Source organism: Actinoplanes sp. CA-142083 (assembly GCF_050942195.1).
Classification (GTDB): Bacteria; Actinomycetota; Actinomycetes; order Mycobacteriales; family Micromonosporaceae; genus Actinoplanes.
In genome coordinates this window covers 10,139,546-10,251,143 of sequence record NZ_CP192076.1, presented here as the reverse complement: position 1 = coordinate 10,251,143, position 111,598 = coordinate 10,139,546, and the positions used below count along the sequence as shown (strand labels likewise).

The 111,598-nt window shown below is 70.9% G+C and carries 108 protein-coding genes, 1 tRNA gene, 2 pseudogenes and 1 riboswitch; of the genes and pseudogenes, 73 read left to right on the top strand and 38 right to left on the bottom strand.

The window, feature by feature from the left end; translation table 11 throughout:
- Positions 1 to 11: 11 nt before the first annotated feature.
- Genes ACQPZX_RS47460 through rlmB form a run of 3 tightly spaced genes read left to right on the top strand, consistent with a single transcriptional unit; the run spans position 12 to position 3,920 of the window.
- Positions 12 to 1,367, top strand: a complete 1,356-nt coding sequence (locus tag ACQPZX_RS47460; RefSeq protein ID WP_433385939.1) for a class II fumarate hydratase — start codon at positions 12 to 14, stop codon at positions 1,365 to 1,367.
- 22 nt (positions 1,368 to 1,389) lie between these two features.
- A complete protein-coding gene (gene cysS / locus ACQPZX_RS47455; protein ID WP_433371422.1) occupies positions 1,390 to 2,802 on the top strand; it encodes a cysteine--tRNA ligase in 1,413 nt (470 codons plus the stop codon).
- A complete protein-coding gene (gene rlmB, locus ACQPZX_RS47450; protein ID WP_433371419.1) occupies positions 2,802 to 3,920 on the top strand; it encodes a 23S rRNA (guanosine(2251)-2'-O)-methyltransferase RlmB in 1,119 nt (372 codons plus the stop codon). The genes cysS and rlmB overlap by 1 nt, the downstream gene beginning before the upstream one ends.
- Here rlmB and ACQPZX_RS47445 read toward each other — a convergent pair.
- The 3 genes from ACQPZX_RS47445 to ACQPZX_RS47435 form a co-directional block, all read right to left on the bottom strand.
- Entirely contained in the window at positions 3,914 to 5,026 is a 1,113-nt protein-coding gene (locus ACQPZX_RS47445; protein ID WP_433371416.1) for a PQQ-binding-like beta-propeller repeat protein, read from the bottom strand. The two genes, rlmB and ACQPZX_RS47445, sit on opposite strands and share 7 nt — an antisense overlap.
- Before the next feature lie 60 nt (positions 5,027 to 5,086).
- A complete protein-coding gene (locus tag ACQPZX_RS47440; RefSeq protein ID WP_433371414.1) occupies positions 5,087 to 6,013 on the bottom strand; it encodes a hypothetical protein in 927 nt (308 codons plus the stop codon).
- Between the two features lie 215 nt (positions 6,014 to 6,228).
- Positions 6,229 to 6,302 (bottom strand) — tRNA-Thr (locus ACQPZX_RS47435).
- 136 nt (positions 6,303 to 6,438) lie between these two features.
- Here ACQPZX_RS47435 and ACQPZX_RS47430 point away from each other — a divergent pair.
- On the top strand, positions 6,439 to 7,524 hold the full coding sequence (locus ACQPZX_RS47430) for an ABC transporter ATP-binding protein (RefSeq protein WP_433371411.1): 1,086 nt from the start codon (positions 6,439 to 6,441) through the stop codon (positions 7,522 to 7,524).
- Positions 7,525 to 7,589: 65 nt separating this feature from the next.
- Here the strand turns inward: ACQPZX_RS47430 and ACQPZX_RS47425 are convergent, their stop codons facing one another.
- Together ACQPZX_RS47425 and ACQPZX_RS47420 are read right to left on the bottom strand one after the other, a co-directional pair.
- On the bottom strand, positions 7,590 to 11,213 hold the full coding sequence (locus tag ACQPZX_RS47425) for an Hsp70 family protein (protein WP_433371409.1): 3,624 nt from the start codon (positions 11,211 to 11,213) through the stop codon (positions 7,590 to 7,592).
- A gap of 68 nt (positions 11,214 to 11,281) precedes the next feature.
- Positions 11,282 to 11,818 carry a TetR family transcriptional regulator gene (locus ACQPZX_RS47420; protein WP_433371406.1) on the bottom strand — a complete coding sequence of 179 codons (537 nt, stop codon included), beginning with the start codon at positions 11,816 to 11,818 and terminating at the stop codon, positions 11,282 to 11,284.
- Between the two features lie 73 nt (positions 11,819 to 11,891).
- On the opposite strand from ACQPZX_RS47420, the gene ACQPZX_RS47415 reads away from it, so the two are divergent.
- From ACQPZX_RS47415 to ACQPZX_RS47400, 4 genes are read left to right on the top strand one after another with little or no spacing between them, the layout of a single operon-like run.
- Positions 11,892 to 12,290, top strand: coding sequence for a nuclear transport factor 2 family protein (locus tag ACQPZX_RS47415; protein WP_433371403.1), 399 nt, complete (start codon positions 11,892 to 11,894; stop codon positions 12,288 to 12,290).
- Between the two features lie 35 nt (positions 12,291 to 12,325).
- Positions 12,326 to 12,757, top strand: coding sequence for a GNAT family N-acetyltransferase (locus tag ACQPZX_RS47410; RefSeq protein ID WP_433371401.1), 432 nt, complete (start codon positions 12,326 to 12,328; stop codon positions 12,755 to 12,757).
- Entirely contained in the window at positions 12,750 to 13,928 is a 1,179-nt protein-coding gene (locus ACQPZX_RS47405) for a low temperature requirement protein A (RefSeq protein ID WP_433371398.1), read from the top strand. The genes ACQPZX_RS47410 and ACQPZX_RS47405 overlap by 8 nt, the downstream gene beginning before the upstream one ends.
- Positions 13,929 to 13,937: 9 nt before the next feature.
- Positions 13,938 to 14,384: a YkvA family protein gene (locus tag ACQPZX_RS47400; protein ID WP_433371396.1), complete on the top strand. Its 447-nt coding sequence runs from the start codon at positions 13,938 to 13,940 to the stop codon at positions 14,382 to 14,384.
- Between the two features lie 33 nt (positions 14,385 to 14,417).
- Here the strand turns inward: ACQPZX_RS47400 and ACQPZX_RS47395 are convergent, their stop codons facing one another.
- Entirely contained in the window at positions 14,418 to 15,014 is a 597-nt protein-coding gene (locus tag ACQPZX_RS47395; protein ID WP_433371393.1) for a cadmium resistance transporter, read from the bottom strand.
- Positions 15,011 to 15,436: a MarR family winged helix-turn-helix transcriptional regulator gene (locus ACQPZX_RS47390; protein ID WP_433371390.1), complete on the bottom strand. Its 426-nt coding sequence runs from the start codon at positions 15,434 to 15,436 to the stop codon at positions 15,011 to 15,013. Before ACQPZX_RS47390 ends, ACQPZX_RS47395 begins: the two co-directional genes overlap by 4 nt.
- A 55-nt stretch (positions 15,437 to 15,491) precedes the next feature.
- Between ACQPZX_RS47390 and ACQPZX_RS47385 the strand changes: the two genes are divergently transcribed.
- Complete coding sequence (locus tag ACQPZX_RS47385) at positions 15,492 to 17,225, top strand: FAD-dependent oxidoreductase (protein ID WP_433371388.1); 1,734 nt, start codon at positions 15,492 to 15,494, stop codon at positions 17,223 to 17,225.
- 51 nt (positions 17,226 to 17,276) lie between these two features.
- Here ACQPZX_RS47385 and ACQPZX_RS47380 read toward each other — a convergent pair whose 3' ends face one another.
- Positions 17,277 to 18,212, bottom strand: coding sequence for a hypothetical protein (locus ACQPZX_RS47380; RefSeq protein WP_433371385.1), 936 nt, complete (start codon positions 18,210 to 18,212; stop codon positions 17,277 to 17,279).
- 114 nt (positions 18,213 to 18,326) lie between these two features.
- On the opposite strand from ACQPZX_RS47380, the gene ACQPZX_RS47375 reads away from it, so the two are divergent.
- Positions 18,327 to 20,114 carry a potassium channel family protein gene (locus tag ACQPZX_RS47375; protein WP_433371382.1) on the top strand — a complete coding sequence of 596 codons (1,788 nt, stop codon included), beginning with the start codon at positions 18,327 to 18,329 and terminating at the stop codon, positions 20,112 to 20,114.
- Here ACQPZX_RS47375 and ACQPZX_RS47370 read toward each other — a convergent pair.
- The gene (locus tag ACQPZX_RS47370) at positions 20,094 to 21,314 is read right to left on the bottom strand and encodes a DUF4032 domain-containing protein (RefSeq protein WP_433371380.1); all 1,221 of its coding nucleotides are present in this window, start codon (positions 21,312 to 21,314) and stop codon (positions 20,094 to 20,096) included. The two genes, ACQPZX_RS47375 and ACQPZX_RS47370, sit on opposite strands and share 21 nt — an antisense overlap.
- Positions 21,315 to 21,430: 116 nt before the next feature.
- On the opposite strand from ACQPZX_RS47370, the gene ACQPZX_RS47365 reads away from it, so the two are divergent.
- A complete protein-coding gene (locus ACQPZX_RS47365) occupies positions 21,431 to 22,825 on the top strand; it encodes a trypsin-like serine peptidase (protein ID WP_433371377.1) in 1,395 nt (464 codons plus the stop codon).
- Between the two features lie 9 nt (positions 22,826 to 22,834).
- Positions 22,835 to 23,527, top strand: a complete 693-nt coding sequence (locus ACQPZX_RS47360) for a phosphatase PAP2 family protein (RefSeq protein WP_433371374.1) — start codon at positions 22,835 to 22,837, stop codon at positions 23,525 to 23,527.
- Here the strand turns inward: ACQPZX_RS47360 and nagA are convergent.
- The 3 genes from nagA to ACQPZX_RS47345 are packed head-to-tail and all read right to left on the bottom strand — an operon-like array spanning position 23,493 to position 26,427.
- Positions 23,493 to 24,590 (bottom strand): N-acetylglucosamine-6-phosphate deacetylase, encoded by a 1,098-nt coding sequence (nagA, locus tag ACQPZX_RS47355; RefSeq protein WP_433371372.1) that lies wholly within the window; start codon positions 24,588 to 24,590, stop codon positions 23,493 to 23,495. The two genes, ACQPZX_RS47360 and nagA, sit on opposite strands and share 35 nt — an antisense overlap.
- A complete protein-coding gene (locus tag ACQPZX_RS47350; protein WP_433371369.1) occupies positions 24,587 to 25,510 on the bottom strand; it encodes an ROK family protein in 924 nt (307 codons plus the stop codon). Before ACQPZX_RS47350 ends, nagA begins: the two co-directional genes overlap by 4 nt.
- The gene (locus ACQPZX_RS47345) at positions 25,507 to 26,427 is read right to left on the bottom strand and encodes an SIS domain-containing protein (RefSeq protein ID WP_433371367.1); all 921 of its coding nucleotides are present in this window, start codon (positions 26,425 to 26,427) and stop codon (positions 25,507 to 25,509) included. Before ACQPZX_RS47345 ends, ACQPZX_RS47350 begins: the two co-directional genes overlap by 4 nt.
- A gap of 191 nt (positions 26,428 to 26,618) precedes the next feature.
- On the opposite strand from ACQPZX_RS47345, the gene ACQPZX_RS47340 reads away from it, so the two are divergent.
- From ACQPZX_RS47340 to ACQPZX_RS47310, 7 genes are all read left to right on the top strand, one after another.
- On the top strand, positions 26,619 to 27,404 hold the full coding sequence (locus ACQPZX_RS47340; protein ID WP_433371364.1) for a DeoR/GlpR family DNA-binding transcription regulator: 786 nt from the start codon (positions 26,619 to 26,621) through the stop codon (positions 27,402 to 27,404).
- 92 nt (positions 27,405 to 27,496) lie between these two features.
- The gene (locus tag ACQPZX_RS47335) at positions 27,497 to 27,817 is read left to right on the top strand and encodes a hypothetical protein (RefSeq protein WP_433371361.1); all 321 of its coding nucleotides are present in this window, start codon (positions 27,497 to 27,499) and stop codon (positions 27,815 to 27,817) included.
- On the top strand, positions 27,810 to 28,982 hold the full coding sequence (locus ACQPZX_RS47330) for a putative T7SS-secreted protein (protein WP_433371358.1): 1,173 nt from the start codon (positions 27,810 to 27,812) through the stop codon (positions 28,980 to 28,982). Before ACQPZX_RS47335 ends, ACQPZX_RS47330 begins: the two co-directional genes overlap by 8 nt.
- 1 nt (position 28,983) lies before the next feature.
- A complete protein-coding gene (locus tag ACQPZX_RS47325) occupies positions 28,984 to 29,361 on the top strand; it encodes a contact-dependent growth inhibition system immunity protein (RefSeq protein ID WP_433371355.1) in 378 nt (125 codons plus the stop codon).
- A 24-nt stretch (positions 29,362 to 29,385) separates the two neighbouring features.
- Entirely contained in the window at positions 29,386 to 30,363 is a 978-nt protein-coding gene (locus ACQPZX_RS47320) for an ATP-binding cassette domain-containing protein (protein ID WP_433371353.1), read from the top strand.
- Complete coding sequence (locus tag ACQPZX_RS47315) at positions 30,360 to 31,367, top strand: ABC transporter permease subunit (RefSeq protein WP_433371350.1); 1,008 nt, start codon at positions 30,360 to 30,362, stop codon at positions 31,365 to 31,367. Before ACQPZX_RS47320 ends, ACQPZX_RS47315 begins: the two co-directional genes overlap by 4 nt.
- Positions 31,368 to 31,448: 81 nt before the next feature.
- Positions 31,449 to 31,736, top strand: a complete 288-nt coding sequence (locus tag ACQPZX_RS47310; RefSeq protein WP_433371347.1) for a DUF3263 domain-containing protein — start codon at positions 31,449 to 31,451, stop codon at positions 31,734 to 31,736.
- Here ACQPZX_RS47310 and ACQPZX_RS47305 read toward each other — a convergent pair.
- Entirely contained in the window at positions 31,733 to 33,940 is a 2,208-nt protein-coding gene (locus ACQPZX_RS47305) for an AAA family ATPase (RefSeq protein WP_433371344.1), read from the bottom strand. The two genes, ACQPZX_RS47310 and ACQPZX_RS47305, sit on opposite strands and share 4 nt — an antisense overlap.
- Before the next feature lie 57 nt (positions 33,941 to 33,997).
- On the opposite strand from ACQPZX_RS47305, the gene ACQPZX_RS47300 reads away from it, so the two are divergent.
- The 6 genes from ACQPZX_RS47300 (at position 33,998) to ACQPZX_RS47275 (ending at position 41,973) form a co-directional block, all read left to right on the top strand.
- Entirely contained in the window at positions 33,998 to 36,793 is a 2,796-nt protein-coding gene (locus ACQPZX_RS47300; protein WP_433371341.1) for an alpha/beta fold hydrolase, read from the top strand.
- Positions 36,790 to 37,689 (top strand): ABC transporter permease, encoded by a 900-nt coding sequence (locus ACQPZX_RS47295; RefSeq protein ID WP_433371339.1) that lies wholly within the window; start codon positions 36,790 to 36,792, stop codon positions 37,687 to 37,689. Before ACQPZX_RS47300 ends, ACQPZX_RS47295 begins: the two co-directional genes overlap by 4 nt.
- 46 nt (positions 37,690 to 37,735) lie before the next feature.
- Positions 37,736 to 38,464, top strand: coding sequence for an ABC transporter ATP-binding protein (locus ACQPZX_RS47290; RefSeq protein ID WP_433371336.1), 729 nt, complete (start codon positions 37,736 to 37,738; stop codon positions 38,462 to 38,464).
- Positions 38,461 to 39,234, top strand: coding sequence for an ABC transporter permease (locus ACQPZX_RS47285; RefSeq protein WP_433371333.1), 774 nt, complete (start codon positions 38,461 to 38,463; stop codon positions 39,232 to 39,234). Before ACQPZX_RS47290 ends, ACQPZX_RS47285 begins: the two co-directional genes overlap by 4 nt.
- Before the next feature lie 74 nt (positions 39,235 to 39,308).
- Positions 39,309 to 39,447: riboswitch (SAM riboswitch) on the top strand.
- A gap of 10 nt (positions 39,448 to 39,457) precedes the next feature.
- Positions 39,458 to 40,738: a threonine synthase gene (thrC, locus tag ACQPZX_RS47280; protein ID WP_433371330.1), complete on the top strand. Its 1,281-nt coding sequence runs from the start codon at positions 39,458 to 39,460 to the stop codon at positions 40,736 to 40,738.
- A 257-nt stretch (positions 40,739 to 40,995) separates the two neighbouring features.
- The gene (locus ACQPZX_RS47275; RefSeq protein WP_433371327.1) at positions 40,996 to 41,973 is read left to right on the top strand and encodes a GNAT family N-acetyltransferase; all 978 of its coding nucleotides are present in this window, start codon (positions 40,996 to 40,998) and stop codon (positions 41,971 to 41,973) included.
- Here the strand turns inward: ACQPZX_RS47275 and ACQPZX_RS47270 are convergent, their stop codons facing one another.
- Positions 41,974 to 42,519 carry an N-acetyltransferase family protein gene (locus ACQPZX_RS47270; RefSeq protein ID WP_433385936.1) on the bottom strand — a complete coding sequence of 182 codons (546 nt, stop codon included), beginning with the start codon at positions 42,517 to 42,519 and terminating at the stop codon, positions 41,974 to 41,976.
- 62 nt (positions 42,520 to 42,581) lie between these two features.
- On the opposite strand from ACQPZX_RS47270, the gene ACQPZX_RS47265 reads away from it, so the two are divergent.
- Positions 42,582 to 43,511: a hypothetical protein gene (locus ACQPZX_RS47265; protein WP_433371324.1), complete on the top strand. Its 930-nt coding sequence runs from the start codon at positions 42,582 to 42,584 to the stop codon at positions 43,509 to 43,511.
- Between the two features lie 254 nt (positions 43,512 to 43,765).
- The gene (groL, locus tag ACQPZX_RS47260) at positions 43,766 to 45,388 is read left to right on the top strand and encodes a chaperonin GroEL (protein ID WP_433371321.1); all 1,623 of its coding nucleotides are present in this window, start codon (positions 43,766 to 43,768) and stop codon (positions 45,386 to 45,388) included.
- Positions 45,389 to 45,448: 60 nt separating this feature from the next.
- Here groL and ACQPZX_RS47255 read toward each other — a convergent pair whose 3' ends face one another.
- On the bottom strand, positions 45,449 to 50,851 hold the full coding sequence (locus ACQPZX_RS47255) for an Ig-like domain-containing protein (protein ID WP_433371319.1): 5,403 nt from the start codon (positions 50,849 to 50,851) through the stop codon (positions 45,449 to 45,451).
- A gap of 23 nt (positions 50,852 to 50,874) precedes the next feature.
- On the bottom strand, positions 50,875 to 51,810 hold the full coding sequence (locus tag ACQPZX_RS47250; RefSeq protein WP_433371316.1) for a GNAT family N-acetyltransferase: 936 nt from the start codon (positions 51,808 to 51,810) through the stop codon (positions 50,875 to 50,877).
- A gap of 77 nt (positions 51,811 to 51,887) precedes the next feature.
- Between ACQPZX_RS47250 and ACQPZX_RS47245 the strand changes: the two genes are divergently transcribed.
- The gene (locus tag ACQPZX_RS47245) at positions 51,888 to 53,687 is read left to right on the top strand and encodes a glycerol-3-phosphate dehydrogenase/oxidase (RefSeq protein ID WP_433371313.1); all 1,800 of its coding nucleotides are present in this window, start codon (positions 51,888 to 51,890) and stop codon (positions 53,685 to 53,687) included.
- The gene (locus ACQPZX_RS47240) at positions 53,684 to 53,944 is read left to right on the top strand and encodes a DUF4031 domain-containing protein (protein WP_433371311.1); all 261 of its coding nucleotides are present in this window, start codon (positions 53,684 to 53,686) and stop codon (positions 53,942 to 53,944) included. Before ACQPZX_RS47245 ends, ACQPZX_RS47240 begins: the two co-directional genes overlap by 4 nt.
- Here ACQPZX_RS47240 and ACQPZX_RS47235 read toward each other — a convergent pair.
- Positions 53,918 to 54,565 carry an HD domain-containing protein gene (locus tag ACQPZX_RS47235; RefSeq protein WP_433371308.1) on the bottom strand — a complete coding sequence of 216 codons (648 nt, stop codon included), beginning with the start codon at positions 54,563 to 54,565 and terminating at the stop codon, positions 53,918 to 53,920. The genes ACQPZX_RS47240 and ACQPZX_RS47235 overlap by 27 nt on opposite strands.
- 23 nt (positions 54,566 to 54,588) lie before the next feature.
- Here ACQPZX_RS47235 and ACQPZX_RS47230 point away from each other — a divergent pair, with 23 nt between their 5' ends.
- Both ACQPZX_RS47230 and ACQPZX_RS47225 read left to right on the top strand, forming a co-directional pair.
- The gene (locus ACQPZX_RS47230) at positions 54,589 to 55,758 is read left to right on the top strand and encodes an FUSC family protein (RefSeq protein WP_433371305.1); all 1,170 of its coding nucleotides are present in this window, start codon (positions 54,589 to 54,591) and stop codon (positions 55,756 to 55,758) included.
- A 462-nt stretch (positions 55,759 to 56,220) separates the two neighbouring features.
- On the top strand, positions 56,221 to 58,011 hold the full coding sequence (locus ACQPZX_RS47225; RefSeq protein WP_433371302.1) for a PrsW family glutamic-type intramembrane protease: 1,791 nt from the start codon (positions 56,221 to 56,223) through the stop codon (positions 58,009 to 58,011).
- Positions 58,012 to 58,015: 4 nt separating this feature from the next.
- On the opposite strand, the gene ACQPZX_RS47220 is transcribed toward ACQPZX_RS47225, so the two are convergent.
- Positions 58,016 to 58,312, bottom strand: a complete 297-nt coding sequence (locus ACQPZX_RS47220) for a GroES family chaperonin (protein ID WP_433385933.1) — start codon at positions 58,310 to 58,312, stop codon at positions 58,016 to 58,018.
- A gap of 173 nt (positions 58,313 to 58,485) precedes the next feature.
- Here ACQPZX_RS47220 and ACQPZX_RS47215 point away from each other — a divergent pair, with 173 nt between their 5' ends.
- The gene (locus tag ACQPZX_RS47215; RefSeq protein ID WP_433371299.1) at positions 58,486 to 59,766 is read left to right on the top strand and encodes an AI-2E family transporter; all 1,281 of its coding nucleotides are present in this window, start codon (positions 58,486 to 58,488) and stop codon (positions 59,764 to 59,766) included.
- Between the two features lie 14 nt (positions 59,767 to 59,780).
- Here ACQPZX_RS47215 and ACQPZX_RS47210 read toward each other — a convergent pair whose 3' ends face one another.
- The 4 genes from ACQPZX_RS47210 to ACQPZX_RS47195 all read right to left on the bottom strand — a co-directional run bounded on the left by ACQPZX_RS47210 (position 59,781) and on the right by ACQPZX_RS47195 (position 62,065).
- The gene (locus tag ACQPZX_RS47210) at positions 59,781 to 60,113 is read right to left on the bottom strand and encodes a DUF1416 domain-containing protein (protein ID WP_433371296.1); all 333 of its coding nucleotides are present in this window, start codon (positions 60,111 to 60,113) and stop codon (positions 59,781 to 59,783) included.
- Between the two features lie 4 nt (positions 60,114 to 60,117).
- Complete coding sequence (locus ACQPZX_RS47205) at positions 60,118 to 60,966, bottom strand: sulfurtransferase (protein ID WP_433371293.1); 849 nt, start codon at positions 60,964 to 60,966, stop codon at positions 60,118 to 60,120.
- Positions 60,967 to 61,137: 171 nt separating this feature from the next.
- Positions 61,138 to 61,215: an Ms5788A family Cys-rich leader peptide gene (locus ACQPZX_RS47200; RefSeq protein WP_311772860.1), complete on the bottom strand. Its 78-nt coding sequence runs from the start codon at positions 61,213 to 61,215 to the stop codon at positions 61,138 to 61,140.
- Between the two features lie 70 nt (positions 61,216 to 61,285).
- Positions 61,286 to 62,065 (bottom strand): LmeA family phospholipid-binding protein, encoded by a 780-nt coding sequence (locus tag ACQPZX_RS47195; RefSeq protein WP_433371291.1) that lies wholly within the window; start codon positions 62,063 to 62,065, stop codon positions 61,286 to 61,288.
- A 128-nt stretch (positions 62,066 to 62,193) separates the two neighbouring features.
- On the opposite strand from ACQPZX_RS47195, the gene ACQPZX_RS47190 reads away from it, so the two are divergent.
- Positions 62,194 to 63,345: an acyltransferase family protein gene (locus ACQPZX_RS47190; RefSeq protein WP_433371288.1), complete on the top strand. Its 1,152-nt coding sequence runs from the start codon at positions 62,194 to 62,196 to the stop codon at positions 63,343 to 63,345.
- Positions 63,346 to 63,350: 5 nt separating this feature from the next.
- On the opposite strand, the gene ACQPZX_RS47185 is transcribed toward ACQPZX_RS47190, so the two are convergent.
- Entirely contained in the window at positions 63,351 to 64,352 is a 1,002-nt protein-coding gene (locus ACQPZX_RS47185) for a hypothetical protein (RefSeq protein ID WP_433371286.1), read from the bottom strand.
- A 279-nt stretch (positions 64,353 to 64,631) separates the two neighbouring features.
- Here ACQPZX_RS47185 and ACQPZX_RS47180 point away from each other — a divergent pair, with 279 nt between their 5' ends.
- Both ACQPZX_RS47180 and mshD read left to right on the top strand, forming a co-directional pair.
- A complete protein-coding gene (locus ACQPZX_RS47180) occupies positions 64,632 to 65,348 on the top strand; it encodes a winged helix-turn-helix transcriptional regulator (RefSeq protein ID WP_433371284.1) in 717 nt (238 codons plus the stop codon).
- Positions 65,345 to 66,199 (top strand): mycothiol synthase, encoded by an 855-nt coding sequence (gene mshD / locus ACQPZX_RS47175; protein WP_433371281.1) that lies wholly within the window; start codon positions 65,345 to 65,347, stop codon positions 66,197 to 66,199. The genes ACQPZX_RS47180 and mshD overlap by 4 nt, the downstream gene beginning before the upstream one ends.
- On the opposite strand, the gene ACQPZX_RS47170 is transcribed toward mshD, so the two are convergent.
- Both ACQPZX_RS47170 and ACQPZX_RS47165 read right to left on the bottom strand, forming a co-directional pair.
- Positions 66,180 to 66,581: a MarR family winged helix-turn-helix transcriptional regulator gene (locus ACQPZX_RS47170; RefSeq protein ID WP_433371278.1), complete on the bottom strand. Its 402-nt coding sequence runs from the start codon at positions 66,579 to 66,581 to the stop codon at positions 66,180 to 66,182. The genes mshD and ACQPZX_RS47170 overlap by 20 nt on opposite strands.
- Positions 66,582 to 66,592: 11 nt before the next feature.
- Entirely contained in the window at positions 66,593 to 67,021 is a 429-nt protein-coding gene (locus ACQPZX_RS47165; RefSeq protein ID WP_433371275.1) for a MarR family winged helix-turn-helix transcriptional regulator, read from the bottom strand.
- A 42-nt stretch (positions 67,022 to 67,063) separates the two neighbouring features.
- Here ACQPZX_RS47165 and ACQPZX_RS47160 point away from each other — a divergent pair.
- The 3 genes and pseudogenes from ACQPZX_RS47160 to ACQPZX_RS47150 form a co-directional block, all read left to right on the top strand.
- Positions 67,064 to 67,300 (top strand): annotated as a pseudogene (locus ACQPZX_RS47160) (WXG100 family type VII secretion target); the annotation flags it as partial.
- A 24-nt stretch (positions 67,301 to 67,324) separates the two neighbouring features.
- Complete coding sequence (locus ACQPZX_RS47155) at positions 67,325 to 67,555, top strand: hypothetical protein (protein ID WP_433371273.1); 231 nt, start codon at positions 67,325 to 67,327, stop codon at positions 67,553 to 67,555.
- A 100-nt stretch (positions 67,556 to 67,655) separates the two neighbouring features.
- A complete protein-coding gene (locus tag ACQPZX_RS47150; protein WP_433371270.1) occupies positions 67,656 to 67,991 on the top strand; it encodes a hypothetical protein in 336 nt (111 codons plus the stop codon).
- Here ACQPZX_RS47150 and ACQPZX_RS47145 read toward each other — a convergent pair whose 3' ends face one another.
- Positions 67,992 to 68,435, bottom strand: a complete 444-nt coding sequence (locus tag ACQPZX_RS47145; protein WP_433371267.1) for a universal stress protein — start codon at positions 68,433 to 68,435, stop codon at positions 67,992 to 67,994.
- A 349-nt stretch (positions 68,436 to 68,784) separates the two neighbouring features.
- Here ACQPZX_RS47145 and pstS point away from each other — a divergent pair, with 349 nt between their 5' ends.
- From pstS to pstB, 4 genes are read left to right on the top strand one after another with little or no spacing between them, the layout of a single operon-like run.
- The gene (gene pstS, locus ACQPZX_RS47140; RefSeq protein WP_433371265.1) at positions 68,785 to 69,882 is read left to right on the top strand and encodes a phosphate ABC transporter substrate-binding protein PstS; all 1,098 of its coding nucleotides are present in this window, start codon (positions 68,785 to 68,787) and stop codon (positions 69,880 to 69,882) included.
- Between the two features lie 55 nt (positions 69,883 to 69,937).
- Complete coding sequence (pstC, locus tag ACQPZX_RS47135; protein WP_433371262.1) at positions 69,938 to 71,008, top strand: phosphate ABC transporter permease subunit PstC; 1,071 nt, start codon at positions 69,938 to 69,940, stop codon at positions 71,006 to 71,008.
- Between the two features lie 32 nt (positions 71,009 to 71,040).
- The gene (gene pstA / locus ACQPZX_RS47130) at positions 71,041 to 72,090 is read left to right on the top strand and encodes a phosphate ABC transporter permease PstA (protein ID WP_433385930.1); all 1,050 of its coding nucleotides are present in this window, start codon (positions 71,041 to 71,043) and stop codon (positions 72,088 to 72,090) included.
- Positions 72,091 to 72,100: 10 nt separating this feature from the next.
- Entirely contained in the window at positions 72,101 to 72,877 is a 777-nt protein-coding gene (gene pstB / locus ACQPZX_RS47125; RefSeq protein WP_433371259.1) for a phosphate ABC transporter ATP-binding protein PstB, read from the top strand.
- Positions 72,878 to 72,909: 32 nt separating this feature from the next.
- Here pstB and ACQPZX_RS47120 read toward each other — a convergent pair whose 3' ends face one another.
- A complete protein-coding gene (locus ACQPZX_RS47120) occupies positions 72,910 to 73,740 on the bottom strand; it encodes an NUDIX hydrolase (RefSeq protein ID WP_433385927.1) in 831 nt (276 codons plus the stop codon).
- A gap of 99 nt (positions 73,741 to 73,839) precedes the next feature.
- Between ACQPZX_RS47120 and ACQPZX_RS47115 the strand changes: the two genes are divergently transcribed.
- The 3 genes from ACQPZX_RS47115 to ACQPZX_RS47105 all read left to right on the top strand — a co-directional run bounded on the left by ACQPZX_RS47115 (position 73,840) and on the right by ACQPZX_RS47105 (position 77,574).
- Positions 73,840 to 74,817, top strand: coding sequence for a Gfo/Idh/MocA family protein (locus tag ACQPZX_RS47115; protein WP_433371257.1), 978 nt, complete (start codon positions 73,840 to 73,842; stop codon positions 74,815 to 74,817).
- Between the two features lie 61 nt (positions 74,818 to 74,878).
- Positions 74,879 to 75,928 carry a LacI family DNA-binding transcriptional regulator gene (locus ACQPZX_RS47110; protein ID WP_433371254.1) on the top strand — a complete coding sequence of 350 codons (1,050 nt, stop codon included), beginning with the start codon at positions 74,879 to 74,881 and terminating at the stop codon, positions 75,926 to 75,928.
- A 35-nt stretch (positions 75,929 to 75,963) separates the two neighbouring features.
- Entirely contained in the window at positions 75,964 to 77,574 is a 1,611-nt protein-coding gene (locus tag ACQPZX_RS47105; protein WP_433371251.1) for a glycoside hydrolase family 13 protein, read from the top strand.
- 710 nt (positions 77,575 to 78,284) lie between these two features.
- On the opposite strand, the gene ACQPZX_RS47100 is transcribed toward ACQPZX_RS47105, so the two are convergent.
- The 3 genes from ACQPZX_RS47100 to ACQPZX_RS47090 form a co-directional block, all read right to left on the bottom strand.
- Positions 78,285 to 79,286: an anion permease gene (locus ACQPZX_RS47100; protein ID WP_433371248.1), complete on the bottom strand. Its 1,002-nt coding sequence runs from the start codon at positions 79,284 to 79,286 to the stop codon at positions 78,285 to 78,287.
- A gap of 3 nt (positions 79,287 to 79,289) precedes the next feature.
- A complete protein-coding gene (locus ACQPZX_RS47095; RefSeq protein WP_433371245.1) occupies positions 79,290 to 79,916 on the bottom strand; it encodes a DUF47 domain-containing protein in 627 nt (208 codons plus the stop codon).
- Between the two features lie 108 nt (positions 79,917 to 80,024).
- Positions 80,025 to 80,984 (bottom strand): hypothetical protein, encoded by a 960-nt coding sequence (locus ACQPZX_RS47090; RefSeq protein ID WP_433371242.1) that lies wholly within the window; start codon positions 80,982 to 80,984, stop codon positions 80,025 to 80,027.
- Between the two features lie 90 nt (positions 80,985 to 81,074).
- On the opposite strand from ACQPZX_RS47090, the gene sigJ reads away from it, so the two are divergent.
- Entirely contained in the window at positions 81,075 to 81,959 is an 885-nt protein-coding gene (gene sigJ, locus ACQPZX_RS47085) for an RNA polymerase sigma factor SigJ (protein WP_433371240.1), read from the top strand.
- Here sigJ and ACQPZX_RS47080 read toward each other — a convergent pair.
- Positions 81,942 to 82,445: a DUF402 domain-containing protein gene (locus tag ACQPZX_RS47080; RefSeq protein WP_433371237.1), complete on the bottom strand. Its 504-nt coding sequence runs from the start codon at positions 82,443 to 82,445 to the stop codon at positions 81,942 to 81,944. The two genes, sigJ and ACQPZX_RS47080, sit on opposite strands and share 18 nt — an antisense overlap.
- Before the next feature lie 82 nt (positions 82,446 to 82,527).
- On the opposite strand from ACQPZX_RS47080, the gene ACQPZX_RS47075 reads away from it, so the two are divergent.
- Together ACQPZX_RS47075 and ACQPZX_RS47070 are read left to right on the top strand one after the other, a co-directional pair.
- Positions 82,528 to 84,588 carry an ATP-dependent DNA helicase gene (locus tag ACQPZX_RS47075; RefSeq protein WP_433385924.1) on the top strand — a complete coding sequence of 687 codons (2,061 nt, stop codon included), beginning with the start codon at positions 82,528 to 82,530 and terminating at the stop codon, positions 84,586 to 84,588.
- Positions 84,589 to 84,599: 11 nt separating this feature from the next.
- On the top strand, positions 84,600 to 85,454 hold the full coding sequence (locus tag ACQPZX_RS47070) for a hypothetical protein (RefSeq protein ID WP_433371234.1): 855 nt from the start codon (positions 84,600 to 84,602) through the stop codon (positions 85,452 to 85,454).
- Here the strand turns inward: ACQPZX_RS47070 and ACQPZX_RS47065 are convergent.
- Positions 85,448 to 85,822, bottom strand: a complete 375-nt coding sequence (locus tag ACQPZX_RS47065; RefSeq protein WP_433371231.1) for a DsrE family protein — start codon at positions 85,820 to 85,822, stop codon at positions 85,448 to 85,450. The genes ACQPZX_RS47070 and ACQPZX_RS47065 overlap by 7 nt on opposite strands.
- Positions 85,823 to 85,836: 14 nt before the next feature.
- Between ACQPZX_RS47065 and mtfM the strand changes: the two genes are divergently transcribed.
- Positions 85,837 to 85,941, top strand: a complete 105-nt coding sequence (gene mtfM / locus ACQPZX_RS47060) for a small membrane protein MtfM (RefSeq protein WP_020513070.1) — start codon at positions 85,837 to 85,839, stop codon at positions 85,939 to 85,941.
- 38 nt (positions 85,942 to 85,979) lie between these two features.
- The gene (locus ACQPZX_RS47055) at positions 85,980 to 86,540 is read left to right on the top strand and encodes an FABP family protein (RefSeq protein WP_433385922.1); all 561 of its coding nucleotides are present in this window, start codon (positions 85,980 to 85,982) and stop codon (positions 86,538 to 86,540) included.
- Here the strand turns inward: ACQPZX_RS47055 and ACQPZX_RS47050 are convergent.
- Positions 86,537 to 87,271 (bottom strand): aminotransferase class IV, encoded by a 735-nt coding sequence (locus tag ACQPZX_RS47050; RefSeq protein WP_433371229.1) that lies wholly within the window; start codon positions 87,269 to 87,271, stop codon positions 86,537 to 86,539. The genes ACQPZX_RS47055 and ACQPZX_RS47050 overlap by 4 nt on opposite strands.
- A 46-nt stretch (positions 87,272 to 87,317) precedes the next feature.
- Between ACQPZX_RS47050 and ACQPZX_RS47045 the strand changes: the two genes are divergently transcribed.
- From ACQPZX_RS47045 to ACQPZX_RS47000, 10 genes and pseudogenes are all read left to right on the top strand, one after another.
- Positions 87,318 to 87,713, top strand: coding sequence for a Fur family transcriptional regulator (locus tag ACQPZX_RS47045; RefSeq protein WP_378965771.1), 396 nt, complete (start codon positions 87,318 to 87,320; stop codon positions 87,711 to 87,713).
- 1 nt (position 87,714) lies between these two features.
- Positions 87,715 to 88,755: a YgfZ/GcvT domain-containing protein gene (locus tag ACQPZX_RS47040; RefSeq protein ID WP_433371226.1), complete on the top strand. Its 1,041-nt coding sequence runs from the start codon at positions 87,715 to 87,717 to the stop codon at positions 88,753 to 88,755.
- Positions 88,756 to 88,770: 15 nt separating this feature from the next.
- A complete protein-coding gene (locus ACQPZX_RS47035) occupies positions 88,771 to 89,604 on the top strand; it encodes a 3-keto-5-aminohexanoate cleavage protein (protein ID WP_433371223.1) in 834 nt (277 codons plus the stop codon).
- A 25-nt stretch (positions 89,605 to 89,629) separates the two neighbouring features.
- The gene (locus ACQPZX_RS47030) at positions 89,630 to 90,568 is read left to right on the top strand and encodes an asparaginase (protein WP_433371220.1); all 939 of its coding nucleotides are present in this window, start codon (positions 89,630 to 89,632) and stop codon (positions 90,566 to 90,568) included.
- Positions 90,569 to 90,637: 69 nt separating this feature from the next.
- Positions 90,638 to 91,009: pseudogene (locus tag ACQPZX_RS47025) on the top strand (helix-turn-helix domain-containing protein); the annotation flags it as partial.
- Between the two features lie 8 nt (positions 91,010 to 91,017).
- Entirely contained in the window at positions 91,018 to 91,461 is a 444-nt protein-coding gene (locus tag ACQPZX_RS47020; RefSeq protein ID WP_433371218.1) for a hypothetical protein, read from the top strand.
- A gap of 57 nt (positions 91,462 to 91,518) precedes the next feature.
- On the top strand, positions 91,519 to 91,833 hold the full coding sequence (locus tag ACQPZX_RS47015; RefSeq protein ID WP_396034664.1) for a DUF2516 family protein: 315 nt from the start codon (positions 91,519 to 91,521) through the stop codon (positions 91,831 to 91,833).
- Positions 91,830 to 92,717, top strand: a complete 888-nt coding sequence (locus ACQPZX_RS47010; RefSeq protein WP_433371214.1) for an alpha/beta fold hydrolase — start codon at positions 91,830 to 91,832, stop codon at positions 92,715 to 92,717. Before ACQPZX_RS47015 ends, ACQPZX_RS47010 begins: the two co-directional genes overlap by 4 nt.
- 67 nt (positions 92,718 to 92,784) lie before the next feature.
- Complete coding sequence (locus ACQPZX_RS47005; protein WP_433371212.1) at positions 92,785 to 93,198, top strand: hypothetical protein; 414 nt, start codon at positions 92,785 to 92,787, stop codon at positions 93,196 to 93,198.
- Between the two features lie 18 nt (positions 93,199 to 93,216).
- Entirely contained in the window at positions 93,217 to 94,017 is an 801-nt protein-coding gene (locus ACQPZX_RS47000) for an EI24 domain-containing protein (RefSeq protein WP_433371209.1), read from the top strand.
- Between the two features lie 718 nt (positions 94,018 to 94,735).
- Here ACQPZX_RS47000 and ACQPZX_RS46995 read toward each other — a convergent pair.
- The 3 genes from ACQPZX_RS46995 to ACQPZX_RS46985 form a co-directional block, all read right to left on the bottom strand.
- Positions 94,736 to 95,746 carry a LacI family DNA-binding transcriptional regulator gene (locus tag ACQPZX_RS46995; protein ID WP_433371206.1) on the bottom strand — a complete coding sequence of 337 codons (1,011 nt, stop codon included), beginning with the start codon at positions 95,744 to 95,746 and terminating at the stop codon, positions 94,736 to 94,738.
- Between the two features lie 3 nt (positions 95,747 to 95,749).
- On the bottom strand, positions 95,750 to 97,174 hold the full coding sequence (locus tag ACQPZX_RS46990) for a GH1 family beta-glucosidase (protein WP_433371203.1): 1,425 nt from the start codon (positions 97,172 to 97,174) through the stop codon (positions 95,750 to 95,752).
- A 96-nt stretch (positions 97,175 to 97,270) separates the two neighbouring features.
- The gene (locus tag ACQPZX_RS46985) at positions 97,271 to 98,035 is read right to left on the bottom strand and encodes a maleylpyruvate isomerase family mycothiol-dependent enzyme (protein ID WP_433371200.1); all 765 of its coding nucleotides are present in this window, start codon (positions 98,033 to 98,035) and stop codon (positions 97,271 to 97,273) included.
- Positions 98,036 to 98,154: 119 nt separating this feature from the next.
- On the opposite strand from ACQPZX_RS46985, the gene ACQPZX_RS46980 reads away from it, so the two are divergent.
- Positions 98,155 to 99,180: a UDP-N-acetylmuramate dehydrogenase gene (locus ACQPZX_RS46980; protein ID WP_433385920.1), complete on the top strand. Its 1,026-nt coding sequence runs from the start codon at positions 98,155 to 98,157 to the stop codon at positions 99,178 to 99,180.
- Here the strand turns inward: ACQPZX_RS46980 and ACQPZX_RS46975 are convergent.
- Both ACQPZX_RS46975 and ACQPZX_RS46970 read right to left on the bottom strand, forming a co-directional pair.
- On the bottom strand, positions 99,175 to 100,443 hold the full coding sequence (locus ACQPZX_RS46975) for a carbohydrate-binding protein (RefSeq protein WP_433371197.1): 1,269 nt from the start codon (positions 100,441 to 100,443) through the stop codon (positions 99,175 to 99,177). The two genes, ACQPZX_RS46980 and ACQPZX_RS46975, sit on opposite strands and share 6 nt — an antisense overlap.
- A 74-nt stretch (positions 100,444 to 100,517) precedes the next feature.
- Positions 100,518 to 101,024 (bottom strand): CAP domain-containing protein, encoded by a 507-nt coding sequence (locus tag ACQPZX_RS46970; protein ID WP_433371194.1) that lies wholly within the window; start codon positions 101,022 to 101,024, stop codon positions 100,518 to 100,520.
- A gap of 339 nt (positions 101,025 to 101,363) precedes the next feature.
- On the opposite strand from ACQPZX_RS46970, the gene ACQPZX_RS46965 reads away from it, so the two are divergent.
- The 12 genes from ACQPZX_RS46965 to ACQPZX_RS46910 all read left to right on the top strand — a co-directional run bounded on the left by ACQPZX_RS46965 (position 101,364) and on the right by ACQPZX_RS46910 (position 111,547).
- A complete protein-coding gene (locus ACQPZX_RS46965; protein WP_020513053.1) occupies positions 101,364 to 102,062 on the top strand; it encodes a response regulator transcription factor in 699 nt (232 codons plus the stop codon).
- An 87-nt stretch (positions 102,063 to 102,149) separates the two neighbouring features.
- The gene (locus ACQPZX_RS46960) at positions 102,150 to 104,534 is read left to right on the top strand and encodes a chemotaxis protein CheW (RefSeq protein WP_433371192.1); all 2,385 of its coding nucleotides are present in this window, start codon (positions 102,150 to 102,152) and stop codon (positions 104,532 to 104,534) included.
- Entirely contained in the window at positions 104,535 to 104,972 is a 438-nt protein-coding gene (locus ACQPZX_RS46955) for a chemotaxis protein CheW (RefSeq protein WP_020513051.1), read from the top strand. It begins immediately after the preceding gene.
- On the top strand, positions 104,972 to 105,844 hold the full coding sequence (locus ACQPZX_RS46950; RefSeq protein WP_433371189.1) for a hypothetical protein: 873 nt from the start codon (positions 104,972 to 104,974) through the stop codon (positions 105,842 to 105,844). Before ACQPZX_RS46955 ends, ACQPZX_RS46950 begins: the two co-directional genes overlap by 1 nt.
- A gap of 13 nt (positions 105,845 to 105,857) precedes the next feature.
- Positions 105,858 to 107,054, top strand: coding sequence for a protein-glutamate methylesterase/protein-glutamine glutaminase (locus ACQPZX_RS46945; protein ID WP_433371187.1), 1,197 nt, complete (start codon positions 105,858 to 105,860; stop codon positions 107,052 to 107,054).
- Positions 107,051 to 107,896: a CheR family methyltransferase gene (locus ACQPZX_RS46940; protein WP_433371184.1), complete on the top strand. Its 846-nt coding sequence runs from the start codon at positions 107,051 to 107,053 to the stop codon at positions 107,894 to 107,896. Before ACQPZX_RS46945 ends, ACQPZX_RS46940 begins: the two co-directional genes overlap by 4 nt.
- Positions 107,897 to 107,903: 7 nt before the next feature.
- The gene (locus ACQPZX_RS46935) at positions 107,904 to 108,290 is read left to right on the top strand and encodes a response regulator (RefSeq protein WP_433371181.1); all 387 of its coding nucleotides are present in this window, start codon (positions 107,904 to 107,906) and stop codon (positions 108,288 to 108,290) included.
- Positions 108,287 to 108,775, top strand: coding sequence for a chemotaxis protein CheX (locus ACQPZX_RS46930; RefSeq protein ID WP_433371178.1), 489 nt, complete (start codon positions 108,287 to 108,289; stop codon positions 108,773 to 108,775). Before ACQPZX_RS46935 ends, ACQPZX_RS46930 begins: the two co-directional genes overlap by 4 nt.
- Positions 108,772 to 109,134: a response regulator gene (locus tag ACQPZX_RS46925; RefSeq protein WP_433371175.1), complete on the top strand. Its 363-nt coding sequence runs from the start codon at positions 108,772 to 108,774 to the stop codon at positions 109,132 to 109,134. Before ACQPZX_RS46930 ends, ACQPZX_RS46925 begins: the two co-directional genes overlap by 4 nt.
- 7 nt (positions 109,135 to 109,141) lie before the next feature.
- Positions 109,142 to 109,630, top strand: a complete 489-nt coding sequence (locus ACQPZX_RS46920; RefSeq protein WP_433371172.1) for a hypothetical protein — start codon at positions 109,142 to 109,144, stop codon at positions 109,628 to 109,630.
- Between the two features lie 122 nt (positions 109,631 to 109,752).
- Positions 109,753 to 110,262 carry a flagellar hook assembly protein FlgD gene (locus ACQPZX_RS46915; protein WP_433371169.1) on the top strand — a complete coding sequence of 170 codons (510 nt, stop codon included), beginning with the start codon at positions 109,753 to 109,755 and terminating at the stop codon, positions 110,260 to 110,262.
- 31 nt (positions 110,263 to 110,293) lie between these two features.
- On the top strand, positions 110,294 to 111,547 hold the full coding sequence (locus ACQPZX_RS46910; RefSeq protein WP_433371166.1) for a flagellar hook protein FlgE: 1,254 nt from the start codon (positions 110,294 to 110,296) through the stop codon (positions 111,545 to 111,547).
- Positions 111,548 to 111,598: the final 51 nt, after the last annotated feature.

Below are 111,598 nucleotides of genomic sequence, written 5' to 3'. Positions count from 1 at the left end.
AGCGGGACACGATGGGCGAGGTCCGGGTGCCGGCCGACGCCCTGTGGCGGGCGCAGACGCAGCGGGCGGTGGAGAACTTCCCCATTTCGGGGCGCGGGCTCGAGCCGGGGCACATCGCCGCCCTGGCCCGCATCAAGGGTGCTGCCGCGCAGGTGAACGCGGCTCTCGGCGTACTCGATGAGGATCTCGCCAAAGCGATAGCGACCGCAGCGGCCCATGTGGCCGGCGGGGGTTATGACGACCAGTTCCCGATCGACGTCTTCCAGACCGGGTCTGGCACGTCGTCGAACATGAACGCCAACGAGGTCATCGCGACGCTGGCGGCCCGCGAGCTGGGCCGGCCGGTGCACCCCAACGATCACGTCAACGCCTCGCAGTCCAGCAACGACGTGTTTCCGTCGTCGATCCACCTGGCCGCGACCGACGCCGTGGTCAACCAGCTGATCCCGGCGCTCGAGCATCTGCAGGGGGCGCTGACGGCCAAGGCCGAGTCCTGGGCGACGGTGGTCAAGAGCGGGCGGACGCACCTCATGGACGCGACACCGGTCACTCTTGGTCAGGAGTTCTCCGGGTACGCGGCACAGGTGGCCGCCGGCATCGAGCGGCTCCACGCCACCTTGCCCCGCCTCGCCGAGCTACCCCTGGGCGGCACCGCCGTGGGCACGGGCGTGAACACGCCGCCCGGCTTCGCGCCCGCGGTGATCGAGCGGCTGCGCGAGAGCACCGGCCTGCCGGTGACCGAGGCGCGCAACCACTTCGAGGCGCAGGGCGCCCGGGACGGCCTGGTCGAGGCGTCCGGGCAGCTGCGCGCGATCGCGGTGAGCCTCTACAAGATCGTCAACGACATTCGCTGGATGGGCTCGGGCCCGCGGGCCGGCCTGCGCGAGCTGCGCCTGCCCGACCTGCAGCCGGGCTCGTCGATCATGCCGGGCAAGGTCAACCCGGTGGTGCCGGAGGCGGTTCGCCAGGTCGCCGCCCAGGTCATCGGCAACGACGCGACCGTGGCGTTCGCCGGCACCCAGGGCGATTTCGAGCTCAACGTCATGCTCCCGGTGATGGGCCGCAACCTGCTCGAGTCGATCCGGCTGCTCGGCAACGTGTCCCGGCTGCTCGCCGATCGCTGCATCGCCGGCCTCGAGCCGAACGTCGAGGTCGCGCGGGCGTACGCGGAGGGATCGCCGTCGATCGTCACCCCCCTCAACCGCTTCATCGGGTACGAGGAGGGCGCCGCGATCGCCAAGGCCGCGCTCGCCTCCGGCCGCACCATCCGCGAGCTGGTGATCGAGCGCGGTCACGTGGCTTCCGGCAAGTTGACGGAGGCCCAGCTGGACGAGGCTCTCGACGTGCTCCGGATGACCCGCCCCTGAGCGCGCTCGCTACCCTTGTACGGTGACGCTGCGCTTGTACGACACCGCGACCCGATCCGTCCGGGACTTCGTGCCCAAGACGCCCGGTCAGGTCGGGATCTACCTGTGTGGTCTCACCGTGCAGTCCACGCCGCACATCGGGCACCTGCGCTCCGCGGTGAACTACGACGTGCTGCGGCGATGGCTGCTGCACACCAACCATGACGTCACCTTCATCCGCAACATCACCGACGTCGATGACAAGATCCTCGACAAGGCGTCCGGCTCCGGGCGGCCGTTCTGGTCGATCGCGTACGCGAACCGTCTCGTCCTCGACGCCGACTACCGCGGGCTCAACGTCCTGCCCGCGACGTACGAGCCGCTCGCGACCGGGCACATTCCCGAGATGCACGAGCTGATCGCCACGCTCATCGAGCGGGGCCACGCCTACCCTGCCGCGGGCGGCAACGGTGACGTCTACTTCGACGTGCCGTCCTACGCTGCTTACGGCGCCCTCTCGGGGCAGAACCCGGACGACATGCGGCCGCCGACTGACGGTGGCGAGCCCGACAAACGGGACTATCGCGACTTTGCCCTGTGGAAGGGCGTCAAGGCCGACGAGCCGCTGGACGCCTCCTGGTCCTCGCCGTGGGGCCGCGGCCGTCCCGGCTGGCACATCGAGTGCTCGGCCATGGCCCGGCGCTACCTCGGCGACGAGTTCGACATCCACGGCGGCGGCCTCGACCTGACCTTCCCGCACCACGAGAACGAGATCGCCCAGTCCCGCTCGGCCGGCCTGCCGTTCGCGCGCTACTGGGTGCACCACGCGCTGCTCAACCTCGGCGAGGCCAAGATGAGCAAGTCGCTGGGCAACGTGATCGATCCCGCGGCGGTGCAGGCCATGGGCATCCGCCTGGTCGAGTTGCGCTACTACCTCGGCACGCCGCACTACCGCTCGCGCATCGACTACTCGGACGAGGCGCTCAGCGAGGCCGCGGTGGCGTACCGGCGGATCGAGGGCTTCGTGCAGCGGGCCGCCGAGGTGGTCGGCCCCGGCCGGCCCAAGGACGTGCCGCCGGCGTTCGCCGCGGCGATGAACGACGACGTCAACACGTCGGCCGCGCTGGCCGTCGTGCACGACACCATCCGCGAGGGCAACACGGCTCTCGCGGCCGGCGACGAGGCCGGCATCCGCGGGGCGCTCACCGCGGTGCGGGCGATGCTGGGCGTGCTCGGCCTCGACCCGCTGGACCCCGCGTGGGCCGGCGGCGAGACCAGGAACGACCTCAAGCCGGTAGTCGACTCGCTCGTCAAGCTCGCGCTCGAACAGCGGGCGCAGGCGCGGGCGCGCAAGGACTGGTCGGCCGCCGACTCGGTCCGTGATCAGCTCAAGAACGCGGGAATTCAGGTGGAGGACACTCCGGCCGGGCCGCGCTGGACGGTAGGAGAGCACTGATGCCGGGTAATTCCCGCAACGCGAGCAAGCGGGTCGTGTCCAAGAAGGGCGCGGCCTCGGGCTCCGGGGGCAAGAACAGGGCCAGCCTCAAGGGCCGTGGCAAGACCCTGCCCGCCGACGAGCGCCCCTGGCACAAGGGGTACTCGGGCACCGAGAAGTTGCCGGAAAAGACGGCCCGCAAGCAGGACAAGGAACGCCGGGCCGCGGCCGCCGAGGGCCGCGCGCCCAAGGTCGGCCAGCCCGGCACCAAGGACACGACGTGGGGCCGCGGCGGGCGCAACACCGGCCGGCCGATGCCGCAGCGCGGCGGCAAGCTGCCCGCGCGCGGGGGGCCCCGGGTGGCGCCCGGCCGCCGTTCCAACCCCACCAAGGAGGGGCCGGAGCTGCTGCTCGGCCGCAACCCGGTGGTCGAGGCGCTGCGCGCCGCCGTGCCGGCGACGGCGCTGTATGTGGCGCAGGGCATCGACATCGACGACCGGGTCAACGAGATCGTGCGTACCGCGGGCGACCGTGGCATCCCGATCCTGGAGATCGGCCGCCACGAGCTCGACCGGATGACCGGCGGCGTGCTGCATCAGGGCATCGGGCTGCAGGTGCCGCCCTTCGCGTACGAGGACTTCGACGACCTCGTCGCCGCGGCCCTCGAGCAGACCGCGCCGCTGCTGGTGGCGCTGGACGGGGTGACCGACCCGCGCAACGTGGGCGCGGTGATCCGATCGGTCGCCGCGTTCGGCGGGCACGGCGTGTTCATGACCGAGCGCCGGGCGGCCGGCATCACGGCCACGGCGTGGCGTACGAGCTCCGGCGCGGCGGCCCGGGTCCCGGTGTCCCAGGTGGTCAACCTGACCCGGGCGATCAAGACGGCGCAGAAGGCCGGCTTCACCGCGATCGGCCTCGACGCCGACGGCGAGACCGACCTCTACCGGCTCGAGGCCGCGATCGGGCCGCTGCTGGTGGTGGTCGGCTCCGAGGGCCGTGGGCTGTCCCGCCTGGTCGGCGAGACCTGTGACCTGCGGGTGAGCATTCCGATGGCGTCCGATGTGGAGTCGCTGAACGCCTCGGTCGCGGCGGCCGTGACGCTGGCCGAAGTGGCCCGGCGTCGTCAGTACGGTCAGTAGTAGGCACGCAGCTCGTCGCCGTCGGTGGTGAACAGTCGTCCGCCGGCGACGACGGCTGGGTGGTCGAGACTGCCCGACATGCCGGATTTTTCCGGACGGCCGGTCGCGGCATTGAGGATCGTCAGCTGGCTTTGGCTTGTGGCATACAGCAGGCCGCCGGCTCGGACCGGCCGGCCCACGACGCCGGGCAGGTGCGCCGACCAGAGCTTGCGTCCGGTGGCCGCGTCCAGGCATTCGACGCTGCGGGCCCGGGCGAAGTAGACGTGCCGCCCGTCCGAGGTGACCTCGGCGGCCTGCAGCGGGCTGGTCCAGAGCACCCGGCCGGTGGCGGCGTCGACCGCGGACAGCCCCGGCCCGCCGACGTAGAAGCGGGTCCCGGCCGGGTCGCTGCCGATGGCGTACCAATTGCGGTTTGTCTGCCAGAGTGTCCGCCCGTCGGTGATCGAGACGCCCTTGGCGCCGCCGGCGGCGCCGCGCAGCAGCACCCGGCCACCCGCCGAGACCAGCCCGTCGCCCCGGTCGCCGCGCCGCAGCCAGCGGAAACGTCCGTCGGACACCCCGTAGGCGATGGTCGAGGCGAGCCCGTCCTGGTTGCTGTCGAGCGCGATCGTCCCCCGGTCGATCCGCAGGTCGTAGCTGAACTTCGCCAGCCCGGTCGTCCAGAGCTGCCGCCCGGTCGCCGGCTCGTACGCGGTGAGGTGGCTTTCGAATCTCGCTGGGAGCGCGCACTCGGAGGAGAGCGCCACCAGCCTGCCCTCGGCGACCGCGAGGCGCCGCACGCTGGTCCGGGGCAGGTCGAGGTGCCATCGCCGGGCGCCGGTGGCCGGGTCGTAGGCGCCGATGCCGCCCGGATCGGAGCTGAAGAGCAGCCCGCCCGCGAGCACCGGGTCGACGCCGGCCTCACATCGCGACGGCCCGTGCGCCGGAAGTTTCCAGCGCTCCCGGATCCGGTCGATCGTCCCGGCGTTGAGCCTCGACTCGCTCGGGTTGTAATACGTGGCGCCCGGCCCGTAGCCCGGCTGGGGCCATTCCGAGGGCGGCGCGGCCGCCACCGGCGACGGAACGACCACCAGCACGGCCGCGACGGCGTAAATCCTGATCTTCATACAAAGATCAACGACGAGCGGGGCCGGCTGGTCAGCCGGCCCCGCGTCGGTCGGTACGGATCAGAACTTGCCCTTGGCCACGTCGGCCAGCGTCACCCGGGTGACCGTGTAGTTGACCGTCACGCCGTCGCTCGAGTACTTGATCGGCAGCCCGGTCTCGGCGTTCACCGTCAGCGTCTCGGCGGTCGTCGTGGCCGGCTTGCCGGCGGTCAGGTTCAGCACCGCCTGGCCCTTGTAGGTGCCCTTGGCGACCTTCACCTCGGGCATCTGCCCGAGCAGACGCAGCACGCCCGCGCGGACCGCCGGGTTGCCCGCGCCGTCGCGCAGCGCGTCCATCGAGTTGTTCCAGACCCAGTTGTCGGTGGTGTTGATCTGGGCGATGTCCTTGAGGCCCTTCGGCAGCTTCGCGCTGGCCGGCGCCGGCGGCACCCAGCCCGGGGCGTCGAGGGTCGGCTTCACCTTCGGGTTCTTCGGGACGTACGCCCAGGCCATGTCCTTGCGGGCCGCGTTCAGGTCGCCCGTGGCCGCCTTCTTGGCCGCCGCGACGGCCTTGATGCGCCCGGCCTCGTCGGCCTGCTTGTGGTTGCCCTTCACCTGCGCCGGCAGGCCGCCCTTCGTCTTGGAGAAGAAGTACGTCCCGTTGTCGGCGTGCAGGTCCCAGACGTCGACCTTGAGCCCCGACGAGTAGACCTGGTCGCGCAGCAGCAGCGTCGCGTCGCCCTTGGGCGCTTCCGCCTTGCTCAGATACCCCACAAGCTGCACCAACGGCGTCTCCTGGGTGGGCGCCGCTCCTGTGGCGGTGGCGGTGGCGGGCAGAGCCGCAGCCGTCCCACTCACCGGCGCCTGAGCCCCGCTACCGCTCGTAGCCACCGCCACGGCGGCCACCGCGGCGGCGGCAAAGCTGACTCCCGCGCCAACGCGCCACACCATCCGACCGCGCCCCGGCTTGCGCTCGTGGCTCTGAACCTGCTCGCTTGCGTGCTTCATGTCAGTCACGTCCAGCAAGACCCACAACCAACACCGGACGTTGTCAGCTATCCAAAAAGTTTTCGCTGCGAACCCCGTACGGGAAAAGCGACCCAGAGCAACCACCCACCCACCGCAACCAACACGCGACGTGGGGGTTCGGGGGGCTCGGCCCCCGGCCAGCATGCGGAGCGCCGCGGCCTGCGCCTTCCGCAGGCAGGGGAGGGCCCTAGCGGAGCCTCCTGTCGGGCTCGAACCGACGACCTCCCGTTTACAAGACGGGTGCTCTAGCCAACTGAGCTAAGGAGGCGAGGGGGCCAGCATAACGTCCCAGTACTTAACCTTCTGCTTGGCAGTCGGCGTAAAAAGCTTTACGTTTACAGCGCTGTTCCTCCACTCGGATCGTCCGGCACGTTCCTGCCGGTGGAAAGGAAGTCTGATTCACCATGGCCACCGTTACTTATGACCACGCCTCCCGGATCTACCCCGGGTCTGAGCGTCCCGCAGTCAACGAGCTCAACCTCGAGATCGGCGACGGCGAGTTCCTGGTTCTGGTCGGCCCCTCCGGTTGCGGTAAGTCCACGAGCCTGCGCATGCTGGCCGGCCTCGAGGACGTCGACAAGGGCCGCATCCTGATCGAGGGCAAGGACGTCACGAACCTCCCGCCGAAGTCCCGCGACATCGCGATGGTCTTCCAGAACTACGCTCTCTACCCGCACATGTCGGTGTACGAGAACATGGCGTTCGCGCTGAAGCTGCGCAAGACGTCGAAGGCCGAGATCGACCGGCGGGTCAAGGAGGCGGCGGCTCTCCTGCAGCTCGACGAGTACCTGTCCCGTAAGCCGAAGGCGCTTTCCGGTGGCCAGCGCCAGCGTGTCGCGATGGGCCGGGCGATCGTCCGCGAGCCGCAGGTGTTCCTCATGGACGAGCCGCTGTCGAACCTCGACGCCAAGCTCCGTGTCCAGACCCGTTCGCAGATCGCGACGCTGCAGGCCAAGCTGGGCGTCACGACCGTCTACGTCACCCACGACCAGGTCGAGGCCATGACCATGGGTCACCGGGTCGCGGTCATGCTGGACGGCGTGCTGCAGCAGGTGGACACCCCGCGGGCGCTGTACGACACCCCCGGCAACGTCTTCGTCGCCGGCTTCATGGGCTCCCCGGCCATGAACATCAAGACCGTTCCGCTGACCGAGTCGGGCGCGAAGTTCGCGGCGACGACGCTTCCGCTGACCCGCGAGCAGGTCGCGGCGGCGCAGAGCGGTGGCGGCAAGGTCACCGTCGGTTTCCGCCCGGAGGCGGCCGACCTGGTGTCCGAGTCCGAGGGCGCCCTGGCGATCGTCGTGGACCTGGTCGAGGACCTCGGCTCGGACGCGAACGTCTACGGTCACGCCGACCTCGACGGTGGCTCGGAGCGTTTCGTGGTCCGCACCGACCGCCGGCACATGCCGTCGATGGGTGAGACCGTCTACGTCAAGCCGCAGACGACCGGCATCCACGTGTTCAACGCCGAGAGCGGCCAGCGCATCTGACGCTGATTTGCTGAGTGCGGGCGGTCCTCCTCCGGGAGGGCCGCCCGCATTGCTTTCTGCTTGGCTTACTTGGCGAAGGTCTGCAGGACGAAGTCCTTCTCGGCCACGCAGGCCAGGGTCGACTTGTCCCAGGAGCAGGTGTCGGCGCGCATGTCGGTGAGCGAGCCGAGCGGCACCGCGTCGTCGCCGATGTGCCGCCCGTAAAGCGCGGTCTCGCCCGGGGAGCGGCTGAGCGGTTTCGAGAACTCGAGGATGTTGCCGGCGTCGAGCCGGGCCGCCTCCCCGGTGTGCGTCCAGATCTTCCGGCCCGCCGGGTCGAGCAGCGTCATCTCGGAGTTCGTGGTGGTGACCAGCGTGGACTCGCCGACCGCCACGATCGACTCGATGTTCGGCAGCGGGTAGTTCCACAGCTGGCCGCCGTCGGCGACGTCGAGGGCCCGGATGGTGGCGGTCTTCCCGTCGTACCCGACCTCCTCGTCGAAGCAGACCCGGTCGTCGCCGCAGGGAGCGACGTACTTCATCTGGCTGTTCGGGGTCTGGACCGTGTACAGCACCTTGGGCTGGGCGTCACCAAACTTGCCCAGGTCGTAGGCGACGATCTGCTTGTCGTCGGGCTGGAGCACGATGAGCCGCCCGTTGTGCGCGACCACTTCGTCGTTGGGCTCGGCCACGTTCTGCCGCGAAGCCACGACCTTGCCGGTTTCGGCGTCGATGACCCGGGCGGACTTGTCGGCGGCGATCTGCACGATCCTCGGGTCGTCGGCGAGGTCGGGCTGATAGGGCCGCCCGAAGACGGTGGCCGGGCCGTTCAGGTCCTTGGGCGTGGTCAGCGCGAGCACGTTGGTGTCGGTCGGATAGGTGGTCTTGGGGTCGTCGAGCGACCAGCGCTGTTTGCCGTCGGCGAGCCGCAGGCCAATCAGCTTGTGGCCCACCCGGTCGGCGACAACCGCGCTGCCGCCGGCGAAGAGCACCACGTCCTGACTGCCGATCGTGCGATCCCACAGCACGGACCCGCCGTCGGCGCCCAGCACCACCAGCCGGCGGGTGCTGTCTTCGGAGTTGGTCTCGCTGAAGAGCGCGATGCCGACGGGCAGCGCGACCATCGACTTCCAGCCGCCCTTGGCGCTCCCGGGCGCGTAGTTGGACCACAGCGGTTTCGTGCCGCCGAGCCGCATCGCGACGACACCCACGGTGCCGGACGAGCTGTCGGAGCTGGCGAAATAGGCCCGGTCGCCGAGGATCTCGGCGTCCGACCAGTCGGAGCTGACCGGCACGAGGGCGGCGATGCGGGTGGGCTCGCTGAGCGGCTGGTAGTCGATGGCCCGGTTGCCGGCCCAGAAATACCAGGCCAGGGCGCTGCCGGCGGCAAGCGTGAGGGTCACGGCCGCGGCAATTATCGCGTACGAGCGCTTGCGGAGTCCCCGGCGCGCAGGGGCCGCTCCGGGGGTGGTCGCGCCCGGACCCCAGCCGCCGGGCTGAGCGTGCGGGGCAGCGTCGTGCGCACCCGGGTGGGCAACGCGCTGCTGGTGCGCCGCCGGCGACCCGGCCGGCGCCCAGCCGCCGCCTTGCTGGTAGCCGGTGTGCTGGGCGCCGCCCTGTTGGTAGCCGGTGTGGTGGGCGCCGCCGTGTTGGTAGCCGGCCTGGTGGCCGCCGCCCTGGTAGCCGGCGTTGTTTGGGCCGCTGCCTTGCTGGCGGGCTCCGGGCTGCTGATGGCCGGGTTGTTGGTGGGCGCCGAACGGAGGCGGTGAGGTAACCGGGGGCGACGACGTCGCCGCCGGAGGCGAGGATGTGGCCGCCGGGGGCGAGGATGTCGATGCCGGCGGTGGGGAGGAGATCGGGCCGGCCGACGGTGAGACGGGCGTCAGGGGCGGCACGTCGTGGCCGGCCGCGGCGAGAGCGGCCGCTTCGCCGGTGGCCCAGGGGTCGACGGGCTCGGATCTGAGGCGCTCGTCCGTGTCCTCCTCGGGCACGCGCCCCGCCGGCCGCCGCTCGGCCGTACGCGAGCCCGATGGCGCGTGCTCGGGCTGGCGCGGGGCCTGGGGCGCGTGCTCGGGTTGACGCGGGGCCTGGGGCGCGTGCTCGGGTTGACGCGGGGCCTGGGATGCGTGCTCGGGCTGACGCTGGGCCGGCACCGGAGTCGGCGGCCCAGCGACGGGCGCCGGCTCGGCCCGGGTGTCCGTGATCGGCGGCGACGACTCGTGCAGGGTCGCCGGGTTGACCGTCGGCGGGGACGGCGCGCCGACGGACGGCGTTGCCGCACTGGCCATGCCCGGCGCGAAACGGGCCTGGTCGTGCCCGCCCGCCGCATTGCCGCTCGCCGCGCTGCCACCCGCCGCGTTGCCGGCTGGCGCGTTGCTGCGGGCCGCGTTGTTGCTCGCCGCGCTGCCGCTCGCCGCGTTGCCGGCTGGCGCGTTGCTGCGGGCTGCGTTGTTGCTCGCCGCGCTGCCGCTCGCCGCGCTGCCGCTCGCCGCGCTGCCGCTCGCCGCGCTGCCGCTCGCCGCGTTGCCGGCTGGCGTGTTGCTGCGGGCTGCGTTGTTGCTCGCCGCGCTGCCGTTTGCAGCGGGGAAGGCGCCTGAGGAGGCGCTCGCCGTCGAGTAGCCCGCCGCGAGGATGGCGCCCTCGGCGACCGGGAGCTCGGGCTGCTCGAGCACGGTCGGGGCGATGCCCAGCTCGGCGTGCAGGCGGCGGGCCACCAGCGGGACCCGGGACGAGCCGCCCACCAGGAACAGGCCGGCCAGGTCGGGTGCGCGCAGGCCGGCCGCATCGAGGACGGCGGCCGCCTCGGTCACGCCGCGGCGGACCAGCGGGTCGATCGCGGCCTCCAGCTCGTCGCGGGTCAGGTGCACCGCGTGCTCGACGCCGGGCACCGGGACAGGGGCGAACGAGGCGCGGGACAGCATCTCCTTGGCGCCGCGCACGTCTTCCCAGAACTGGCGGCGGGCCCGCCAACCGGCGAGCGTCACCGGGTCGGTGAGCCGATGCCACGCCTCGGGCTCGGCCCCGGCCAGCGCCTTGCCGAGGTGCTCGACGAGCGCGGCGTCGAGGTCGAGGCCGCCGAGGTCGTCGGCGCCACCCGACGCCGTCACCGAGAAGGTCGGGCGGCCGCCCTCGCCGGGGCCGTCGTTGCGCACGACGGCCACGTCGAGCGTGCCGCCGCCGAAGTCGAAGACCGCGAGCGACGCGCCGGACGGCACCGGACGGCGCAGGATGTCGGCGAAATATCGTGCGGCGGCGACCGGCTCGGGGACCAAGCGGGCGCCGGGCGGCCAGCCGGCCTTGCCGAGCGCCTCGGTGAGCACCGCGCGGCGGGGAGCGCCCCAGGCCGCCGGATAGGTCAGGATGGCCGGCGGCAGCTGGCCGGCGGTGGCGACCGCCTCGCGGGCGACCGCGCCGAGCAGGGCCGCGAACAGGTCGGCGACGCCGATCGTGGTCTCGCCGAGCTGCACCGAGCCGGCGTCGACGTGGCGCTTGGGGTTGGGCTCGAGCCGGCCGGGCTCGGCCTGGCCGAGACGCAGGGCGTCGGCGCCCACATGCAGGCGGCCGGTGGTGTCCAGATAGACCGCCGAGGGCAGCAGCGGCTTGCCGTCGAACAGCAGCGGCCGGGTGCGCCCGTCGGGGTGGCGCGGCATGGCGACCGTGTGCGAGGTGCCCAAATCGACACCGAGCACGAAGCCGTGGATGTCGGTCACGCTGCCGTTCCTCCCCTGTAGCACGGCCCTTCAGCTACCCGCCTCGGCACCGTCATGCTACGACCCGCCTACGACACCCCCGTGGCCGGAGCGGGTCGCAGGCCGTCGAAGACGATCGACAGGGTGCCGCGTTGCAGCGCGGGCGGCCATCCGCCACGCAACGCACCCTGGCAGACGGCGACGAGCAGCGCCATCACCTCGTCGGCTCCGATCTCGGCGCGGACCTCGCCGCGGTCCTGGGCGCGGGCCAGCAGCCCGGCCACGACCTCGCGGAACCGGGCGATCGACTCGTCCACCTCGAGGCCCGGGAGCAGGTCGATCACCGAGCGCTTGGCGGCGGCCTCGGCGACCAGCGCGGTGAAGACGCCGAACAGCGTCGCGTCGGGGGCGGCGATCCGCTCGGCCAGCCCGGCCAGCGTGTCTTTCATGATCGCGGCGAGCAGGTCGGCCTTGGTCGGGAAATGCCGGAAGATCGTGCCGATCGCGACCCCGGCCTCGGCGGCGACCTGCTCGGTGGAGGCGGCCGCGCCCTGCTCGGCGAAGACCCGGGCGGCGACCTCGAGGATCTTCGCGCGGTTGCGGACGGCATCGGCACGTGGCGACATGGGGACTCCGTTGACAAAGTGAGTCACGACTCATAATTTATCGTGAGTCACGACTCATCTTAAGGGAGGCGTCATGGACCCGCGCGAGGTGTTCGAGCAGGCGATGCGGCCGGAGTACCTGACCGGCGAGGTGACCGGCGACCACCTGGCCGACGACGTGGTGATCGAGTGGCCGTTCGCGGCGCCCGGCCGGCCGCGCCGCATCGAGGGCCGGGCCGCGTTCCTGGCGATGGCCGGCCCGGCCCGCAAGGCGATGCCGTTCCGCATCGACGAGTGCTCGGTGGGCGCCCTGCACGAGACGTCCGATCCCGAGGTCATCGTCGTGGAGTACACGCTGGGCGGCGTGCTGCTCGCGACCGGCGAGCGCGGCTCGACCGACCTGATCTGCGTGCTCCGGGTCCGCGACGGCAAGGTCGTCCTCTGGCGGGAGTACCAGGACACCCTCGCGATCGCCCAGGCGATGGGAGCATGACCCGGCCGTGACCAACGGTGCCTAAAGTGCTCCGCATGCGCATCGAACGGATCTTGAGCTGCGACGCGGTGGCCGCCGCGGCGGACCTCTTCGATGCGCCGCCGATCCCGGCGGCCACCGAGCGATTTCTCGCGCAACCGGGGCATCATCTGCTTTTCGCGTACGACGAGAGCGGTCGCGCCGTCGGCATGATCTCGGGTGTGGAGATGACCCATCCGGACAAGGGCACCGAGATGTTCATCTACGAGCTCGGCGTCGCCCCGGCCGCCCGCCTCCAGGGCATCGGGGCGCGGCTGGTGGCCGAGCTCGGCGCGATCGCGCGCCGCAACGGCTGCTACGGCATGTGGGTCGGCACCGAGGTGGACAACGACGCGGCGCTGGCCACCTACCGCCGCGCCGGCGCCACCGACGAGGCGTCGTTCACGCTGCTGAACTGGGATCTGATCGACGGAGGGGCCGATGTCTGAGCAGCCGAAGCGGCGGTTCCTCACGCCGATGGTGGGCCGGTCGTCCGACGAGCCCTTCCGCGTCTCCACCCCGCTCGAGCTCTTCTTCGACCTCTGTTTCGTGGTGGCCGTCGCCCAGGCCGCCGCGCCGCTGCACCACAGCATCGCCGAGCACCACGTGCTCGACGGCCTCCGCGGCTACCTGATGGTCTTCTTCGCCATCTGGTGGGCCTGGATGAACTTCACCTGGTTCGCCTCGGCCTACGACACCGACGACGACGTCTACCGGATCACCACGTTCGTCCAGATCGCCGGGGCGCTGGTGCTGGCGGCCGGGGTGAGCCCGGCGTTCGAGGATGCCGACTTCCGGGTCATCACCATCGGGTACGTGATCATGCGGCTGGCCCTGGTCGCCCAGTGGCTGCGTGCCGCCCGGTCCGACCCGCAGCGCCGCGACACCGCCCTGCGCTACGCCGTCGGCGTGTCCGTGGTCCAGGTGCTCTGGCTGCTGCGGCTGGCCGTCCCCGAGTCCTGGCCGGTCGTGCCGATCTTCGTGCTGCTGGTGGTCCTCGAGCTGGCCGTGCCGATCTGGGCCGAGCGCGCCCCCGGCGGCCCGACCACCTACCACCCGCACCACATCGCCGAGCGGTACGGCCTGTTCACCATCATCGTGCTGGGCGAGTCGGTGTCGGCCGCGACGATCGCCTTCCGCGGGGCGCTCGACGAGGGCGAGCACGTCGCCGCCCTGATCCGTCTGGCCGTGGCCGGCCTGGTGGTCGTCTTCGCGCTGTGGTGGCTCTACTTCGACCGCTCGGCGCACAACCTGCTCAACTCGCTGCGCACGTCGATCCTGTGGGGCTATGGCCACTACTTCATCTTCGCGTCGGCGGCCGCGGTCGGCGCCGGCCTGGGCGTCTCGATCGACCACGTCAGCCACCACGCCGAGATCTCCTCGACGATGGCGGGCTACGCGATAGCCGTACCCGTCGCGATTTATCTGTTCTTTGTCTGGCTCTTGCACATCCGGCCGCATCAGAGCGGCCCGATGCTGGCGGCCTTCCCGGTCGCCGCCGTGCTGGTCCTGCTGACCCCACTGGCCCCGGCCACGCTGGAGCTGCTGGCCGTGCTGCTGATCGCCCTGGTCGCCATCAACGTGGCGCTGGGCCGCCGGGTTCCCGACCGGGTCAGCTAACGTGCGGCTATGGCCTGGTGGTGGCAGACGCTGATCGGTGTCGCCGCGGCGCTGCTGCTCGTCTGGATCGCGCTGTTGACAGCCCTCTTGATCGCCAAGCCCGGCCGCAGCCAGCTCAAGGAGGCGTTGCGGCTCCTGCCCGACTTGCTGCGGCTGCTGACCCGGCTGGCCGCCGACCGCACGCTGCCGCGCGGGGTGCGGGTACGCCTTGGGTTGCTGCTGGCCTACTTGGCAATTCCGTTCGATCTGATCCCGGATTTCATACCGGTTCTCGGCTACGCCGACGACGCCATCATCGTGGTCGCCGTGCTCCGCTCCACGGTCCGCCGCGCCGGCCTCGAGGCGGTCCGCCGGCATTGGCCCGGCACCGACGAGGGCTTCGCCGCCCTGGCCCGCCTCGCCGGCCTGCCCCCGCCTGTGGACAACGGCGAAAATTCGTCATACCCACGTGCTTGAATCGCCCCACCCACGAGGGTGGGGAAGTAGGGCCTAGAGCCCGAAGGCGCCGCCCTCGATCAGGATCAGCAGGCCCAGGCCGATCAGCACGACCGGCAGCACGATGTGGCCCCAGCGGCTCAGGGCCTTCGCGATCAGCGGGCGGGTCGCGAAGTATCGGCCGGCGGCGACCCACACCGCGACCAGGACGAGGAAGACCGCGACGTAGAAAGTCATGCCGGTGGCGCCCGCGGTGGCGAAGACCGGCACGTAGACGCCGATGTTGTCGCCGCCGTTGGCGAAGGTCACCGAGGCAACCTCGAGGATCCTGGGCGCCTTGTCCGGCGTTTCCTCGTCGCCCTCGGGATCGTGGCGGTGCCGCCACGCCTGCACGCCGGCCTTGATGCCCAGGGCCAGCGGCAGCAGCCCGAGGTAGGGGATGACCTCGTCGGGCAGGAAGGTGGCGCCGAACGCGGCGGCGACCGAGACGGCGAGGATGGCGGCGAAGCCCAGGTACTGGCCGGCGGCGATGTTCCGGGTGGTGCTGCGGTGGCCGGCGCCCTGGGCGAAGAACAGCGCGAGCACCACGATGTCGTCGACGTTGGTGACGGCGAACAGGACGGCGGCCTGGCCGATGATGCCGAGGCTCACGGGCGGCCCAGGCCGCCCAGCAGGCCCTCGAGCCGGGAGATCACCGGGTCCAGGTCGCTGACGTCCTCGCCCCACGCGCCGGCGAGCAGCGCTGACCAGGAGGCGCGCAGGCGGTCGAGGGTGTCGACGGCCTGCGGGGTGGCCTCGATCCGGACGACCCGCCCGTCGTGCTCGTCGCGGCGGGAGACCAGGTAACCCAGGTCGCGCAGCTCGGTGATGGCCGCGCTGACGTTGGCCCGCTTCACGCCGGTGCGGTCGGCGATCTCGGAGGCCTTGCAGCCGGGGTGGGCGTGCACGTAGCGCATGACCTGGCTCTGGGTCTGGTTGAGCGGGACCCCGGGACCGGCGACGGCGCCGCGGATGCGGATCTCCCGGGCGACGTCGATGACGAGATCGGCCAGCGTGGCGAACCGCGGATCCACTCTTGCCTCCAGATAGTTATGCACACATAATCATCTCACCTGAGCGGGAGGGATGATGATGGAGCCTATCGAGACGGAAGTGCTGGTCATCGGGGCCGGGCTGACCGGCGCGAGCGCCGCGGTGATGCTGGCGCGGCACGGCGTCCGGACCATGATGATCAGCCGTGGCCGGTGGGTGGCGGACTCGCCGCGGGCGCACATCATCAACCAGCGGACGATGGAGGTGATGCGCTCGATCGGGCTGGAGAAGGTTTGCGAGACGGCCGCCACCCCGGGCGAGCTGATGGCCAACCACGTGATGATGACCGCGGTCAACGGGCTCGAGTTCGGTCGCATGTGGACCTGGGGCAACGACCCGGCCCGCGCCGGCGAATACCTCGCGGCCAGCCCGGGGAGGGGCTGCGACCTGCCGCAGGACCGGTTCGAGCCGATCCTGGTGGACGAGGCGGCGAAGCGCGGGGTGATCAGCCGCTTCGGCACATCTTTCATCGGGCTCGCGCAAGATGAGGACGGGGTCACCACCACGTTGCGCGACGACGTCACCGGCGCCGAGTTCACGGTGCGCTCGCGGTACGTGATCGGCGCCGACGGCGGGCAGAGTCCGGTGGCCGAGTCGATCGGGTTGCCGATGAGTGGCCAGCCGGGGATCGGGCCCGCTCTGAACGTACGATTTAATGCTGATTTATCAAAGTATTTTGCGGATCGGCCGGGGTCGATCTTCTGGATTCTCCAGCCGGGACGGGACGGCGCGCTCGGCAACGCGATGCTCCGCATGGTGCGGCCCTGGCACGAGTGGGTGATCGGCTTCGTGCATCTCGGCGAGAGCGCCTACGACCTCAGCCGCGAGCAGCTCACCGCCCAGGTCCGCGAGATCATCCAGGACGACGCGATCGACGTGGAGGTCACCGGCGCATACCCGTGGCGGATCAACCACGTGTGGGCCGAACGGTACAGCGCGGGCCGCGTCTTCTGCACCGGCGACGCCGTGCACCGGCACCCGCCGATGAACGGGCTGGGCGGCAACACCTGCATCCAGGACGCCTTCAACCTGGCCTGGAAGCTCGCCGCCGTGCTGCGCTGGGGCGCCGGGCCGGAGCTGCTGGAGAGCTACGACGCCGAGCGCCGCCCGATCGGCAAGGCGGTGGTCGACCGCGCGGTCGCGAGCTGGCGGCAGAACCCGGACGTGATCCGCTCGCTCGGCATCGACCCGAAGGCGTCCCCGAAGGAGCGCCTGGCCGAATTCGAACAGCTGCTGGCCGACTCGGATGTGGGCGAGGCCCGGCGGGCCGCTTTCGCGGCCGCGAAGCGGTCCAAGGATCTGAGCTATCACGCGCACGGCATGGAGATGAATCAGGTGTACGCGTCGAGCGCCGTCCTCGACGAGGGCGCGGCGCCGATCGCGTACGAGCGGGATCCGGTCCTCTACTACCAGCCGAGCAGCCGGCCCGGCGCCCGGGTGCCGCACTGCTGGGTCGGCTACCGGGGCCGTACGGTGTCCACACTCGACCTGTGCGAGCCGGAGCGCTTCACGCTGCTGACCAGGGCGCGCGGCGCGATCTGGCAGGAGGCCGCGGCGGACGCCGGCATCCCGCTCACGGTGCTGCGGATCGGTCCCGGCTGCGAGGTCGCCGACCTGTACGGCACGTGGGCCGAGATCGCGGAGATCGGCGAGACCGGGTGCCTGCTGGTGCGCCCGGACCAGCACGTGGCCTGGCGACGCGCCGACGCGCCGGCCGACCCGGCAGCCGACCTGCGCGCGGCGATCCGGGCCTGCCTGTCGCTGGATTAGGCGGAACGCGGAATGCCCGCCCCTCGGGGGCGGGCATTCTGTTAGCGGGCGCTAGCGGTACTGCTCGTCGATCCCGGCGACCGGGCGGCCGTCGGCCGAGAAGGCCCGGCGCGGCGCGGTGGCCTCGCCGTCGACCGGCTCCTCGTGCAGGCGCGGGTCGTCCGGGGCGGCCGCCGGCTTCTGCTGGGCCGGCTTCTGCTGGCCCGGCTTCTGCTGGGCGGGCTGGTCCTGCTGGCCTGTGACGGTCGCCGGCAACTGCGCCCCCGCGCCGGCCGGGTTGGCCGCGGCGACCGGGTTGGCCGGGCCGACCGGGTTGGCCGGAGTGGCCGGGTTGGCCGGCGCCTGGCCGAAGGTCGGCGCCGCCGCGGCCGGGACGATCGCGATGCCGCCCGCGGGCAGGCCCGAGGTGTCCGGCCCATCGCCGGTCCTGGGCAGCCCGTTCACCGGCAGCAGCCCGCCCAGCCCGCCGAGCAGCGGCATCCCGCCGTCGAAGGTCTCGGCCTGCCGCAGCGTCGGCTGCTGCATCGCGCCGGACATGTCGCCGCTGGGCAGCAGCCCGTCGAACAGCCCGCGGAACACCTGCATGTTGGCCACCGACGTCTGCGGCATGTTCAGGTTGCGCACCGGCAGCCCGTCGCTGAGCCGGCGCGGCGGGCCGACCACGTCGGCGGCCGGCAGGACCGCGTCGGGCCGCGCGTCCTCAGTGGACTCGCCGGGGAGCACCGGGTTGAGGTCGGGCGTGTTCTGCCCGGCCTTGAACTGGAGCACCGGCGTCGAGCCGACCGGCGTCGTGCCCATCGTGCTGTAGCGGAGCGGGTTCTCCACGTTGATCCCGTTGCTCTGGCCGAGGATTCGGGCGAGTTGCTCGTCCGCCTGCTGTTCGGCCGTTCCGGTTCCGGGCAGCAGGTCGGCCTGCGCGGGCCCGGCGACACCGAACAGGAACATCCCGCTCGCGACGACGGCACCGGCATACCAGAACTTGCGCACTGATCTCCTCCTGGCAATTCGGGATTGCGACAACTGTGCAAACTCGGACGAATAGCGTCGGAAGGGGCAACGAGCGGCCCCGCGAACGGGTTCCGGCTGGTTACGATCGCGAGCGTGGCACTCGAACCGGCAAAAGAGATCCCCCGCCGGTCACTGGTGTCCCGCCTGCGCGACCGCAACGGCGACGATCGGCCGCACTATCTGGTGTGTGGCGCCGACGCTCTGGTCTGGACCCTCGCCGAGGAACTGATCAGTTCCGGCCGCCGGTTGCGGCTCACCGTCATAGTCCCGCCCGACCTGCGGCCCGACGTGCCCGGATTCGAGGATCTCCAAGCCCGGGGCGTACGCGTCATCACCGCCGCGCGGCTCGACGAGCGCACCTTCCGCGACGCCGGTCTGGCCGGCGCCGCCGCGCTCGCGCTGGTCATGCCCGACGATATGATCAATTTGCATGCGGCGCTGTGCGCCCGCGCGGTCGAGGGCGATCTGCGGCTCGTGATCCGGATGTTCACCACCGGTCTCGCACAGGGTGTGCGCCGTCTGTTCACCGACTGCGCCGTGCTTTCCGACGCCGGCATGGCCGCGCCCGCCTTCGTCGCCTCCGCCCTCGGCGGCATCGCGCCCACCCATTTCCGGTATTCCGGCCGCACCCTCTACGTCGCCCGCCGCGGCGAGGTAGCCGAGAGCTCGGTGGTGCTGACCCTGACCGCCCCGGCCGGCGAGGCGCAGATCGCGGTGCTGCCGGCCGAACCCGACCCCGGCGAGCGGCTCGCGAGCGACCTGGTGCTGGCCGAGGCGGTGGGCCGCTCGGCCGGCGAGGACGCGACCACCCGCCGCCTGGCCCGCTCCGGGCGGCGGTCCCGCCGGCGGCTGTCGCTGCGCCGGGCGATGCGGGTGGGCATGACCCGCAAGCTGCTGATCCCGGTGCTCATCGCCGTGGTCGTCATGGTCGCCGCCGGGGCGATCCTGGCCGGGCGCACCGGCGTGCACGGCTTCTGGGAGTCGATCTACCTGACCCTGCTGACCGTGGTCGGCTCGTCCGATGTGGAGCCCGGCCGCAATCCGGTCGCGCAGGCCGCGCAGGTCGTGCTCACCGTCGCCGGCGTCGCGCTGATCCCGCTGATCACCGCGGCGATCGTCGACGGGGTGGTCAAGACCCGGCTGGCCCGCGACCGCGGCGAGGTCGTCGGCGTGCACGCCGACCACGTGGTGCTGGTCGGCCTCGGCAACGTCGGCACCCGGGTGCTGCGGCAGCTCAACGACCTCGGCATCGACGTGGTGGCGATCGACCGTACGCCCGAGGCGCGCGGCGCCCGGGTCGCCGACGAGCTCGGCGTCCCGCTGATCGTCGGCGACGCGTCCCGCGAGGAGATCCTGCGGGCCGCCTCGATCGACACCTGCCGGGCGCTGCTCGTGCTCTCCACCGACGACGCGGTCAACCTGCAGGCCGCGCTGCACGCCCGCGCCGCCCGCCCGGACATCCGGGTGGTGCTGCGGCTGTTCGACGACGACTTCGCCCGCCGGGTCGGCGACGCCTTCAACATCAACATCTCGCGCAGCGTCTCGCGGCTCTGCGCGCCGATCTTCGCGGCCGCGATGCTCGACCGCGAGGTGCTGGCGACGATCCCGGTCGACCGGCACGCGGTGCTCGTGGCGACGGTGCAGGTGCTGGCCGGGTCCGCATTGGACGGCGCGCCGCTGGCGAGCCTCAACCGGCCGCAGATCGCCCGCGTGATCAGCATGCGGGTGGCCGGCGAGGAGTGGGTCGACTGGTCACCCGACCCGCGGCGGGTGCTGGCGGGCGGCGACCAGGTCGTCGTGGTGGCCCGCCGGGGCGGCCTGCGCGTGCTGCTCGCGGAGGCGACCCCGGCCGAGCAGCAGCTAGACGCCGCCGGCCAGTGAGCTGACCTCGATGCCCAGCACGGCCTGCTCGTCGGGCTTACGGGACAGGATGTTGGTCAAGTAGGACTGCACCGCGGCGGCCATGCCGACGTCGCGGCCGGCCTTCTCGGACATCAGCCACTTGTGCTGGATGACCTGGGTGAAGATCTCCTGGGGCTCGAGCTTGCGGCGCATGCCCGCCGGCACCGCCCGCACCACCGGCTCGAAGACCTCGGTCAGCCAGCGGTGCGCGGCCTGCTGCTCGTCGGTGAGGTCGCTCTCCGCCCGGTACGTGTCCAGGTCGTTGAGCAGCTGACGGGCCTGGTTCTCCTCGGCGTCGAGGCCGGTCAGGCGCAGCAGGCGGCGGGTGTGATAGCCGGCGTCGACCACCTTCGGGCGTACGCGATAACCGCCGTCCACGGTGGACATCGCCACCTCGGCGACGTCGAAGCCGAGCTCGTTGAGCCGCCGGATCCGGCGCTCGATGTTGTGCCGCGCCTCCGTCCCGGCGATCTCCTGCTCGTAGGTGACCTCGTGCCACAGCCGCTCGTAGCGCGTCACGATGTCGTCGACCACCATCTCGGGGTCGATCGACTCGTGCAGCAGCTCGGCGGCCTGCAGGTCGAGGCACTCGCCGAAGATGTTGAGCCGCAGGATCTCGATGTCCTCGCTGCGCTGGCCCTCGGAGAGCTTCGGGTACAGGTTGCCGGTCTCGGCGTCCACCAGGTACGCCGCGAAGGCGCCCGCGTCCCGCCGGAACAGCGTGTTGGACAGCGAGCAGTCGCCCCACGAGAAGCCGGTCAGATGCATCCGGACGATCAACGCGACCAGCGCGTCGAGCAGCCGGTTGAGTGTCTCGGGGCGGAGCACGTGCGAGAAGAGCGCTCGGTACGGCAGTGAGAACTGCAGGTGCCGGGTGATCAGGATGGTCTCGAGCGGCTCGCCGTCGGCGTCGTGCCGGTCGGTGACGGTCGCCACCGCCTCGACAGCGGGGAAGTCGATCCGCTCGAGCGCGCGCAGGAGGTCGTACTCCTTTTCGGCGATCCGCTCGCGGGTCTCCTTCAGGGCGTAGACCGTCTCGTTGAGCTTGACGAACCGGACGATGTGCCGGGAGATGCCCTGCGGCAGGGCGACCAGGTGGTCGGCGGGCCACTCCTCGAGCGGGACGCCCCACGGCAGATCCAGCAACGCCGGGTCGATGAGGGCGGACGTGATGCGCACCGACTAAGTGTGCCCGTCCCGGTGGCGCGTCGCGGCCGCAGGTGGCTCGTTACACAGGTGCGAGAACGCCGGAATAGCACATATGTCCCCTGATATGACGTGAATGGCGGTTGAGGATGCGACGGAAGTCAGGCATCGCTCTCGGAGCGTGCGCGGCCCTGGTTCTGGCCGGGGTGGCGGGCGCTACGGCGTGGTCCTCCGGGAACGGGCCGGTGGGCACGTGGCATGAGGCGCCTGCTGTCACCCGTACGCAAGTAGCCGCTGAACAGGAACGACTGGCCGGCACACCCTCCTGGCCGGCGCCGCAGGCAGCCGCCGGCCAGGCAACCACCCCCTCCGCGACCGCCGGCCAGGCCGCCGTGACGCCGGGCCGGACCGAGAAGGGCCGCCAGCGGCCGCTCGAGTCGGGCGTCGCCACCGACGGCCGGCAGCGCGTCGGCGAGCTGCTCAGCGTCGACCGGCTGCTCGGATACCTCGGCCGGGGACCGCAGCGGGAGACCTTCCGCTACCCGGGCGCCTCCTACGTGAAGCTGCACTTCGGCAAGATGGCGATGCTGCCCGGCGACTACCTGACCGTCTCCAGCCCCGACGGCAAGGAGTCCTACCGGTACGACGCGCCGAAGCTGCTCGAGACCGGCACGGTCGACAAGTGGGCGATGTCGGTCACCGGCGACACCGCCGTCGTCGAGATGCACCGCACGGCCGACGTGCTGGGCCTCGGCGCGATGCTCGGCACGCTCGGCGTCGACGTCGACCGGGTGGCCCGCGGCTTCAGCCGTACCGAGCAGGCCCGCCAGCCCGAGGGGCAGCTCACCGCGCCCGGGCGCACCGGCCGCGAGGAGTCGGTCTGCGGCAGCGACACCTCGGCCGACGCGGTCTGCTACCGCTCGGCCGACCCGGTCGCCTACACCAAGTCCAAGGCGATCGCCCGGCTTCTGATCAACGGAACCGAGCTGTGCACCGGCTGGCGGGTCGGCGCCAACAACCGCATGCTCACCAACAACCACTGCTTCACCACGTCCAGCGAGGCCTACGACACCGAGGTCTGGTTCAACTACCAGTGCGCGAGCTGCGGCGGGTACGACGTCTTCCGGCCCACCAAGGTCTGGGGTGGGAAGGTCCTCTCCACCGACCACGTCTACGACTACACGCTGTTCAGCGTCGACAACTTCAACGCCGTGAAGAAGTTCGGCTACCTCCAGCTCGACACCACCCGCCCCGCCAAGAACCAGGAGCTCTACGTGCCGCAGCACCCGGCCGGCGAGCCCACCCGGATCGCCGGCTCGCTGGGCGAGCGGGCCGGCAACTGCTCCGTGGCGGACCCGAACTACACCGGGTACGCCGCGAGCTCCGACGTCGCGTACTACTGCGACACCGAGGGCGGGTCGTCGGGCTCGCCGGTGCTGTCCCGCGCCACCAACAAGGTCGTCGCCCTGCACCACTTCGGCGGCTGCCCCAACTCGGGGGTGCGTGCCGACCTGCTCGCCAGCAGGTTGCGGACGCTGCTCTAACTTTGAGGCGTGACCCAGACGCTCCCGCCGCCCGCACGCACCCGCCCGATGCTGGGCTGGTGGTTCGACATCGTGCTGGTCGCGGCGTTCGCCGGGCTCACCTTCGCGCTGGCCCAGGGCCACCTGCTGACGCTCGATCAGCGGGTGGCCGACTGGGCCTTCGCGCACCAGCCGGCGCCGGTCTACTGGACCGCGCGGGTCTTCAACTACCTGGGGCAGGGCGGCCAGGTGCTCATGCCGGTGGCGCTGATCCTGACCGGCATCCTGGCCTATCGCACCCGGTCGTGGCGGGCGGTGCTGCCGTTCGCGGCGGCGTTCGTGCTGACCTACATCACGATCGGCCCGCTCAAGATCTGGGCTGATCGGGCCGCGCCGCGCTTCGACGGGCCCGACGCCGTGGTGATGTTCAACCCCTACGCGTCCGGCGTCGAGGCGATGAGCTATCCCTCGGGGCACATGGGCAACTCGCTCGCGTGGTACGCGGTGATCGCGATACTTGTCGCTTTTATCCTGCGACGACCGCTTGTGCAGTGGGAGTTCTGGGCAATTCGGGTCGTTCCGGTGGTGATCCTCTTCTGCACCACTGTCTACACCGGATTCCACTGGCTGACCGACTCGATCGCCGGGGTGCTTCTGGGCCTCGTCCTGGCGCGCCTTATCTACCGCTTCATACCCAGATTCCTGCCCGCATCACGCGCTTGACCTGCAGGTCGGCGTCGAGCACCACCAGATCGGCCCGCAGGCCCGCCTCCAGGGCGCCCACCTCGTCGTCGAGACCCAGCGCCCGGGCCGGAGTGGTCGAGGCCATCGCGGCGGCGTCCTCGAGCGGGATCCCGGCGGCGACCGTGTTGCGCAGCGCCGCGTCCATGGTCAGCGTGCTGCCGGCGATCGAGCCGTTGCGGGCCAGCCGGGCCACCCGGTCGGCCACGATGACCTCCTGGCCGCCCAGGTCGTAGGTGCCGTCCGGCATGCCGGTGGCGTCCATGGCGTCGGTGATCAGGGCGGCGCGGTCCGGGCCGGCGCTCCGGGCGGCGAAGGCCAGCATGCCGGGGTGCAGGTGGATGTTGTCCGCGATCAGCTCGCACACCGCGATCGAGTCGAGCAGCCCGATCACCGGTCCCGGCTCGCGGTGGTGCGGCGGACGCATGCCGTTGAACAGGTGGGTGCCGACGGTCGCGCCCGCGGCAATGCCGGCTTCGGTTTCCGCGTACGTCGCATCGGTGTGTCCCACGGCCGCCAGCACCCCGTGCTCCCGCAGGAAGGCGATCGCTTCGGTGGCGCCGGGCAGTTCGGGGGCGATGGTCACCATGCGTACGGCCCGGGACTCGCCCACCTTGATCAGCTCGGTGAGCTCAGCCACGGACGGGTCGCGGAGGAACTCGGGGTTCTGCGCGCCGCAGCGGGCTCCCGACAGATACGGGCCCTCGTAGTGCACGCCCGCGAGCGTCCGGTCCTCGATCAGCGGGAGGTACTCGCGGGTGGCGTCGCGCATCAGCTCGAAGGGCGAGCTGACCAGGCTGGCGAGCATCGTGGTGGTGCCGTGTCCGAGGTGGAACGCGGCCGCGGCCCGGGCCTCGGCGGCGTCGCCGGTGGTGAACGTGTGCCCGCCGCCGCCGTGGCAGTGCAGGTCGACGAAGCCGGGCACGATGATGTCGTCGCCGGCCCGGTTGCCCGCCGCCACGTCGATGATCGTGGGGCCGTCGATCTCGACGTGGCCGGGGACGACCGCGCCGGGACGGACGATGCGGCCGCTGATGCGGGTCACTTGCTCTGCTCCAGGTGGTCGAGGGCCAGGAGGGCAGCGCCCTTGCAGCCGGCGGTGTCGCCGAGGGCCGCTTTGACGATCTTGGGCATGCGGTGGAAGGTCAGCCGCTTCTCCATCTCTTTCTTGAGGGGGAGAAGGAGGGTGTCGCCGGCCTCTGCCAGGCCGCCGCCGAGAACGAGGACGCTCACGTCGAACAAGGCCTGTGCGGTGATCAGCCCGTCGGCGAGGGCCTCGATGGCCTCGTGCCAGACGCGCCTTGCGACTTTGTCGGTTTTTATGCTGGTGACGACGTCAAACGCCGTTACATCGTTTTTGCCGGACAACTCGGCGTAACGGGCACCGATCGCCCGGGCGGAGGCGATGGCCTCCAGGCAGCCGCGGGCGCCGCACGGGCAGGGGGTGCCGCCGGGGCGGACGACAATGTGGCCGAGCTCGCCGGCCGCGCCGTGGGCACCGTTGTAGCCGGCGCCGTTCACGACGAGAGCGGCGGCGATGCCGGTGCCGATCGCGGCGAACAGCACGTGGCGCTCGCCCTTGCCGGCGCCCAGGCGGGCTTCGGCGATGCCACCGACGCGTACGTCATGGCCCAGCGTCGCGGGCAGGCCGACGCGCTCCTCGAGCTTGGCCTTGATCGGCACGTCCCGGAAGCCGACGTTGGACGACCAGACCGCGACGCCGTTCTCCTCGTCGACGACGCCCGGGACCGCGATGCCCACCGCCACCGGCTCGAGGCCGTCCGCGCGGGCCTTGCCGGCCAGGCCGGCCGCGATCTGGAGGATGTTCTCGGTGACCGCCTCGGGGCCGCGGGCGGCCAGGGTGGGATGCCGCTCCTCGTGGTGAACCGCTCCGTCCGGGCGGACCAGCGCGCACTTCATTCCCGTGCCGCCGACGTCGAGGGCAACGACGACGTGGTTGCTCACCCGAGCACTACCGACCGGGTCAGGTGGCGCGGGCTGTCGGGGTCGAGGCCCTGGCTGGTCGCGAGCAGCACCGCCACCCGCTGGGCCAGCACCAGGTCAGCCATCGGGTCGAGCGGGGCCCGGCCGCCGCACCAGCGGCCCAGCGCGGCGTACCCACCGTGGTAGCGGCTGTGCACGAACGAGGCGCCGGTCGCCTCCACGTCGTCGGCCAGCCCCACCGGGACGTCGCCGAAGGCCCACACCACGCGGCGCGGCCCGGCGATCGAGATGGGCCCGTGCCGGTAGTCCATGGCCGGGTACGCCTCGGCCCAGTAGGAGGCGGCCTCGCGGCACTTGAGCGCCGCCTCGTGGGCGAGGCCGACCGTCCAGCCGCGGCCCAGGAAAGTGATCTGCTCGGCCAGCGCCGGGTGCACCGGCAGCGGCAGGCGCACCGCGACCTCGGCGTCCGCGGCCACCGGGTCGATCTCCTCGCCGAGGTGGGCGCGCAGCAGCGCGAGGGCGCTGGTGGCGAAGCGGGTCTGCACCACCGACTCCTCGTCGGCGAAGTCGAGCACGATCGCGTCGGTGGCCCTGGCCGCCGCCGGTTGTGCCGAGTCGGCGGTCAGCACTGTCGTCGGGGTGCCGCCGGCGGCGTCGAGCAGCTCGACGATCTCGGTGGTGGTGCCGGAGCGGGTGATCGCCACGATCCGGTCGTAGCGCCGGCCGTGCGGGAACTCGGAGGCCTGGAACGCGTCGGTCTCGCCCTCGCCGGCGCGTTCGCGCAAGGACGCGTACGCCATCGCCATGAACCACGACGTGCCGCAACCGACCACCGCGACCCGCTCGCCGCGGGCCGGAAGGCCCCGGGAGTCCGCCAGTTTCGCGGCGAGACGCCAGCAGTCCGGCTGGCTCGCGATCTCCGCCTTGACGTGCGTCATGGGCCACCCTTCACACCGTCGCGGATGCGCATAAGCGCTCGGTTCCCCGCTTTTTCGAGCGCCATTCTGCGCGGAACGGACGCACCGACGCAACCGTCAGTCGCCGACCGCGCAGCGCGGAGCTTTGCTTCCCGGCCTTTCGCGCACTAATGTGCACACACTTATCACAGAACGTGCATCGGAGTGTGTTGGTGGACCGGTACGCGCGGTGGAATGCCCTGCTCGAGCTACTCGCCGAGAACGGCCGGGTCAGCGTCGAGGACGCGTCCGAGCGCCTCGACGTGTCGCAGGCCACCATCAGACGCGACTTCGACCAGCTCGCCCAACAGCAAATGATCACCCGAACCCGCGGCGGCGCCGTCGCCAACGGCGTCTCGTACGACCTGCCGCTGCGCTACAAGAGCGCCAAGCACAGCGCCGAGAAGCAGCGGATCGGCGAGGCCGCGGCCGGCCTGGTCACCCCCGGCACGGTGGTCGGCCTCAACGGCGGGACGACGGTCACCGAGGTGGCGCGGGCGCTGGCGGTCCGGCCGGACCTCAACGCGGGCGGCGAGGGCAGCCAGCTCACGGTGGTCACCAACGCCCTGAACATCGCGAACGAGCTGCTGGTCCGCTCCCGCATGAAGATCGTGGTCGCCGGCGGCGTGGTCCGCCCGCAGTCCTTCGAGGTCGTGGGCCCGCTGGGCGGCGCCCTCCTGAAGGAGGTGACCCTCGACATCGTCCTGCTGGGCGTCGACGCCCTGGACGTCGAGCTGGGCGCCGCGTCCCACCACGAGGGCGAGGCGGCGATGAACAGCTTGATGGTCGCCCGCGCGAAACGAGTCGTCGTGATCGCCGACTCCTCGAAGCTGGGCGGGCACGCCTTCGCCCGAATCTGCCCCATCACGAAGGTCGAAACCCTGGTCACCGACTCGGGCGCCCCGCCGGCGACGGTCGCCGCCTTCCGCGAGGCCGGCGTCCACGTCATCACCGCGTAATCGATCGATCATCATAGGTATTGCCACCGGGTCCTAGCATCCGGAACGCGGGCAACGAACCCGACGGTGATGGGGCGGAAGCGAGGCGCGGCATGGTGGACGGTCCCGGGTTTCACGCGGATGTCGGCGTCCTGCAGGGCGCGGCCGACGGTGTCACGCACAGCGTCGCCGACCAGCACGGCGCCGCACTTGATCAGGTGGACCGCACCTCCGGGACGTACGGGCACGATGGCCTGCACCATGCCATGGAGAACTTCTGCGACCGGTGGAGCGACGGACTCGACCTTCTGCTCAAGGACGCCGAGGCGATCGGCGAGCTGCTCGGAGCCGTCGCCGGCGCCTACCGCGACGCGGACTCCGCGTCGGCGGGGCGGCTGACCACCGATCCCGCGGAGCGGGTCGTCGATGACTGAGCTCGGTCAGACCCACGACCCGAGAGCGCTGGTCCCGGGTGATCCGGCCGTGGTCCGGGACAACGCAACGGTCCTGCGGGTCCGGGCCGGCCACGCCGAGAAGGCCGGCGACGGTCTGGTCGACATCGACACCGGCGCGTGGACCGGAAGAGCGGCCGAGGCCTTCCGCGACAAGTTCGATTACGAGCCCAACAAGTGGTACGCGGCCGCCAACTCCCTCGCCACCGCGGTGGACGCTCTCGCTACATACGCCGGGACGCTCGAGTGGGCACAGCGCCAGGCCGGCGAGGCGATCCGGCTCTGGGATGACGCCGAGGCCGAGTCGTGGCGGGCGCGTAACGCCTACGAGAAGGCCGTTGCGGGCGCGCAGCCCGGGCAGACCGTCGTGCCCTTCGTGGACACCGGCGACACCGGGCGGCAGTCCGCGCGGGACATCCTGCATATGGCCCGCGGCCAGGTCGGGAGCGCGGGGGATGCGGCGGCGCGCTTTCTCGGCCAGGAGGCGGACGCCGCGCCCGAGAAGTCGAGCTGGCTCGGCCGGGTGGGCGGACTCGCGAAGGACATGGGCGCGCATCTCGTCAACGGCCTGGCGTCCTTCGGCAACGCGATGGTCCATCACCCGGGCGAGACCGCCGCGATGGTCGGTGGCATCGCGCTCACCGCGATCAGTGCCACCGGCGAGGGCGCCGGGTTCGCGCTCGACGCGACCGGGGTGGGCGCGGTGGCCGGAGTCCCGCTCAACGTGGTCTCCGCGGCCGGCATCGTGGCCGGGACCAGCATGGCCGGCGTCGCCTCCACGTCACTCATGCAGCACGCGGCCGGCGACGACGCGGTCTCACCGCTCAACGGCAGCTCGCCGGCCCGGTCGGTGCCGTCCAAGACCGATCGGATGAAGGAGCACCTCACCGACCGGGATCTCGACGCGGCTCGTCGAGAGTTGAACGGCGAGGTCGTGGCCAGGAAGCCCACCGGCCAACCATGGGATCACGTGGACGAGGTGCGCAATGCTCAGCGAGGACTGGTGCGGCGGATCGGCCAGCTGAACCGGCTGCTCGCCAACCCCGGCACCTCGACGGCCGACCGGGCCGCGTACGAGTCGGAGTTGTCGGAGGCCAGCCGCTTGCTCGATCATTCTGAGCAGTTCGTTCCACGAGTCGGAGGCTGAGGTGGACCACAGGTCGCTCGAGGAGATCGAGGAAAGCTACTGGGGTGATCCGCCGGAAGACTCGACTCGGCTGATCAGAACCGTGCATGAGCTGCGGCATCGACCGGTCGGGACGCTGAGCGTGGAGGACCTGCGGTTGCTCGTGAGCCAGGACGTCGGGCGCGACGTCGTGGTACCGCTCGCACTGGAGGTGGTGGAGCGGGAACCGCTTGCCGAGGGTGATTTCTATCCGGGAGATCTGCTGTCTGCCCTTCTGGTGCGGGTGCCGGCCGAATACTGGCTTGCACATCCCGGTCAGACGGCGCGATTGCGGGCGATTGAAGCCGGTGACGAAGGGCTGGACGCCGAGCTGGAAGCGTTTCGGGGTGCCGGATATTGACGGTGGTGCCTAGAGTCTCGCGGCATGGATGCCGTTCTCGAGATAGCCGGCCTGCGGAAAACCTACCGCGGCCGGAAAGGCGTGCGCCGCGCCCTTGATGGGTTCGACATGGTGGTCGGGGCGGGGCAGGTGCATGGGTTCCTCGGGCCGAACGGGTCGGGCAAGACGACCACGCTGCGTACGCTTCTCGGGCTGATCCGGCCCAACGGTGGCCGTATGACGCTGCTCGGGCAAGAGGTGCCGAAGCGCCTGCCGGCCGTCGTGGGACGGGTCGGGGCGATCGTGGAGAGCCCGCAGTTCTTCGGGAACTTCAGTGCGCAGGACACGCTCTCGCTGCTGGCGGACGCGGGCGGCCTCAAGAAGCAGCGGGTCACCGCCGTCCTGGAGCTGGTCGGGCTGCGCGACCGGGCCAAGGAGCGGGTGCGCACGTACTCGCTCGGCATGAAGCAGCGGCTCGCCGTCGCGTCGGCGCTGCTCAAGGAGCCGGCGCTGCTGATTCTGGACGAGCCCGCCAACGGCCTGGACCCGGGCGGCATCCGGGAGATGCGCACGCTGATGCGCAACCTCGCCGAGTCAGGCATGACGGTGCTGCTGTCCAGCCACATCCTCGGTGAGATCCAGCTGATCTGCGACCACGTCACGATCATCTCGGCGGGCAAGCGAGTCGCGGCCGGGTCGGTCGCCGAGGTGCTCGCCCGGCATTCCTCGGCGTCCGTGAGGGTGCGGCTCGAGCCGGGGGTGGACCTGCTGGGGGCGGCCGCGATCCTGCGCACCAACGGGGCCGACGTGACGCTCGAGAGCGATCACTTCGTGGTCGGCAACGCCGGCAACCCAGCGCAGGTCACCCGGATCCTCGCCGAGAAGCAGATCTACGTCAGTGAGCTCACGCCGATCTCGGCGGACCTGGAGAGCGTCTTCCTCGAGATCACCGGCACCGCCCCGGTCGAGGGCGAGAACCGCCAGGTCGATCAGGTAGCGGCGCAGAACGGGTGGGGACAGTGAGCCTTTACAAAGCGGAGACGCGCCGGCTGGTCAAGCGCCGGTTCACCAAGCTGTTCGTGTTCTGCGGCCTGCTGGTGCTGGCGGCGGTGGCGGCCGGCGTGTTCCTCACCAACCACAAGGCCAGCCCGGAGATCATCGCGCGGGCCACGGCGGAGGCGCAGGAGAACTACCAGCGGTCGGTGGTGGAGACCGACCGGATCATCCAGGAGTGCCAGGCGGCGCAGGGCACGGCGCAGGCGACGAACTTCCCGCCGAACTGCGAGATCACGCCGCCGCAGCAGTCCGATTTCGATCCCCGGTGGTACATGCCGCCGACCTTCGACTTCCGGGAGAGCTTCCCGGAGATGATCACCACGTTCGCGGCGGTGCTCGCCCTGGTCGCGTACATCGTGGGCGCTTCCTTCGTGGGGGCCGAGTGGAGCAGCGGCGGCATGATGAACCTGCTGCTCTGGCGCCCGCGCCGGATGCAGGTGCTCGGCACGAAGCTGGCCGTGCTGCTGGCCGGCATGACCGGGCTGACCGTGGTGGTCGGCGCGCTCTGGACGGCCGGCTTCTATCTCATCGCGCAGACGCGTGGCAGCGTCGACAGCATGACCGCCGGCGCGTGGCAGTCGTTCGGGTTGATGGAGCTGCGGGCGCTGGTGCTGGTGCTGCTGGCCGGTGCGCTCGGGTTCGGCCTGGCCTCGATCGGCCGGCACACGGCGACCGCGCTGGGCGTGGCGATCGGCGTCATCGTGGTGCTGCAGTTCGGCCTGCTGGCGGTGCTCGGCATGGCGAACGTCAAATTCCCCGAGGTCTACCTGGCGCCGTTCTGGATCTACGCCTGGCTGAACAAGGAGTACGTGTCCCAGGACTACACCTCCTGCGATGTCTCGCCGAGCGGCGGCTGCCTGCCGGAAACCCTGACCATCACCTGGCAGTTGGCGGGCGGCGCGATGGCGGTGTTGTTCGCGCTCATCGTGGGTGGCGCTATGTGGACAATGCGTAAGCGGGACATAACGTGAGGTAGCGTCGGGCTGCCCGTGCGCGGGGATCGCCGGCGATTTATGCTGCTGGCGGCCCCTCGCCCTCGTTTTTGGAGCACCATGCAGCCCGCCGCCGCGGACCCCCCAGCCGACCGACCCGCCGCCACCGAGGAGAAACCCGCCCTCACCGACCGCGAGCGCGAGATCCTCGCCTTCGAGGCCCGCTGGTGGAAACACGCCGGCGCCAAGGAGCAGGCGATCCGCGACACCTTCGCGCTGTCCTCGACCCGCTATTACCAGCTGCTCAACGCCCTGCTCGACAAGCCCGAGGCCACCGAGCACGATCCGGTTCTCGTCGGCCGCCTGCGGCGCCTCCGAGCAACAAGGGCACGCACGCGCCGTCGCTAGGGCTGATGTTCTTTCGCGTACGCCGAGAGCCAGGCGACCTGCGCCGGGTCGAGAGATGGGCGTACGCGTTCGCGGGCGGTCGCCACGTTGGCGGCCGTCACGGTTGTCGCCTCGAGTGAGTCGCGCATCGCGGCCAGCGCCGACTCGCGGATCAACGCCGCGCAGTCGGCCGCCGAGAAGCCGTCGAGGTCGGCGCCGAGCGCGTCCATGTCGACCGACTCGTCGAGCGGCACGTTCTTCGCCGACGCGCGCAGGATCGCCGCCCGCGCCGGACCGTCCGGCGGTGGGACGTAGACGAGGCGCTCGAGCCGGCCGGGCCGCAGCAGCGCCGGGTCGATCAGGTCGGGCCGGTTCGTGGCGCCGACGACCACGACGTTGCGCAGGTCCTCCACCCCGTCGAGCTCGGTGAGCAGCGCCGCCACCACCCGGTCGGTGGTGCCGCCGTCGGTGGCCTGGCCGCGGGTGGGCGCGAGCGCGTCCACCTCGTCGAGGAAGACCAGCGTCGGCGCGGCCTCGCGGGCCCGGCGGAAGAGCTCGCGTACGGCCCGCTCGCTGTCGCCGACCCACTTGCTGAGCAGCTCGGCGCCCTTGACCGAGAGCACGTTGGCCTTGCCGGTGCCGGCGATCGCCTTGACCAGGTACGTCTTGCCGCAGCCGGGCGGGCCGTAGAGCAGCACGCCGCGTGGCGGGGAGACGCCGAGCCGGGCGAACGTGTCGGGGTAGGTGAGCGGCCACAGCACCGACTCGGTGAGCACCTGCTTGACGTCCTCGAGATCGCCGACGTCGTCCAGGGTCACGGCGGCGACCTCGAGCGTGGAGTCGGCCATCGAGGTGGGCCGCACGACGTCGAGCGCGGCGTCGAAGTCGGCCATGGTCACGGTTGGCGACTCGGCGTCCTTCTGCCGCAGGGCGGCGCGGACGCCGGCCTCGCGGGCGAGGGCGCCGAGGTCGGCCGCGACGAATCCGGGCGTACGGCCGGAGACCTCGTCCAGCCGCACGTCCTCGGCGAGCGGCATGCCCCGGGTGAGCACGCCGAGCTGCTCGCGGCGCATGGCCGCATCCGGAAGGGGCACGGCCAGCTGGACGGCGAGCAGGTCGGGCGCGCGCAGCGACGGGTCGACCGACTCGGGCCGGCTGGTCGTGCAGACCACCGCGACCCCGGCCCGCACGGTCTCCTCGAGCATCTGGTGGAAGACGGTGGAGAGGGGCCCCGGATCCTCGCGCGGAGCGAGCGCCTCGACGTCGGCGAACAACAACACCGCGGGCCCGCTGCCACGGGCGTCGCGGGCGAGGGCCCGCAGCTGCTCGGCGGCGGCCGAGTTGGTGAGGGCCGCCAGCGACGGCGCCCAGGCCGGCACCACGCGCGCCCCGACCTTGGCGGCGACCGCGCGGACCAGTGCCGACTTGCCCGAGCCGGACGGCCCCGAGATCAGCACGCCGAGCGACACCTTGGTGCCGAGCCGGGCCAGCACCTCGCCGTGGTGGAAGCCGAGGTCGAGCAGCTCCTCCAGCTCCTTGGCCTGGGCGCGCAGGCCGGGCAGGTCGTCGAGGCTGGGCGGCGGCACCTCGGGGTCGGTGGCGGCCGGCGCGCTCGCACGGACGGCCGGGGTGGCAGCGGTGCCGCCGGTGGTGTGGTAGCCGTCGGTCCAGCCGACCACGGTGTCCATGGTGACCAGCACGGCGTCGGTGTCGTCGACGGCCGCGACCGTGAGCAGGGCGCTCGTCCAGCCGTAGCCGACCCGGTTGGCGAGGCTGCGCCGGGCCGCCTCGACCAGCGAGCGGTTGCCGGCGTCGGGCAGCACGTCCTGCGGGAGCAAGGAGACGTCGTCGCCGGCGCTGACCACCTTGCCGAGCAGGGCGAGGCGCAGCATCTCGGGGGAGACCACGGCGACGATCTCGGGCGGGCCGGTGAGCGTGACCCGGCGGGCCTCGACCACCGGCAGCGGCGCGATCGTGACCTGCCCGCCGTCGCGCATGCCGAGGTTGCCGATCGTGAGGTCGTCGGCGTAGAGCAGCGCCCGGCTGGCACCGGCCTCGGCGCGCGCGGCCACTCCTGCGGTCGTCCGGCTGCCGGCCAGCCGTACGGGATCACCGGGGTTGATCGCGAGAGCGGCCATCACCTCGGGGTGGAGCCGCACGATGCCGCGACGGGCGTCCAGAGCCGCAGGCCGAAGGGTCACGGTCAGAGTCAGTTCATCGGCCACGGATAACAAACTAGCGCTCACAGCCGAGGCTCAGATCGGGGCGGATAGCTTTGGCGCATGTCACTGTCGAGCCGGCTGCGCAAGGCGCTGCCAAGGCCCACCAAGCGCCGCGTGATCGCGGGCTCGGTAGTTGTCGTGCTGGTCGCCGGGCTCGTCGGGTGGGCGGTCTGGCCCGACACCCCGGGGTGGAAGGCCACCGACCAGCAGGTCACCGTGCGCACCGGGCCGGCCGACGCCGAGAGCGTCACGCTCGACACCCGCTTCTACCTGCCGCGCGATCGCGACGGCAAGGTCCCGGCGGTGCTGCTCGCGCACGGCTTCGGCGGCACGAAGGACTCGGTGAGCGACGACGCCGAGTCGCTGGCCGAGCGCGGCTACGCGGTGCTGACCTGGACGGCGCAGGGCTTCGGCCGCAGCGGCGGGCAGATTCACCTGGACAGCCCGGACTACGAGGTCAAGGACGCCCAGCGGCTGCTCGACTGGCTGGCGGCCCGGCCCGAGGTGCGGCTCGATGCGACCGGCGACCCGCGGGTGGGCGTGGTCGGCGGCTCCTACGGCGGCGGCCTGGCCCTGCTGCTGGCCGGCCAGGATCCGCGGGTCGACGCGATCGTCCCGCAGATCACGTGGAACGACCTGACCAAGGTCTTCCTGCCGCAGTCCGCCGGCACCTCCGCGACCGGCGTGTTCAAGAAGGGCTGGGCCGGCCTTTATTTCGGGAACGGCGCGGCGGTCGGCCAGAGCGCGGTCGGCGAGGCCGCGAGCAACGAGGCGGGCGGCGACAGCGGCGTTCCCGGGGCGGGCGCGCTCGACCCCGCGTGCGGGCGGTTCGCGGCCGACGTCTGCAAGGCCTATCTGCAGCTGGCCACGGCCGGCGAGCCCGACGCGGCGACTCTCGCGCTGCTGCGCAAGTCGAGCCCGGCCAGTGTGCTCGACAAGATCAAGGCGCCGACGCTGCTGATCCAGGGCGAGGTCGACACGCTGTTCCCGCTCTCCGAGGGCGACGCGAACGCGCGGGGCATCGCGGCCACCGGCACGCCCGTGCGGGTTGCCTGGTTCACCGGCGGCCACGACGGCGGCGCCGGGCCGCAGAGCGACCAGGACAGGCTGAAATACCTCACCGTCCAGTGGCTCGACCACTACGTGAAGGGCGACGGTGACGCCCCGGAGAACAGCTTCACCTACTCGCGGGTGGCCGGCTTCAGCGCCCTCGACCGGGGGCTGGTGACGAACGGGTACTCGACGAAGTCGTACCCGGGAATGAGCGGAACCGGAAGCACCCGGGTCTCCCTCGCGGGATCGGCGCAGCCGATCGCCAACCCGCCCAATGGCAACCCCGCCGCCCTCTCCTCGCTGCCCGGCGCCGGCGGACGGCTCAGCGAGCTGCTCGGCGGCATCGCGGGTGACATCCCGGGCCAGTTCGCGACGTTCCAGTCCACGCCGGTGACCAGCGCGATCGAGGTCGCGGGCTCGCCTTCGGTGCGGCTGCGCGCGGCCTCGCCGACCGGGGAGGCGACGCTGTTCGTCAAGCTCTACGACGTCGACGAGTCGGGCACCGAGACGCTCAGCGCCGGCCTGGTCGCGCCGGTGCGGCTGACCGGCCTGCCGGCCTCGATCGAGCAGGCGAGCGAGGTGACGGTCACGCTGCCGGCGATCGTGCGGCGGATCGACGCGGGCCATACCGTACGGGTCGTGGTCGCCACCAGTGACCAGGCGTTCCTGACCCCGGCGCAGCCGGCCGTCTACACCGTGCAGGTCGGTGGCGAGATCACGCTGCCGACCGTGGTTGGCACCCCGATCGCCAACCCGCAGACGATCTGGCGCTACGTGCTCGCCGGCCTGGTCGTGGCGATCGTGCTGGGCCTCGCGGTGGTGCTGCTCGTGCGCCGCCGGCTGCGGCGCCGCCGGCACGACGAGGTGATCGACGAGTACGCCGACACGCCGCTGGTCGTGCGCGATCTGCGCAAGGCGTACGGGGACGGGTTCGTCGCCGTCGAGGAGATCAGCTTCACCGTGCGGCGTGGTCAGGTCGTCGGGCTGCTCGGCCCGAACGGCGCCGGCAAGACCACCACGCTGCGGGTGCTGATGGGCCTGACCATGCCGACCGGCGGCGACGCGCTGGTCTTCGGCCACCGGCTCACGCCGGGCGCGCCGATCCTGTCGCGGGTGGGCGCGCTGGTCGAGGGGCCCGGCTTCCTGCCGCACCTGTCCGGCTACGACAACCTCAAGGCGTACTGGCAGGCGACCGGCCGGCCGGAGGAGGACGCGCACTTCGAGGAGGCGCTCGAGATCGCCGGCCTCGGCGACTCGGTGCACCGCAAGACCCGCAAGTACAGCCACGGCATGCGGCAGCGGCTCGCCATCGCCCAGGCCATGCTGGGCCTGCCCGAGCTGCTGGTGCTCGACGAGCCGACCGACGGGCTGGATCCGCCGCAGATCGCCGAGATGCGCCGCGTCCTGAAGCGGTACGCGACCGACGGCCGGGCCGTGCTGGTCTCCAGCCACCTGCTGGCCGAGGTCGAGCAGACCTGCACGCATGCCGTGGTGGTCAACAAGGGGCGGATCGTGGCGTCGGGACCGGTCGACGAGATCGTCGGCGAGTCCCCGTCGGTGCTGCTCGACGTCTCCGACGTGCCGGCGGCGTCGCGGGTGCTCGAGGACCTCGGCGTGCGCTCGGTGACGCCGGACGGACCGAACGGGCTGATCGTGGACATGAACGGCACGCCTCGCGCCGAGGTGGTGGCGTCGCTGGTGCGGGCTGGGGTCGACGTCGACCGGGTGGTGCCGCGGCGCCGGCTCGAGGACGCCTTCCTGGCCCTGGTCGGCGACAACTCGCGGGGAAGTGGGGACCGATGAGCGCGGTAGAGGGCAGGCCTTCAGTCCGTTCAAGGGCGGCGGGCGGGGCGGTTGGATGGAGGTCGTCGGCGACTCTGCCGCTGTGGGCCGAGGTGCGTCGGCAGGCCACGCGCAGGCGTACGCAAATGGCCCTGGGTTTCATGGTCTTGCTTCCGGTCATCATCCTGGTCGCCTTCGAGTTCGGCGGGGGCAACGGCGGAGACGACGACAACGGGGGCGGCGCGTTCGGCAGCCTGGTCGACCTGGCCACCTCGGGCGGGCTCAACTTCGCGCTGTTCTGCCTGGCGGTCTCGGCCGGGTTCCTGCTGGTCGTGGTGGTGGCGCTGTTCTGCGGCGACCCGATCGCCAGCGAGGCCAGCTGGGGCAGCCTGCGCTACCTGCTGGCGATCCCGGTGCCGCGGGCCCGGCTGCTCGCGGTCAAGCTGGTGGTCGCGCTGGGATATTCGCTGCTCGCGCTGCTGACGCTCACCGCGACCGCCCTGCTGATCGGCACGCTGAGGTACGGCTGGCACCCGCTCGGCAGCACGGTGGCCGCCGCCATCCCGCCCGGTCAGGGGCTGCTGCGCCTGCTCGGCGTCGTCGCCTACCTCGCGGTGATCCTGATGGTCGTGGCCGGGCTCGCGTTCCTGCTGTCGGTGTCGACCGACGCGGCGCTGGGCGCGGTGGGCGGCGCGGTGCTGCTCTGGATCCTCTCCAGCATCCTCGACCAGATCACCGCGCTGGGCAGCATCCGGGTCGGCCTGCCCACCCACTACAGCGACGCCTGGCTCGGCCTGCTCTCCACGCCGCCGCAGGTGGACGACCTGGTCAAGGGAACGATCGCGGCGGTCTGCTACGCGACGCTCTTCTGGTCGGTGGCGTTCTGGCGCTTCACGCGGAAGGACATCACGTCTTAGGTTTCTATACGTAGACTCCATGCATACGTATATGTAGTATGTATGCATGATTACCGTGTCCGGGCTGCGGAAGTCGTTCGGCAGCCTCACCGTCCTCGACGGCATCGATTTCCACGTGCCCGCCGGCACCGTCTACGCCCTGCTCGGGCCCAACGGCGCCGGCAAGACCACCATGGTCGAGATCCTCACCACGCTGATCGCGCCGGACGCCGGCGAGGTCACCATCGACGGTCACGACCTGCGCCGCAGCCCCGGCAGGATCCGCCAGATCTTCGGCGTCACCGGCCAGTTCTCGGCCGTCGACAGCATCCTGTCCGGCCGGGAAAATCTGCGGCTCATCACCGACCTGCGGCACCTGGGCGCCCGCGCCGGCCGGGCCAAGGCCGACGAGCTGCTCGAGCGCTTCGACCTGACCGAGGCGGCCGACCGCTCGGTGATGACCTGGTCGGGCGGCATGAAAAGGCGGCTCGACCTGGCGATGACCCTGATCGGCGACCCCAAGCTGATCTTCCTGGACGAGCCGACCACCGGCCTCGACCCGCGCGGCCGCCGCGCGATCTGGGAGATCGTCCGCGACCTGGTGGCGAACGACGGCGTGACCGTCTTCCTGACCACGCAGTACCTGGACGAGGCCGATCGGCTCGCCGACACCGTCGCCCTGCTCGATCACGGCCGGCTGGTCGCCTCGGGCTCCGCCGAGGAGCTCAAGAGCTCGGTGGGCGCCGACTCCACGCTCGACGACGTCTTCTTCACGCTGACCGGGGGGATCCGATGACCAGCTCGTATGTGCTCGCCGACTCGGGCACGATGATCCGCCGGGACATGAGACGCATGGTCCGGTTCCCGATCATGACCATCAGCGGCATCAGCTTCCCGCTGCTGATGATGCTGCTGTTCGTGTACGTCTTCGGCACCGCGATCAGCGGCGGCGCCGGCCGCGGCACGTACGTGAACTACGTCGCCCCGGCCATCCTGATCATGACGATCGGCGGGGGTGGCTCGGCCACCGCGATCAACATCAACACCGACATGAGCGAGGGCGTCATCGCCCGGTTGCGCACGATGGCCATCTCCCGCTTCGCGGTGCTTTCCGGCCAGGTGGGCGGCAGCATCATCCGTACGGCGATCAGCCTGATCCTGGTCGTCGGGGTTGCCTATCTGATCGGTTTCCGCCCGGAGGCGAGCGGCCTCGACTGGCTCGCCGTGGCCGGCCTGCTCGCCCTGGTCACCTTCGCGGTGAGCTGGATGACCGCGGCGTTCGGCATGGTCGCCAAGACCCAGGCCGGCGCCAACTCGCTGTCCCTGCTGTTCACCTTCGGCCCGTTCGTGAGCAGCGCGTTCGTCCCGACCGACACGATGCCGGCCGGGGTGCGGTGGTTCGCCGAGAACCAGCCGTTCACCCCGATCATCGACACGCTGCGGCACCTGCTCGACGGCACCCCGGTCGGCAACACCTGGATCCTGGCGGTGGCCTGGACCCTCTTGTTGAGCACCGTCGGCATCCTGTGGTCGCGCTCGGCCTTCATGCGACTGCCGACGCGCTGATGCTTCGCTCACACCTCGGGAAGGGGTGTGAGCGAACCGCGGGGCACGACGTAAGGTGTGGGAAACAACTGAATACCTCATCCAGAGGGGCAGAGGGAACGGCCCGATGAAGCCCCGGCAACCACTACGCATGTCTCGATGAAGAGGCCTCACGCGTGGCAGGTGCTAATTCCGTCCCCGGTCCGGCAGGTCGCCGGCGGGGAAAGATGAGAGGAAGGCCTCGATGACGTCTGCCGTCAGCACACCCTCGACCACCGACTCGCCCGCCCGTGGGCTCGTCTGCCGTGCGTGCGGCGCGGAGTACCCGCTGATCGCCCAGCACGCCTGTTACGAGTGTTTCGGCCCGCTCGAGGTGGCCTACGACCAGGCCGCGCTCGCGCGGGTGACCCGTGAGCAGATCGAGGCGGGACCGAACAACATCTGGCGTTACGCGGGCCTGCTCCCCGCCGGCCAGGACCCGGCGACCCGAGTTACCCTCGACCCCGGCCTGACCCCGCTGGTCAGCGCCCCCGCCCTGGCCGCCGCCGTCGGCCTGCGCGCGCCGCTGTACGTCAAGGACGACTCGGCCAACCCGACCCACTCGTTCAAGGACCGGGTCGTCTCGGTGGCGCTCACCGCCGCCCGCGGCCTCGGCTTCACCCGCTTCGCCTGCGCCTCCACCGGCAACCTGGCCAACTCGGTCGCCGCGCACGCGGCCCGGGCCGGCGCGCCGAGCATCGTCTTCATCCCGTACGACCTGGAGCAGGGCAAGGTCATCACGACCGCGGTCTACGGCGGCGAGCTGGTCGCCATCGAGGGCTCGTACGACGACGTGAACCGCCTCTGCGGCGAGCTGGTGGAGACCGACGAGTTCGAGGACACCGCGTTCGTCAACGTGAACGTGCGGCCGTTCTACGCCGAGGGCTCCAAGACCCTCGGGTACGAGGTGGCCGAGCAGCTCGGCTGGCGCATCCCCGCCCAGGTCGTCATCCCGATGGCCTCCGGCGAGCTGCTCACCAAGGTGGACAAGGCGTTCCAGGAGCTGGTCGAGATCGGCCTGGTCACCGCGCCCGAGGGCGGCTGGGCCGTCTTCGGCGCCCAGTCGGCGGGCTGCAACCCGATCGCCACCGCGCTGCAGAACGGGACCGACGAGATCGTCCCGGTGAAGCCGACCGGCATCGCGAAGTCGCTGAACATCGGCGACCCGGCGGCCGGGGCGTACGCGATCGAGTCGGTGCGCCGCACCGGCGGCTGGATGGACTACGCCGACGACGACGAGATCCGCGAGGGCATCCGGCTGCTGGCCGAGACGACCGGCGTCTTCGCCGAGACGGCCGGCGGCACGACGGTCGCCGTGCTCAAGAAGCTGGTGGCGAGCGGCAAGCTCGACCCCGAGAAGGAGACCGTCGTCTACAACACCGGCGAGGGACTCAAGACGCTCGACGCGGTGGCGGGCCTCGTCGGGCCCACTCATCAGATCAAGCCGTCGCTTCGCGGGGCCCGCGAGGCTGGCCTGCTGGGATAACGGTCGGTAGTCGAAACTCTGCCATTAGTTGAAGATTCCACCCCCGGAGGACTTGCGCACCGATTTCCGGATCGGCAAGATGCTCTCTGCGGGAGGGCCGACGCCGTACGAGGCCCCTCACCTTCGAGCTTGGCGACAATCTCTCGAGGTGCCCAACGACCCAGTGCCGGAGGCGCTGTGCGTCCGTCCTCCCGACCAAAATCGTTTAGCCAAAAATGAATCGCGAGCATGGCCGTTGCCCGGGCAGGGTGACGGCCATGAATCTTTCTACGGGTCCGCTGGTGACCCCAGCCGACGCGTACGAGATCTATCGGGCTTGCGAGGAACGCGACAAGCCGGACGTTCCGCCGCTGGCCCTGGAGCACTTCGTCGCACGGCTCGCGAATCCGTTTCCGGGCGCCGATCACGAGCACTATCTGGCCTGGATCGACGGTCACCCGGTCGGCTATCTCTGGATCGAGCTGCCGGTTCTTGACAATCTGGACAATGCGAACATCGAGCTCTCGGTCCTGCCGTCGTCGCGGCGCCGGGGCGCGGGCCGGGCGCTGCTCGACCTGGCCGCCGAGCGGATCCGGGAGCTGGGCCGCAAGCACCTGATCGGCCCGGCGATGTCCCGCCACCCCGACGGCGCGCTGTTCGCCGCGGCGATGCAGGCCAAGCCCGCCCTCGAAGAGGTGCGCAGCCGGCTCGACCTCTGCGCGGTCGACCGGGCCGGGCACGACGCGCTGCTGGCCGACGCCTGGCGGCACGCCGAGGGCTACCGGCTGATCCTGTGGACCGGCGTGGCGCCCGACGAGATCATCGACGACGTGGCGTACCTGGACGGCCGCCTCAACGCCGACGCCCCGACCGGCGAGCTGGCGTGGGAGCCCGAGAAGGTGGACGCCGCGAAGGTCCGCGAGGGCGAGCTGAGGGCGGCCCGGCGCGGGCGGACCAGCTATCACGCCGGCGCCCTGCACGGCGACCGGCTGGTCGCCTGGACGAGGATCGCCGGCGACGCCACCGACCCGGCGCACGCCTGGCAGAACATCACGCTGGTCGATCCGGACCACCGCGGCCACCGGCTCGGCATGCTGGTGAAGCTGGCGAACCTGGCGCATGTCCGCGAGCTGCGCCCCGGCCTCGAGGTGATCGACACGTTCAACGCCGCGTCCAATGAGCACATGCTGCGGATCAACCGGGCGCTGGGCTTCCGGCCCCTCGACTCGGTGACCTTCTGGCAGCTGACGCTGTAGTCAGATAGGGCGGCGCATCCGCAGCTCGGTAAGGACCGGGAGCACCGGGTGCGGCACGCGCTCGCCGGTGTCCTCGAAACCCAACTTCTCGTACGCCCGGACGGCGCGCTCGTTGCCGGCGACCACCTCGAGCATCAGCTTGTCGCGCCCGTTGGCCCGGGACCACTCGCCGACCGCCTCGACCAGCTCGGCCAGCACCTTGCCGCCGCGCTGCTCGGGGGTCACGTAGACCGCGAAGATCACGGTCACCTCCGGCTCCTCGGGCAGGACCGTGCCGCCGGCGTGCCCGATCAGCCGCGACCGGCCGCCCGGGTCGGCCACGAACTGGGCCAGCCGCCCGCCGCGGGCCGCCTGGGCGATGCGCTGCCGGTACGCCTCGTGGGGGCGGGCGGCGGCCTGGGCGAGCGTCTCGAGGAACGCCAGCGGGTTGTCGGCCAGCATCTCGAGCCGCAGCGCGCGCATCCTGGCCGCGTCCTCGACGGTCACCCGGTGCACGCGCCAGCTGTTCACGCTGTTCTCCCTACCCTGTGCCGGGGTCGCGGGCAACCCGGTTGCCGGGAAACGGACGGGGGTGGCGGCCACGGTCGCCGCTGAGGCAAGGTGTGTCGATGGATGTGGGCGAGGGCCGCATGCGCATGGTCGAGGGCCCGGTGGTCGAGGCCGCCGACCCGTTCGACCCGGAGTCGCGCACGCACGAGCTGGCCCGCCCCGGCGTCTCCGCCGGCTCGGTCACTCCCGAGGACGACCCGGTTGTCCCGCCGCATGGCGCCGGCCTGCGCGGCTGGCTCTCCCGCTGGCGGGGCGTGCTGCGCCGCTGCCTGGTCGCGCTGCTGCCGATCGGCCTGCTCGCCGCGCTGCCGACGCACTTCTTCGTGGGCAACGTCGACGACACGGTGATCGCCGCCCCGGCCCTGTCCGACCTGCTCGGCGGCTTCGGCCTGCTGCTGCTCCCGCTGATGTGGCTGGCGTACTTCGCGGTGTCCGCCCTGCCCCTGGTGATCGCGCTGGCCGGCCTGGTGCCGGTGGCGCTGGCCGAGGGCGCCACCGGGTCGCTGCCCCGCCCGCGCCGGGTGTGGCGCCTGGTGGCCTATCGGCTGCGCCCGCTCTGGCTCTGGCTGGCCGCGTTCGGCCTGCTGACCCAGGCGCTGCCGCTGCTGCTCACCGCCGACCGGCTGGGCCCGGCCGTCGCCGCGCCCCTCGCCGTCGGCCTCGCCGCGCTCTCCACCGCCGTGCTCACCTTCGCCGGCGTCCTCGGCTGCGTCGTGCTGATCGAGCGTGACCGCGGCCGTCGACGGGCCCAGCACCTCTGCTCGCGGGCCTCCCTGAGCGGGCTGGTCGCGGCCTCGCTCGCGGTCACCGTCCTGCCCCGGCTGGCCGACGCCGTGTGGGGCGGCCTGGCGTCTACCGTGGTGGCGGTGGCCGCCGTTCTGCTCTGGGCGATCGCCGCCGTGGTGACCTACGCGCAGGCCCGTCGCGCCGAGGGCCCGGTGACCAGCAATTCGCTGCTCGCCGAGCTGGCCACGCCCGAGTTCGACTGATTTCCGTTACCCCCGCGTTTTCTTGCACTCGACCCCCCGGAGTGCTAAACAGGTCATTGGCACTCGCGACGGTTGAGTGCCAAGCAGGTCGGGACGGTGGGGTTCCGGTCGCGGCGCCGCCATCGGCGCCGGGGCACGGGGCCGGTCGTCGCGGGCTATCCGGCTCGGCCTGAGGACGTCACATCGCCAGGTGGTGACGTCCGCAGAGTTCCGCGCAGAGTTTTTCTGCAACATGTCCAGGAGGACACAGCCGAATGGCCAAGATCATCGCATTCGACGAGGAAGCTCGTCGGGGCCTCGAGCGGGGTATGAACCAGCTCGCCGACGCCGTCAAGGTGACGCTCGGCCCCAAGGGCCGCAACGTCGTCCTTGAGAAGAAGTGGGGCGCGCCAACGATCACCAACGATGGTGTATCCATCGCCAAGGAGATCGAGCTCGAGGACTCCTACGAGAAGATCGGCGCCGAGCTGGTCAAGGAGGTCGCGAAGAAGACCGACGACGTCGCCGGTGACGGCACGACGACGGCGACCGTCCTCGCCCAGGCGCTGGTTCGTGAGGGTCTGCGTAACGTCGCCGCGGGCGCCAACCCGATGGCCCTGAAGCGGGGCATCGAGGCCGCCGTCGCGAGCGTGTCCGAGGGTCTCTCGCAGATCGCCAAGGACGTGGAGACCAAGGAGCAGATCGCCTCCACCGCCTCCATCTCCGCCGGCGACTCCACGGTCGGCGAGATCATCGCCGAGGCCATGGACAAGGTCGGCAAGGAAGGCGTCATCACCGTCGAGGAGAGCAACACCTTCGGTCTCGAGCTCGAGCTCACCGAGGGCATGCGCTTCGACAAGGGCTACATCTCGGCGTACTTCATGACCGACGCCGAGCGGATGGAGGCCGTCTTCGACGACCCGTACATCCTCATCGCGAACAGCAAGATCTCCGCGGTCAAGGACCTGCTGCCCGTCCTCGAGAAGGTCATGCAGGCCGGCAAGCCGCTGATCATCATCGCCGAGGACGTCGAGGGCGAGGCCCTGGCGACCCTGGTGGTCAACAAGGTGCGCGGCACCTTCAAGTCCGTCGCCGTCAAGGCCCCGGGCTTCGGTGACCGCCGCAAGGCCATGCTGGAGGACATCGCCATCCTGACCGGTGGCGCCGTCATCAGCGAGGAGGTCGGCCTCAAGCTCGACAACGCCGACCTGAGCCTGCTGGGCACCGCCCGCAAGGTCGTCATCACCAAGGACGAGACCACGATCGTCGACGGTGGCGGCAACGCCGAGCAGATCCAGGGCCGGGTCAACCAGATCCGCGCCGAGATCGAGAAGTCGGACTCCGACTACGACCGTGAGAAGCTGCAGGAGCGCCTGGCCAAGCTGGCCGGCGGCGTCGCGGTCATCAAGGTCGGCGCGGCCACCGAGGTCGAGCTGAAGGAGCGCAAGCACCGCATCGAGGACGCCGTTCGCAACGCGAAGGCGGCCGTCGAGGAGGGCATCGTCCCCGGTGGTGGCGTCGCGCTGGTGCAGGCCGGCAAGACCGCGTTCGACAAGCTGGACCTGGCGGGCGACGAGGCGACCGGCGCGACGATCGTGAAGCTCGCGCTCGACGCCCCGCTGCGCCAGATCGCCGTGAACGCCGGCCTCGAGGGCGGCGTCGTGGTGGAGAAGGTGCGCAACCTCGACGCGGGTCACGGCCTCAACGCCGCGACCGGCGAGTACGTCGACCTGCTGGCCGCGGGCATCATCGACCCGGCCAAGGTCACCCGCTCGGCGCTGCAGAACGCCGCGTCGATCGCCGCGCTGTTCCTCACCACCGAGGCCGTCGTGGCCGACAAGCCCGAGAAGAACCCGGCTCCGGCCGGCGCCCCGGGCGGCGGGGACATGGACTTCTGAGTCCAGCCCCATCGCAACATCCGGAAGGCGGGTCGCTTCGGCGGCCCGCCTTTCCGCATGTCAGCGCCGGTGTCGTCCGGGGCGGGGGCGCTCGGCCAGCCACCACAGGGTCCCGCCGGTCGCGACGGCGATCAGGCCGGCTCGGGCCACGGCCAGCACGTCGTGGCCGGTGGTCGGCAGGTCGGCGACCGGCACGACGCGGATCGTCACGCTTCCCGTGGACCGCCCGCCGCGATTGTCACCGACCGTGTAGCCGAGCGCGTCCGCCCCGGCCGCTCCGGCCGCGGAGAGCTCCGTGGTCGTCCGGTCGTCGGCCGTGTATGTGACGGTCGTGGCGGTCATCGTCGCCGTGCCGCGCCGGGGCTTGCGGATCGTCGTGATCCTCAGCGGGTCGCCGTCCGGGTCGCGGTCGTTGAGCAGCGGCCGGATCACCACGCTGTCCCCGGCCGCCACCGTGACCCGGTCGTCCACCGCCACCGGCGGCCGGTTGCGCCGCGCCGGCGGCGGTGGCGTGCTGTGGCCGGGTGATGGTGTGGATGAGGCGCTGGGAGACGGCGCAGGCGATGGCGTGGCCGGCTCGGTGGTCGGCGGCGTAGTGCCGGGCGGCGGAACGACCGGCGCCGCCGGCACGATCACGTAGACCGTCCCCTGCGCCACGTTGCCGTCGGCGTCCACCATCTCGAAGGTGAAGCTGTCGGTCCCGGCGAAGCCCGGATCCGGCACGTAGGTGACCGTCCCGTCCGCGTTCAGCAGGGCGGTGCCATGGGCCGCCCGGCCGATCCGCACCGGGATCACCGGCCGCCCGTCCTGGCCCGTGTCCGGCAGGCCGATGCCCACCGACCGGCCGTCCAGCACCGTGACCTGCTTGTTCGGCACCTTCGGCGGCACGCCCACCACGATCTCGACGTCGGCGGTGGTGCGGTGCCCGGCGTCGTCGACCGCCATGTAGCCGAAGGTGGCGGTCCCGGCGAACCCGGCCGGCGGGGTGTAGGTCACCGCGCTCGCGGTGAAGCTGGCCGTGCCGTGGCCGGGCGTGGTGACCGCCGTGACGTCGAGCGTGCCGGCCGGGTCGAGGTCGTTGGTGAGCACGTCGACGGCGATCGCGTGCTGGTAGGGCGTCCTGCGGGAGTCCGGCACCGCGACCGGCACGCCGTTGGAGACCGTGATCGTGACGGTCCCGGTCGCGGCGCCGCCGTTGCCGTCGCTGATCACGTACGGGAAGGTGTCCGGTCCCACGTAGCCGGCCGCCGGGGCGTACCGGACCTGGCCGGACACGATGGCGGCCGTGCCGTGTCCCGGCGGGCCGGCCGAGACGATGGTGAGGGTCTGACCCGGGTTGGCGTCGGTGTCGTTGGCGAGCACGTCCACCACCACCGTCCGGTCGGAGAGCAGCGCCGCGGTGTCCGTCCCCGCCACCGGCACGGCGTTGGCCACCTGCACGGTGACCTGCGCGGAAGCGGTGTTCCCGGCGTCGTCGGCGATCGAGTACGGGAAGACGTCCGTCCCGAAGAACCCGGGATCCGGCCGGTACTCCACCGTCCCGTTCGCGTTGAGCCGGGCCGCGCCGTTCCCCGGCGTCCCCACCGAGTTGACGGTGAGCGGCCGGGCCTCCGGATCGGTGTCGTTGGCCAGCACCGCGATGTCGACGGCCGTGTCCGCCGGAACCGCCACGAGGTCGTCGACCGCCGCCGGCGTGCCGTTGATCGTGATGGTGACGTGGGCCCCGCTGGTCAGCCCCAGGTCGTCCGTGAGCACGTAGTCGAAGCCGTCCAGCCCGGCCGTGTTCGGGTCGGCCCGGTAGGTCAGCACCCCGCCGGCCAGCGTCAGCGTGCCCTTGGCGGGTCCGGTGGCCGAGGTGACGCTGATCGCCTGCGCGGTGTTGGGGTCGCTGTCGTTGGCGAGCACCGCGAGCGTGGCCGGCACCCCCGGCCGGGCGGTGAAGGCGTCGTCGACCGCGACCGGCGCCGCGTTGCGTACGGTGATCGTCACGATCGCCGAGTCGGTCAGCCCGGCCGGGTCCCGGATCGAGTAGACGAACGAGTCGTTGCCCTGGAAGCCCGGGTCCGGGTCGTACGTGATCGTGCCGTTCGCGTGGTCGGTGACCGTGCCGTGGCCGCCGGCCGCGACCACCGTCAGCGAGACCGCGTCGCCGTTCGGGTCGTCGTCGTTGCCCAGCACCGGCACGACCACCGGCGTGTTCGTGTCGGTGGACGCCGCGTCGGCCCGGGCCACCGGCGCCGTGTTCACCACCGTCACCGTCACGTTCGCGCCGACCACGCCGCCGTGCAGGTCGTCCACCGTGTAGTGGAAGGTGTCGGCGCCGAGGAAGCCGGGCGCGGGCGTGTAGGTCACCCGCTTGTCCGCTCCGATCGCGACCGTCCCGTGGCCCGGCCCGGCGTCGACCGTGACGGTCAGCGGCTGCCCGTTGGGATCGCCGTCGTCGTTGGCCAGCACGTCGATCGTCACGGAGGTCCCGCCGGGACCGGTGGCCGCGTCGTCCCGCGCGACTGCGACCCCGTTGGCCACGGTGACCGACACGGTGGCGGTGGCGGTCCCGCCGTGGCCGTCGTCGATCGTGTACGTGTACGAATCCGGCCCCGACCAGCCCACATCCGGCAGGTAGGTGATCGTGCCGGCGAGGTCGCGGGCGACGACGCCGTGCGCCGGATCGGTGGTTCCGGCGACGTGCAGCGGGTCGCCGTTGGGATCGGTGGCCCAGTGCAGCACGTCCAGCGTGAGCGCCGTGCGGTACCCGGTGGTCACCAGGAAGGGCTGGGCTACCGGCGCGGCGTTGCCGACCGTGACGGTCACGGTGGCGCTGTCCGTGGTGAAGCCGTCGGTGATCGTGTACGTGAAGGTCGCGGCGCCCGAGAAGCCCGGCGGCGCCGTGTACCGGACCACCCCGGCGAGCAGGGAGGTGCTGCCCGTGCCGGGCGCCGGGTTGCCGACCGACTGGACGCTCAGCGTGCCGAAGCCGTTCGGGTCGGTGTCGTTGGCGAGCGCCGGCACGACCACCCCGGCCTGGGCGGCGGCGTAGGTCACCGCCAGCACGTCGTCGGCCGCGGTGGGCAGCGCGTTCTGCACGTCGACCGAGACCTGGGCGGTCGCCGTCCCGCCGTGACCGTCGCCGACGGTGTAGGTGAACGTGGCGGTGCCGGCGAAGAGCAGCGACGGCGTGAAGGTGACGCCGGTCCCGGTGAACGTCACGTTCCCGTCGGACGGCGTCGCGGGCTGGGTGACCGCCACGACGGTGAGCGGGTCGCCGTTCGGGTCCGAGTCGTTCTGCCGGACGTCGATCGTGACCGGGGTGTTCCAGTCCGTGTTGATCATGTCGTTGTTGGCGACCGGAGGCGCGTTCTGCGTGGTCACCGTGACCGTGCCGGTCGACCAGCCGCCGTGCGGGTCGTCCAGGCGGTACGGGAATGTGTCGGCGCCGGCCCAGCCGGTGGCCGGGGTGTAGGTGACGGTCTGGTCGGCGTGCACCACCGCGATGCCGTGCGCCGGGACGCCGGTGAGCGAGACCGTCAGCGAGCTCACCAGGTCGTCCGGGTCGCTGTCGTTGGCCCGGACCGCGACGGTGACCGGGGTGGCGTGGCCGGTCGACGCCGTGTCCGAGACGGGCACCGGCGGGGAGTTGACCGCGAGCGTCGCGGTCGCGGTGTCGTTGGCGGCGTTGGCGTCCGAGCCGCTACCCGTCGCCTTGAGGGTGGCGACGGCGCCGGCGGCCGCGGTGTTGTCGGCGGTGGCCGGGACCGTGACGTTGCCCGAGCTGCCGGCGACCAGCGGGCCGAGCGCGCAGGCGACCACCTGCCCGGTCGCCGAGCAGCCGGCCGGCAGGGTGCCGGGGGAGACGCCGGGCGGCAGGGTGAGCGTGCCGGTCGCGGCCGGCTCCAAGTCGCCGCTCGCGTTGGTCACGGTGATCGTGTAGTTCACCGTGACCGGGGTGGCGGCCCGCTGCACGAAGGCCGGCATCACCGAGAGGCCGGCGGCCAGGTCGGCGTGCGGCTGCAGGACTGTGCTGGCGACGGAGCCGCCGGCCGCGGCGACACTGACGCTGGTGGTGCGCCCGGTGTAGCTGACGTTGACGAGGTTGGTGATGGCGTACCCGGCCGGCGCGCCGACCGCGACCCGGACCCGGAGAGTGACCCAGGTGGTGCCTAAGTAGGGAATGCTGCCCAGGCTCCAGCCGGCCGCCCCCGCGCCGAACCAGCCGTTGTCACCGTCGGCGCCGTCGGTGAGCGGCGTGCCCTGCACGGTCAGCGAGCCGGGGACGTAGGTGGTGTAGGGCGGGATCGCATCGGCCAGGTTGACCCCGTCGGCCGTGTCGCTGCCGTCGTTGCGCACCGCGATCCGATACTCGATCACGTCGCCTGGCAGCAGGTCGCCGCCGCTCAGGTCGGTGCCGGTGAGCGTGGTGGTGATCTTGGGGGCGTAGAGGTCGATGGTGAACGTGATGACGCCCGGGTAGTACTGGTCGCCGCTCGTGGTCAGGGTCAGCTTGGTCGAGGTGGCGCCGTTCGCGAACATCCCGGTCGCGTCCACCTGGTCCACGTCGAAACCGAGCAGATTCGCGTACGGCGGATTGCGGCCGCCCACCGCCGCGCCGGAGTCGCTCACCGTGCTGTTGAAGAAGTTGTCCGCCAGGTTCTGGGTATCGGCCAGCGGCTGCCCGTCGACCTCGAGGCTGTCCCCGGAGGTCCCGCTGTCACCCTCGTACGCGACCGCCCCGATCTTGGCGTGCACCGTGCCGGCGTGCGGGGTCTCGAAGCCGGTGATCGAGATGTCCGTGTCGCTGCTGGTGACCTGGCCGAAGCCGTCGAAGATGCGCAGGCTGCGCATGTCCTCGGCCGGGTTGCGGTAGGCGATGGCCAGCGACCAGCCCGCGAAGAGGTTGGTGAGCGCCGCGGGCGTCTGGATGTCCGCGACCCCGTACACGCCGTTGCCGGCGCCCGCGACCATCGCGGTCACGTCGGCGAAGCCCTGATAGACCGTGCCGGTCGTGTACAGGCTGCTCGCGGTGATCGTGGTCCAGGCCGCGCTCCCGGGCCCGCGGAAGCGCACCTTGTTGCGGTTGCCCGGCGACGGGGCGAGCGAGGAGTCGGCGCCCCAGTACAGGCCGGCGAAAAGCACGGTGCTGCCGGCCGGCATCGTGATGGTCGCGGTGCTGTCGTTGAACGTCGAAGCGCTGCCGTCGGCGTCGGTGTACGCCATCGCGTACGAGTTGTTGTTCGCGGCGCCCCCGGACGCGTTCCCGGACCGCGCGAGCGCGCAGCTCCCGGCCCCGAGCACGCAGGTCAGGTTGCTGTTGCCGCGCAGCAGGATCGAGCCGTTCGCGTTGACCTCGAAGCGCGGGGTGAACGGCGTGGTGACGGCCGCTTCGGCGTGGCCCGTGATCCAGGTCGTCGCCGCCAGAAGCGCGGCAACCACGACGATCAGGGCCGCGGACGCACGGCGCACCCCCACGCCCTGAGGCTAGGACAAAGGGGTCACAGCTGTTTGCGGTACAGGAAGAACACCCTTTCCACCCGCGCGCCCACCGCGATGGAGTAAAAGGGCATCGGGCCGACCCAGCCGATCTGCGCGGTCTGGTGGCCGTTCGCGCGCTGGTCGGCCAGGCAACGGCGGAGTAGTACCGAGCCGATCCCCCGGCCCCGGGCGGCCACGGTGGTGCCCATCGGGCCGAACCAGCTCGGCCGCGACGACCCGTACGCGGCGAAGCCCAGCAGCGTGCCGTCCGCCTCGATCGCGAGGTGGCAGCCGGCCCGCTCCCGGCCGATCGAGTGGCTGATCTCGCCGGCCCAGCCGGCGCCCCAGTTCGCCAGCGCGAACGCGACCAGCGCGGCGGTGTCGCCGGTGGTCGCCCGGCGGACCGTCACGCCCTCGCCGGCCAGCCGCTTCTCGTCCGGCTCGGTCGGGACGAGCGCGCGCAGGTCGGCCGTCATGTTCCAGGCCGGCTGGTCCTGGGCGAAGCCGAGCGCCATCGCCGCGCAGACCGCCGGGGTGTACCGCACGTCGATGCCGGGCCACGCGTAGTACGGCGCGTTGCCGGCCAGCACCACGTCGCCGGCGCCCAGCCCGGCCAGCGCGCCCTCGATCCGCGCCATCAGGGCCCGGCCCACGCCGCGCCGCCGCTCGGCCGGGTCGACCGCGATCAGGTCGATGTGCCCGATCGACGCGTCCCGGAGCGAGACCGACCCGAGCACCACCCCGATGATCCGATCGCCCGCGGCCTTGGCGACGAAGCCGGCGATGCGGCGCGGGATCGGCGACCAGCCGTCGGTGCCGGTGGTTTCGCGCAGCCGCGCCACGATCTCGGCCGCCTCGGCCGCGTCCTCGGGGAGATCCAGCCCGCTCCGGCACAGGGCAACAACAGCAGGCAGGTCGGCCTCGGTCAGCTCGGCAATCCAGAACTCGCGATCCACAACTGCCGAACCTAACTTAACTTTCGCGTGAGATTTCCCCCGCCTGGGTGACGCGCACGAGCGCTAACGTGGGACGGGTGCGTGATCCCTCCGTTTCCCGCTACTCGGCCGGACGCCTGTCCCCGATCCGGCGGATCGCCGACATCCGGCGCCTGCGTGACGAGCAGTTCGACGTCCTGGTGGTCGGTGGCGGGGTGACCGGCGCCGGCGCCGCCCTCGACGCCGCCTCCCGCGGGCTCAAGGTCGCCCTGGTCGAGGCCCGTGACCTGGCCGCCGGCACGTCCAGCCGGTCCAGCAAGCTGATCCACGGCGGCCTGCGCTACCTCGAGCAGCTCGAGCTGCACCTGGTGCACGAGGCGCTCACCGAGCGGGGCCTGCTCTCCACCCGCCTGGCGCCGCACCTGGTGCGCCCGGTGCCGATCCTGGTGCCGCTGCCGCCGGGCAACCCGCCGGCTCGGGTCTGGCAGCGCGCCTACTACGGGCTGGGCGTCGCGGCGTACGACGCGTTCGCCGGCGTCTTCGGCACCGGCCGGGGCATGCCGCTGCACCGCCATCTCACCCGCGACGGCGCGCGCCACCTGTTCCCGAGCCTGCGGGCCGACGCGGTGAGCGGCGCGATCCGCTACTACGACGGCCAGGTCGACGACGCGCGCCTGGTGGTCACCCTCGCCCGCACCGCGGCCAGCCTGGGCGCGGCCGTGGTCACCAGCGCCCGCGTGGTCGGCTTCGTGCGTGAGGCCCGCGAGGTGGTCGGCGTGCGGGTCCGCGACCTCGAGGCGCCCGACTCGCCGGAGTTCGAGGTGCGGGCGCGCACGGTCGTCGCCGCCACCGGCGTCTGGAGCGACGACATGTCGCAGATGCTCAGCGACGTCGGCGTCCGCCCCGGCCTGCGGGTGCGCGCCTCCAAGGGGGTGCACCTCGTGGTGCCCCGCTCCGCGATCACCGGCGAGGCCGGCCTGATCCTGCGCACCCCCACCTCGGTGCTGTTCGTGATCCCGTGGGGCGGCCACTGGATCATCGGCACCACCGACACCGACTGGACGCTCGACCGCGCCCACCCGGCCGCCTCGGCCCGCGACATCCGGTACATCCTCGATCAGGTCAACACCGTGCTCGACCGGCCGCTGACCACCGACGACATCGAGGGCGTCTACGCCGGGCTGCGGCCGTTGCTCTCCGGCGAGGCCGACTCGACCTCCAAGCTCTCCCGCGAGCACGCCGTGGTCGAGCCGATGCTCGGGTTGCTGCTGGTGGCCGGCGGCAAGTACACGACGTACCGGGTGATGGCGGCCGACGTCATCGACCGGGCGGTGCGCCGGCTGGGTGGCGCGGCACGGCCGTCGCGCACCGATCAGCTGCCGCTGCTCGGCGCGGACGGCTACGCCGCCGCGTGGCGCGACCGGCAAGACGTGGCGAAGCGGCACGGCGTCTCGGCCGGGGTGGTCGAGCATCTCCTCGAGCGGTACGGCACGCTGACCGTCCACATCCTGGCCATGATCGCCGCCGAGCCGGCGCTGGCCACGCCGCTGACCGGCGCCCCGGAATACCTCGCGGCCGAGGTGGCGTACGCGGCGCTGGCCGAGGGTGCCCTGCACCTCGATGACGTGCTCACCAGGCGTACGCGAATCTCGATCGAAACGCCGCACCGCGGCACCGAGTCGGCCACCCACGCGGCCGCGATCATGGGGGACGCGCTCGGCTGGGACAAGGCGGTCCGGGAGAGGGAGGTCGAGCACTACCTGGCGCGAGTGGCCGCCGAGCGGCAGTCGCAGACCATGCCCGACGACCTGACCGCCGACGCGGCCCGGATAGGGGTGCCGGACGTGCGCGGCTTCGCCGCCGACCGGGGGATCGACCTCTTAGAGATCGATCTTTGATCCTCGTCGACGAGCCGCTGTGGCCGGCCCGGGGCCGACTCTGGTCCCACCTGGTCAGCGACGTGTCCTATGCCGAGTTGCACGTGTTCGCCGAGATGCTGGGCGCGCCGCGGCGCGGCTTCGACCGGGATCACTACGACATTCCGCAGGAACGGTTCCGCAGCGCGCTCTGGCTCGGCGCGACCCTGCTGCCCTCGCGTGACCTGGCGTTCCGCCTGCGGGCGGCGGGCCTACGCCGTCCCAAGCACCTCGTCTAGCTCACGCCGCAGGTTGGCGCGGGCCTTGTCTTCCCACTGCGTGCGCAGCGGCTCGAGGCGGTAGATCGACGGCAGCTCCAGCAGCGCCTTGAGCACCTGGGAGCGGCCGTCCCGGAAGGCGTCCTCGGGAACGTGCGCGTACTCCCGGCGGATGGCGGCGGTGTATGCCGCGTACGTGTCGTCGTCGCTCGCCAGGATCGCCAGGTCGGCGTCGCAGAGCAGCTCGCCGTCGGGATCGTCCTCCTCGGTGGCATGCCCGGCGGTCAGCCCGACCAGCCGCGCCACCTCGGCCGCGGTCGCCTCCGGCACGCCCAGCGTCGTCAGCAGCCCTTCGGCGAACTCGGCGCTGTCCCTCTCGTTCGCGTCCCCGAGCGCCCGCGGGTCATAGACCGCGTCGTGCATCCACGCGGCCAACCGGACCCGTTCCGCATGTGCCGCGAGACCGGCATGGCGATCGATCACATCGAGTACGGCGGACAGATGCGTCACCGTGTGATAGTGCCGTTGCGGCTCCGACCAGCGGGACAGCAGGTACTCGCCGGCGGCGGTCAGATCCGGGCCCCCGGCGGTGGCGCCCGCCTGCCGCGCCGCCACCGTGAACTCGTCCACGAGAGAAGTCACATCCGCCAGTATGGTCAGTGATCGTGACCCCCTCCGCCGCGCCCCGGCTGACCGGCCGCGCCCGGGCCGGCCTGCTGGCCGGCGCCCGCCGGGTGCGGGGCGGCATCGCGCTCGCCGTTCAGGCCGGGGTGGGCGCCGGGATCGCCTGGTTCATCGCGCACGACGTGATCGGGCGTCCGCAGCCGTTCTTCGCCCCGATCGCCGCCGTGATCACGCTGGCGTCCTCGGTCGGCCAGCGCGCCCGCCGCACGGCCGAGCTGGTCCTCGGCGTGGCGATCGGCATCGGCATCGGCGACGCGCTGATCCTGCTGATCGGCACCGGCCCGTGGCAGATCGGCCTGGTCGTGCTGCTCGCCATCCTGGTCGCCACGGCGGTCGGCGGCGGCACCCCGCTGGTGGTCCAGTCCGCCTCCTCGGCGGTACTCGTGGCCACCCTGACCTCGTCCACCGGCCTGCCGTGGACGCGGTTCTTCGACGCCCTGGTCGGCGGCGGAGTCGGCCTGGTCGTGATGACCGTGCTGCTGCCGCTGAACCCGCTCACCGTCGTGAAGCGGGCGGCCGACCCCGCGCTGCGCGCCTTCGCCGACGGCCTGCACCACGTGGCGACGGCGCTGCGGGCCCGCGACCGCGACGAGGTGGATGCGGCCCTGGTCGAGCTACGCGCCGCCGAGACGTCCTTCGCCGCCTTCTCCGCGGCGGTCACCGCGGCCCGCGAGAACGTGGCATTCGCTCCCGCCCGCTGGCGCACCCGGGGAGCGCTGGCGCAGTACGTCGACGGCGCCATGCAGGCCACCCACGCGCTGCGCAACGCCCGCGTGCTGGTCCGGCGGGTGAGCACCGGCCTGGGCGACGAGGAGAAGATGCCCGACGTGCTGGCCACCGCGATCACGTTGCTCGGCGACTCGGTCGACCTGATGCGCCAGGAGTGGGCCAAGGCCGCCGAGCCGCTGGCGGCCCGACAGCGGGCTTTGAGCGCGGTGTCGGAGGCGGCCAAGGCCTACGACGACGGGGTCGGCTTCTCCGGCGGCGTGGTGGTCGCCCAGATCCGCTCGGCCGCCACCGACCTGCTGCGCGCCACCGGCGTCGACTTCGCCGAGGCGCCACGCCTGGTCCGCCGGGCCGCGGGCTGGCGCGACCGAGCCCGCACCACCCGCCGCCCCGGCCGCCGCCCACCGGCGCCGGGCCACGCTTGACGCCGGCCGCGCTTGCCGGTTGGCCGCGCCTGACGGTTGGCCGCGCGGGCCGCGGGGCCGCCCCCACCCGACCGGGTGACTACGCTGGCTTGCATGGCCGACGTTTCGCCGGGCGGGCCGCCCGACCAGAGCGCCCCGACTCAGGCCGTGCCGCACCCGTCGGCGCTGCCCACGCAGGCGTTCGCGTCCGGCGCGGCCGCGGGCTCCGATCAGGCCGGCGCGGCTGGCTCCGACCCGGCCGGCGGTGCGCCTGGCTCAGTCCAGCCTGGCGCACCGGCTGGCTCCTTCGCGGCGGGCGACCCGGCTAGTTCCTTCCAGGCTGGCGCGGCACCTAGCTCCTTCCAGCCCGGTGCGTTCGAGCAGCCTCCGGGGCCTGACTTGGTCTATGGCGGGCCGTTTCCGGGCGATGCGACCATCGTTTCCCAGCCTGTTGCCCGCATGGGCTACCGGCGCTGGCTTCCCATGGTCGGGGTCATCGGCTTTCTGCTGGCCGGCGCCGTCGGCATGCTCTTCTTCCTGGGCGTGGACATCGGCCTCACCGGGCTGACGGTCGGGCTGATCGCCGCGGTGTTGCCGGTGCCGCTGCTGGTCGCCGCCTTCCTCTGGCTCGACCGCTACGAGCCCGAGCCGATCCGGTACCTGGCCTTCTGCTTCACCTGGGGCGCCGCGATCGCGACCGCCGCGGCGTTGCTGGTCAACACCGAGGCGTCCAAGCTCTTCGACAAGTGGGGCTTCCCCGATGCTCTCGTCGCGGTGCTGGTCGCGCCCTTCATCGAGGAGTCGATGAAGGCGCTGGGCCCGATCTTCCTGCTCTGGCGCCGGCGCAGCGAGTGGTCCGGCATCACCGACGGCATCGTCTACTGCGGGCTGTCGGCGCTCGGTTTCGCCATGGTGGAGAACGTGCTCTACCTCGGCAAGCACGGCTACGCGACGGGCGTCGAGGAGTACGGTCCCGCCACCGGCCTGCAGAACCTCTTCCTGATTTTCATCGTGCGCATCCTGTTCACCGGCTTCGCGCACCCGCTGTTCACCTCGATGACCGGCATCGGGCTGGGCATCTCGGCCCGCTCGGGCGACCGCCGGGTTCGCTGGCTCGCCCCGATCGCCGGGCTGCTGCTCGCGATGATCCTGCACGGCACGTTCAACCTGCTGCCCACGCTCTCGGCGAGCCTCGAACAGCCATTCATCATGCTGTACGGCTACCTCGGCTTCATGGTGCCGCTGTTCTTCGCGGTGGTCGGCTTCGCCATCGCGCTGCGCGCCTGGGAGGGCCGCCTCACCGAGCGCGTACTTCCGCTCTACGTCCGGGCCGGCTGGTTCTCGCCGCCCGAGGTGGCGTCGCTCGGCAGCCTCGGCCGCCGCCACTCCGCGCGGCAGTGGGCCAAGCGGGTCGCCGGCGCCACCGGGCAGAAGGCGATGCGCGACTTCCAGTTCGCCGCGACCCAGCTGGCGCTGCTTCGCGACGGCATGCAGCGCGGCCTGCACACCACGCCCACCGACCAGTACCGCACGACCTCCGAGGAGAACCGCCTCCTCGAGGAGATCCAGGCCCACCGGCAGTCGTTCACGGCGAAGGACCCGACGACGCCCCAATCCTTCTGGGACGGCCTCAACTACCACATCGTCTTCCCGGACGGCGTGCCCCGCGTCCTGCCGCCGCCGGCCGACCCGGTGGTCCCGGTCCCGATCCGCCTGCCCCCTGCCCGCCCGGTGTACCCCGGCTACGGCCAACCCGCCTACGGCCAACCCGCCTACGGCCAACCGGCCTACGGACAGCCGGCCTACGGACAGCCGAGCTATGGCCAGCCCACTTACGGTCAGCCCAGCTACGGTCCGCCCAGCTATGGTCAGCCCGCCTACGGCCAGCCGAACTACGGTCAGCCCGGCCAGGGTCAGCCCAGCCAGCCTGGTCAGGGGCAGCCGGGCTATGGGCAGCCTGGTCAGGGCCAGCCGAGCTACGGGCAGCCGAGCTATGGCCAGCCAAGTTACGGGCAGCCGGGCTATGGCCAGCCCAACTACGGCCCGGACCCTTATGTCCGGCCGCCGGCCCCGGGGGGCTACGGCCCGCCGCCGTTCGCGCAGCCGCCGTCTTCCGGGTTTGAGCCGGGCCCGCGAAGCCCACAGCTCCCACCGCCCGCCTCAGGCGCGGGAACCGCCGTATCTCCGACGCAGCACGATGCGCTGCCCCCGCCGTACGCGTCATCGTCGGAAAGCGCACCGCCCACCCAGCCGGACGCGAACCGCCCGGAGTGATGATCTAAAGGTAGAGGCCGGTGCCGTCGGACTCGACGCGGCTGGCGGCGACGGCGTGCACGTCGCGCTCGCGGAGCAGGACGTACTCGCGGCCGTGGAGCTCGACCTCGGAGCGGTCGTCGGGGTCGAAGAGAACGCGGTCGCCCACGATGATCGAGCGGACGTTGGGGCCGATGCCGACAGCGGTCGCCCAGGACAAGCGGCGCCCGACGGAGGCCGTGGCGGGAATCACGATCCCGGCCGACGATCGTCGCTCGCCCTCTGCACCGTCCTGGCGGACAAGGACACGATCATGCAGCATCCGGATCGGCAGACCGGACTCGGTGCGGGTGTCGGCGCTCACGATTGCAGACGGTACGCCGCCGCCCGGTTTGGTTTTGCGGGTGGTGGCTGCGGGGACTCAGCGGCGCGGGACCACTACGGTGGTTACCGCGTGCCGCGACGCGGCGCGGATGCGGCGAGGAGGTTGGCCGGTTGAGCCGTTTGCATCGGGTCCGTGACAACCTGCGTCGTGCCTACGACTCGGGCCGGGAGTCGGTGCGCCAGGCGCGCGCCGACGAGGCCGTGGTCGAGCCGGACCGCGACGAGGAATTCGTGCCGCCGCCCGTGGAGCCCGAGGTGGTGTACGACTCGACGAACAGCCGGGACGACGCCGAGGTGCCGCATTCGCTGCGGATCGCCGCCGCCTGGAGCTGGCGGCTGATCGTGGTCGGCGTGGTCGGCTGGGCGCTGCTGCACTTCATCGGCATCGTCAGCTTCGTGGTGATCCCGCTGGCGATCTCCCTGCTGCTCTCGGCGCTGCTCGCCCCGGCCGTCCGCTGGGTGCTCAAGCTGCATGTGCCCCGCTCGCTGGCGACGTTCCTGGTGTTGATCTGCGGCATCGCCGCGGTGGCCGGCACGCTGACCCTGGTGATCTCGCAGTTCGTCGACGGCGTTGGCGAGCTGACCCAGAAGGCGAGCGACGGCGTACGGCAGATCCAGAACTGGGCGCGGACCGGCCCGCTGCACCTCTCGGACGCTCAGGTGAACCAGGCGATCGACAACGCGCAGCAGTGGGTGAACGAGCACACTTCCCAGCTGACCTCGACCGGCATCGCGACCGCCGCAACGCTGTTCGAGGTGGTCACCGGCATGCTGCTGGTGCTCTTCTCGACGTTTTTCTTCCTGCGCGACGGCCGGAAGATCTTCCGGTTCATTGTGCGGCTGTTCCCGGTGCAGGCCCGCTGGTCGCTCGCGGACGCCGGGGACGCGTCGTGGGTGACGCTGGGCGCCTACGTGCGGGCGACTGTGCTGGTGGCGTTCATCGACGCGGTCGGCATTGGTATCGCTCTGGTGATCTTGAAGGTTCCGTTCCCGCTCCCGCTGGCCGCGCTGGTGTTCCTGGGCGCGTTCATCCCGATCGTCGGCGCGAGCGTGTCGGGCGCGGTGGCGGTGCTGGTGGCGCTGGTCGACCAGGGCTGGGTGATCGCGCTGATCGTGCTGGGCGCGGTGATTCTGGTGCAGCAGGTGGAGGGCCACGTCCTCCAGCCGTTGATCATGGGCCGGGCGGTGGCGATCCACCCGCTCGTCGTGATCATCGGGATCGCGTGCGGCGCGACGCTGGCCGGGATCATCGGCGCGCTGGTGGCGGTGCCGCTGATCGCGGTGCTGAACACGGGCGTCCGGCGGCTGTCGCGCCGGCGCCCGGAGGTGCCGCCCACCGCGGTCGTCGTGACGAGCAAGGGCGGGACCCCCACCGGGGATCCCGCCCTCTGACAGAGCGTGGGCTGCTAGGCCGCCGCGACGCTGATCGCGACCTCGTTGACGCCGCGAGTGGCGTCCACGACGACCTCACCGTTGCCGGACCGGCTCAGCGCCCGCAGGGTCCATGACCCCGGCGCGGCGAAGAACCGGAACACGCCCTCGGGCGAGGTGACGACCTCGGCGGTGAACTCGCCGGAGGAGTCGAGCAGGCGCACGTACGCGCCGCCGACGGCCTCGCCTTCGGCGGTGTTCACCAGGCCGGTGATGACGGTTTCCTTCTCGAGGTCGACGCTGGCGGGGAGGGGCGCCGACTGGTCGGGAGCGGCGCAACCGGCCGCGATGTTCGACGGGGAAGTCATATGATCACGCCTTCCCGGGCTCGTCGCCGAGCGCGATCGGCACGCCGATGAGCGAGCCGTACTCGGTCCAGGAACCGTCGTAGTTCTTCACGTTCTGCTGGCCGAGCAGCTCCTTGAGCACGAACCAGGTGTGCGAGGAGCGCTCGCCGATCCGGCAGTACGCGATGGTGTCCTTGCTGCCGTCGAGGCCGGCGTCGCCGTAGATCTTGGCGAGCTCGTCGTCGGACTTGAAGGTGCCGTCCTCGTTGGCCGCCTTGCTCCACGGCACGCTGATCGCCGTGGGGATGTGGCCGGCCCGCTGCGACTGCTCCTGCGGCAGGTGCGCGGGGGCGAGCAGGCGGCCCGCGAACTCGTCGGGGCTGCGCACGTCGACCAGGTTTTTCACGCCGATGGCCTGGACGACCTCGTCGCGGAACGCGCGGATCGACAGGTCGGGCGCGGAGGCCTGGTAGGAGGTCTTCTCCCGGCTGGGCACGTCCTTCGAGTACGGGCGGGCGTCGAGCTCCCACTTCTTGCGGCCGCCGTCGAGCAGCACGACGTCGCCGTGGCCGTACAGCTTGAAGTACCAGTACGCGTACGCCGCGAACCAGTTGTTGTTGCCGCCGTAGAGCACGACCTTGTCGTTGTTGGAGATGCCGCGCTCGGAGAGGAGAGCGGAGAACTGCTCCTGGTTGACGAAGTCCCGCCGGACCGGGTCCTGCAGGTCCTTCTTCCAGTCGATCTTGACCGCGCCGGGGATGTGGCCGCCGTCGTAGGCGGTGGTGTCCTCGTCGACCTCGACGAAGACGATGCCCGGCGTTTCAAGGTTCTTCTCGGCCCAGTCGGCCGAGACGAGTGCGGTGTCGCGACTCATCGGTTCACTCCCTTGATGGGTGGAGGGGGAGAGTCAGCGCACGGAGGTTTGGTCGCACCCCGCGCGGGACCCTGGTTACAGATCTCGTGCTTGTGCGACGGCGCCACTGCCGGGCTTTGCTTCGCGTTGCTTCGCGAGCGAGCTAGAACGTGCTCAGCACAGGTGGCCCCGTCAGATGACAGGGCGACACAGGCAGGCGGCCACGCGGCACAGGTCGACCGCGCGCCTCTTGGTGAGCAACAGGCTCATGGAAAACGACCCTACCAGCGGTTCCAGACCGCGGAACAGCCTCGACCACGATCCGGGAACGAGTCCGCAGTCACAGGCCCGCGGAATTGAGATCCACGTTGCTGGCGGCGGCGGTGATTTTCAGGCCGTCGGCCTGCGGCTCGACCTTCTGCACCTTCAGGTCCAGCGGCAACGGCGGCACGGTGAGATTGAAGGCCAGCTTCTGCACGTACGAGTTGATCAGCCCCCGGACGAGCGCGTTGTCGGGCAGACCCTCCGCCTTCACATCGCTGAAACGCACCTGAACCACATCGCCCTTGACCGTGAGCTCGGCCGTGCCGCTGACGTTGACGGTCTGGCCGAGCGCCGACACCGGCGCCGATCCGACCAGCTTGCCGTCCTTCTCGGCGAGCTTCACCCCGGGCTGCCCGACCAGCTCGGAAAGCTGCGCGTAGTCGATGAGCCCGGTGCCGGTGACCGTGCCCGCGGTGATCTGCCCATTGCCGGAGCGGAGCGTGTCGAAGGGCGCGGTCACGTCGTTGGCGCGAATGTCGAGCAGCTTGATCCGGATCGTGCGGCCCTCGACGGCCGGACCGGTGAAGTCGGCCAGCTCGATCTTGATCTCGTGGTAGACGCCGCGGGCGACCTGGGTGAGGAACGGGAAGCCCTCGACGGTCACGTCCGGCTTCTCGCTGGTCGCCTTCTGGTCGGCGACCTCCTGCGCGACCCGGTCGCTGATCGTGCGCTCGGCGTAGGACGCGGCGACCCGGTCGGCCACCACGAGCGCCGCGGCCACCAGGATCAACAGAACGATGAAGCTGATGAAGAGGCGTCGTCCCCAGCGCCGCCGCGGGCGGTACGTCTCGCTCACCGGTCCTCCCGATATCGACTGCGGTGGACGGTACATGCCCTCTTCCAGGCTGCCGCGAAACGCGGATTATTTGAGTGAAGTTCACTTCTGGTTATGATCTCCGCTCGCGCCGACGCGGAGGATCTTGCATGTCGCTCGTTACCGTTGTGCCTGAACCGGTCGCTGAGCGGGAGGTCCGCCCGCGGCCGGCCGGCCGGCTCGCCGTGATCGACGGGCTCCGCCTGATGGCGGCGCTGATGGTGGCGCTGTACCACTACGCCGGTTATGCCAGCGGCGTGCACGACGCCTGGGGCGTCGAGTCGTCCACCTTCGGCTGGGTGCACCACGTCGCCGGGTACGGCTTCCTCGGCGTGCAGCTGTTCTTCATCATCAGCGGCTTCGTCATCTGCATGAGCTGCTGGGGGCGTACGCCGAGCGCCTTCCTGCGGTCCCGGATCACCCGCCTGTACCCGGCGTACTGGGGGGCAGTGCTCCTCACGACCGCCGTGCTCACGCTGTGGCCGACGGTGCGCGAGCCGCAGGACGGGAACGTCGTCCTGCTCAATCTCACGATGCTGGAGCATCCGCTGGGCCAGCCCGAGGTCGACGGCGTCTACTGGACGCTCTGGAACGAGGCCCTGTTCTACCTGCTCTTCACCGGACTGGTGTGGCGCGGCCTGACGCTGCGCCGGACCACCCTGTTCTGCTACGGCTGGCTGATCAGCTCGGTCGTGGTGGCCAATTCGGATTCCGATCTGCTCCGGACGATCCTGCAGCCCGACTTCGCGCCGTTCTTCGTCGCCGGCATCACGCTGTACCTGATCCACCGGTTCGGGCCCGACACCCTGCTCTGGGGACTGCTCGGGACGTCGTTCCTGCTCGCGCAGTACTGGACGGTGGGCCGGATGGTATCGGTCAGCAAGAAGGAGCTCGACTTCCAACTGTCGCCGGTGATCGGCATCCTGCTGATCACCGCCTTCTTCGCGGTCATGACCGTGATCGCGCTCGGCTGGACGGCGCGCGTGCGGTGGCGCTGGCTGACCACGGCCGGCCTGCTCACCTATCCGTTCTACCTGCTGCACGAGTGCATCGGCTGGACGTTGATCCACGCGCTGCGCCACTCCGCGCCGCGCCCGGTGGTGTTCCTCGCGACGCTGGTGGCGATGCTGGGCGCGGCGTGGCTCCTGCACCGGCTCGTCGAGCGTCCGGTCGCCCGCGTTCTGCGCCGCAACCTCGACAAGGCCGTCGCCGCGCTGGACCGCCCGGAACGAATGCCGGCGGCTGTGGTCGCCCAGCGGTAGGGGCCCTACGACAGGTACCAGTGGGCCAGCGCGTACGCGGCCGGGGCCATCATCGCGAACGCGCCCAGCGGGCCCTGCATGTGCCGGGCGACCCAGAACGTCGGGGCGTCGCCGGCCAGCCGCCGGCCCGCCTCGCCGAAGTTGACCGCCAGGTCGACCAGGCTCGCCACCACCGCGGCGACCAGGCCGACGATCGCGCCTTTGGCCGGGGTGAACGGCAGCACCAGCACGCTGCCCAGGGCCGCCGAGGCGAGCGTGCCGAGCATCGCGCCCAGCACCACGCCGGTCGCACCCCGCGGCACCTGCAGCGCGATCCGCGGTTTCGGGAAGACGGCGTCGGTCAGCCGGGCGACGAACAGGGCCACCCCCGCGCCGGCGGCGCTGACGATCATCGTCTGGGTGCCGATCGGCTGGCGGGTGAGGATCACCGGGATCGCGTACGCCACGACGCCGAGCACGATCAGCAGGGTCGCGCGCCAGGAATCCTTGACCCGCGCGCGGTCCTCGGCCCGGAACAGCTGACCGACGATCGCCGCCACGAATCCCCCGAGCGCGACAAAGATCAGCGAGGACAGCCCGGCGGGCGTACTCGTGACCGCGAAATAGTCGGCGACCAGCGCGACCACCGCGCAGACGCCGGCCGTCGCAGCCGCCGCCGGCGGGTGCAGGGCCATGATCCAGGCGAGCAGATAGAGCAGCTGCACGCCGAAGAGAACGATCACGTACGGCAGGCGGTTGTCCGGCGCGGAGGTCTGGGCGCCCAGCGCGAGCCCGAGGCCGAGCAGCCCGGCGAAGCCCGCGATCGCCAGCGACAGCTGCCGGCGGACCGGGACGACCTCGATCTCCTCGAACTCCTCCTCGCCGTCCTCCGGCTCGGCGTCCTGGGCGGATTCTTCGTCGGGCACGGCGCCGTAGAAGCCTGTGGGCGGCCGGCCCGGACCCGACCGCGCGATCTCGCGCGAGGCGTCGGCATCCCAGGAGTCGTCCTGCGGCAAAGAGGGGAACACGCCTGCGATGGTGCCAGAATCGCTCGTCGGACCCAATTCCTTGCTGCCAAGCGCTGCCATGTAAAAGGCTTGTTACGACTGGTTTAAAGGGCCACCTTGCGAGCGTTCACTACATCACTCGCACGATCGATCGAGGCGATCGAGCCTCGGTATCGGTTAAGGTAACGCCAGCCCACCCGTCGGTGACGCCGGGAAATCCATCCTCCGGGAGCGGCGGTTTCGACCGTTGCAAACCGGGTCACCCGAGCGGCCCTGTGCGCCGCAAGGACGGAGGTGAGTGTGGAAATCCTTCTGTTGGTGACAGCTCGTGCCGGTGAGCCTTCCGCCGTGCTGCCCGCGCTGGATCTGCTTCCCCACTCCGTACGCACCGCGCCCCGCGACGTCCGCACCCTGGTGTCCGGGCCCAGCCCCGACGCCATCCTGGTGGACGCCCGCTCCGAGCTCTCCGAGGCCCGCGCCACGTGCCGCATGCTGCACGCGACCGGCGTCGGGGTGCCGCTGCTCGCGGTGGTGACCGAGGCGGGCCTGATCGCGCTCAACGCCGACTGGGGCGTCGACGACGTCATCCTGGCCAGCGCCGGCCCCGCCGAGGTCGAGGCCCGGCTGCGCCTGGGCGTCGGCAAGCTCAACAACGCGACCGCCGGGGCCGGCGGCTCGATCCGGGCCGGCGAGCTCAACATCGACCCCGACACGTACGCGGCGAAGCTCAAGGGCCGCCCGCTCGACCTCACGTACAAGGAGTTCGAGCTGCTCAAGTTCCTGGCGCAGCACCCCGGCCGGGTGTTCACCCGCGACCAGCTGCTGCGCGAGGTCTGGGGCTACGACTACTTCGGCGGCACCCGCACGGTCGACGTGCACGTCCGCCGCCTGCGCGCCAAGCTCGGCTCCGAGTACGAGTCGATGATCGGCACGGTGCGCCAGGTGGGCTACAAGTTCGTGCTCCCGCCGAGCGGGCGCCAGCTGCCCGACAACGAGCCGGTCTCGCTGCCGGTATGACAGATGTCCGGTCCTTCGACCGGTTGAGCGACGCAGCGGTGGCCGGCGTTCTGGCGCTGGCCGCCGCCGCGGAGCAGGCCGATGGGGTTTACCCGCTCTCCGAGGACACGGTTTTTCTCGTACGGCAGGGGAGCGGCGCCCAAGTGCTCGCCTACGACGATGGCGCCTTGGTCGGCTATGCCGGCGGGGGTGAGCTCGTGGTCCACCCTTTTTTCCGGCGGCGCGGCGTCGGTACGGCTCTGCTCGGCTCCTTGGGTGAGGGCCCGCTGGCTTTCTGGGCGCATGGCGATTTGCCGGGCGCCGCAGCCTTAGCCGAAAAAACCGGATTTAAGCGTGCCCGGGTCCTTTGGCAGATGCGTCGGTCTCTTACGGACTTTTCCTTCGAAAGCGTGCTTCCGGAGGGTGTGACCCTTCGGCACTTCCGGCCCGGTCACGACGAAGAGGCCTGGCTCGGGGTCAACTCGCGAGCCTTCGCCCACCACCCCGAGCAGGGCCGGTGGACACTCGACGACCTGCGGCTGCGCGAGGCCGCACCGTGGTTCGATCCCGCCGGCTTCCTGCTGGCCGTCGACATCTCGGACAAGTTGCTCGGCTATCACTGGACCAAGGTCCACCCCCCGGCCGGCGACGATCCCGCGCTCGGCGAGATCTACGTGCTCGGCGTCGACCCCGGCGGCCATCGGCGCGGCCTCGGCGTCGCGCTGAGCGTGGCCGGCCTCCGCCATCTCGCGGACACCGGCCTCACCCAGGCCCTGCTCTACGTCGACGAGTCGAACTCCGCCGCCGTGGCGCTCTATCGCAAGCTCGGTTTCGAGATCTACAAGACCGACGTCAACTACCAGCGCGGCTGATCTCCTCCGCGCGGGCGATCACGTCCGTCAGAACGCGCTGGGTCGTCGCCAGGTCGTCCTCGTCCATGGCGTCGTACAGCCGCGCGGTGGTGGCGTTGACCCGCGCGTTGACCTCGGCGAACAACGCCATCCCGGCCGGCGTGATCGAGCCCTCGCACAGCAGCCCGCGCTTGTGCAGGCCCTCCACCAGCTCGGTCGCGCCCGCCGGGTCGAGCCCCAGCTGCCGCTGCCCCGCGAGGAACCCCGCGAGGTCGCCCACCCGGCGCGCGTCCGCCACGCGCAGGGCCACGTACTCGTTGCTCGTCAGCCCGCTGCCCGCGAGCGTCCGGTCCAGCAGGGCACGCACCGCGCCCTGCGCCTCGGCGATGGTCTGTCCGGTCAAGGTAGGCACATTCACTCCAATCCCAGCAGCACTCGAAGAACGTCGGCGAGCTCCTTGGCGCGCGCCCCCTCGGGCCCGCCGATCGGCGCGGTCAATTCGGCCTGCAGCCCGCGGACGACCGGAATCGCCCGCAGGATGACCTCGGTGCCGCGCTCGGTGAGAGCGAGCCCGAGGGCCCGCGGATCGTCCGGGTGACGCGCCCGCGCGAGCAGTCCGGCCTGCTCGAGCTGCCGAGCCACCTTGGAGACGTACATGGGCTCGAACCCGGCCCGCGCGCCGAGCTCCCGCTGACTGGGCGTGATCCCCGCACGCCCCATGCCGTAGAGCGTGGCCATCAGCGAGTACTGAGAGTGCGTCAGCCCGAGCGGCGCCAGCCCCCGATCAACAGCGGCCCGCCACCGATTCGTGACCCGCCACAGCAACGCCCCCACCGTCTCCACGCCTCAAGCTAAACATGGCAACCATAAACATGGCAACCGTCCATTGCCGACCGGGTCGGCACGCTCCTTCAGTACGGCGTCGCTTGGCTCATCGAGCACGTCAAACCCCTGTCCGAGGCGCTCGACTGGCTGGCCGGCGACCCCGCGCAGATAGCCGCCCATGCGACCGCGTGGCGCACCGTCGCCTCGTCGCTGCGCGCGGAGGCCGACCAGCTCACGCGCGCGGTCCGCCTGGAGACGTCGGAGTGGAAGGGCGCAGCCGCCACCGCCTACCGCGACCGGATGTCGCGGCACGATCAGTCCGTGCAGGCATTGGCCCGTGCCGCCGACGTCATGGCCCTCATGACCGAAGGCGCGGGCATGCTCGTCGGCACCGTCCGGCTCATGGTCCGCGATGCCGTCGCCACCGTCGTCTCCCGCCTGATCGTTTACGCCGGCGAGCTCATCGCCTCGGCCGGCCTGGCCACCCCGCACCGAACGTCGATGCCGTCGCCGCCAAGTACGGCGTGGATCTGGCCGGCGTCAACCTGGTGATCGACAAGGTTCGGTGGTGGCGAAGGGCCGGGCCGGAGATCTACGGCATCACGACCCCGGGTGGGCGGATCACCCTGACGGGAGAGCTGGTTGACCGTGGATGACCGAGGGGCAGCGGCGCTGGGAGGCGTGGTTCCAGGCCTTCTCCCGGGTGCATGCGGCGTGGCCCCAACAGGCCGAAGTGCCCTGCCCCGAAGGCGACGGGCGGGTGCGGGTCGGCTACATCGGCAACCCGGAGACCCGGCGCGGCGTCGCCTATGCCTGGTGCGACGTCGGGCGGCATGGCATCTATCTCACCCGTGTCGGGATCCCGCCGGGAGCGCCGATGGCTGCCTACGACGCGTCCGAGGAGGAACAGGACGCGGTCGTGCCGCCCGACATCGAGCTGCTCGATCCCGATCCGGCGGCGCCGGGTGCGGAGGCCGAGCGGGGCTGATCACGGGACGACGGTGACCGGCCATTTGCCGCAGCGGACCAGGCGGATGGCCAAGGAGCCGGCGATGCGGTGGCCGACGCTGGCGGAGGAGCCGACGATCACCGCGTCGGCCCGGGTTTGCTTTGCCACCTCGGAGAGCACGCTCAGTGGGTCGCCCTGCCGGACGATCAGCTCGGTGTCGGCGCCCCACGCGCCGATCTCGGACCGTAGCTGCCGTTCCAGCTCCTCCTGGGCCTCCAGCACCGCGTTCACCGCCATGCCGCTGTGGTCGGCCAGCGTGATCAGCGTGGTGGGTGCGCTGCGGGCGTGGACCGCGATCAGGCGGGTGCGCTGCCGCCGCGCGAGGCCGGCCGCGTAGGCGGCGGCGCGCATCGACGTGGGGGAGCCGTCGACGCCGACGACGATCGCGCCGGGGCCGTCGGTGCCGAGCTCGAAGGAACCCATGGCTGAACCTAAGCCCAGGTGCGGGGTGTGAGCACGTGCACATTCACGTGGTGCGGAGCGGACGATCGCATATCTGTATCGTACAGCTAAAGTGGGAGCCCCTTGCGTCACGGGACGGACAAGCGCCGATCTCAGGGCGATAAACACCCGGGCGACATTTCAGGCATGTCCGACTTCTTTCACCGGGTTAACGGAACGGACAACTCGGGCTCAGTAGAAAGCAAACTTGAGTGGCATACGTGTTCACCGCTCGTTCATTTGCGACCGGTTAACCGGCTACCTGACCCTTTTAGCTTCGGGGTGTGCCGATGAGAGATCGGCATCTGCACCTCACCTTGAAGGGACAATCGTGAAGCTCCAGCGGTCCGGTTACCTCGCCGGCATTGCTTTGACTGCGACGCTCGCGCTCGCCGCCTGCGGCTCGGACAACACCGACGGTGGTTCCGGAAGCACCGGTGCTTCCGCGGCCCCGGGTAGCTGCGGCACCGGCAGCCTGACGGCGCAGGGCTCGACGGCCCAGAAGAACGCCATGGACGAGTGGATCAAGAACTACCAGGCGCAGTGCTCGGGCGCGAAGGTCGACTACCAGGGCACCGGCTCCGGCGCCGGTATCCAGGCCTTCATCTCCGGCACCGCCGACTTCGCCGGTTCCGACTCGGCGCTCAAGGACGACGAGCAGCCCAAGGCCGACGCCAAGTGCGCCAGCGGCCCGGCCCTCAACCTCCCGATGGTGGTCGGCCCGATCGCGGTCGTCTACAACGTCGACGGTGTCGACAACCTGCAGCTCGACGCCTCGACGATCGCCAAGATCTTCGCCGGCACGATCACGAAGTGGGACGACCCGGCGATCGCCGCGCTGAACTCGGGTGCCAAGCTCCCGTCGACGGCGATCCAGGCCGTGCACCGCTCGGACGAGTCGGGCACCACCGACAACTTCACCAAGTACCTGAGCAAGGCCGCCGAGAAGGACTGGACCTTCAGCAACGCCAAGGCGTGGAAGGCCCCGGGCGGCACCGGCGCCAAGGGCTCGGACGGTATCGCCACCCTGGTGAAGAGCACCGCCGGCACGATCAGCTACGTCGAGCTCTCCTTCGCCGAGAACAGCGACCTGAAGAAGGCGAAGATCAAGAACGGCGCCGGTGAGTTCACCGAGCTGACCGGCGACAGCGCCGGCAAGACCATCGAGGGTGCCAAGATCACCGGTACCGGCAACGACCTCAAGATGTCGATCGACTACAACACCACCACCGCCGGTGCGTACCCGATCGTCCTGGTCACCTACGAGATCGCCTGCGAGAAGGGCTCCTCGAAGGCCGCCGACATCAAGGCCTTCCTGAACTACACCTCGAGCACCGGTGGCCAGTCGGCGCTCGGCGAGCTCGGCTACGCCCCGCTGCCCGAGACGGTTCGCGCGAAGGTCGCGACCTCCGTCGCCGCCATCAGCTGACCGGATTCTCCAGAGCGCATAGGTCAATCCCTCCGAGACGACAGCGAGCGAGCAGATGGGTGACAACCCCACCGGCTCGACGAACGCCACCGCCGGCGGCCCGGGTGTGACAGGACGTCACGCCCGGTCCGCCGGCACCGGCGTTTCGCCGAGCAGCTACGAAGAACCCCCAGTCGGCGGCGGGGGCGCCCTGCCGAAGAAGTCCCGCTTCTCCATGGAGACCGGGTTCCGCGGCCTTTCCGTGTCGGCCGGCGCGATGGTACTGGTCATCATCGTGGCCATCGCGATCTTCCTGATCGCGAAAGCCGCACCGGCGCTGCGCGCCAACACGGTCAACTTCTTCTCCTACCAGCAATGGTTCCCGAACGACGCGCAGCCGAAGTTCGGCATCGCGGCCATTGCCTTCGGCACCGTGCTCTCCTCGGTGATCGCGCTGATCGTCGCGGTGCCGATCGCCTTGGGCATCGCGCTGTTCCTCTCGCACTACGCGCCCAAGCGGCTGGCCAACCCGCTCGGGTTCGTGATCGACCTGCTCGCCGCCGTGCCGAGTGTCGTCTTCGGCCTCTGGGGCCGTGACGTCTTCGCCCAGCCGGTGCAGGACTTCTCGGTCTGGCTCAACAAATACTTCAGCTGGATCCCGCTGTTCGGCGGCGACGGCCCGTTCGGCCGCTCGATCCTGCTGGGCTCGCTGGTGCTGGCAATCATGGTGCTGCCGATCGTCACCTCGCTCTCCCGCGAGGTCTTCCAGCAGACCCCGGGGATGAACGAGGAGGCCGCCCTCGCGCTGGGCGCCACCAAGTGGGAGATGATCCGCACCGCCGTCCTGCCGTACGGCAAGCCCGGCGTGATCGCCGCCGTGATGCTCGGGCTCGGCCGCGCGCTCGGCGAGACCATCGCCCTGGCGATGACCCTCGGCACGGTCTTCAACATCTCGTTCAACCTCATCGAGACCGGTGGTAACTCGATCGCCGCGAACATCGCGAACACCTTCGGCGAGGCCAACGACACCGGCCGTGGCGCGCTGATCGCCTCCGGTCTGGTGCTGTTCGCCATCACGCTGGTGGTCAACATGGCGGCCCGCGCGATCATCTACCGCCGCCGCGAGTTCCGGGACGCCGCCGCATGAGCATGACGAAGAGTGACCTCGCCGGCGTCGTGATGACGCCGGACAACATCCGCAGCAAGAAGCTGCCGCTGGCCTTCAACCTCGGCATCGCGGTCGTGGCGTTCGGCCTGGCCGCCGCGATCGTGTACGGGTTCGGCATCGGCGGCTGGGTGCTGGTCGTCGTCCTCGGCTGGATCCTCTACCTGGTCGGCATCCTGGTGGCAGCCAGCCGGATCGAGGGTCGCCGCGCGGCCCGCAACCGGGCCTGGCAGTCGATGATCTACTCGGCTTGCATCCTGGCGATCCTGCCGCTGGCGAGTGTGGTCTGGACGCTGGTCTCCAAGGGCGTCCAGCGGCTCGACGGCGACTTCTTCAACTCGTCGATGAACAACATCGGCGCCCGCGACCCCAACGGCGGCGCGTACCACGCGATCATCGGCACGATCCAGCAGGTCGGCATCGCCACCATCATCGCCGTCCCGCTGGGTGTGCTCGGCGCGATCTACCTGGTCGAGTACGGCCGGGGCCGGTTCGCCAACACGGTCCGCTTCTTCGTGGACGTCATGACCGGTATCCCGTCGATCGTGGCCGGCCTGTTCATCCTGTCGTTCTGGGTGCTGATCGTGAGCCCCTGGTTCAACAACGGTCAGCCGCGCTTCTCCGGCTTCGCCGCCGCGCTGGCGCTGTCCGTGCTGATGCTGCCCACGATCGTCAGATCCACGGAGGAGATGCTGCGGCTCGTGCCCGGCCCGCTGCGGGAGGGCGCGTACGCGCTCGGTGTGCCGCAGTGGAAGACGATCCTCAAGATCGTCGTACCGACCGCGCTGCCCGGCATCGTCACCGGCGTCATGCTCGCCATCGCCCGCGCGGCCGGCGAGACCGCACCGGTCCTGCTGGTCGCCGGCGGCGCCGCCGCGATCAACTTCGACCCGTTCAACGGCAACCAGTCCTCGCTGGCGCTCTACGTGTACCAGCAGGCCGGGGACGCCTCGAAGTACGCACCGGCGCGGGCCTGGACCGCCGCGCTGACCCTGGTCGCGATCGTGCTGATCCTGACGATCGCTGCCAAGATGCTCGCCCGTCGCAACAGTTTGACCCGTTAAGAGGAATCCCATGGCCAAGCGCATCGAGGCGAGCAACGTCACCTCGTACTACGGCTCGTTCAAGGCGATCGACAGTGTGTCGATGACCGTCGAGCCCAAGACCATCACCGCCCTCATCGGCCCGTCCGGTTGCGGCAAGTCCACGTTCCTCCGGTCGATCAACCGGATGCACGAGGTCCTGCCGGGCGCCCGCATCGAAGGCCGGCTCACCATCGACGACCAGAACATCTACGACGCGGACGTGGACGTCACCGCGGTCCGTCGCATGATCGGCATGGTCTTCCAGCGGCCCAACCCGTTCCCGACGATGTCGATCTACGAGAACGTCGTGGCCGGCCTCAAGCTGAACGGCGTCAAGAAGAAGTCCCTGCTGGACGACGCCGCCGAGCAGTCGCTGCGGTCGGCGAACCTCTGGGAAGAGGTCAAGGACCGGCTCGGCCGTCCCGGCGCCGGCCTCTCCGGCGGTCAGCAGCAGCGTCTCTGCATCGCCCGCACCATCGCGGTCGAGCCGCAGGTCGTGCTCATGGACGAGCCCTGCTCGGCGCTCGACCCGATCTCGACGCTGGCGATCGAGGACCTGATGTTCAAGCTGAAGGACCGCTTCACGATCATCATCGTCACGCACAACATGCAGCAGGCCGCCCGGGTCAGCGACAAGACGGGCTTCTTCTCGATCGACAAGACGGGCGACCCCGGCCGCCTGATCGAGTACGACGACACCCAGAAGATCTTCAGCAACCCGACCCAGAAGAAGACCGAGGACTACATCACCGGCCGCTTCGGCTAGGTCGCCTGCGGCAAGATCAGAACGCAGCGAGATCAGGACGGGAGCGCCACGTGCAACACGGCGCTCCCGTCTTCTTTCATTTCCACGCGAGGCATGACGGGGCTTGCGGCGTTGCGGCGGGTCGAGGCCGCGATGACTTCGGCGATTTTCCCGTACGAGCGCAGAGAGTCCACTGTCGACCTCGTGGGTGGGAGCATGGCAAGGCCGTTGGCGGCCTCCGGGCTGATCCACGTGGCTGACTCACTCTCACCGGACACGTCGCGCGCCTTCTGGCCTTCCGGCAGGAGAGCGACGAAGAACCACGTGTCGAAGCGCTTGGGCTCGAACTCGGGCGTGATCCACCGCGCCCACGGCAGCAGCAGGTCGTCGCGCAGCCGCAGTCCCCGGCGGTCGAGCAGCTCGGTCATGGTCAGCTTGCGGGCCGCCAGGTCGGCCCGGTCGGTCTCCCACTCGCCGGAGCTGACGTCGCCGATCACGTGGTTGCCGTCGTCGGTCTCACTCCCGTGGGTGACCACACCGGTCAGCGTGCCGTCGCTGACCGTACGGTCGAGCTCGTCCACCGGCCCGGCCAGCAGCACGCCGGCCTCCTCGAACAGCTCGCGGGCCGCCGCGCCGACGATCGCGTGCGCCTGCTCCTCGGGCACGCCGAGCCGCTCGGCCCAGTCGGCGCGGACTGTCGACGGGCGGTCGGAGGGGTCGACGCCGCCACCCGGGAACGCGTGGAGGTCGCCGAAGACCATCGTGGCCGCGCGCTTCATCACGTACAGCTGGAAGGTTTCGCCCGAAGGGCGCAGAAGGACGACGGTGGCCGCGGGCCGGACGGGCGCCGGATCCCCGCGGAACTCGCGGGCCCGGCGCACCATGGCCTCCGGAATCGGAAAGGTGAGGGCACTGGGGTTCGAGTCGGTCACCCCGTCGATCCTGCCACCAACCGATGCCACGGGAGAGTTACGGTACTGATCATGACCGAACAGAAGGTCCGCTGGGGCATCATCGGCCCCGGCGGGATCGCCGCCCAGTTCGCCAAGGATCTGCCGCTGGTGCCGGGCGCCGAGCTCGCCGCAGTCGGGTCGCGGTCCGCCGGGACCGCCGCCGCGTTCGCCGAGCGCCACGGTTTCGCCCGCTCCCACGGCTCCTACGCCGACCTCGCCGCCGACCCGGGCGTGGACGTCGTCTACGTCGCCACCCCGCACGCGCAGCACCTCGCCGCCGCCCTGCTCTGCGTCGAGGCGGGCAAGGCCGTGCTGGTGGAGAAGCCGATCACGCTCGACCTCGTGTCGGCCGCCCAGCTGGTGGAGGCCGCCCGCGCCAAGAACGTCTTCCTGATGGAAGCCATGTGGATGCGCCTCAACCCGGCCATCCGCAAGATCGTCGAACTGGTCGAGGAGGGCGCGATCGGCTGGGTCAGCGCGATCCACGCCGACTTCGGCCTGCAGGGCCCGTTCGAGCCCGAGCACCGCCTGCGCAACCCCCAGCTGGGCGGGGGCGCGCTGCTCGACCTCGGCGTCTACCCGATCCACCTGGCCCACGTCATCATGGGCAACCCGGTGAGCGTGCAGTCCTGGGCGCACCTGACTCCCGAGGGCGTCGACGAGAACACCGGCGTGCTGCTCGGCTGGGAGCCCGGCGCGGTCGCGGCCCTCACCTGCAGCATCAACGGCGAGAGCCGCAACGCCGCGTCGATCACCGGCACCGATGGCCGCATCGACCTCCCGCCGGGCTTCTTCGTGCCGCGCGAGTTCACCCTGACGAGGGCCGGCAAGGCCCCCGAGACCTTCGAGTTCCCGTTCGAGGGCAGCGGCTACCAGTTCGAGGCGGCCGAGGCGCAGCGCTGCATCCTGGCCGGCGAGCTGGAGAGCCCGCTCATGCCGCACGCCACCACGCTCGAGGTCATGGGCCTGCTCGACGCCATCCGCGAAGAGATCGGCGTGTCCTACTAGGTAGGGCAGGGCTGCCCGCCTCGCTCCCACGTGACCGACAGCCCTGCCCTACAGTGGCTGCATGCCGTCGAGGAAGGTCGGCGGCAAGCCGACGTCGAGCGATGTGGCCGCGGCCGCGGGTGTCTCCCGGTCCGCAGTCTCGTTCGCGTTCAACAACCCGCAGCGCATCTCGGCGGCCACCCGCGAGCGGATCCTCGCGGCGGCCGCCGAGCTCGGTTACACCCCCAACACGCTGGCCCGGATGCTGCAGGCCGGCACCACCAACTCGATCGGCGTGCTGTTGCCGCAGCGGCTGGCCCAGATCCTGGAGAACCCGTACTACGCCCGTTTCCTGATGGGCGTCGGGCAGATCTGCGACCAGGAGGGCTACACGCTGCTGCTCACGCCGCCGCTGCAGGACTCGGTGCTCAAGGCGATCCCGTACGCGGCGGTCGACGGCTTCATCGTGTGCGGTCTGGAGACCGAGGGCGCCGAGGTGGCCGAGCTGGAACGGCACCAGATCCCGTTCGTGCTGATCGACAGCGACCGCTACGAGAACGCCGCCAGCGTCGACGTCGACGACCGCGGCGGCGCGCACGAGGTCACCCGGTACCTGCTGGAGCTGGGTCACCGGCGGCTCGGCGTGCTCTCCATCGACCCCGGCCCCGACGTGGCCACCCGCGGATACCGCGGGCCGCTCGGCCGCCGGATGACCGGCATCGCCGAGGCGCTGGCCGGCGCGGGCCTGAGCATGGCCGACGTGGCGCTGGCCGAGGTGCCGGTGACCCGGGTCGACGGATACCGCGCCACCAAGGGCCTGATGGCCTCCGGAAACCCGCCGACCGCGATTCTCGCGCTTTCCGACATGCTCGCGTACGGCGCCGTCGACGCGCTCCAGGAGCTGGGACTTTCCGTGCCCGATCAGGTGTCGGTGACCGGCTTCGACGACCTGGCCGAGTCGGCCTGGTTCCGCCCCCGGCTCACCACGGTCCGCCAGCCGATCGTCACCAAGGGCCGCAGCGCCGCCTCGTTCCTGATCTCGGCCATCCGCGGCGAGGACCAGCACCCGCATCAGCTGCTCGGTACCACCCTGATCGTCCGAGACTCCGCCGTGAAGCCGTCAAATCGCTGATGTAACACGAGTTAGTAACCTGCTACCGTCTCGTCATGAGCGATCTTCCCCCGGCCTGGTGGCGCGACGCGGTGATCTACCAGATCTATCCGCGCAGCTTCGCCGACGCGAACGGCGACGGCATCGGCGACCTGCCCGGCATCCGCAGCCGCCTGCCCTACCTGCGCGACCTGGGCGTCGACGCGGTCTGGCTGTCCCCCTTCTACCTGTCCCCGCAGGCCGACGCCGGGTACGACGTCGCCGACTACCGCACCGTCGACCCGATCTTCGGAACGGTCGAGGACGCGCGCGGACTGGTCGACGACGCGCATGACGTAGGCGTACGCGTCATCGTTGATCTTGTTCCTAATCACTCCTCCGACCAGCACGTCTGGTTCCAGCAGGCGCTCGCCGAGGGACCCGGCTCGCCGCTGCGCGAGCGGTACCACTTCCGCGACGGGCGCGGCGACCTTCCGCCCAACGACTGGCCGTCCATCTTCGGCGGCCCGGCCTGGACCCAGGTCCCCGACGGGCAGTGGTATCTGCACCTTTTCGCGCCCGAACAGCCCGACTTCAACTGGGACCATCCCGCGGTCGCCGACGAGTTCCGCACGATCCTGCGCTTCTGGCTCGACCTCGGCGTCGACGGCTTCCGCATCGACGTGGCGCACGGCCTGGTCAAGGAGGCCGGCCTGCCCGACATCGGCGCCGACACGTCGTGGCACCTGCTCGACGTCGGCGAGAGCCCGTGCTTCGACCGCCCCGGCGTGCACGAGATCTACCGCGGCTGGCGCCGCATCCTCGACGAGTACCCCGGCGAGCGCATCGCCGTCGCCGAGGCCTGGGCGCCCACACTGGCCCGGGTCGCCGACTACGTGCGCCCCGACGAGCTGCACCAGGCCTTCAACTTCAGCTACATGAGCACCGCGTGGCAGGTCGAGGCCCAGCGCGAGGTGATCGACGCCTCGCTGGCCGCCATGCACGCGGTCGGCGCGCCGACCACCTGGACCCTCTCCAACCACGACGTGGTCCGCCACACCAACCGCCTGATGCAGGAAAACCAGGGCGAGGTGGCCGGCCGCCGCCCCACCGAGGTCGACGCCGAGGCCGGCCTGCGCCGCGCCCGCGCCGCGTCGTTGCTGTTGCTGGCCCTGCCCGGCTCGGCCTACCTGTACCAGGGCGAGGAGCTGGGCCTGCCCGAGGTCGTCGACCTGCCCGCCTCGGTCCGGCAGGACCCGGCCTTCCATCGGGCGGCCGGCCAGGACGGCTACCGCGACGGCTGCCGCGTGCCCATCCCGTGGTCCGGCACGGCGGCGCCGTACGGCTTCGGCCCCGGATCTTCGTGGTTGCCGCAGCCATCGTCGTGGGCATCGCTGAGCGTCGCGGCCCAGGACGGCGTGCCCGGCTCGACGCTGACCATGTATCGGGATGCGCTAGCGCTACGCCGCAAGGTCCTGGCCGCGGGCGACGCGCTGACGTGGCAGGACGCTCCCGGCGGCGTGCTCGCCTTCGAGCGGGGCGCGTCGTTCCGCTGCCTGGTCAACATGGGCGACGGGCCGGTGACCCTGGACGCCCCGGGCGAGCTGCTGATCGCCAGCGGCCCCGTCGCGATAGAGAACGGCATCGCGACGATCCCGCCGGACACGGCGAGTTGGTGGTCGCTCTAGAAACCAGCTGGCGTTTGTGGACAGCGACCAATTTTTGTCGTACCCACCTGCTCTACTCGACCCCGCCCAGTACGGGGCGGGGGCGGTCTGTGGCCCGCCGGGTGATCCCAAAAGCGCGGTCGCCGGTGGCCGGCCGGGCGACTGACATGAGCGAGGCGTGGCGGGTTCGGCCCGTCGCTCTCCGCTGGGTCCCGCGATGTGGCGATCGCTCCCAGTCGGCGGGACCCAGTCCCAGCTGTTGGCACGCTGTCCCGATGAGTGGACGAAGGCGTCCACGGTACGGGACCTTTCGCTTGCCTGCGCCGGACATATCCGTTTATATCAAACGCGAGTTGATCGAGGGCGGCTAACGATGATGAGTACCCGTTAGCGGCAAACCGCAGCTTATCAAGATCGTTTGCGCGACGGCAGCGACGGCAGCGACGGCCCGGCCGGCCAGCGCAGACGGCCGCGACGGCGGCGCCGTCGCAGCGACCGAACACGGGCGGTCGGCGCGAGCGCGAGCGCGGGTCGCCGCGGCGCGGGCTCGGGGAAGAAAGCGCGAGCAGGGAGAAGAAGGCGCGGCACGGAGGGGAAGAAGGCGCGAGCAGGGAGAAGAAGGGCGGGCACGGGAGAAGAAGGCGCGGCACGGAGGGGAAGAAGGGGCGAGCAGGGAAAAGAAGGGCGGGCACGGGAGAAGAAGGCGCGGGCTCGGGGGAAAGGACTCGAGCTCAGGAGAAGAGCGGGCGGGTCGCGAAGTAGAGGAGGGCGGCGATGGCCGCGGCGCCCGGGAAGGTGAGGATCCAGGCGCCGACGATGTTGCCGGCCACGCCCCAGCGGACGGCGGAGAGCTTCTTCGTCGCGCCTACGCCCATGATGGCCGAGGTGATCGTGTGGGTGGTGCTGATCGGAGCGCCCAGGCCGATGCCGAAGGTGAAGAGCAGGGTGCTCGCGACCGTCTCGGCGGCGAAGCCCTCCGGCGGGCCTAGGTCGATGATTTTGCGGCCCAGCGTGCGGATGATGCGCCACCCGCCGGCGTACGTGCCGAGGGCCAGCACCGTCGCCGACGTCCAGTAGGCCCACTGCGGGATGTGGTCGGTCGAGTCCTGGTAGCCGCCGACGTAGAGGGCCAGGACGATCACGCCGATGGTCTTGGCGGCGTCCTGGAGGCCGTGGCCGATGGACATCGCCGCGGCCGAGACGGTCTGTGCGTGGCGGAAGCCGCGGTTGAGCTTGGATGGCCGGCCGGTCCGGAAGATCCACATGATGGCGAGCATGAACAGGAAGCCGGCCACGAAGCCGAGCAGCGGCGAAGTCACCATCGGGATGACGACCTTTTCGACGATCTGGTCCCAGTGCACCGTGTAGCCCGCGACCAGGGCGGCGCCGACCAGGCCGCCGATGAGCGCGTGCGACGAGGACGACGGCAGGCCGAAATACCAGGTGATCAGGTTCCAAACGACGGCCGCGAGCACGGCGGCGAAGACCGCGCCGAGGCCGGACGTCGACTCCGGCACGCTGATGATGCCGCTGACGGTGTTGGCGACGTTGCCGCCGAAGTGGGCGCCGATGAAGTTGCCGGCGGCGGCCATCAGCAGCGCCACCCGCGGCGTGAGGGCGCGGGTGCTGACGCTGGTGGCGATCGCGTTGGCCGCGTCGTGGAAGCCGTTGGTGTAGTCGAACACCATCGCCACCACGATCACCGCGAGGACGGCGATGAGCTCGGCGGACAAGGCCTACGACTCCTTGACCGCGATGGTCTCGACGGTGTTCGCCACGTGCTCGAAGGCGTCGCACGCGGCCTCCAGCTCGTCGGCGACCTCCTTCATCTTGAGCACGGTGAGCGCGTCGTACTCGCCGGAGAAGAGCCGGACCAGCAGCATCCGGTACGCCCGGTCGCCGTCGTTCTCCAGCCGGTTGATCTCGATCCAGTACTCGTCGAGGCCCTTCATCGAGCGCAGCCTCGGCATCGCCTCGGCGGTCACCTTCGACTGCTGGTCGAGCACGTTGATCAGCTCGTGCATCTCGCGCGGCAGCGACGGGAGCTCGGTCAACCCGTACAGGTAGAGGAGGTTGCCGACGGCCTCCAGGTGGTCCATCACGTCGTCGAGCTGAGAGCCGAGCGAGTAGATGTCGGCCCGGTCGAACGGGGTGATGAAGGTGGAGTTGATCTTCTTGTAGAGGTCGTGGGTGATCTGGTCGCTGTCGTGCTCCACATCGGTCAGCCGCTCGGCCACCGATTGCACGTCCACCCCGGGCAGCGCCAGCTCGTTGAGCAGCTCGGTGCCCTTGACCAGATTTTGCGCAGCGCTGGTGAAGAGATCGTAGAAAGCGCCCTCGACGGGGCGGAAGGAGAACTTCACAGCGCGGACCTCGATCGACGGGCTTGGGATGGATCTCCACGCATGCTAGCGGTCCTTCCCAGTTCACCTGGCGTTCGCCTGGCTGGGTGTGCCCCGTGACGCTCTTGGTTACACCGGCTCGTGCCGCCGATCGGGCCGGGGCGCATGCGGCCGTGGCGAGGAACGCCGGACCGCCCGGGTCGGCAGCGGGGTGATCGGCACCCGCCGCGCGACCGGGTGCCGGCGCAGGTGGCGCGCGAGTCCACGCTGGTCACGGTCGGCGATGACGTCGACCCCGGCGGCGCTCAGCTCGGTCCAGATCGCCCGCCGCGCCGGCCGCGAGCCCTCCGGGAGCCCGGCGATGCGCACGGTGCGGCCGTCCTCGTGCGCCTGGCGAACCAGCGCGTGCAGCAGGTGCCGCTCCTCGGCGGAGATCGGCTCGCGGCCGTCCCAGCCGAACCGGCGGCTCCACGGCTCGCTGATCGTGGGGACCAGGGCCGGCGGCGCCGACCTCGAACCGAGGTCGTCGAAGGTGCCGTCGGCGAAGGCGTACCTCTCGCTCTGGGTGGCCAGCAGTTCGCGTACGTCGACGATGCCGCACACCGACACGGTGACCGCGCCCGGCACGAGGGTCTCGCCGTCGCCGTGGCTGAGCAGCCCGGCGTGGTCCCGCAACTGCTGGTCGAGCATCCGGTACGCGCGCAGCAGAGTCTCCGGTTCGCGGATGCCGCCGGTGAACTCGACGACGAGCCGGAACGGCGTCTGCTGCTCGCGGGCGAGCCGCCCGCCACGGCCGGCGATCCGGGCGAAGAGCGGGGTGAGCACGAGCCGCCGCAGCGTACGGCCGGGTTGCGGCCCGCCGGGCCCGAGGAACAACTCGCCGTGAGGCCCGGGGGTGACCGGCACGGTCAGTCCGCCGAGCCCGCGCCGGATCACCTCGGGCAGCGGGTCGATCGACGTGGGCGCGGCGATCGCGTGCCCGGACGCTTGGAAGGGCCGTGGCCGGCGGATCAGGACGGTTCCGGCCGAGACCGCGCCGGCCACTCCGGCGAGGCCGGCGAGACCACCGGCGATAGTCGCACCGTTCACCGTGCACCATCCGATTCGTACGAAATGCGTGTTTACTACTGTGTCACATCCGGTACCCGCGCCCGGGCAATGTCGCGCAGAATTCCCCTCATGCCGTCGCTGACCACCACCGAGTTCGAGGCCGAACGGCCGCACCTGCTGGCCGTCGCGTACCGGATGCTCGGCAGCCGGGCCGAGGCGGAGGACGCGGTGCAGGAGGCGTGGCTGCGCTTCGAGAAGGCGCGCGAGCGCGGCGAGATCCACGACCTGCGCGGCTGGCTCACCACGGTCACCGGGCGCATCTGCCTAGACGTGCTCAAGTCGGCCCGGGTGAGCCGCGAGGCCTATCCGGGGCAGTGGCTTCCGTCGTACGTGGTGGAACCCGACGCCGGACCCGACGCCCGCGCCGAGATGAGTGACCAGGTCGGCCTCGCGCTGCTGGTCGTCATGGAGAAGCTGACGCCGGAGCAGCGCGTGGCGCTGGTTCTGCACGACGCGTTCGCCATGCCCTTCGAGGACGTGGCGACGGTCCTCGGCACCACCGAGACGGCCGCGCGGCAGCACGCCTCCCGCGGCCGCCGGGCCGTCGCGCAGGACGGCGTGCGGCACACCGCCGACCTCGCCGAGCAGCGCCGCGTGCTCGGCGCCTTCCTCGAGGCGGCCAACGGTGGCGACCTGCAGGCGCTGGCGGCCCTGCTGGCTCCCGACGTCGTGGCGATCGGCGACGGCGGCGGCCTGGTGCCCGGCGTCGGCACCCGCCCGGTCCTCGGCGCCGACAAGGTGGCCCGCTTCTACCTCGGCATCATCGCCGGCCTGGGCGAGGTCGAGATCGAGACGGTGCTCGTCAACGGCTCACTGGGCCTGATGGCGCGCGGCCATCTCGCGAACGGGCGGCCGCTGCACTCGGTGCTGTCGGTGGCCATCGACGACGGGCGGATCACCGGTTTCTTCAACCAGCTCAACCCGAACAAACTGGAGCTACGCGACCTGGGTTAGGTATTTGTGGTACTGCGAGGCGAAGGGCTCGCTGCCGTCGCCGAGCGCGCCCATCAGCTTGCTGGCCGCCGCGCGGGCCTCGTCGACCAGATAGTCGGGATAGCCGAACTGCACCCGGTGCTCGTCGAACTCATCCTCGTCGCGCAGCTCGACCACGCCGGTCTCGCGCCGGCGCACCACGTCGAGGTCGAGGTCGATGATGTGCACCGTGTCGCCCTCCCACCGGGCCGGCGTGGTGATGTCGCAATACACCTCGCTGGTGCGCGGGGGCGGGTTGAACATGCCGGTCCACCACGCGTGATGCGGGATCAGCAGGACGAACGGGATCTGCTCCACCGACGGCCGGCCGTGGTAGACCGACGGCGTCCCGCGCGTCACACCGACCCAGACGCCCAGGTCGTCGGAGTCGAAGCGGCGCGCCGGATAGTCCCGGTGGGCCGAGCCGTCGTACTTCGTGTAGACGACCCGGACCATGTCGTGCGGCATGCGAGAACACTAACGGTGGTCGGCTTCTGTCGGTGGTGGCGGGTACCTTCTGTGCGTGCCCGCAGCAACCCGCAAGAAGGCTCTGTCCCCCGGAGAAAACCCGAAAAAGGCGGTTGGAGCCGACCAACTCCTCGCCGCCGCCGTCGGCGCGGTTCCCGGCGGGGCCGCCCGGCCCGGCCAGCAGGCCATGGCCACCGCCATCGACAAGGCCGTGCGCGACCGTGAGCATCTGCTGGTCCAGGCCGGCACGGGCACCGGCAAGTCCTTGGCGTACCTGACGCCCGCCCTCCTCGTCGACGGCCCGGTCGTGGTCTCCACCGCCACGCTCGCGTTGCAAAATCAGCTCGTCGAGCACGACCTGCCCCGCCTGGCCGAGGCGGTCGAGCCGGTCCTCGGCCGCCGCCCGACGTACGCGGTGCTCAAGGGCCGCCACCACTACCTCTGCATGGCCAAGATGGAGCACGCCGACGAGGACGAGCCCACCGACACGCTCTTCGACGACGCCCCGCCGAAAACGCAGTGGCTCGGCGAGGCCGGCAAGCTCGGCAAGCAGATCCAGCGGCTGCGCGCCTGGTCGGAGAAGACGGCGACCGGCGACCGCGACGAGCTCGACCCCGGCGTCGACGACACCGCCTGGCGCCAGGTGTCGATGCCGGCCCGCGACTGCGTCGGCGCGGCCAAGTGCCCGTACGGCGCCGAGTGCTTCGCCGAGGCCTCCCGGGTGCGGGCCCGCGAGGCCGACGTGGTGGTCACCAACCACAGCCTGCTCGCCGTCGACATGCTCGCCGACCGGCACATCGTGCCGCCGCACAAGCTGCTGATCATCGACGAGGCGCACGAGCTGGCCGACCGGGTCTCGTCGGCGTCGCAGGCCGAGCTGACCCCCGACGCGATCGAGCGCTCGGCCCGGCGCGCCGGCAAGCTCATCCCGCAGGCCGCCTCCGACGCGCTGGCCGAGGCCGCCGACGCGCTGACGGTCGGGCTCGCCGACGTGCCGGCCGGCCGTCTCACCACCGGCCTGCCGCCGGCGCTGCACCAGGCGGTCACCCTGCTCGAGTCGGCCACGCGCGCCGGGCTCAGCGCGATCGGCGACATCAAGAGCGACGATCCCGATCCCGTACGGAAACAGCAGGCCAAAGCTTCCATCGGCGACCTGTCCGACACCGCCCAGCGGCTGCTGGAGGAGTCCGACTTCGACGTGGCCTGGGTCGAGAAGTCCGACATGGGCAGCGGCCGCCGTGCGCTGGTGGTAGCGCCGCTCTCGGTGGCCGGCACGCTCTCCAACGGGCTCTACACCGACCGCACGGTCGTCGCCACCTCGGCCACGCTCACCCTGGGCGGCCGGTTCGACACCGTGGCCCGCTCATTGGGGTTGCCGGTCGCCGCGCCCACCGTGCCGTCGGCTCGCGGCGCGGTGGCCGAGACGGCCGCTCCCGGGGCGCTCACGCCCGAGGCCCCCACGGCTTCCGGCGACGGCTGGACGTCGCTCGACGTCGGCTCGCCCTTCGACTATCCCAAGCAGGGCATCCTGTACGTGGCCGCGCACCTGCCCCGCCCCGCGGCCTCCGGCCTGCCCGACGCCGCCGGCGAGGAGCTGCTGAGACTGGTCTCCGCCCTGGGCGGCGCCACCCTCGGCCTGTTCTCGTCCCGGCGCGCCGCGACCCAGGCCGCCGAGCTGCTGCGCGCCCGCACCGACCTGCCGATCCTGCTGCAGGGCGAGGAGGCGCTGCCGCTGCTGGTCCGCAAGTTCCGGGAAGACCGGCCGAGCTGCCTGTTCGGCGTCATGTCCCTGTGGCAGGGCGTCGACGTCCCCGGCGACTCCTGCCAGCTGGTCGTCATCGACCGCCTCCCGTTCCCCCGCCCCGACGAGCCCCTGGCGGCGGCCCGCTCCGCCGCCGTCGACTCGGCCGGCGGCTCCGGCTTCGCCTCGGTGAGCGTCCCGATCGCCGCGATCCGCCTGGCCCAGGGCGTGGGTCGCCTGATCCGCTCGACCGGCGACAAGGGCGTGGTCGCTGTCCTCGACTCCCGCTTGGAGACGGCCCGCGGCTACGGCGCCTTCCTGCGCAAGTCACTGCCACCGTTCTGGTACACGACCCGCCCCGACGTGGCCGTCGGCGCCCTCCAGCGCCTCGCCAAGAGCTGATGGCTGCCGTGATGGGACCGCAGCTCAGTTCGGCGCCGCCGCCCCCGCCGGTGGCCGAGGAGCCGAAAAGGCGGCGGTGGTGGATGCTCGGGACCGTCGCGGGCTGGATCGTGGTGCTGGCGGTTCTGGCCACCTGGTCGGTGTGGCACTCGCCGGCGACAGTGCCGGAGCAGCGGGACATCGGCGATGCCGTGACCGAGCTGCAGCGGGCCGCGGGGGTGGTCTACTCGGCGGCCGGCAAGGGCGGGGAGGTCGTGGTGCTCGGCGATCTCGATCTGATCGGGGACTGCCGGATCACGCCGGTGCGGCATGGGTATGTGGCGGCCCGCGATCTCACGCTCTATGTGCGGCCGGGGGAGGCCGAGGCGGCGCTCGAGGGGATCGCCGACGCGCTGCCGGCTGCCTATCAGGCGGGGGTCGCGCTCACCCGGGGTGGGACGAGGGTCGCCTTCCACGCCGACGCGGGAAACTTCATCGGGATCGACGCGGCTTCCGACGCCGAGACCAAGGTGCTCACGCTGCGACTGACCAGCGGGTGTCGGCCGGGGCCGGTGGAGGGTGTCGACAAAAGCGATCCGGCGGCCACCGCGCCGGCCGAGTTGAAGACCGTCCTCAGCGCGCTGGGCGGCACGGGGACGCCGGAGGCGCGAGCCATCGGCTGTCCCGGGGGCGGGGTGGCGGGGAGCTACACCGTGGAGGTTCCGGAGGCCAACGATTGGCAGGCGCGCATGCGAGCGGCCGCCGCGGGCGCGGAGATCTTGCGGTCGGACGAGGGCGGGTGGGCGTACCGGAAAGGCTCTGAATCTGTTGTTGTCGTCGCCGACGGGAAGACCTTGCGGGTCAGCGTGAGCGGCGACTGTCAGTAGACCAGGGCCTGCGCGCCCTCGGTGGTGACCTCCTCGACGAAGACCGCGGCGCCGGCGATGCGGATGCCGGGGACCACGTCGGCGGGGGTGATCTCGCGGCGGGCGGCGCACTGCGTGCAGGCGGTCACCTTGCCGCTGGCCAGCAGCAGGTCCAGCAGGTCGGGCAGGGGCGCGGCGTGCGGGAGCTCGAACTCGGCGGCCCGGCCGGGCAGGGCGAACCAGGTCGACTCGCCGGTCAGCCAGAAACTGACGTCCACCCCGGACGCGGCGGCCGTCGACGCGACCGTGAAAGCCTGCGAGCAGCGCTCGGGAGCGTCCGCGCCGGCGGTTGCCTTGACGACCAGCAAACGTGCCATGGGCGCCAGCATAGGATGGGCCGGTCATGGTTACCGAGATCGGGTTCGTGAGCCTGCTGGTCGCCGGTTTGGGCGCGCTGGCGGGCGGCTTCGGCTATCTGGCCATTCGGATTTCGAGGGGGCGTTGGTGAGCGGCGAGTCGGACAATCCCCTGGGCCCTCCGCCCTGGATGAACGCGCCGCCCGTCGACGCCTACCCCTACGAGGACACGCACGACCTGCGTCAGGGCGCCGACCTGCACCCGGCGCTGCTCGGGCTGCTGCCGTTCGTGGGGCTCTGGCGTGGGCGCGGGCAGGGCGGCTTCCCGGCCGACGAGGATTACAACTTCGCGCAGGAGATCCGGATCAGCCACGACGGGCGGCCGTTCCTGCGCTTCGAGTCGCGGTCGTGGCTGCTCGACGACGAGTCCAAGCCGGCCGGCGAGTGGGTCGTCGAGTCGGGCTTCTGGCGGCCGGTGCTGGTCGACGGGCGGGCCGGCGACGAGATGGAGGCCACCTTCATCACGCCCGACGGCACCGCGGAGCTCTACCTGGGCAAGACGATCGGCCCGACCCGGCTCGAGATGGAGGCCGACGCGGTGGCGTACACGCCGAGCGGCCTGCATGTGACGGGCGGGCATCGGCTGTTCGGCATCGTCGAGGGGGCGCTGCTCTACGCGCACGGGATGGCGGTGGACGGCAGCGAGCTGCGCGACCACATGTCGGCGCGCCTGCTGCGCATCGGCGGTTAGTAGCCCAGGAGGTCGAGCAGGATCGGGGTCCAGCGGGATCGGCGTCGCGGAGCGCCGTCGAGTTCCTTGACGAACGACAGGCCGCGCAGGGCGGAGGCGAGCCAGATCGCGTCCGCCCCGCGCAGCTGCTCGATCGTGACCATGCGGTAGGACGGGCGCAGGCCGGCCGACGGCGCCAGCGAGAGCAGGTGGGCGGCGGTGGTGCCGGGCAGGATCTGCGCCTCGGCGGGCGGGACCGTGCAGAGGTCCTCGCCGGCTAGCCAGACCAGCGACGCGGTGGGTGACTCCAGCGCGTAGCCCTCGGTGGAGAGCCAGAGCAGATCGTCGGCGCCGCGCGCGCGGGCCCAGCGGCGGGCCGCGAAGTTCTCCCCGTACGACAAAATCTTGGCCTCCCAGAGCGACCAGGGCGGTTTGCCGCCGATGGCGGAGCCGAGGCGAGCGCTGATCACCCGCACCCCCTCGCGTCGCTCGCGCAGGGTGTCGGGCGAAATCGGCGAGACCGTGACGTGGTGGGACCGGCGGGTGCAGATGATCCGCAGGGCGCTTTCTGAGATGTCGGATTTGCGGCCATCTAGATCAGGCAAATCGGGCATGGGGACATCGAGGAGCGCCGCCGACCGGGCCAGTCGCGCAAGATGGTCGCCCAGGAGGAAGGGCCCCGACGGGCGCAGGTGGATGGTCTCGAAGACCCCGTCGCCGAACAGCTCGTCCGGCAGGACCGAGAGCGTCACCGCCGGAGCGTAACCTTGTGACGTGTCCGCCACATCGCTAGCCGAGATGCTCCGGGAGCGCGGGCTGCGGCTCACTCCGCAGCGCCAGCTGATCCTGGAAGCGGTGCACGATCTCGGGCACGCCACGCCCGAGCAGGTGCACACCGCGGTGCGCGAGCGCGTCGCCGGGGTCAACATCACCACCGTCTACCGCACGCTCGAGCTGCTCGAGGAGCTCGGGCTGGTCAACCACACCCACCTGTCGCACGGCTCGCCGACCTACCATGCCGCGGGTGAGGATCAGCACGTTCACCTGGTCTGCCGTGGATGCGGATCGATTTCTGAGGTAGACCCGACGGTGATGCTGCCGGTGACCGACCGGCTGCTCGCGGAGCGGGGCTTCCGGGTCGATGTCGGCCACGTCTCGCTCTTCGGCGTCTGCGAGGACTGCAAGGAGTGTTGAGATGACCGTCGTGATGGTCGAGGATCTGGATCCCTCGTCCGCCGACGCGGGGGTGGCCGCGCACTACGGCGACCCGATGCGGGAGCAGCGCACCCTGGCCACCGCGGTCGGCCTGGTCGACCGTTCGAACCGTGACGTCCTCGCCGTGCCCGGCCCCGAGCGCGCCTCGTGGCTGCACACGCTGACCACGCAGCATCTCTCCGACTTGTCAGAGATGTCCGGTTCCGAGCTGCTGGTGCTGTCGCCGCACGGGCACGTCGAACAGCACGCGTTCGTGACCGAGGACGGCACGACGGCGTGGCTGGACACCGAGCCGGGCGCGGGCGCGGGCTTGCTGAAATACCTCGAAATGATGCGGTTCTTCACCCAGGTGGAGCCGCGCGACGCCACGTCCGAGATCGCGGTGCTCTCGCTGGTCGGCCCGGGCGCGGCCGATCTCTTCCCCGATCTGGCGAAACCCCGGGTGGGGGAGGTGCCGGGCCCGAAATTCGCCGCCGGGTCCGTGCCCGCACAAGCCACAAGCCTCTATTCCGTACGGGAGTTCGAAGGCGGCCTGGCCCGGCGGGTGCCGCTGGGCGTCGATCTCCTCGTGCCGCGCGGCTCTCGTCATGAGGTGATCGAAAGGCTCGGCGTCCCGCTCGCCGGCCTTTGGGCCTACGAGGCGATCCGCGTCGAGCACCGCATCCCCCGCCTGGGCTGGGAGACCGACCACCGCACGATCCCGGCCGAGGCCGCGTTCATCCAGAACGCCGTCCACCTCGACAAGGGCTGCTACCGCGGCCAGGAGACGGTCGCCCGCGTCCACCACCTGGGCCGTCCGCCGCGCCGGTTGGTGCTGCTGCACCTCGACGGCATCGCCACCGACCAGCCGCCGGCTCAGGGCACCCCGGTGGTGTCCGGCGACCGCGAGATCGGCTTCGTCGGCACCTCGGTGCGCCACCATGAGCTCGGCCTGATCGCCCTGGCCGTCCTCAAGCGCAACGTCGCCGACGACGCGACTTTGAAAATCGGCGACTCGGTGGCCTCGATCGATCCGGCCTGAACTAACGTTCACGGCATGACCGGGACCGTGATCACTGTCGCTCCGACCGGTGCGGAAGTCAGCAAGGCGGCCGTGCCCGCCCTGCCCGTCACCCTCGACGAGCTGGTGCAGACCGCCAAGGAGTGCGAGGCGCTCGGCGCCTCGATCATCCACGTGCACATCCGCGACGCCGCCGCCGAGCCCACCCTCGACCAGGGCCGCTTGCGCGCCACCGTGGCCGCGCTGCGCGACTCCACCGACCTGATCGTGCAGCTCTCCTCGGGCGGCGCGGTGACCGACCCGGAGTCCGACCGGCTCGCCGTGCTCGACGCCGCCCCCGAGATGGCCTCTTGCACGATGGGCACTGTCAACTTCGGCGACGGCGTGTTCATGAACCGCTGGGAGTTCATCGTCGGCCTGCACGCCCGCATGCAGGAGCGCGGCATCGTGCCGGAGTACGAGATCTTCGACCTGGGCCAGCTCGCCACGCTGCAGCGGCTGCTCGGCAAGTACGGCCTGCCGGCCGGCGGCCACGTGCACGTCGACCTGGTGATGGGCGTGCCGGGTGGGATGCCCGGCACGACCGCCGCGCTGGCCGCCTGCGAGCAGGCCATCCGCGACCTGCCCGAGGGCACCACGTTCTCGGCCACCGGCATCGGCCGCACCACGATCCCGGTGATGCTGGCCTCGCTGTCGGCGGGCGGCCACCTCCGCGTCGGGATGGAAGACACGGTCACGTACGCGAAGGGCCAGCCGGTCGAGTCGAACATGCAGCTGGTGGCCCGCGCGGCCGGGTTCGCCCAGCTCGCGCAGCGCCCGCCGCTGACCACGACGGCGGCCCGGGAGCTGCTCGGGGTCCCCCTTCGATGAGCGCCGCTTCGATGCCGCAGCTTCGATGGGCGCCGCTTCGGTGAGCGCCGCTTCGCCGGTCGTCGCCGAGGTCACCCGCTCGGGCTTCGTGGAGAGCGTCCACCGCGGTTCGGTGGCGGTGCTGGGCGGCGAATCGCGCGGCGATGTCGCGTCGCCGGTCTTCCCCCGCTCCTCGAACAAGCCGTTGCAGACCGTGGGCATGCTGCGCGCCGGCCTCGCGCCGCGCGACGAGTCCGACCTGGCCCTGATCAGCGGCAGCCACTACGGCGAGGCGCTGCACGTGCGCCGGGTGCGGGAGATCCTCGAGGCGGCCGGGCTGAAGCCGGCCGCCCTGCGATGCCCGGCCTCGCTCCCGCTCTCGGCCCAGGTGCGCGACGACTGGCTGCGCCGGCAGGGCGGACCCGAGCCGATCCTGATGAACTGCTCCGGCAAGCACGCCGGGATGCTCGCGACCTGCGTGTCCAACGGCTGGCCGCTCGAGTCGTACCTCGATCCGGCGCACCCCGTGCAGCGGGCCATCACCGAGGCGATCGCCGACCTGGCCGGCGAGCCGGTCGCCGCGATCGGCGTGGACGGCTGCGGCGCGCCGGTGCACGCCTTCTCGCTGACGGGGCTGGCCCGCGCGTTCACCCGCCTGGTCGAGACCGGGCCCGGCACGCACGAGCGCCGGGTCGCCGACGAGATGCGGGCCCACCCCGAGCTGGTGCAGGGCACGGGCGGCGACGACACGGTGCTGATGGGTGCGGTCCCGGGGCTGCTCATGAAGGGCGGCGCCGAGGGCGTGGTGGTGGCCGCCGTGTCCGGGGTGGGCGCGGTTGCCCTGAAGATCGAGGACGGCGGACAGCGGGCACGTACTCCGGTGTTGCTCGATGAGCTGCGCCGTCTGGGTGTCGAGGTGCCGGTGCTGGAGGAGCTGATTCTCGGCGGCGGCGAGCCGGTGGGCGTGGTCCGCGCGGTCCGGTGAGCTGATTCACGCTTGCTGGAGTTAGCATTCTGCTTGCAACAGCTAGCACCCCGAGCTACCTTCGGATGCATGGCCACGCCCAAGGATCTGCCGCAGGACATCGGGAGCTTCATCCGTGACCTGCGGGAGAACGCGAAGATTTCGCTTCGCCAGCTCGCCGACAAGGCGGGCGTGAGCAATCCGTATCTGAGCCAGATCGAGCGTGGCCTGCGCAAGCCGAGCGCCGAGGTGTTGCAGCAGATCGCCAGCGCGCTGCGGGTTTCCACCCCCGCGATGTACCTGCGTGCGGGTTTGCTGGACGGCGAGGGCCAGCAGGGGGTGCTGGCCGCGATCGCGGTCGACCCCGACCTGACGATCGCCCAGAAGCAGTCGCTGTCGCAGATCTACGAGACGTTCCGCAACGAGAGCGCCCGGCGCGAGCCCGAGACCGATCCAGCCGAGGAGACGAAATGACCGACCAGACCAAGACCCGATTCCCCGCCCCGCTCTACGCCGCCGCCGGCGCCGGTGACCTGGCCTACCAGCAGCTGCGCAAGCTGCCGGCCGTGGTGACCGAGCTCAGCGAGAAGGCCGCGGCGTCGCTGCGTACCTACAACGAGCAGGCCAACGCCAAGGCGACCGAGATCCGTAGCAAGGCGCAGACCACCGACTTCGACGCCCTCCGCGGCAACGCGGCGAGCGTGGCGACCTCCATCGCCCAGCTGGCCCAGGAGCGCACCGTCGCGGCGTACACCGCTCTGGTCGCCCGGGGCGAGCGCGTGGTCGGCGCCGGCGTGGTCACCACCGCCGACGTGGTGAACGCCGACATCGAGGCCACCGACGCGCCGAAGGCCGTCGAGGCCGCCCCGGCGCCGAAGCCGCGCAAGCGGGCCGCCAAGCCGGCTGCCGAGTAATTTTCTTGATCCGCAGGCCCCGGCAGACGCTGGGGCCTGCGGCATACACTTTCCGTCATGGCCTCCTCCGCGCCGATCTTCTACATCGACGTTCAGAACTACGTCGAGCTGCTGATCCTGATCCTGTCGCTCGTCGTGCAGGCCGTCGCCCTGATCCACTGTCTGACCCAGCGCGGGGACGGTTTCCAGGCCATCGGCACCCTGCCCAAGGGCGCGTGGGCGGCGATCCTGGCCGTCTGCATCGTGCTGACGCTGCTGGTCAGCGGCGCGATCGGCATCTTCAGCCTGATCGGCATCGGCGCCGCCCTGGTCTATCTGCTCGACGTCCGTCCCGGGCTCAAGGACCTGTCGGACGGCAAAGGCTTCTGGTGAGGCGGTTCGGTCCGCCGCCACCCGACGGCGGGCCCCGCCTGCAGCGCCGCGAGCCGACCGGCCCGCGCTCGGGCCGTCCCACGTTGCCCGGCCCGCCCACCGAGCTGATCTCCACCCCGTCCGGCGTGCGCCTCGAGCAGCTGGTCACCGGCGTGGGCGACCCGGTCACGGTCTTCGCGCACGGCCTCGGCGGTGACATCTCCGGCACCCGCCCGATGGGCAGCGCGGTCGCCGGCCGGCGGGTGTTCTTCCACTTCCGCGGTCACGGTCGCTCCGACGCGCCGGTGGGGCCGTGGACGTTCGGCGATCTCGCCGAGGATCTGCGCGCCGTGGCCGACGTGGCCGGTGCCACCCGCGCGCTGGGCGTGAGCATGGGCGCCGGGGCGCTGTGCCGGCTGCTGAGCGAGACGCCGCAGCGGTTCGAGCGGGTCGTCTGCTATCTGCCGGCCCCACTCGACGGCACCCGCCCGGCGGCCGCCGAGGCGCGGGTCGAGCGCCTGCTGGCCGCGGTGGAGTCGGGCGAGGCCGCCTCGATCGCCGCCGCCGTGGAATTCGAGCTGCCCGCCTCGGTGCGCAACACGCCGACCGGCTGGAGCTATCTGCGCCAGCGGGTCGAGCAGCTGCAGCGGGACGGCCTGGCGGCCGAGCTGACCACGCTGTGGCACGAGCCGGCGGTCGCCGACCTGTCGGCGCTGCGCGCCTTCCAGGGCCGGGCCCTGGTGATCGGCTGCCAGGGCGACGAGGTGCATCCGGTGGGCTGGGCCGAGCGGTTGGCGTCGCTGCTGCCCGGGGCTTCCCTTCACGTGTACGACCGCCCGGCCGTTCTCTGGACAAATCGGGCAGAGCTTCGGGAGCGGGTCTCTTCGTTTCTCAATTCCCCGTAACCTTTGACCCCGGTTGTCCGGTGTTCTCCACGTGCGGCTATCCCCTAAATCCATCTTTTTCGGACTCGTGGCGCTGGGGCTGCCGGTCTCGGTGGCCATCGGCTGGACGCTGGCGACCCCGGCGCGCAAGCCGGCCCACGTCGGCGCGCCGACCGGCACCGGAGGTCTCGGCGCCGGCGCCGGAAGCGGCGGGATCGGCACCGCCCCGCGGCGGGCCGGCTCGCAGCCGCTGACCGAGGTCCAGTACTCGCCTCGCCCGCTGTCACCCAGCGCGGTCGTCCCGCCGGTCGCCTCGGCGCCGTCCGCGGCGCCGTCGCCCACCACCGCGGTCCCGTCCGGCTCGGCCCCGGTCGAGTCGGCGTCACCGCTGCCGACCCTGATCGATCCGCCCGTCCCCACGCCCACCGAGATCACCGTGACCCCGAGCGGCCCCGACGCGCCGTCCGCCGACCCGAGCGCGACCCCCTCACCTGGCGGCTAGCGCCTAAACTCCCGGGTCGTGAACGCTGTTCGGCAGTTCCTGTCCGGCGCCTCCCTTCTCGCCCGCGGGCTGGGCCTGATCCTGCGTAGCCCCAAGCTGCTCGGGCTCGGCCTGCTGCCCGCCGTGATCACCGGCATCCTGTACGCGGCCGCCCTGATCGCGCTGATCGACTTCCTCCCGCAGCTGTCCCGCGGCGTCACCTGGTTCGCCGACGACTGGTCCGAGGGCTGGCGCGACTTCATCCGGGTGCTCGGCGGCGCCGGGCTGCTCGGTGTGTCGGCGCTGCTCGGCAACCTCACCTTCACCGCGGTGACGCTGCTCCTCGGCGATCCGTTCTACGAGCACATCTCCGAGCTCGTCGAGGACCGCTTCGGCGGGGTGCCCGGCGAGGTCGAGGTCGGCTTCTGGCGGTCGCTGGGCCGCAGCCTGGTCGACTCGCTGCGGCTGATCGGGCTGTCGATCCTGGTCGGCATCCCGCTGTTCCTGCTGGGCTTCCTGCCGTTCGTGGGGCAGACCGTGATCCCGGTGATCGGCGCGCTGATCGGCGGCTGGCTGCTCGCGGTCGAGCTGACCGGCGTCCCGTTCCAGCGCCGCGGCAAGCGCCTCGCCGACCGGCGCGCGGTCCTGCGCACCCAGCGGCCCTTGGTGCTGGGCTTCGGCGTCGCGGTCTTCTGCTGCTTCCTGATCCCGCTCGGCGCGGTTCTGCTCATGCCGGCCGCGGTGACGGGCGCGACCCTGCTGGCCCGCACCGTCTTGGGCCAGCCGCTGACCGAATCCACCTCGCGACTCGAGCCATCCGCCCGGCTGGAGCACACCTAGAGCCTGTACCTGTGGACTACCTCGTGGTTGAGGCGGATGCGGCCGCGTCGAGCGCGGGTCTCGCTATGTGGCGATCGCTCCGGGCCGGCGGGACTCGGTCCCACTTGCCTGCCGGGTGTCCCGGTGACTGGGCGAGGAGTCCATCGAATGGGAATCCGGGCTCGCCGGGATCGGACATATCCGTTTATGTCTACCGGTAGCTGATCGAGAACGGCTAGCGATGGTGAGTTCCCGTTAGCGGCAAACGGCAACTCATCAAGATCGTGGGCTGGCGGTGCGGTGCGGTGGGGCGGGCTGGCTGTGCGAGCTGACGGTGGGGCGCCACAGGTCGGTCGGTGGGGCTGGTGGTGCGGTGGTGCGGGCTGGTGGGGCGGTGGCGCGGTGCGGCGGCTGCGGCGAGCCGAAGGCCGAAGTCGGCGCGGCGGGCGGCTGCCACGAACGAGCGCGACGGGCGGCGCGCACGGTGACCACGCGCGGCCCGGGCCATGGCGACCCTGGCCCGCCACGACGAACACCGCGACGGGCGACGCTCACCGTGAGCATGTACGAGGCGCCCTGCGAGGATATGAGCCCGGGGCGTGGCAATTCACGCCGTCGCGTACAGGGCAGGACCGGCCGCCGAGCTCAGCCCGGCGGTCGCGGCACGGGCTGGATTTGAAGGGAGCTCGCGGTGCGCTGCGGGCCGGGCGTCGGTCTGTGGTTGCCGAGCGTAAGAAATCTAGGCGGACTCGCGGATCACCAGCTCGGTCGGTAGCACTACCGCGTCGGCCTGGTGGGGCTCGCCGTTGATCAGGCCGAGCAGTTGGCGTGCCATCGTGCGGCCCATCTCGACTATCGGCTGGCGCACGGTGGTCAGCGGGGGCTCGCTGTAGCGGCTGATCTCGAAGTCGTCGAAGCCGACCACCGCCACGTCGGCGGGCACGCGACGGCCCGCGTCCTTGAGCGCGAGCAGCGCGCCGTGGGCCATCATGTCGGACGCCACGAAGACGGCGTCCAGCTGCGGGTCGTCGGCGAGCAGCGAGCGCATCGCGACGATCCCCGATTCGCGGGTGAAGTCGCCGATCGCCACGTGCTGGGCGAGGCCGGCCTCCTCGAGGGTGGCGCGGTAGCCGGCCAGGCGGTCGATGCCGGCCACCATGTCCTGCGGGCCGGCGATGGTGGCGATCCGGCGGCGGCCGGAGGTGACGAGGTGGCGCACCGCCGAGCAGACGCCGCCGAAGTGGTCGACGTCCACGTACGGGACCGCGGCCTCACCGATCGGGCGGCCGCTGCACACCACGGGAATGCCGAGCCGCACCAGCGTGCCGGGGAGCGGGTCGGCGCCGTGCATGGAGGCGAACATGACGCCGTCGACGTGACCGGCCACCGCGTACCGCTCGACCCGGTCGTGGCTCTTGGCGGAGCCGGCCATCATCAGCACCAGCTGCTTGTCGGCCGCCTCGAGCTCGCCGCCCACGCCGCGGATGATCGCCGGGAAGAAGAGGTCGTCGGAGAAGACCCGGTTCGCCGTCTCCGGCAGGATCAGCGCGATCGACTCGGTGCGCTGGGTGACCAGGCTCCGGGCGGCCTGGTTGGGAACGTACCCGAGCTCCTCGACGGCCCGGTTGACCGCCTCACGGATCGAGGCGGCCACCGACGTCGAGCCGTTGACGACGCGGGAGACGGTCGCCCTGGATACTCCGGCGCGTCGCGCCACCGCTTCCAAGGTCGGCCGCTCCCGCGTCACCAAAGGTCACTCCTCGCTGTCTCCCGAAGCCGGGATGCCGTTGCGGCTGATCACGTTCCGGTACCACTTGGCGCTGTCCTTGAGGACCCGCTCCTGCGTGGTGTAGTCGACGTGCACGATCCCGAAGCGCTTCGCGTACCCCTCGGCCCACTCGTAGTTGTCCATCAGCGACCAGACGAAATATCCGCGCAGATCGACGCCGGCCGCCAAGGCATCATGGCAGGCTCGCAGGTGGCCGTCGAGATACTGGACGCGACGGGTGTCGTGCACCGCGCCGTCCTCGCTCGGTCCCTCCGGGTACGCCGCCCCGTTTTCGGTGATCATCATCGGGATGCCGTCGTAGTCGTCGTGGATCCGCTTGAGCAGCAGCGTCAGGCTGGACGGCTCGATCAGCCAGTTCATGTCGGTCACCGGGCCGTCCGGGTCGCGGTACGCGATCCCTTCGCTGCCCGGCTGGTCGGGCGCCGCGGGCGTGCCGGGCTTCGCCGACACGTACGCCGGCTGGTAGAAGTTGATCCCCAGCACGTCGAGCGGGGCGTTGATGGTCTTCAGGTCGCCGTCCTGGATGTACGACAGGTCGGTGAACCGGGCCATGTGGGTGAGCATGTCCGCCGGGTACTGACCCTTGAGCAGCGGGTCTAGGAACATCCGGTTGGACAGCCCGTCGATGATCCGGACGGCCTCGCGGTCGGCCGCGTTCTGCGGGTCGACCGGGATCGCGACCGCCGGGTTGAGCGTGATGCTGACCGTGCGCGCGCCCGCGTCCTTGAGCGCCCGCGCCGCCAGGCCGTGGCCCAGCAGCAGGTGGTGCACCGCGGCGAAGGCGGCTCCGGGCTCCTGGCGGCCCGGGGCGTGCCGGCCGCTGGCGTACCCGAGGTAGGCCGAGCACCACGGCTCGTTGAGCGTGGTCCACGTCGCGACGCGGTCGCCCAGCCGGCCGTGGACGATCTGCGCGTACTCGGCGAAGGCCTCGGCGGTCAGCCGGTTGGTCCAGCCGCCCAGGTCCTCCAGCGTCTGCGGCAGGTCCCAGTGGTAGAGCGTGACCACCGGGTCGATGCCCTTGCCGAGCAGTTCGTCGGTGAGCCGGTCGTAGAAGTCCAGGCCCTTGACGTTCACCGGGCCGGTGCCGTCGGGCTGGATCCGCGGCCAGGCGACCGAGAACCGGTAGGACGCGAGACCCAGATCCGCCATGAGCGCCACGTCGTCGACGTAACGGTGGTAGTGATCGCAGGCCACGTCGCCGGTGTGCCCGGCGTGGACCCTGCCCGGCGTACGGCTGAAGGTGTCCCAGATGGATGGGCCGCGACCGTCTTCCCGCGCCGCGCCCTCGATCTGGTACGACGCGGTTGCCGCGCCCCAGACGAAGCCGTCGGGGAAGGTGATCCCGGCGAGGGCCGGCTGCGCCGACGTGGACGTGACGGTTGCCGTCATGCGTTCCCCGCTTCCCTGTGTGCTCTCGAACTTAACCGGTTAATCATAGGGGCCGAAACGGCCGCGCGATGTGCCGGTAAGACGAATTTAAACGGGTCAGCCCGTCCGCAGGGCACCGATCAGCCGAGGATCACCGGTCACCACCAGGCGATCCATCCGCTGGCGGCCCATCAGGGCGAGCAGCAGGTCGCTCGCCGAGCCGGTCGCCTGGGCGCGCGCGTGATGGTCGTCGGAGTCCAGGATCGTGCCGGTGTCGAGCAGGGCCACCCCGGGACCGCGCAGTCGCACGAACCACTCGTGACCGGCGTCGGAGGCCACCAGGTGCACCACGCCGTGCAGGTCGGTGGGGCCTTTGCGCTTGCCCGCGGGCAGCCAGGTGTCGAGCACCTCGCTGATCCCGTCGGCCGCCAGCTTGGTCTCGATCGGGGTGGGGCGGCCGGCCGCGGCCTCGGCATCCCAGCGGTGGATCGAGATCTCGTGGGCCATCCGGCGGTGCCAGAAGGCGGCCTGCTTGCTCTGCGGCGCCCAGTTCCACGCCTTGAAGTCGGCCTCGACCGCCTCGAGCGTCTCGATCGTGCCGGTGAGCTCGCGGCGCAGCTCATCCAACGCTTGATCCCACTCCGGACGCTCGCCGTCGCGCTCGGGGCGCGTGGTGGGCGGGTCGGTCGTGCCGCGCGGCACCGTCTCGCGCACCCAGTGCAGCAGGGTGGTCACGTGCTCGACCAGGTCGGCGCACGTCCAGCCGGGGCAGGAGGGCACCTCGGCCCCCGGCCCGGCCTGTGCCACCGCGTCCTGCAACGCGGGGCTGTCGGCCCGCAACGCCGCGAGCCAGAAGTCCTTTGTCGCGTGCAGCCTGTTCATCGCGCTTCTCTCCACTCCACCGGACCGCCGATGAGGTGCCTTGGCCCCCTGAGCCTAGGGTGAACGTCGTGCCTGACGTTAGTCGCGAACGCCAACTCGACACACCCGCGCCTCCCCCCTTGGGTAACGAGGCACTCGGGACTTACACGACGCTACGCCTCGGCGGGCCCGCCGGCACCTTGACGGTCGCCGCCGAAACAGACGAAGCGGTCACTACCGTGCGTAACGCGTACGCGAAGGGAAGCCCGCTCCTCATCCTCGCCGGCGGCAGCAACGTGGTGGTCGGCGATGCCGGCTTCGCCGGCGAGGTGTTGCTGCTGCGCACGCGCGGCATCGAGCCGGTGGAGACACAAGCCGGGAGCGTGGTGCTGCGGGTTGCCGCGGGCGAGCTCTGGGACGATTTCGTCGAGTACGCCGTGACGAACGGCTGGTCCGGCATCGAGTGCCTGTCCGGCATCCCCGGCTCGGCCGGCGCCACCCCGATCCAGAACGTGGGCGCCTACGGCCAGGAGGTCGCCCACACGATCGTGGCCGTCCACGCGTACGACCGGGAGGCCGACTCGATCCGGGCGATGTCGCCGGCCGAGTGCGAGTTCGCCTATCGCTCAAGCGTGTTCAAGCACAACGACCGTTTCCTGGTGACCCACGTCGACTTCCGGCTCGCGGTCAGCGGCGACTCCGCGCCGGTCCGCTACGCCGAGCTGGCCCGCAGCCTGGGCGCCGAGGCCGGCGACCGGGTGCCGCTGCGGCAGGCCCGCGACACCGTGCTCAAGCTGCGGGCCGGCAAGGGCATGGTGCTCGACCCCGACGACAAGGACACCTGGTCGGTGGGCTCGTTCTTCACCAACCCGGTGGTCTCGGCCGGCCGCTGGTCCGAGTTGGGCCTCGACGCGCCGCATTGGCCGGCCGAGGACGGCTCGGTCAAGATTCCCGCGGCGTGGCTGATCGAGCACGCCGGCTTCCCCAAGGGCTTCGCCGGCGAGGGCGTCTCGATCTCCTCGAAGCACACGCTCGCGCTGACCAACCGCGGCGCCGGCACGACGGACGCCCTGCTCGCCCTGGCCCGCACGATCCGCGACGGCGTCCGCGACCGGTTCGGGGTCGAGCTGCACCCCGAACCGGTCCTGGTCAACTGCGCGCTATAGCGGCAGCCAGAGGGCCAGCACGTTCGGCGGCTCCCAGCCGGGCAGCGACGTGTGCGACTGGCGGCACTGGTACCGCTTGCCGTTGTAGGTGACGATCTGGCCGGCCGTGTACGCCGTGTAGGGAGCCCACGTCGTCGTCCCCGGGGCGGTGGTCGGCGGGGTGGTCGGGGGCGTCGTGGGCGGTGTGGTCGTGGGTGCGGTCGTCGGTGCGGTTGTGGGCGGCGTGGTCGTCGTACCCGAGGTGAAGCTTTGCATGATCTTGCTGAACTGCCAGGTGCTCTGGGCGATGCCGGAGCAGTTGTCGGCGGCGGCGCCGCCCGGGCAGCCGCCGTTGTCGCGCTGGAGGGCCCAGAACGACAGTGACCGGATGCCCTGGGTCTTGGCCCACGCGGTGACGGTCTGGGCGTTGGCGATCGTGAACGTCTCGGCGGGGCCGAAGTCGTCGACGCCGATCATCTCGATGATGCCGACCATCTGCCAGAGCTGCGCGGTGGTCTTGCCCGGGTACAGCGCCCTGAGCTGGTTGACCAGGCCGTTGGCCGACGTCTGGGTGTCGGTGGCCATGTTGTGCGCGGCGTTGTCGTAGTAGTCGAAGGTCATCATGTTGACGATGTCGATCCGGGCGCCGTTGCTGACCGCGTTGCGCAGCACGGCCAGGCCGTTGTCGGCGAGCCCCGAGGTGGTCGTGGGCAGGGTGTAGCTGAACTCGACCAGTCGCCCGTTCGCGGCCGCCCAGTCCTCGACCTTCTTGATCGCCTTGTTCCGGCGGTCGATGCCGGCCGCGTTGGTCAGCGAGTTGTCCTCGATGTCGAGGTCGAGGCGGGTGACGTCGTAGGTGGTGATGACCTTCTCGAGCTGGGCCGCGATCGAGTCGACGCTCGTGCAGCTGTCGGCGATCTCGGTGCCGCCGTTGTCGGCCGCGTATCCACCGAACGAGGGGATGACGTCGCCGCCGGCGGCCCGGATCGCCGCGATGTCCGAGCCGAAGGTGCTCGACGCGATCGGCATCGAGGTGTCGCCGTTGAAGTAGACCGTGCAGGACCCGGGGCTGGGCGTCTGTACGAAGGCGAGGGTGAGGAAGCGGTTGCCGGACTGGCTGGACAGCCCGGAGAGGCTGTCGCCGTTGTAGGCCTCGAAGTACGGCGCGAAGACGTGGGCGGGGATACGTGAGGTGGTGGCGGCCTGGGCGTCGGGCGAGGCGGCGGCCAGGAATCCGGCCGCGCAGACGACGGCCGCGGCGACCGCCACGAGGGATCGGCGCATGGGGACCTTCTTCGGGGGAAGTTAGGTTAGTTAACCTAACTAATAGAAGGATCCATGGAGACTTGTCAATAGGGTCAGTCCCAGCCGAAGACCTGGGTGTAGTACGGCAGGCCGTTCGGGCCGTAGGCGACGCCGGTGCCGATCGAGTGCGCGCCGCAGTTCAGGATGTTCTCGCGATGGCTCGGGCTGGCCATCCAGGCGTCCATCACCTCGTCGGCGGTGCGGTACCCCCACGCGATGTTCTCGCCGGACGGCTGGGCGTACCCGGCCGCGTGCGAGCGGGCCACAAAGGTGGTGCCGTCCCGCCAGACGTGGCTGAACAGGCCGGTCCGGGCCATGTAGACGCTCTGCCGGATCGAGGCGACGGTCAGCTCCTGGTCGACCGCGAGCAGGCCGCACCCGTTCGCGTGCCGCCGCTGGTTGGTCTTGGTGACCACCTCGGACATGAGCTCGGCGGGGGTGACGGCGCCGGCGGGTGCCTGCGGCGGAAGCGGTGGCGCCGGCACTCCCGCACGCGCCGGCGAGCTGATCAGCAGCAGCAACGCGGGTGCGGCCGTGAGCAGGGCGAGACGTCGTAGCACGGGAATTGCCTCCGGTGTCCGGGGGCGAACCTTATCGCCCTCCAGGGATATCGCACCCGTTTCTCGGACGTACGTCCCTTTTTTGCTCGAAAACGGTATTGGCGTACGCAAAAGTGTCAGGCTGGTGGGATGGCCCGGCGCACCCGTCTCAACGGCCTCTTCGTTCCCCGTTTCGGATCCGTGCGGACCGCCCCCGCGCGGCAAATAGCTCGCTAGACTGTCACTGTCCGTAAATAGGCCGTGACATCACGCTATCGTGGGTTTTGCGCGGTTAATTCGTCCGCCTCGGCCTGATCCGGACCTGGACGAGCGAGGGGTTGGGGGCAGGGTGAGCACACGATGAGTCGCCTTCTCGTCGTCGAGGACGACCCCGACATCGCGCTCGCCCTGCGGTTGCTGTTCAGCCGCGCGGGCTACGAGGTGGCGCACGCCGGCGACGGCCGCACCGGCCTCAAGGAGGCGTACGCCGAGCACCCCGACCTGGTCGTGCTCGACGTCGGCCTGCCCGAGATGGACGGCTGGCAGGTGCTCGAGCGGCTCCGCGACGTCTCGGACGTCCCGGTGCTCGTGCTCACGGCGCACGGCCAGGAGGCCGAGAAGGTGCGCGGCCTGCGCGGCGGCGCCGACGACTACCTCACCAAGCCGTTCGCCAACAACGAGCTGCTCGCCCGGGTCGAGGCCCTGCTGCGCCGCTCGTCCAGCGGGCAGAACAGCTGGGCCAGCCAGGTCTACGACGACGGGCTGGTGCACCTCGACCCGACCAAGCGGCGGGTCTACGTCAAGGGTGACGAGAAGCGGCTGACCCCCACCGAGTTCCGGTTGCTCAACGCCCTGGTCCGGCACGCCGGCGCGGTGCTCTCGCCGAACCAGCTGCTGACCCAGGCGTGGGACGACCCGACCGGCATCGGTCAGGAGCGGGTGAAGTTCGCCGTCCTGCGGCTGCGCCGCAAGCTCGGCTGGTCCGATCCCGACGAATCACCCATCGAGTCCGTGCGCGGATTCGGCTACCGCTACCGCCGGCCCGGCGGCGAGTCCTGATTTCCGTCGTCTTGGTCACAGGTGGTCTCAGATGACTGGCGCGCCCGTCGATGAGAGCTGTGGAAGCCGAGTTGGAGGTACGTAAGCGTGGAAGACCTTGGTGAAATCGTCGGCGAATTCCTCATGGAGAGCCACGAGAACCTGGACCAGATCGACCGCGACCTGGTGTCCCTCGAGCAGGAGCCCGACTCGCGCGACCTGATCTCCCGGATCTTCCGGGCGATCCACACGATCAAGGGCACGAGCGGCTTCCTGGCGTTCAGCCGCCTCGAGAAGCTCGCCCACGCCGGCGAGTCGCTGCTGTCCAAGCTGCGCGACGGCGTGATGCCGGTGACCCCGTCGACGATCACCACGCTGCTGGCGACGATCGACGGCGTGCGGTCGATCCTCTCCTCGATCGAGGAGACGCAGGCCGAGGGCGATGTCGATATCGACACCATCATCGCGCAGGTCAACGCTCAGATGAAGGCGGGCGAGGCGCCCGCGGCGGAGGCCCCGGCGGCCGAGGCGCCCAAGGCCGAGGCGCCCGCCGCTGAGGCGCCCGCGGCGGAAGAGGCCGCGCCGGAGTCGGTGGAGAAAGAGCAGCCGAAGCGCGCGGCCCCCGAGCCGGTGGAGAACCAGCGCAAGCCGCTCGGCGAGATCCTCGTCGAGCAGGGCGCCGCCCAGCCGGCCGACGTCGGCTCGGCGCTCGCGCAACAGATCGAGGGCGACGAGCGCAAGCTCGGCACGATTCTGCTCGACCAGGGCAAGGCCAAGCCGGCCGCGGTCAACGAGGCCCTCCAGGCGCAGACTCCGAAGCGGAGCATCGCCGACAGCGCGATCCGCGTCGACGTCGACCTGCTCGACACCCTGATGAACATGGTCGGCGAGCTGGTGCTGGCCCGTAACCAGCTGGTCCGGGGCGTGATGGAGATCGGCGACCCGACCCTGGTGCGCAGCGCGCAGCGGCTCGGCATGATCACCAGTGAGCTGCAAGAGGGCATCATGAAGACCCGGATGCAGCCCATCGAGCACATCTGGTCCAAGCTGCCCCGAGTCATCCGGGACCTGAGCAACTCGCTCGGCAAGAAGGTCGAGCTGGTCATGGAGGGCAAGGAGACCGAGCTCGACCGGAGCCTGCTCGAGGCGGTGAAGGACCCGCTGACCCACCTGGTGCGCAACGCGGTCGACCACGGCATCGAGGACCCGGAGCGCCGGGCCGCGGCCGGGAAGAGCGCCGAGGGCACGCTGACCCTGCGCGCCTACCACGAGGGCGGGCACGTCGCGGTCGAGGTGGCCGACGACGGCGCGGGCCTCAACGTGGAGCGGATCGCCCAGAAGGCGGTCGAGAACGGGCTGCTCCGCGCCGAGCAGATCCCGAACATGGACAAGCGCGACATCATGGCGATGGTCTTCCAGCCCGGGTTCTCCACCGCGGCCAAGGTGACCAACGTGTCCGGCCGCGGCGTGGGCATGGACGTGGTGAAGACCAACATCGAGAACATCGGCGGCGCGGTCAGCGTCGACTCGACGCCCAACGAGGGCACGGTCTGGCGGCTCACGATCCCGCTGACCCTGGCCATCATCCAGGCGCTGACGGTCGACTGCGGCGAGCAGCGCTATGTCGTACCCCAGGTTGCCGTTCTTGAACTGGTCTTCATCGACGGCAACTCCACCAAGATCGAGTACGCCTCGGGCGCGCCCGTCTACCGGCTGCGCGGCAAGCTGCTCCCCCTGGTGCGGCTCGACCGCGCGCTCGGCCTCGAGGTCGGCGGCGACCAGGGCGTCTACATCATGGTGCTGCAGGCCGACGGCCGCCGGTTCGGCCTGGTCGTGGACCGGGTGCTCAATACCGAAGAGGTTGTCGTCAAGGCCCTCAACAGCAGATTCAAGGACATCGGCCTGTACGCCGGAGCGACCATTCTCGGCGACGGCAAGGTCGGCCTGATTCTGGACGTCTCGTCGCTCGCCCGGCGCAGTCACCTGGCCGCCGACGCGGACCGGAAGGGCACCGACGCCGCGGCCCGGGCGAACGCCGGAGGCGGCACCGGCGAACGGCTGCTGGTCACCGCGGTCGGCGAGCGGCGGGTCGCGATCCCGCTGGACACGGTCACCCGGCTCGAGGAGTTCCCGCGCGACCGGATCGAGCACGCCGGCTCCCGCGAGGTGGTCCAGTACCGGGGGCAGATTCTCCCGCTGGTGCGGCTGTCGCACCTGCTCGGGGCGTACGGCGAGGAGCCGGAGGGCGACACCGTGTCGGTGGTCGTCTACAGCGAGGGCGGACGGAGCGTGGCACTGGTGGTGGACCGGATCGTCGACATCGCCGAGAACTCGACCACCGCGCGCCGCGACGCCGAGGAGGACGGCCTGGTCGGCACCGCGGTCATCCAGCAGCGCGTGACCGAGCTGCTCGACGTGCGCCGGGCGATCCTCGCCGCCGACCCGAACTTCTACACCGACCTGGAGAACGACGAGATGCTGGTGGAGGCCTAAATGGCGAGCCGACAGTTCGCCACGTTCGAGGTGGCCGGTCAGCTCTTCGGCGTCGAGGTGCACACCGTGCAGGAGGTGCTCTCGTACAACGAGTACACCCCGGTGCCGCTCGCGCCGCCCGCGGTGGGCGGGCTGTTCAACCTCCGTGGCCAGGTGATCGCGGCCGTGGACCTGCGGGTCCAGCTGGGCATGGCGCGCAAGGCGCTGCAGGGCCCGGTCATGAACGTGATCCTGCGCGGCGACGGCGAGCCGGTCAGCCTGCTGGTCGACAAGATCGGCGAGGTGGTCGACCTGGACGACGAGCGGTTCGAGCCGCCGCCGGACACGCTCAGCGGCCCGACCCGGGAGCTGGTGGTGGGCACCTTCAAGCTGGACGGGCGGCTGATGCTCGCGCTCGACGTCAACCAGGCCGTCGACACGTACCGCGCCACCACCTGATGTACAGCCTCGTCAGCGCCCCGGTCCTCGGCTTCGACCTGACCCGCCTCGCCGGCGGGTCGGCCACGGCCGAGGTGGTGCTGCGCGGTCTGCGGTTGCAGAGCGCGGACCTGCCGGTGCTCGCCGAGCGCCTGCCGGACGAGGGTGTTCGCGGCCCGCTGTGGGTCGAGGTGGAGAGTGCGGCACGCCGGATGCCGTCGCTGAAGGGCATGTCGAAGGAGGACCCGGCCAGCAGCCTCGCGCTGGTCGAGCGGGCGCCGATCGGCTCGGTCGACGCGTTGCTCACCTGCCTGCGCTACGACGTCATGTCGTGGACCTGGAGCGGGACGGGACGCGACGCCAAGCAGAGCGACACGGCTGCGGCCGCGACCGCCCTGCTGTGCGACGCGGCGGTCGGCAGCTACCTGCGTGAGGTGCTGGACACCGATTCGCGACGGCGCCTCGGCGCCGGCTGGGTGTCGGCCATGCGCAAGCTGCCGCCGGGCGCCCCGATCGACCTGGGACCGCACCACTACGTGGTGTCGGCCCTGCTGGACCGGCTGCGCTCGCTGCGGTCGATGGACCTCGAGCGGCTCGCGTCCTCGGCGGAGGACGCGCGGCGCAACGCCGGCGGCTGGTCACCGGCCGTGCACTCGGCCTCCTGGGCCGCGTATCTCTCGGATCGCGTCCGCACCGCCGCCGCGGCGCAGATGCTGTTGGTACAGGCCGTCGACACGGCCGACATTCCGCTGGCCGACCGGGCCGGCGGCGTCTGGAACATGCTCAGCGGTGCCGTGCAGGCGCTGGTGGTCCGTGACCTCTTGGACACCTCCACCGCGCATCGGCTGCTCGCACCGGTGGTTGCGGCTCTGGGCCCCGCGTGGCTCGGGTGAAGGGGGTGGTCGGATGATTTCGGTCCTCGTCGTAGACGACTCCGTGGTGGTCCGCCGGCTCATCGTCGACGCTCTCGGCGGCGCCGAGAACATCGAGGTCGTCGGCACGGCATCCAACGGCCTGCTGGCCCAGGCGAAGATCGATCAGCTCAAGCCTGACGTGATCACGATGGACATCGAGATGCCGCAGATGGACGGCATCGCCGCGGTCAAGGAGCTGCGCAAGCGGCACAAGCAGATCCCGGTGATCATGTTCAGCACGCTCTCCGCGGCCGGCGCGAGCGCCACCCTGGAGGCGCTGGCGGCCGGCGCGACCGACTACGTGACCAAGCCGAGCAACGTCGGCTCGGTGAACGAGTCCATCGCCGCGGTCCGCGAGGAACTGGTCCCCAAGATCTACGCGCTGGGTGGCCGGCGCCGCCCCGCCGGAATGCCGTCCGGCGCGCCGCCGGCGCCGAGTCGTCCCGGCGCGGCCCCGGCCCGCCCCGCGCGGCCGTCCGCGGCGCCGCCCCGGGCCGGACTTCCGCCGTCGGGTCCCGGCCGGCCCGGCTTCGCGCCCGCCGGCCCGGCGCCCGCCGGTCCCAAGCCGGCCAAGCGCGCGGGTGCGGGCGGCAAGGTCGACATTCTCGCGATCGGCTCCTCCACCGGAGGGCCGGACGCGCTCACGAAGGTGCTGACCGGAATCCCGTCCGACCTGCCGGTGCCGATCGTGATCACCCAGCACATGCCGCCGGTCTTCACCCGGATGTTCGCCGAGCGGCTGGACCGCAGCACCCCGCTGCGCGTGGTCGAGGCCACCGACGGGATGGAGCTGACGCCCGGCTGGGCCTACATCGCTCCCGGCGACTCGCACCTCGTGCTGCACCGCCGGGGCACGGCGACGCTGACCCAGCTCAGCGGCGCGCCTCCGGAGAACTCCTGCCGCCCGGCCGTGGACGTGATGTTCCGGTCGGTCGCGGCCCTCTACGGGGCATCGGCATTTGCCACGGTACTAACTGGAATGGGACAAGATGGACGAGGTGGTGCGAAGGTGCTGAGAGATGCAGGTGCCGAGGTTCTGGCCCAGGATGAGGCCACCTCGGTGGTCTGGGGCATGCCGGGAGCCGTCGTCGGCGCCGGCCTGGCCGACGAGATCCTGCCGCTGGACAGGATCGCGGCCTTTCTGATCAACCGGGTCAAGACCGGACGATCGGCGGCGGTGGCCCGATGACGCTTTCCCAGACCGAGTTCGCCTTCGTCTCGACGCTCGTCCGCAAGGAAGCCTCGATCGTCCTGGCGCCCGGCAAGGAATACCTGGTCGAGGCGCGGCTGATCCCGGTGGCCCGGGCGGTGGGCGCGGCCAACGTGAACGAGTTCCTCGCCGAACTCCAGCGCCGGCCCAACCCGGCCTACCAACGCAAGATCATCGACGCGCTGACCACCAACGAGACCTCGTGGTTCCGCGATCGGGAGCCGTTCGCGGCGCTCACCGACGTGGTGCTGCCCGAGCTGATCAAGGCGCGTTCGGCGGCCCGCAAGGTCCGGCTCTGGTCGGGCGCGAGCTCCAGCGGGCAGGAGGCGTACAGCCTGGCCATCACGCTGCAGGAGACGCTACCGCCCGGCTGGTCCTACGAGATCGTGGGCACCGACATCTCCACCGAGATGGTCAAGCGTGCGGAGACCGCCGAGTACAGCCAGGTGGAGGTCAACCGGGGCCTGCCGGCCAGCCAGCTCGTGCAGTACTTCGAGCGGGCCGGCGCGCACTGGCGGGTCACCTCGCAGCTGCGCAAGAACGTCTCGTTCAAGCTGATGAACCTGACCGCGCCACTGCCGGCCATGCAGCCGTTCGACATCATCTTCATGCGCAACGTCCTGATCTATTTCGACGTGGCGACCAAGCGGACCGTGCTGCAGAACGTGGCCAAACTGCTCCGCCCCGACGGCTGGCTCTTCCTCGGCGCGGCCGAGACGACCATCGGGATCGACGACAACTACGAGCGGGTGGCCGCCGGCCGCACCTCCGCCTACCGAGTTCGTACCGGGGTGCCCGCGGGCGCCGCGAGAAGGGGATGACGTCGCGATGCGCGCCATGGTGATCGATGACTCCCGCGCGATGCGCATGATCCTCAAGCGCATTGTCACCAAGCTGGATTTCGAGGCGGTGGAAGCAGGCGACGGCCAGGAGGCGCTCGACCTGCTGGCCAACCTGCCGGAGGTGCCGGAACTGGCCCTCATCGACTGGAACATGCCCAACATGAACGGGCTCGAGTTCGTCACCAACGTCCGGGCCGACCCGCGTCTGCGTGAGATGACGCTGGTCATGGTCACCACCGAGAGCGAACAGAGCCAGATCGTACGGGCGCTCGCAGCGGGCGCCCACGAGTACGTGATCAAGCCCTTCACCGAGGGCGCCATGATCGAAAAGCTGGCCCTGCTGGGCCTCGTCCCGACCGGAGCGAACTCATGAGCGTCGAAGTCGAGGTCAATGAGAACGACCTCGCCGAGATGGTGGAACAGGTCTGGGAGTCGTATCTGGATCCGGAGGGCATCAACCCGCTGATCCCCACGTACGACGAGAACCAGCCCTCCGAGGTGCACTCCTCCGTCTCCATCACCGGTTCCTGGACCGGGCACCTTGTCTACGCCTGCTCCACCGAGGCGGCCCGGCGCGCCGCCGCCGCGTTCCTGGCCATGGAACCGGATGAGGTGAGTCAGGACGACCTTTCCGACGTGCTCGGCGAACTCGCCAACATCGTCGGCGGCAACGTGAAGGCGATGCTGCCGCCCGGTGCCTTTCTCTCCCTGCCCCAGGTCGTCCTGGCGCCCGAATCCACGGCCCGGTTCCCGAACACCGAGCGGATCAGTGGCGTCTACGGCATCTGGGACGGCGAACCCGTGTCGATTTCCATGTGGCACAGCCGCGCGGACAACAGTCAGGAGGAAGGCGCATGAAGATTCTCATCGCCGACGACAGCCGGGTCATGCGGCAGATCGTGGTCCGCACACTGCGGCAGGCCGGTTTCGGCGACCACGACCTGATCGAGGCCTCGAACGGGCGCGAAGCGTTCGATATGGCCAAGTCGGAGAACCCGGATCTGGTTCTCTCGGACTGGAACATGCCCGAGATGACCGGCATCGAGGTGCTGCGGCAGCTGCGCGCGTCGGGCAGCGACGTCAAGTTCGGTTTCGTGACCTCGGAGAGCACGCCTGAGATGAAAGATCAGGCCGAGGCCGCGGGCGCACTCTTTTTCATCGTCAAGCCGTTCTCAGCTGAGCGATTTGACGAGGTCTTCGCTCCTATTTTGGGATGATTACGACATGTCCGATGTATCGGTTCTTCCTGGCACTCTCGCCGTACGCAACCTCTTTGAGGACCTGCTCGGTCGAGAAGTGACCGTCAGCCCCGGCGATCCGATCTCCGCGGAGGAGATCGCCACGTCGACGGTCGCGATTTTCACCGACCCCGCCCAGAAGGTCTACGCCGTTCTGGGTATGGATCTGCCCCTGTCGGCCAACGCCGGCGCCGCGCTGGGCCTGCTGCCGGCCGGCGCGGCCGAGGACAGCATCGACGAGAAGCAGCTTTTCCCGAACCTCGCCGAGAACGTCTTCGAGCTGTGCAACGTGATGACGAGCCTGCTCAACCGCGAGGGAGGTCCGCACATCAAGATGTACCAGGTCGTCTACCCCGGTGACCCGCTTCCCGCGGACGCCCGGGCGCACCTGATGGCGCTGGGCCGCCGGGTCGACCTCCAGGTCGAGGTCAACCGGTACGGCAAGGGGAAGTTCAGTCTGTCCCTCGCGCCCTGACCGAGCGCATGGAGCATCGCGGGTCCGCCCCTCACCGGGGCGGGCCCGCGATTTTTTGGGGCTAAGCAAAATCGGGGCGACGCCGAACCTTAGGTCGAGCAAGCAAACGGACAGGAGAAGTCATGACCTCGCCGACCTCGGGAATCTCCGGCGCTTCAGGGGCAAGCAGCGCTTCGTCCCCGAAGACCGACAAGAGCAAGGAACTCGGGGACAAGGACACCTTCCTCAAACTTCTCGTGGCACAACTGAAGTACCAGGACCCCAGCAACCCGGCCGACTCGACCCAGTTCCTGGCGCAGACCGCGCAGTTCACCCAGGTCGAGAAGCTCGGCGACATCGCCGACCTGATGAAGGCACAGCGCCTGGTGGGCGCGAGCGGGCTGGTGGGGCACAGCGTCACGTACATGGACGAGAACGGCGCCCATCAGACGGGTGTCATATCGGCCGCCAAGCTCAACGGAGACAGCGAACCGACTCTTCGGATCGGGAACACGGATGTGCAGCTGTCCAAGGTCATGGAAGTCCTCACGACGGCCCCGTCGACCGGCCCAGCCGCCGGTCCGACGACTACGGCCCCGCAGTCGGACGACAAGAAGAGCGTCGACCCGACGACCGGTCCCGCGACCGCCTGATCCCAGGTTCCCTCTCCGTAAAGGAAATCGAATGCTGCGTTCTCTCTACTCCGGCATCAGCGGCCTGCACGCGCACCAGCAGATGATGGATGTCACCGGCAACAACATCGCCAACGTCAACACCGTCGGCTACAAGGCCAGCACCGTGCAGTTCCAGGACACGCTCAGCCAGATGATCGGAGCGGCCGGCGCGCCGCAGAACGGTCAGGGCGGCACGAACCCGGCGCAGGTCGGCCTCGGTGTGCGCAACTCCGGCATCCTGTCCAACTGGGCACAGGGCTCACAGGAGACCACCGGCCGATCCGGCGACATGATGATCCAGGGCGACGGCTTCTTCATCACGCGCAACGGCAACGAGGACCTGTACACCCGGGCGGGGCAGTTCTCGTTCGACGCCAACGGCAAGCTGGTGACCGCGACCGGCGACACCGTGCAGGGCTGGACGGCGGTCGACGGGGTGGTCAACGCCGCGGGCCAGCCCAGCGACATCAAAATGCCGCTGGGCAGCACGATCCCACCGAAGGCGACCTCGAGCATCACGCTCAAGGGCAACTTGACCAGCGACCCCAACCCGGATCCGAACGTCGCCTCCTACAGCACGACGATCCCGGTCAAGGTGTACGACTCGACGGGTGCGACCCGGACCGTCACCGCCAAGTTCTCCCACACGTACGCCCCGGCGGGGAACGAGGACTGGACCGTCGACCTGACCGACTCGGACGGGACCACCGCGATCGGCAGCCAGCAGAACCTGAAGTTCCCGGGCGGCAAGATCGACCCGACGTTGCTGGCCGCCAACAACGGCAAGGGCCTGGTGACCTTCACCGGGACCAACGACACCTTCACCCTCGATGTCACCGACATGACGATGTACTCCGGGCTCAGCGACGCCCGGGTGTTCGACACCGACGGGCAGGCGGCCGGCGCGCTGACCTCGCTCTCGTACACGGTCTCGGACACCGGCCAGATCATCGGCGTCTACAGCAACGGCTTGAAGCAGGTGCTCGGGCAGGTCGCGATGGCGACCTTCAAGAACGTCAACGGCCTCGAGAAGACCGGTGACTCCACCTACCGCTCGACGGTGAACTCCGGCTATGCCCAGGTGGGTCAGCCGGGCGCGGCCGGCATGGGTCAGGTCATCAGTGGCGCGCTGGAGATGTCGAACGTCGACCTCGCCCAGGAGTTCACCAACCTGGTCATCGCCCAGCGTGGCTTCCAGGCCAACTCCCGCATCATCACGACCTCCGACGAGCTGCTCCAGGAACTCGTCAGCATGAAGCGCTAGTGAGTTAGCACCACCAGTCCGGCCGGCGGCCGGGACAGGCACCCACGTGCC

Bases quoted from the DNA above. Each gene is read 5' to 3' on its own strand.
- ACQPZX_RS47460 (WP_433385939.1), top strand. From the start codon at position 12: ATGGGCGAGGTCCGGGTGCCGGCCGACGCCCTGTGGCGGGCGCAGACG.
- rlmB (WP_433371419.1), top strand. From the start codon at position 2,802: ATGCCGGGTAATTCCCGCAACGCGAGCAAGCGGGTCGTGTCCAAGAAG.
- ACQPZX_RS47445 (WP_433371416.1), bottom strand. From the start codon at position 5,026: ATGAAGATCAGGATTTACGCCGTCGCGGCCGTGCTGGTGGTCGTTCCG.
- ACQPZX_RS47440 (WP_433371414.1), bottom strand. From the start codon at position 6,013: ATGAAGCACGCAAGCGAGCAGGTTCAGAGCCACGAGCGCAAGCCGGGG.
- ACQPZX_RS47430 (WP_433371411.1), top strand. From the start codon at position 6,439: ATGGCCACCGTTACTTATGACCACGCCTCCCGGATCTACCCCGGGTCT.
- ACQPZX_RS47420 (WP_433371406.1), bottom strand. From the start codon at position 11,818: ATGTCGCCACGTGCCGATGCCGTCCGCAACCGCGCGAAGATCCTCGAG.
- ACQPZX_RS47415 (WP_433371403.1), top strand. From the start codon at position 11,892: ATGGACCCGCGCGAGGTGTTCGAGCAGGCGATGCGGCCGGAGTACCTG.
- ACQPZX_RS47410 (WP_433371401.1), top strand. From the start codon at position 12,326: ATGCGCATCGAACGGATCTTGAGCTGCGACGCGGTGGCCGCCGCGGCG.
- ACQPZX_RS47405 (WP_433371398.1), top strand. From the start codon at position 12,750: ATGTCTGAGCAGCCGAAGCGGCGGTTCCTCACGCCGATGGTGGGCCGG.
- ACQPZX_RS47400 (WP_433371396.1), top strand. From the start codon at position 13,938: ATGGCCTGGTGGTGGCAGACGCTGATCGGTGTCGCCGCGGCGCTGCTG.
- ACQPZX_RS47385 (WP_433371388.1), top strand. From the start codon at position 15,492: ATGATGGAGCCTATCGAGACGGAAGTGCTGGTCATCGGGGCCGGGCTG.
- ACQPZX_RS47365 (WP_433371377.1), top strand. From the start codon at position 21,431: ATGCGACGGAAGTCAGGCATCGCTCTCGGAGCGTGCGCGGCCCTGGTT.
- ACQPZX_RS47345 (WP_433371367.1), bottom strand. From the start codon at position 26,427: ATGACGCACGTCAAGGCGGAGATCGCGAGCCAGCCGGACTGCTGGCGT.
- ACQPZX_RS47335 (WP_433371361.1), top strand. From the start codon at position 27,497: ATGGTGGACGGTCCCGGGTTTCACGCGGATGTCGGCGTCCTGCAGGGC.
- ACQPZX_RS47330 (WP_433371358.1), top strand. From the start codon at position 27,810: ATGACTGAGCTCGGTCAGACCCACGACCCGAGAGCGCTGGTCCCGGGT.
- ACQPZX_RS47320 (WP_433371353.1), top strand. From the start codon at position 29,386: ATGGATGCCGTTCTCGAGATAGCCGGCCTGCGGAAAACCTACCGCGGC.
- ACQPZX_RS47310 (WP_433371347.1), top strand. From the start codon at position 31,449: ATGCAGCCCGCCGCCGCGGACCCCCCAGCCGACCGACCCGCCGCCACC.
- ACQPZX_RS47300 (WP_433371341.1), top strand. From the start codon at position 33,998: ATGTCACTGTCGAGCCGGCTGCGCAAGGCGCTGCCAAGGCCCACCAAG.
- ACQPZX_RS47295 (WP_433371339.1), top strand. From the start codon at position 36,790: ATGAGCGCGGTAGAGGGCAGGCCTTCAGTCCGTTCAAGGGCGGCGGGC.
- ACQPZX_RS47290 (WP_433371336.1), top strand. From the start codon at position 37,736: ATGATTACCGTGTCCGGGCTGCGGAAGTCGTTCGGCAGCCTCACCGTC.
- ACQPZX_RS47285 (WP_433371333.1), top strand. From the start codon at position 38,461: ATGACCAGCTCGTATGTGCTCGCCGACTCGGGCACGATGATCCGCCGG.
- thrC (WP_433371330.1), top strand. From the start codon at position 39,458: ATGACGTCTGCCGTCAGCACACCCTCGACCACCGACTCGCCCGCCCGT.
- ACQPZX_RS47275 (WP_433371327.1), top strand. From the start codon at position 40,996: ATGAATCTTTCTACGGGTCCGCTGGTGACCCCAGCCGACGCGTACGAG.
- ACQPZX_RS47265 (WP_433371324.1), top strand. From the start codon at position 42,582: ATGGATGTGGGCGAGGGCCGCATGCGCATGGTCGAGGGCCCGGTGGTC.
- groL (WP_433371321.1), top strand. From the start codon at position 43,766: ATGGCCAAGATCATCGCATTCGACGAGGAAGCTCGTCGGGGCCTCGAG.
- ACQPZX_RS47225 (WP_433371302.1), top strand. From the start codon at position 56,221: ATGGTCGGGGTCATCGGCTTTCTGCTGGCCGGCGCCGTCGGCATGCTC.
- ACQPZX_RS47220 (WP_433385933.1), bottom strand. From the start codon at position 58,312: ATGCTGCATGATCGTGTCCTTGTCCGCCAGGACGGTGCAGAGGGCGAG.
- ACQPZX_RS47210 (WP_433371296.1), bottom strand. From the start codon at position 60,113: ATGACTTCCCCGTCGAACATCGCGGCCGGTTGCGCCGCTCCCGACCAG.
- ACQPZX_RS47205 (WP_433371293.1), bottom strand. From the start codon at position 60,966: ATGAGTCGCGACACCGCACTCGTCTCGGCCGACTGGGCCGAGAAGAAC.
- ACQPZX_RS47200 (WP_311772860.1), bottom strand. From the start codon at position 61,215: ATGAGCCTGTTGCTCACCAAGAGGCGCGCGGTCGACCTGTGCCGCGTG.
- ACQPZX_RS47190 (WP_433371288.1), top strand. From the start codon at position 62,194: ATGTCGCTCGTTACCGTTGTGCCTGAACCGGTCGCTGAGCGGGAGGTC.
- mshD (WP_433371281.1), top strand. From the start codon at position 65,345: ATGACAGATGTCCGGTCCTTCGACCGGTTGAGCGACGCAGCGGTGGCC.
- ACQPZX_RS47150 (WP_433371270.1), top strand. From the start codon at position 67,656: ATGACCGAGGGGCAGCGGCGCTGGGAGGCGTGGTTCCAGGCCTTCTCC.
- ACQPZX_RS47145 (WP_433371267.1), bottom strand. From the start codon at position 68,435: ATGGGTTCCTTCGAGCTCGGCACCGACGGCCCCGGCGCGATCGTCGTC.
- pstC (WP_433371262.1), top strand. From the start codon at position 69,938: ATGGGTGACAACCCCACCGGCTCGACGAACGCCACCGCCGGCGGCCCG.
- pstA (WP_433385930.1), top strand. From the start codon at position 71,041: ATGACGCCGGACAACATCCGCAGCAAGAAGCTGCCGCTGGCCTTCAAC.
- pstB (WP_433371259.1), top strand. From the start codon at position 72,101: ATGGCCAAGCGCATCGAGGCGAGCAACGTCACCTCGTACTACGGCTCG.
- ACQPZX_RS47120 (WP_433385927.1), bottom strand. From the start codon at position 73,740: ATGGTGCGCCGGGCCCGCGAGTTCCGCGGGGATCCGGCGCCCGTCCGG.
- ACQPZX_RS47115 (WP_433371257.1), top strand. From the start codon at position 73,840: ATGACCGAACAGAAGGTCCGCTGGGGCATCATCGGCCCCGGCGGGATC.
- ACQPZX_RS47110 (WP_433371254.1), top strand. From the start codon at position 74,879: ATGCCGTCGAGGAAGGTCGGCGGCAAGCCGACGTCGAGCGATGTGGCC.
- ACQPZX_RS47105 (WP_433371251.1), top strand. From the start codon at position 75,964: ATGAGCGATCTTCCCCCGGCCTGGTGGCGCGACGCGGTGATCTACCAG.
- sigJ (WP_433371240.1), top strand. From the start codon at position 81,075: ATGCCGTCGCTGACCACCACCGAGTTCGAGGCCGAACGGCCGCACCTG.
- ACQPZX_RS47080 (WP_433371237.1), bottom strand. From the start codon at position 82,445: ATGCCGCACGACATGGTCCGGGTCGTCTACACGAAGTACGACGGCTCG.
- ACQPZX_RS47070 (WP_433371234.1), top strand. From the start codon at position 84,600: ATGGGACCGCAGCTCAGTTCGGCGCCGCCGCCCCCGCCGGTGGCCGAG.
- ACQPZX_RS47065 (WP_433371231.1), bottom strand. From the start codon at position 85,822: ATGCTGGCGCCCATGGCACGTTTGCTGGTCGTCAAGGCAACCGCCGGC.
- mtfM (WP_020513070.1), top strand. From the start codon at position 85,837: ATGGTTACCGAGATCGGGTTCGTGAGCCTGCTGGTCGCCGGTTTGGGC.
- ACQPZX_RS47055 (WP_433385922.1), top strand. From the start codon at position 85,980: ATGAACGCGCCGCCCGTCGACGCCTACCCCTACGAGGACACGCACGAC.
- ACQPZX_RS47045 (WP_378965771.1), top strand. From the start codon at position 87,318: ATGCTCCGGGAGCGCGGGCTGCGGCTCACTCCGCAGCGCCAGCTGATC.
- ACQPZX_RS47040 (WP_433371226.1), top strand. From the start codon at position 87,715: ATGACCGTCGTGATGGTCGAGGATCTGGATCCCTCGTCCGCCGACGCG.
- ACQPZX_RS47035 (WP_433371223.1), top strand. From the start codon at position 88,771: ATGACCGGGACCGTGATCACTGTCGCTCCGACCGGTGCGGAAGTCAGC.
- ACQPZX_RS47030 (WP_433371220.1), top strand. From the start codon at position 89,630: ATGGGCGCCGCTTCGGTGAGCGCCGCTTCGCCGGTCGTCGCCGAGGTC.
- ACQPZX_RS47020 (WP_433371218.1), top strand. From the start codon at position 91,018: ATGACCGACCAGACCAAGACCCGATTCCCCGCCCCGCTCTACGCCGCC.
- ACQPZX_RS47015 (WP_396034664.1), top strand. From the start codon at position 91,519: ATGGCCTCCTCCGCGCCGATCTTCTACATCGACGTTCAGAACTACGTC.
- ACQPZX_RS46990 (WP_433371203.1), bottom strand. From the start codon at position 97,174: ATGACGGCAACCGTCACGTCCACGTCGGCGCAGCCGGCCCTCGCCGGG.
- ACQPZX_RS46985 (WP_433371200.1), bottom strand. From the start codon at position 98,035: ATGAACAGGCTGCACGCGACAAAGGACTTCTGGCTCGCGGCGTTGCGG.
- ACQPZX_RS46975 (WP_433371197.1), bottom strand. From the start codon at position 100,443: ATGCGCCGATCCCTCGTGGCGGTCGCCGCGGCCGTCGTCTGCGCGGCC.
- ACQPZX_RS46965 (WP_020513053.1), top strand. From the start codon at position 101,364: ATGAGTCGCCTTCTCGTCGTCGAGGACGACCCCGACATCGCGCTCGCC.
- ACQPZX_RS46955 (WP_020513051.1), top strand. From the start codon at position 104,535: ATGGCGAGCCGACAGTTCGCCACGTTCGAGGTGGCCGGTCAGCTCTTC.
- ACQPZX_RS46950 (WP_433371189.1), top strand. From the start codon at position 104,972: ATGTACAGCCTCGTCAGCGCCCCGGTCCTCGGCTTCGACCTGACCCGC.
- ACQPZX_RS46945 (WP_433371187.1), top strand. From the start codon at position 105,858: ATGATTTCGGTCCTCGTCGTAGACGACTCCGTGGTGGTCCGCCGGCTC.
- ACQPZX_RS46940 (WP_433371184.1), top strand. From the start codon at position 107,051: ATGACGCTTTCCCAGACCGAGTTCGCCTTCGTCTCGACGCTCGTCCGC.
- ACQPZX_RS46935 (WP_433371181.1), top strand. From the start codon at position 107,904: ATGCGCGCCATGGTGATCGATGACTCCCGCGCGATGCGCATGATCCTC.
- ACQPZX_RS46930 (WP_433371178.1), top strand. From the start codon at position 108,287: ATGAGCGTCGAAGTCGAGGTCAATGAGAACGACCTCGCCGAGATGGTG.
- ACQPZX_RS46925 (WP_433371175.1), top strand. From the start codon at position 108,772: ATGAAGATTCTCATCGCCGACGACAGCCGGGTCATGCGGCAGATCGTG.
- ACQPZX_RS46920 (WP_433371172.1), top strand. From the start codon at position 109,142: ATGTCCGATGTATCGGTTCTTCCTGGCACTCTCGCCGTACGCAACCTC.
- ACQPZX_RS46915 (WP_433371169.1), top strand. From the start codon at position 109,753: ATGACCTCGCCGACCTCGGGAATCTCCGGCGCTTCAGGGGCAAGCAGC.
- ACQPZX_RS46910 (WP_433371166.1), top strand. From the start codon at position 110,294: ATGCTGCGTTCTCTCTACTCCGGCATCAGCGGCCTGCACGCGCACCAG.